This window comes from Streptomyces sp. NPDC042259 (genome assembly GCF_055582085.1).
This window is the reverse complement of the sequence record NZ_JBVJDW010000014.1, coordinates 1-112,442: the sequence shown is the minus strand read 5'-3', so window position 1 is coordinate 112,442 and position 112,442 is coordinate 1. Positions and strand designations below refer to the sequence as shown.

Here is a 112,442-nt window from a genome sequence, read left to right as displayed (position 1 = left end):
GGCAGCCCAGATCTACTCCGAGAGCACCTGGGACCCGAAGGCCGAATCCAAGGACCCGAAAACCGGTGAGGTCATCGCCCAAGGCATCGCCCAGTTCATCCCAGGCACCTGGAAGACGGACGGCGTCGACGGCAACGGCGACGGCCGCAAGGACGTCTTCGACCCGCAGGACGCCATACCCTCCGCCGTCGCCTACGACTGCAGCCTCGCCAAGGACGTCAAAGACGTGCCCGGCGACAAAACCGACAACATGCTCGCCGCCTACAACGCCGGCCCCTACGCGGTCATCCACGCGGGAGACGTTCCCCCTTTTGACGAGACACAGGGGTACGTGAAGGAAATCCGTGCTCTTGCCCGCAAGTGGGCAGCACCGATGTCCGGCGGCGGAGCCGCCGCTGGTCGACTCGGGGAGGTCATCCAGGCAGCGCGCGCCGCCCTGGACACGCCCTACCAGTGGGGCGGGGAATGCCAGCCTCCCTTCCAGGGCGGCAACGGCTGCGACTGCTCGAGCCTGGTCAAGATGGCCTGGTCCAGAGCCGGCGTGAATCTGCCCCGGAGCACGTACGAACAGGTCAGTGAGGGCAGCGAAGTCCCCTCGGTGCGAGACCTCCAGCCCGGCGACCTGATCTTCACGGGCGGCAGCGCTTCCGCGCCGGAGCACGTGTCCATGTTCATCGGGGGCGGCGAGGTCATCGACGCCCCCCATACCGGCGCGAACGTGCGCATCAAGCCCCTGTCCTACTGGGAATCACAGATCCTGAGAATGAAGCACCTGGGCTACACCGAGCCGGCGAAGGGCGGCACCTCGGGCAGCTGGGTCGCCCCCGTGGCCGACGACTCGATCGGCACCGGCTACCGGGTGTCGGGCTCGAGTTGGTCCAGCGGGTACCACACCGGCGTCGACTTCCCCGTGCCTGCCGGCACCGCGGTTCGCGCGGTCGGCCCGGGCACCGTGGTCACCGCCGGCTGGTCCGACGCGTACGGGTACCAGGTGGTGATCAGGCACGGGGACGGCATGTACTCCCAGTACGCCCACCAGTCCTCGCTGTCCGTCAGCTCCGGGCAGCAGGTAGGCGGAGGCCAGCAGATCGGCGTCTCCGGCGATACCGGCAACGCCAGTGGCCCCCACCTGCACTTCGAGACCCGCACCGGCCCCGAATACGGATCGGACACCGACCCGCTGGGCTACCTCCGCAGCCACGGGATCAACATCTGACCCGCCCCTGTCGGCGCCATGGCCCCCACGGGGCCCATGGCGCCGACCCTGTGCGGTCGCCGGCGGAGAAAGTTCAGCGAGGCATGTCACACGGAGGCCTTCCGCAACACCTCTATGGGTGATCCCCCCAACTGGCCTCAGTCAGGAGATTCCCCATGTCCTCCACTCCTTCCGCTGCCACACCTCCGGCGGCCCGGTCACGGGCCGGTGCCCCATGACGACCAACGACATGATCGACAAGCTCTTTGACGCCGCCCAGGCGCTCCCCGAGCACACGCAGGCCGCGGCGCATTGGGCGACCGGCAACGCTTGGTGGATAGCCACCTTGGCCCTTCTCGGCGTGCTGCTCACCCAGGCGCTCCGCCACCTGGTCACCCGAAGGATGCTGCAGCAGGGGCGCCTTGCCTTCGAGGTGCTGCCCACCAACGGCTTCGACCCGGGGCTCGAGGAAGTCCTGCGGTTCGCCAAACAGATCGCCCAGGCGCAGCGCAGCGTCTCGCGGTGGGCCTTCACTCCCGCCCGGGGCACGGCGATGCGGGTGCGGCTGCTGTCGACCGGAGGACCGCTGACGCTGCGCCTTGAGGGGCCTGCCCGGGCGGCCTCGGTGTTGCGCCACCAGGGATACGCGCAGTGCGAGCTGCGGGCGGTGGATGCCCAGGCGAGCCGGACTGAGCCGCCGCGTATCCGGCTGGGGGCGGCGGCTGCCAGCCCGGCGGCGGCCTGATCTTCACCACGACGAGCGAGGAACGAAGCGATGAAGACGTCTTCTCTCAAGAAGCGCAGCAGGAGGGTCGGCCTGAGGAAGGGCGCCGTGCCGGCACAGGCGCGGGGCCCCGAGAGGGAGGTGCACGTGGCGCGCGCCGAGCTGGGCCTGGCGCTGCCCGACTACCTCTCTCTTCGGGAGGTTCCGCTCCGCCCCGACCCTCTGGAAGCGCTCGCCGCGGCCGTCGCCGATGTCCGTGAGGACCTCGGCGAGCGCGCCGACGTGGTGCTGGACCTGGTGCCGGTCTCCGCGAGCAAGGTGAACCGGAGAAAACAGCGGCTCCTGTCGCAGGCCCGTCGGCGCCCTCAGGACATGCCGGCCATACCCGGCATGCCGCAGCCCGCCGGCGGCGGCCTCAGCCTGGACCGGCTGTCCTCAATCGCGTCGGAGGCCCTTCGCGAAGCGCAGGGCCACCAGGGCTCCCGCCATGCCTCGCGCTCTCAGTTCCAGCGTCCGCCCCGGATATCGGACCTCAAGGCGAGCCTGGGCAAGTTCGCGTCCGGCACAGACGCGGTCTTCGAGCTGCAGATGCTCGTGCGCACCTGTTCGGCAGACCCGGCCCGTGCCCGGGTGCTGCTGGACCAGATCCTGGCGACCCTGGAGGCCTGGGCAGGTGAGAACCATCTGCGCCCGGTCGGGCTCAACCTGGGCGTGACGCAGGTGCGCGCGGACGCCCGGCTGTACCGCAAGAACTTCGACCGCCGCTTCGCCACCGGCGAGTTTGCACCGCGCAAGCGCGGGTGGGTCACCGGAACCGAGATCGCCGGCCTGATCAAGCCGCCGACGAAGCACAACATGGCTGCGAACGTCGCCCGCTCGGGTGGCGTGGTGCCTCCGCCCCCGCCGAGCCTGCCCACCTGGACCGGGCAGCCGGACCTGCTGCCCCTGGGCTGGGTGGCCATGCCAGGTGGCGGAGAGCGCCTGGCCGGCCTGCCGTTGGCGTACTTGCTGTTCGCCTTGTTCTTGGGCAAGGCCGGTTATGGAAAGACGGAGCTGAGCCTCGTCCAGGCGATCGCGCTCGCGCACAACGGCCACGGGATTCTCTTCCTTGATCCACACGGAGACGGCTGGCAGCGCGCCCGCCCCTACCTCGCCCACCGGCATCTCGCGCCGCGGATGTGGGAGATCGACCTGACGTCCTCCGACCTGGACGCGTCGGCCGGCTCGTGGAATCCGCTGTCGATGGAGAACCGGAGCGAGTCGGACATCCCGGAGATCGTCAACGCGGTCGTCACCGGCTTCGCGAGCGCGCTGAACTGGAGCGACTCCGCAGGGCGTGCGAAGACGATCCTGACGCGGTCCGTGGAATCCCTGGTGTACCTGTCGTGGCTGCTGTCGCGAGCCGGCCGGCCCGAGCTCGCTCCCACGATCTTCCAGATCCGTACGATCCTCAACGACGAGGTGTGGCGCGAGTCCGTCGTGCCGTACCTGCCCAAGAACTTGCGGGACTTCTGGACGAAGAACTACCCGAAGTACTCCGCCGACGCCACGCCGGTCGTCACCAACGTGATCGAGCGACTGGACTCCAGCAACGCGCTGAAGGCCTTCTTGGGGTCGAGCCTGTCGACGTACGACATCCGGCATGCCATGGACACCGGGAAGATCGTCTTCGTGTGCCCGTCAGGCACCGGCGACACCGACCGGATCGTCTCCTGCCTGCTGATTTTCGACCTCTTTCGGGCCGGCCTGTCGCGCCGGGACGCGGCCGTGGCCGACCGGAAGGACTTCTTCGCCTTCATCGATGAGCTGACGGCGGTCGATGGCGCGTCCAAGGGCCACTTGGCGGCCATTGCCGAGCAGTTGCGGAAATTCCGGGTCAAGCTGCTCGCCATGACGCAGATGGCACAGCGTCTGAGCGCTACGACACGGCAGGGCCTGCTGCAGAACCTGTCCATCCTCTCCACGACGGCCAGCGACGTCGACGAGGCCCAGCTGGTCGTCAAGCGGTGGGGGAAGAAGGTCAGCCCGGACACCGTCACCCAGCTCCAGCGCTACCACTACGTGATGTCCGTGACCCTGGACGGTGGCCAGACCGACCCGTTCAAGGTCCGCGGGGCCAGCGTGGAGGACCTGTACGGCGACTACTACCGGCCCGATGACATGGACAAGCTCGACCAGTCGGTCGACCAGAACCTGCGCCGGCGACCCGTCCGCGACATCCTCAGCGACCTCAGCAAGCTCGACGGACGTATCTGGCTGTTCCTGGCCACGCTGCCCCCGCCGGCGATCGACGAGGAGGAGCCTGCGGCCGACGACGCACCCAGCGCCATCGAGGACGAAGGCGCGCACGAGGCTCCGGAGCCCGGCCCGGGTGGCGACATGACCGACGGGGAAGCCGACGGACATCCCGGAGGGACGGACTTCGCATGAACGCCATCCTCGAACACACCGCCCACATCGAGACGAGCAGCCACCCCAGGCTCCACGCCCTGTCCACCTCGGCCCTGCACACCCTGTACCAGCACCGGGTGATGTCCACCGCCCAGCTGCGCCGGCTGCTGACGCCCGCCGCGCAGCGCCCGGTGTACCTGCTGCGCAAGCTCAACGAGCTCAAGGACATGGGGCTCCTCGCCCAGGTGCGGGCCAAGAGCCACTGGGGCGGGGCGAACATCGTGCAGCAGCCGTTTCTGTGGTTCCTCACCGAGGCCGGTGCCGAGGTCGTGGAGGAAGCCGGCGAGCTGGTCACCCGTCCCTACCGCGTGACGCCCGAATCGGTCGCCAGCACCCGGCAGGCCCACACGCTGGCGGTCAACGAGGCCGGCCTCGCCTTCTTCGAACACGCCCGCAGGCTCGCCCACGAGTGCGGCCCCCTCGACTGGACTCCCGAGGTCGCCCACCGCATCCGCGACGGCCAGCGCCGGTTCGAAGACGACCACGTCATCGCCGACGCTGTGCTGCGCTACGTCCACCTGGAGCGCGGTAGGCGGACCATGTTCAACCTCTTCCTCGAAATCGACCGCGGCACCATGACCACCGCGCGCCTGGCCGCGAAGGTGACGGCCTACGGGCGGCTGTACGAGTACGTGCCGCAGCACCCGGACCGCTCGCGCCGTTCCGCTGCCGCCACCCGGCCGGCCTGGCAGTACACCTACCCGGTCTTCCCGCGGCTGCTGGTGATCCTCGACGCCGAACGCCGCTCCGCCCGCAGGTCGCTCGCCGAACATCTGGCCGCCCGTACCGAAGACCTCTACAGCCTCACCCGTGCCGACCCACGGCTGACGCGCCTGGCCAGCCAGATGTCCATCGGCGTGACCACACTGCAGCAGTTGCAAGAGCGCGGGCCCTTCGAGCCGATCTTCACCCCCCTGCTGCGCGGCACCCCAGAGGCGCGGCCGGCACCCACAGATGTCTTCCTGCGTCCCCCACGGCCGACCGCCGGCAGTGGAACGGCCGGCGGTGGCTCTCCAACCCCCGCCCGCGCAGCTGTAACCGCGACCACGAGTGTGCCCGGAGCCGTACCGGCGAACGCGAAGGCACCACGGTGAGCGGCGCACCGCTGCCCGCATGGCAGTCACCATCCGGCAGATCCGCGACGAGATCCCGCTGCCGTTCCATCACGCCTCTGAAGAATCCCAGGAAGGGAGGACCCTCGTATGACCAGCACGGCCCCGAGCGCACCGCCCCGCACGTCCGGCACCATGGCGCAGCTCACCGAGGCCCTCCAGCGCTCGGAGCGGCTGCGGCAGCGCCGCTTCGAATGGCTGCCGATGCGCGGCAGCGTCCACACCGACGTCCAGGGCCGCGGCCCCGGGCCGAGCACCAGTGCAGAGGGCCTGGCGGACCTCATCACCTCCATCTCCGCCGTCGGCGTGCTCCACCCGGTCCTCATCGAAGAGATCCCCCAACCGGACGGAACCTCCAGCCAGCGTCTGGTCATCGGCGAGCGCCGCTACCGGGCCTGCCGCTGGGGAGCGGTCAACCAGCCAGACAACCCCCGTTTCGACGCCCTGCCGGCCGTCATCTGTACCGGCCCCATCACCGATGAGGAGCGCCGCACCTGGCAGCTGGTGGAGAATCTCGCGCGCGAGGACCTTCAGCCTGGCGAGCTCGCCAAGGCGCTTCTCCTGGAGCGCAGCGCGATCCTGCACACGCAGTTGCTGAACGCCGACATCCACGTCGACGACGACATCCTGCTCATCGAAGACCCCGTTGTGCGCTTCCAGGCGCTCGAGAAACTGCGCGGCTCGGAAGGCGACCTCGCCGCGCCGTGGCCGCTGGTTTTGCGCCGGCTGGGCCTGCAGATCACTGCACGCCGCGCGCGGGAACTGGTCTCTGCCTTCCGCACGCTGCCGCGCGAGATTTCCAGCGACATGGACGAGCACCAGGTATCGCTGGCCGCGCGCACGAACCTCGCGCGGCTGACCCGCGGCCGCCGCGAGGCCGCTACCGAGATCTGGCAGGCCGTCAAGCGCTTGGGCCGCTCCGATCTTCTGTCGAGCGTGGTCAAGGCCAAGACACAAGACCCGGGTATCAGCGCCGAGGAGGCGGTCGCCGCCGCCGACATCATGCGCGAGAGCGCCAACGCAGCCCGCTCCGCCGCACTCCTCAGCCGGTCATCCTCTGACCTGGAGGACGAGCCCGGCGGGCGCGAGCAGGCTGCGGCCGAGGAGCCCGCCGGGGCAGGCACGGGCCCGGATGCCGGCGGTCCCGTCGTCAGCACACATTCCCCGGGTCCCGCAGCCGCCGTCTCGTCAATCCCCGGTGGCGAAGACGGCCAGGAGGGACCCGTTGAGGAGACCGAGCCGGCACCTCCGGTCGACCCGGACGTGGCGGGCGCGGCCCTCGAATCGCTGCGCGCGCTCAACGGCCAGCTCGCAGAGGGGCGTGTTCTGCACCGCTTCGACGCCGGGTCGCTGCGGATCCTCCTCACCGACCTCAACCGACGGCTTCCTGCCGACCTCACCACCGAAAGACACGCAGCATGAACGTTTCTCTGCCCATGCCCACCCTCGGCCGCCCCGTCCTTACCCCAGCCGCGGGGTGCAACTGCGCCGTGTGCCCGTTCTTCATGGACAACCCGGCCGCCGTCGAGCCCGTTTGCTCTGGCAGTTCCTCCAGCTGCGAGTACTGCAGCTGCGCGCGCGCCGAATCGGTGGCACCCGCCGACGGATCGGCCGGCTCGTGCAGCCGCTGCCCCATCCGCTGTGGATCACGCCCCGATATCGCCGCCTGGATGCGCGACATTGGCGGAAGCCTCCACTTCACCGGGCTGACTGTGCCCGGCACCCTGCCGGATCTCCCGCAGTTCATCCCGCAGATCGACGGGCACGACGTCCCCGGCCTCGACGCCCAGTTGCAATGGCCCGCCTACGCGGTCGGGCTGCGCCGCGTGCTCAGTCCCAAGAGCCACAAGGTCTACCCCCGCTACGCCGGCAAGACCGTCCACCAGGCCCTGGGCCTGCGTCCCGAGCAGAAGGCGGTCCTCGTCGGCTACGCGGAGGACCCGCTTGTCGAGGCGTACTGGACCCGGCGCAAGGAAGACCGCATCGCCGAGACCCTCGCCGCCCAGGAATGGGACCTGGTCCTGACCCCCAATACCAGCATGTACTTCAACCAGCCGCGGGCCGAGAACCTCATCAACATGCGGCGCAACCTCATGCTCGCCGCCGAACTCGCCGCCGCCGGCGTGCCTGCAGTTCCCTGTGTCTACTGGCTCCGCCTGGAGGACCTCGACCGGTACATCGACTGGATCGACGACAGTCCCGTCACCCCGCCGGCGCTCGCCGTGAATCTCCAGACCTTCCGCACCCCGGTCGACTGGGAGGAAATGGCCGTCCCCGGGCTGGCTTACCTGGCCGCCACCCTGCCCGAGGACATCCCCATGGTTCTCACCGGCGCCAGCCGTGCCGACCGGATCGCCACCTTGCAGGCTCTCTTCCCCGGTCGGCTCTACCTGGTGAGCCAGAACCCCCTCCAGTACGCCCGGCACGGCGCGGTCATGACCCACCAGGGCCGGGTCGACACCCAGGCCCGCACCGAAGACCTCTTCACCGCCAACGTCCGCCACTACGCCGAACTCGCCGGCATCACCGACCCCTCCGGAGGCACACGTGGGATCCGGTAGCCGCATCGACCACCAGCACCACCTCATCGCCACCACCGCCAGCGCGTCCATTTCCGCCCCCGACGCCCAGCACTTCGACGTCGCGGAGGAGCAGCAGCGCCTGATCAGCGAGATCCTTCGCCTGGGCCAGCGCATCGAGCTCGGCCAGGCAACAGACGCCGAGACGCAGCGTTTCACCGAGGCACGCGACGAGCTGCGCAGTGAGTGGGGAAGCGCCGACCCGCCGTCAGACGGGGGCCCGCTCCCGGAATCCACGCCGGACTACGAAGAGCGCGTGGCGCAGGAGGCCCGGGAGCTTGAGGGGCAGGTCCTGCTCGGGCAGGCCACCATCGAGCAGAGCGAGCGGCTCTCCGAGCTGCACGAGCGCCTCCAGCCGGCGGAGGACCGGGCCGTCCAGCGGGCCGCCGCTCAGCAGGTGCTCGACGAGATGCTCGCCGAGCAACAGGCCGCGGCCGCGCTGCACGTGCAGGCCCGTGACCGCCTGCCCGAGGAGGTCGTCAGCTACGAGGAGGACTTCGGTGCCTTCCAGCGGGCCTACGAGACCGCTCTTGAGCGCGCCGCGCGTGGGGAAGCCGCGATCCCCTACCTAACCGAGGACGCCACCGGCGGACTCGGTGCCCGGGACGGCGGCCGGGCTTTCGGTGTCGAGCTGGAGTTCGATGTCGACGGCGACTACGACACCCGCAGCGAGGCCCGCGAGCGCATTGCCCTGGACATGTACCGGGCCGGGCTGTCCCAGGACGAAGGGGTCCACGGCTACCACGCCCAGCAGTACGCCGGATACACGGACGCGGCCAACGCCTGGCGCATGGAGACCGACTGCACGGTCACCGGCGAGATCGTCTCGCCCATCCTTTACGATGAGCCGGTCACCTGGCAGAACCTGGCGACGATGTGCGAGATCATCGAGCGGCACGGAGGCCACGCCTCCATGCGCACCGGCGGTCACGTCCACGTCGGCATGCACGACTACGGCGTCGACGTCGCCAACCATTTCCGGCTGATGCAGACATACAAGGCCTACGAGGACGTCCTGTTTCGGCTGGCCCAAAATCCCGGCGCTCCAGGCAACCGGCACCGCGGCCCGGACTGGTGCACCCCCAACCACGTCCCTGCTGACGGCTACCGGAACATGTTCGCCGTCGGATACAGCGCCCGCCACGGCCAGGCGGTGAACCTCAGCGGCGCCCGCGGCCACCAGAGCGACCACGGTGAATTCCGGCTCTGGGACGGCTCCCTCAACCCGTCGGTCATCCAGACGCAGGTCAAACTGTCCCTGGGCATCACGGCCGCCGCCGTCCGCGATGCCGGCAGCACCCACGGGCCGGCCGGAGGCGATCCGGTGCAGCTGGGCGGCCACCGACAGCGCCTGCGGGAGACCGGCCTGCTCGGCCGCCGGCTCAACGGCGAGCAGTGGCGCAGCAGCACGCTGAATTTCCGGCGACTGGTCGACGAGGTCTTCCACCGCGCCCAGGACAAGGAGCAGGCGACGGCCCTTTTCGCCTCCACCCGCTGGCAACGCTACTAACCCCTCCATACCGGAAGGAAGATGACATGACTGTTCTCCTCGCCCGCAACGCCTCGGCCGCCGCCGAACCGCCCACCGCGCCGAAGAAGGACGACCAGTCCCTCTACCGCTTCGAGATGCTCTACGACGGAGCCACTTGGCGCGCCTGGGCCGACACCCCGTCCGAGCTCCTCGAAGCACTGATCCCGGAGTACCCGACCCTGGAGACCCCGCGTGACCGTGCGGCCGCAAGGATCCGGCTCGCCCTGCGCACGCAGGTCAGGATGCAGGCCTCCTTGGCTATGGTCCCGGAACTCGAGGAGTGCACTGCCGAACAGCGCGGCGTGTTGCTGAGCAGCCGTGAGACCCCGCCGACCGTCCGGCAGTGGGATGCCCCGGTGCCGCTGGTACTGGTCTCCACTTTCTACCGCCCGGAAGGCCGGCTGCCCCGCCCCGAAGGCCCGGAGGGCTCACTGGTGTGGATCGACCCGGGAGACGACTGGAGCCTGCTGAAGACCATGCACCAGGCCGGCGTCGTCCAGGTCAACGTCCGCACGGACATGGCGCCGCCGGCGCCCGAGCCTGACGGGGGGAAGTAATGGGCTCCGGAAGCCGGATCGAGCACCAGCACCACACGGTCGCCGTCACGCGCCCCAGCACAGAACTCGCGAGCGAAGAAGCCCTAGCCGCCCTGCGCGAGGCCCTGGCGCGCCAGCGTCCCCTGGTGACCGTTGGTGAGGCAGCCCCCGATCCCTTGGACCTGACCACGTCGTTGGCGGGGGGTGGCGCGATCATGTACCTGCCCGCATCGCTGGACGAGATACGGCGAGCGGTAGGCGACGAGCAGGATGCCCTCGTCTCCGTGGAGGGCTCCGCCGGGCATGGCCAGGGCAACGAAGCGGCCCCGGTCCGTGGCCATCTCCGCATATCTCAGGACGAAAACGGGCAGCTTTCCGTCAGCCCGTCAGACGTCCGGTGCGGAGACCTGGACCCGCACGCCCGGGACGATGCAGGGCATTGCCGGCACCAGCGGGACACGGCGGAGCTGATCCAGAACGAGCTCAATGCGCCCAGCACGACCGCGACGGACCGCCTGGCCGCCCAGGAGGTACTCAACGAGGTCGCCGCAGAGCATGCCATGTCGGTGGCCGAGCAGGAGCGCCTGCGCACCGAACACGCGGCCCAACCGGCAGCCCGGTCCTATAGCGAGGACTTCGACGCCTTCCAAGAAGCCTACGACCAGGCCCAGGCGCGCCGCCGGGCCGGCGAGCCGGCCGTGCCGTACCTGACGGAGAACGCGACGGGCGGCCTCGGTGCACGGGACGGCGGCCGGGCCTTCGGCCTGGAACTCGAATTCGACTTCCCGTCGACCATGGACTACACAGAGCAGCGGCGGGCGAAGGAGGCCATCGCCCGGGACATGCACCAGGCCGGCCTGTCTCCCGACCCCTACATCCACGGCTGGCACGCCTCGGCCCGCGCGGGATACACGGATGCCCCGAACGCGTGGCGTATGGAGCTCGACAGCACCGTCGCGGGCGAGATCGTCTCACCGATCCTCTACGACGAGCCGCAGACCTGGAACAACCTGGCGACGATGTGCGAGATCATCCGCAGGCACGGAGGCGTGGCCAGCGCCCGCACGGGCGGCCACGTGCACGTGTCGGTGCCGGACTACGACCACAACGTCGAGAATCACAACAGACTCCTCGGCACCGTGAGTTCCTATGAAGACGTGGTCTACCGGCTCGCCCACAATCCTGACCGTCGGCAGCACCGCGGCCTGCGCTGGTGCGAGCCGAACCAGATGCCCAGCAGGTCGTACGCCTCCGTCGGCTCGGTCCGCCACGGCAACAATTCGCACCGTATCGGACTCAACTTCCAGTCGGTGACGGGGAGTGCGGGCGATCACGCCGAGTTCCGTATGTGGGACGGATCGCTCAACCCCGGCGTCATCCAGGCTCAGGTCAACGTCTCCCTAGGTCTGGCCAACGCGGCCTTGCGCGAAGCGGGCACCGATCCGCTTCCTCCCCGGGAGCCTGTGGGCAGCCAGTGGGCCGCCCTCCGGCGGGAGGGCCTGTCGCGGCGCCGGCTGAGCGGCGAGCGCTGGCAGCAGAGCACCGCCTCCTTCCGCAGCATGGTCGATCGCATCTTCGCCCGGGAGGAGAACCGGGCACAGGCCACCGCCCTCTTCGCAGCCACCCGCTGGCACCGCGGGCGCGCATAGCACCCGCCCCGGCACGGCAAAGGCCCCTGTTCCCAAGAACAGGGGCCTTCGGGCAGTGCACGGTGCTCACATTCGAGGAGCGATCAAGGTGAGGTCGACCGCCGGGCCACGCTGACGAACGGCCTGATGCCGTCCGCGATGTTCTTCATCCTCGGGGAGCCAAGCAAGAAGCCCGCTCGCCCATGCGCCGCGCTCCCCTGCGTTGTCGGCGCAGGGGAGCGCGGTTCTCGCGGTCAGGCCCACAACGGCACGGCCCGGGACAGGCGCACCGGGTCGGGCAGGGTCCGGTGGTTGATCAGCTTCTGGTCGGCCGCGCGGTCGCCCTTGCTGAATCCCCGGTAGGCGACGATGGCCGCGAGCCGGTCATCGCGGGCGCGGGCAGTGGCGGTGAAGCGGTGGCGCCCCGCCAGAAGGGGCTCCCCCGTGGAGTAGTCCACGAGCAGGAGGGTGCCCTCCGGCATCAGCCAGATCCGGTCCCGCCGGATGCGGACCCCGCTGCGGCGGGCAGCGACGGGGAACCATCCGGGGTTCGACGCCCAGAAGAGGTTGCCGTCGTCGTCCAGAGCGACCGCCAGCGGGCTGACGGCCGTGCGCGCCAGCATGGCCAGGTTCGGCCAGCGCCGGTCGGTCCACGCGAGCGCGGCGCGCCCCAGGGTGGACTCCAGGACCTGGAGGGTGGCGGCGATGACGCCGCCCGCCTGGTCGAGGGCTTGCATGAGCACCTCGGTGTCGGTCTGTCCCGTGGGGTCGGGCAGCTCGTAGGCGCCCTGTAGATCCAGCGCGTCTACGTCACCGTTGTGCGTGCCGATCAGCTGGCCGACCTGGAGCGGGCTGGAGTTGGCCAGGCGGCGGGTGTCACCCTGGGTCGCCCACCGGGTGTGCCCCAGGGCGGCGGGCGCCCGGTCGAGCACATCGGTCAGCTGGGGGTCCCAGACCTTGCGGAACGGCCCCGCTCCCTTGACGACCCTCCAGCCACCGGCCTTCACGTCACGCCGGGAGACCACCGGTGACGTCACCGTGGCCGTTGCGCCGGTGGCCATGGCCAGGCCAGCGGCATCGGTGCCTCGCTCCTCAGCCAGGACACCCAGCTGGAAGCACATGACGGAGGCCCGCGATGGGTCGCCGCAGGCCTGATTGCGAACAAATCCGAACAAACCACACATACAAGGTCCTTCGCTGCCCCTGTCGTTCATGCACGGGGCAGGGACACATCACGGCCGACGCGGAGCGCCGTCCGGGGTCGAACATCAGCGAACGGGGCGTGCGCACCCGCGTTTCGGGTGCGCACGCGGTACGGCTCAGGCGAGGCGGCGGCGGGGTGACCGGCCTACAGCCACCCGTCGAAGCGAGCCCTGGGTCCGGGCGAAGCCGCTGGCCACCCAGTCGCCGCCCGGAACCTCCGGGCAGCCCATGAGCCAGCCCTCACGGTGAGCGGGACCGGCCTCGTAGAAGTAGGCGCGCACCGACTCGCCATCCGCGCACTCCACCACGCACTGCCGCCGCACGTAGAGGCTGTCGAACTCGACGCCCGTATAGCCCTCCAGGCGGTCCAGACGACGCAGAACCATCTCCCATGCCTCAGGGCGCACGTCCATGACCTCACCGACCACACGCCGCCCCTCGCGGGCGACGGCGAACGGCACGCCCGAACCCACCAGCATGTAGCCGTCCAGGGACGCGGGGCGCTCGCGCACGGTGTGCCCCGCCAGAATGCTCCGGTAGTTCCCTTGCTGCGCCCGCAGCGTGCCGTAGACGAACACAGGGAGCTGCTCAGCAGTCATCCACGTCATGTCCGTCACCTCCTTGCATAGCACCGCCAGACCTCGTCCGACGGATGACTTGGGCGCCAGCCGCCGAAGGCGGGGCTGGCGGAACAGGCCGCTCAAGCGGCCGTTGGGGATCGCGGCCGAACTTTGACCGCACATTCAATATACCGCATTGAAAATAGTTAAGCAATGAGTTTCGCTCAGGCGTTACCCACTTGGGCGCCATCGCTCGGCCGCACCGCCAAGGACTCCGACCGCTCGCCGCACCGGACAGAAGGCGCCTCGGCGGCCGACATCCACAGCCTGGGGCGCACGCCGGGGTCTGGCTGTGGGTCGCTTGCGCGTGCCGCCAGAGGATCCTGGCCAGTGCGGACGGGCTACCGCGAGACGAAAGAAGCCGGCGGGGCGAAATTGCTTAAATAGTTTGCTAGAGGTACGTTGAATGGAGCCCTACCTGCATCCCTTCCGGCCCACGGGCGGAAGGCGCAGTGGAGCGACCCACACCCGTACAGTTCGGCGCCCATGCGGGCGGTCCGCCACTGCGGCGCAGATGCGCCGGCCCCTTGGAGCGACAGATGATCCCGGCAGGTTCGCAGGTCAGGTACACGACCGTCCTCAGGATGGCCAAGCGGTACAAAGTGCATCGGAATGCGGCCTTGCAGTGGACCAACGAGCCAGACTTTCCCGAAGCGATCGACAAAGCCCAGCAGACCTGGCTGTACCACGAAGCAAGGGTCGACAACTGGGTGAGGCTGCACCGGCCGGGCCTGTGGGCGATCGGGCAGGAGAGCGGGAGGGACCTGGGCCTTCCCGAGGGCAATGACCGAGATTTGCTGACGCTCGAGGAGATCGGAAAGCTCGAGGGAACATTCCTGGGACGCGAGGCTACGCCCGTCGAAACCCTGCGCACCTACCTCTCACCTTCGAAGGCGACGATGCCCGGCCCCGACAGGGAACCCGGCGACGGCGGCAAGCCGGAGGTCAGGGAAAGGATGTGGTTCCGCAGCACCGCCTACAACTTCATCAAGCGCCCCCGCAAGGTCCGACGGAAGAAGACCGAGAGCACCCCGGCTGCAAAGAAGAAGGTGCCGGCCACTCCCCGCGCCGCCACGCCCGAGGTGGCCCTCCCCGCGGGCAGCCCTAAGGACCTGCTGACGCTGAAGGAGATCGCCGAGCTCGACGCCGCGGCGCGCAGGCGCAGCAAGCCCCTGGCCCCGTCGTCGCTCGCCAACTACCGGTCGCAAGGCCTCCTGGCCAAGCCGGATAGAACGCCAGGAGACAAGATGGAGCCTGAGGTCACCGAGCCGAAGTGGTTCCGCAGCACCGCGTACGAGTTCATCAACAGCCGACGGAAGGCCGGCCGGCCCTCGAAGGCATGACCCTACGCCGAGATGCTGCATGCCCGCGTCGCATGCGGTTCGCCCGAGCAGGAGTCCTGACGATGGAGAAGTGTGATGGCCGCGCAGCGTCGTAGCGCCCGGATCGACCGGAACGGCATTGGCGAGCAGTACGAAGTCAGCGACAAGACCGTCGACGCCTGGACCCGCCTGTTCAACTTCCCGCAGCCGGTCGAGGGCAAATGGGACGCCCGGGAAGTGAGTTCCTGGGTACGGGCGAACCGACCGCAGTCATGGCCGGGCAAGCACACACCGCAGACGGAGAGCTCGCCCCGCCCAAGGGATGTTCCGCAGGCCAGTGAACGCCGGCCGCAGCGCAGCGCGACGCCGACTGCAACCTCCTCTGAAGCCCGCTCCCCAGGGCGCGATAGTGCTGCTACGTCACCCGCGCAGCGGGGCGGGGGCGGCGTGCCGGTGATCGTGATTCACCCGCCCGAGGGGCACCCGGAGGACCTGCTCGACATCGACGACTATCGGACGATCTGGGGCAATGCGACGCGGGGGATGCCCGTCGAGCGCGTCACCCTGTCCAAGTACATGAGCCTCGGCCGTTTGCCCGAGCCGGACCGCGTCCCCGAAGACGGGCTGGAGCCGGAGGTCCTCAAGCCCATGTGGCTCCGCAAGACCGTCAACAAGAGCATCGCCGACCGCAACCCCACCGGTCGCCCCCGCAAGAAGGCCTGACGGAACGACCGGATTGCTCTCGCGCCTCGCCGCCGCCGGGCGGCCTAGGTTAGACTGTCGGATTTCATTGGATCCTTCAGTGCCAGGGCTCCCTGACCAGGGCGCTGACGTTTCGGAGCGGGGTACGAGCGCCTCCCGCTGTGTCGGCCAGTGCTTCAGTGCCCGTTGTCCCAGCCGTCGTCTCGTGAGGTCCCTGCCAGCCGGCGGTGTGCTGACCTGCGGTGACGTCTCGACACTGAAGTTTCGAGCGGAACACTGAACCATGCACTGAAACTTCGGCTGAAACACTGAAGGACTCGCTGGCACCTGACATAGACCAACCCCGCCGCCCGCCCGACCACGCACTAAATTGCTTAACTGTTTTAATGGTGGTATGCTTGGCGTGCCGCGTCGGGGAGGCCGACGAAACTGCGGCGTGAACCGCTTCCTGGCGGCGACGCGCGAAGACATCGCACCGCAAACACGTCCCAACTCCCCCGCGCCAGCTTCGCCGACCCGGCTGACCCTGAGTCGAACCCGGAAAGAAGACGGAGACACCGTGGACGCCACCAGCGCCGACGTCATCACCGAGATGAATCTCGCCCGCGCCGCCCTGAAACAGAACGCAAGGGTGGTCGTGAAGGCCGTAGGCGCCGCACTCGGTCAGCTGTACCCCGAGGGCAAATACGTTTCCCTCATCTGTCGCGAAAGCGACCGCCCCGACACCGCCAGCATCGGCGCAGTGCACGACGCCCAGCACCGCAGCCACATCGGCCCAACGAGGAAGGGGAGCGCGATCTACCCGCCGAGCCGCGTCGGGGACTGGCCGCTGCGACGCCTGCCCAAGCGCATCACACGCCAGCACTTCGGCCCGCACGCCGACAGTGACCGAACCCTCAACGAACTCCTCACGGAGGCATACAGGGCAGGGATCACCTTCCCTTACAGCCGCACGGGAGGGCTCCCCTACGGCCCCCGGATCGAGATTCACTGACGGTTGACGCGCCGCCAGGGGCGCCCCGCCCCTTCTCCTTCACAGCCCTGCCCGACTCCCGTCCGTCGCGTGCCCGGGCGCAGCACCCCGCGCCCCGCGCCACACCTCAGGGCACAACACATCCGCGAAGTTGCCTAACTGTTTTCTACGTGGCTCGTTTATTGTTCGCTCCGACGCGTCCGCGAAGACCTGCCGCCACCGAGAGCCCAACGACCCGCGCGGGTCAACGGCCCGTGCCCGCGCCTTCCGAGCTCCCCGAATCCCAGGGCATCCATGTTCACCGACCCTTCCGACTGCCCCGACTGCGGCGTCCGCCCCGGACAACTGCACCGCGATCGTTGCGACGTAGCGCGCTGCGCCGCAAAAGGGCACCAGCGCGCCGGATGCGGCCACCTCGGCAGCGCCCGTAACACGCACTGGACCGGCCACTGGCCGGGCGACGCCGAGTGCTGGGAGTACGGCTTCTTCATCCAGCCCGGTTCCAGCGCGCCCCTGAACACCCCGCCCCTGCCGGACATCAACCAGCTCTACCGCGAGTGCGACTGGGACCCCACCCAGCAGCGCATGATCCGCCGCACTCCCGGCACCCCGCCGTAATCCAAGGACCGCCCGTGAGGCGCTCTCCGCGCACCGAGCGCCGGCACCCGCCCGACAGCCGCTCGCAGTCACCCGATGCACCGCTCCCGCCATCGACCGGTGCGTACTGGAGATATCCCACATGAACCATCATGACCTTGCCGACCAGATCACCGCGGCGCTGAAGAGCCGCAGGCCCCGAGCCATACCCAAGACCGCCGAGGTCAGCGGATGCGACAACCCCGGGTGCGCCCGGCACGCCGGGGTGAACTCCTTCCCCCACTTTCCCTCCGCCGCGCGATCCGGCGCCGACTTCGGTGAAGCCGTAGCCGACGCCTGGTACAAGGCCTCCGGCAGCAGCCGCATGGACATCCCGGTGGGCATCGTCGCCGCCCTGGCCCTGTGGCCCACCAAGACCGAAGGCGCGACCCACGCAGGCCGCCTCGCCAGCTACTTCGCCGCGCAGCCCGGCCGGGTGCTGGTCCAGGGCTACGGCGAGTGCTTCGCCGCGAACTGGATGAAGCGCCCCGACTTGCTCGATGTTGCCGCCCCCATCACCCAGTGGACGAGCGAGAACTTGGACGAGACGCTGCTGCGCGGCGTCCAGGCCGTGACCCGCGCTGCCGTCCGGTCCGGGGTGCTGCACTACACCGGCTCCAGCGACCCGGCTTTCCGGTCCACCATCGACCTGATGTCCTGGACCGTCACGGCCTTGCGCCATCACAGCTCCCGCAAGGGTCTCGGCGAGTATCACACGCCTCCGGATGTTTCGGCCGCCATGGTGCGTCTCATCACGGCGGAGGGGCTGCCCCAGCCCGGGGAGTGGTTCTGCGAGCCCACCGCCGGCACAGGCAGCATGTTCCGCGCGTTCGCGGAGGCCCTGCGCGATCACAACCTCGACCCGCATGATTTCGGGTGGATGATGCAGGACCTGTCCCCGGTCGCCGCTGCCGCCGCCGCGGTGAACGTGCTCGTGTGGGACCTCGGGCCCCGCGCGCTGGTTGCGTGCGGTGACACTCTCGCGCAGGGCGACCTCACCGGGGCAGCGCTCGCCCATCAGCGCGAGATGTTCGCCCACCGGGACCGGATCACCGACGTGACCATGGTCGCGGCTGCCACCTATGAGGCGAACCGCCTGCTGAACTCCCTCTTCCTGAGCTCCACGGCGGCCTGAGACAGCAGGCCGCTACGTGGCCCGCACAGTCCTCGTACGCCGTCGCCTGGCGACGGCTGCACGAGAGCGTGCGCGCAGCCAGCACATGACGCCTTCAGCCCGCCACCCGACGCAGCGTGGCTCTCCGCGCCGGAGGGCCACGTTTACCGCCAGGCCCGGCCCTCCTCCCCAGGAGATTTCATGCCGCCAACAGCACCCACCAGCCGAACCGTGACCTACCTCAAGAGGGCGTCCGCTCACCCTCAAGGCCACTTGTCCCGCGCCCGCGTCAGCCGCCGACTGCTGCGCGAGCTTCTCGAAGCCCGCTACTTCTACTGCAATGACGTGGACGGGTTCGTCATGGGCGTCGAAGAGGCACTGGCCTCCTCTGGCGACCAGCCCCTCATCATCACGTCGGCGGGGCGCCGCGCCGCGCTGACCACGGCCCAGCTCGCAGCTCTGACCAGCGGCGTCGGCCCCGACGGGCGCCTCGCGCCTTCAATCCCGTGGCCGACGACCCGTGCGCTCACCGCCTTGGGCCTCGCGGAGTTCCGCGACCAACAGGGCGGTACCCAGTTGCACGACGGCGACGACGGCATCAGCGGCCGCAGGCACCACGCCTTTCGCACCTCCCTCGGCCAACTCGTCGCCGAGCTCCCCGAGAACGACGACCGGGCGTAGCCACCAGTGCCGGGCCCGCCTGGGAACGGGCAAGCGGTGCACCCGGCACCGGCGTGGCCCCGCTTCCGGGCCGATCCGGCCGGCGGCGGGCCACCACTTACGCAACGGCCGCGCGCACCAGACCTCCCTATCCGGCGGGCCGCATCCCCTGTGCGGTCCGCCGCCCTTCCAGCAGGAGAGACTCATGCCCTTCAGCGGTGTCACCCGCGTCTACCGGCCCCACGACGACGAGGCGCATCTGCTCATCCCGCAGGACGGCGAGACCGCCACCCGTGCGCTATGCCGCGCCAAGCCGCCCGCGGCGGACGGGTGGCGAGGAACCGGGAACCTGGCGGAGGCCGCGCAGGCCGCCGCCCTGCCCCTGTGCGCGGCGTGCCACAGATGGGCCGACTGGGCCGCAGGTGCATGGTGGCTGCTCTCGGCCCACGCACGCCCGGCCTTTCTGCCGGAAGATCCGCAAGAGCACAGCCGGCGGGTCGCCGATCTGGTCACCGCGTTCTGGCTCTCCGGCGCGGCCATTGAGGTCCCGCTCGGCACGGTAGCGACGGTTGCCCTGCTCCCTCTCGCGGACTCCCAGGCTCCCACCCTCGCCCGCACGATCGCCGAGCTGCCACCCGGTGGCCTGATCGAGCTGATGCGCGCCACGTGGGCCGAGCTGTGGGTACGGCACCCCTGCCTCACCGAATGCGCGGGCCTGCTCTACCGGTGGCTGAGCACCGCTTGCGACGAGACGGCGCAGCAGGTGACCGAGCTGACCCACCTGCTGTTGCGAGCGGGCGTGATGGAGCACGGTGCCGACCCGGGGCGGTATCTCAAGGCTGACCTGCTCGGCCGGCTGCTCCAGCAGCTGACCGCCCGGAGTGAGCAAGGGCGTCGCGGCGCGTTCCATACCCCGGTCTTCGTGTGCGAGTTCATGAGTGAGGTCCTGTCCGGTCTGTCGGAGGGCGAGAGCACCGGAGAGCTGGCGGCCGGCAGCGGAGCCATGTGGCGAGCCGCGGCGGCCCAGTTGGGCAGGGAAGGCAAGGACCCTGCGGCGTTCCCTTGGGTCGGTGTCGAGATTGATCCCCTCGCAGCTGCGACGCTGGCTGCGAACTCCTTGCTGTGGCGCCTGGGCGACGACGTGCTCATCGCCTGTGCGGACGGGCTCTGCAGGGGCAGCGGTCTCGGCCGGGCGCACGAACACCGGGCCCGAGCATCCGCCCGCCGGGACGCCTTCAGGGAGTCGCTGCCGCAGTAGCACAGGGAAGGGACCGGCCCCGGAGGGAGGGTGCCTTAGGCTTCCGCGCTTCGTGTAGCCCGCGCCGGTCCGCTCGACGCGCGGTGCTGGAGCAGCCATGAGCCTGGGCGCCCGAACCTCACTCTTGCTTAAATGTTTTCATGGGGGTATATTTAATGGTGTGGCTAGGGCTCCACCAGGACGAGTCGGACGGCACCGCCCTCTCGGCCGACAGCCTCTCCGCGTTGACCCTCACAACTTGGGGACCTCCATGACCACTTTGACCATCCCACCCGCAACCATCGGCCGTGGCTCCATACCGCCAGAGCTTTGACCAGGGCATCCATCCCGCCACCCGGCGACGGCTGCTGGAGCCCTGGACGACGGTACTGTCCGCTACGTGTGGCGGATGCGCTCTCCTGAAGGAGCGCGTTCGCGACAAGGGCACGACACGGGCAAAGTGCCGCCTCAAGGTGCAGCGCCGACGCGGCCCCGACCTCCAGCGCGACTTCCCGGCGCGCATGGCGTACCGCGTGGCGCCGGACGCCCGCGACAACGTGACCGTCTCCCCCTTTGGGGCCTGACAGCACCCGACGCTGTCTTGGCGGCTCGCATGCTCTCCGGCCATGAGTCGCCGGCGGCCAGCGCCGACACGCGGGCCCGGCAGGCCGGGTGCTGGAGAAGTCCCCCGCACCCGTAGCCCGGCCGATGGCGGACGGCGGCGGGACGGGCGCATCGGTCTCCATTAAAACCAGATGAAAGGAACTACTGCTATGGGTCTCACCTGGACTACCCGAGGTTCGCTCACCTTCCACCCGCCCATACCGCTCGCATCCATCTGCGAGGTGCTGATTGACCGCTGGCAGCCCTTCGAGATCGCCCCGGCCGGTCTGGCCCCGCAGGCTCTCGCCGCCCTGACCAGGGACCGGGAGCGCATCCTGGTTCCCGCGGACACGGCGACATACGACTTCAAGGGTCTACCGTCGCTCATCAAGTCCGCGCACATTGACTGGGATGCCCACCACACGACCATCGGCAATACCCTGCGACAACTCACCGTGCCCGCCGTCACGCTCGGCCACGACTTCGATGGCGCCCTCACCTGGGTGGCTGAGGACAAGTCGGAGGGCGAGATCAACTTTTTCGACGACGGGGAGCTCGTCTGGGACGAGACCCGCCTCCCGCCCGGCTCTCGGGTCCGGCCCTTCGACGAGTTCGGGGAGACGGGTCTCTCCTCCTGAACACCACCAGCCCCACCCATAAGGAGATCCCCGTGAAGACCTCCGTCACCCCCGCCGGGAACGGCCGCGCGTACTACGTGATCAGCACGATCGGCCCGGACGGGCATTGCACGATCTTGGAAATCAGGGCCGCCCCGGAGACCGATCAGGAGGCCGACGAGTTCGACGACACCCTCTTCGCCGAGCTCTACGCCGCCTGTGCCAGCGTGGCCACCATCCACGCCGACAGCGCCGCGCAGGCCGCCCAGATCCTGCTGCGCGACTGTGCGTAAGCGGCTCACCGTCCGTCGGCCGAGACCGTGTCGGCCCCGGCCGACGGGCTCCCGGCCGCAGCCTGCGCCAGGTAAGGCGGTCTGGGCCGAGGACTCCGAGCCCTGCTCCCCGCGTCTCCGCGCCACGCCGATCCGGTCGACACGCTCCGTATGGGCATGCCGCGTTGGCGCCGCCCAGCTGTTCGCCGCCGGCGCGAGGCGCGGCGGACCTGCTCGCCGGAGCGAACCGCGAAGTCGACGACGGAGCCGGGGAAACCAGTTCCTCCGCGACGGGCCGAACATGACTGGACGAGCCTGGCCTCCACGAAACCACCCGGAGATTGCTTAACTGTTTTTTTGGGTGTAAGTTTCTAATCGTCTGGACGCGATAGATCGGCGCCCCCCCTCTTCGGTTCATGAAACTTCCACCCTGTTTGTGAGGCACTGTGCTGGACTCCAACTTCTCCGCACCCGACGCGGTCAACTGGCGCTGGAATGCGCCGGAGCCACACCAACTCGCCGAGATACGGCCACAGATGGAGGAGTGGCAGCGGACGAACATCGGGCTCATGCAAATGAAGAACTCGCTGGTGGGCGGGCACTCCAGCCTCTTCCCCTACGTCAAGGTTCCCGACCCGGCCGCCACGGCGGCTTTGGTTCTGTGCGGCCAGGAGGCGCTGCGCCTCGCGGAGGCCCGGCTGTACTACGCCGACGAGGACACCACCGCCGCGTCACTGGCCGCCGCGGCGACGCCTCCGACTGAGCCGGTGAGCGCGGACCGTCTGCCGTCGCCGAGCGGGTTGATGGTCTTCGCCGATCCCATCGGCTCGTACGCAGTGAACACCCGTACGGCGGCTGGCCAGGGCGGGGCGCCGGTCCAACTGCATACGCCGATCGTGGCGGTCTCCTGGTCGCTGTGGCGCCCGCACCTCGGGCGCGTGCCGGTGGAGTGGATCGCCAACACCGTGCATGGCCGGGAGCTCGTCCATCCGGCCGAGCACGGGATATGGCTCACGTTCTACACCGCGTGCGGGGCCGCTCTCTACGGCGTGGATCCCGGAACGATGCTGCACAGCCCCGCGCTGGGCGACACCGCCCGCGCCGGGGAGCTCGTCGCGGCTCTGGACTTCCCCGGGCGGCCGGAGCTGACGTGGGACAACGAGACCGTTCTGTTCCTCGGCCGCAAGTTCCCCGAGGCGGGCTCCCCGCTCGGCACGACCGGCGGCTGGGCCCAGACCGTCTACACCGCCTGGCAGCTGATGTCCCAGACCGGCGAGCACGCGTGGACCGAGACCGAGGTCGTGCCCCGTGACCGGGCCGGGCGCAAGCGCGACCGGCGCGCGGGCATCACCGGGGACGGCGATGTGAACGTGGTGCGGCTGCGGGCCAGCCACAAGCCGTCGGCCGAGGCCAGCGAGCTCGACCGCCGGGACTGCGACGGCCGGAGGCCCCCGCGCACGGACTACCGCTGGGAGGTCCCGCCGTACCGCAGCCCGAACCGCTGCCTGAATACCCGTCTGCACGCCGTCGGTGGTTGCACGCACGCCGAGCGGATCATCCGCCAGCACGTCAACGGCCCCAAGGGCAAGCCCGTACGGCGCCCGCGCGGCCCGGTCTATGTCTGGGACAAGGCCACCGCCTGACCGGCGGGTCCCGGCGCCCTTTGAGCACGGCCCGCGGGGCGCGGCCAGGGCGAACCCGGCCGGGCCGCCCCCGCTTCCGGAAGTCCTCGTTCCACCGTCTGGCGGCCGGCCTCGAGGTCGCCAAGGCGAGCCGGCACAGCCCGGCTGCCCACTCCGCAAGGCCGGCAGACCAGCCCTTTCAAGTCAGTGCCGCGGCTCGTCGCACTGAGGTGCGCAGGTCCTGCGTACCTCTCAACCCGGGGCGGCATCCCGCCCCCTATCGGATCAGGAATCCTCTTGCCGTCCACTGCTCAGGATCGCGCCTTGGCGGAGCTCATCCGCAAGGCTCTCGTCGACGACGGAGTGCTCGCCGCAGGAGACTTCGGCGTCGTCATCTCCCAGCGCCGCCAGCCCATCGTCATCACTACCGACATCTCAGGCCGGCACACCGTCAGGGTCCGGCCCCCGGTAGCCCCGCAGAGGGTCGTCGACTTCGTCCGGAGCAAGGCCGCGGAGCTGGAGCGTAATGCCATCAAGCTCGCCACAAAGGCTCCCCGTCACCCTGTCAAGCAGCTGGTGGACGGCGAGGAGTTCACCTGGCTCGGCCAGAGCATGCGCCTGTACCTGACGGAGCAGGAGGGCCCGACGCGGCGCGTCCGGCACGACGACGGGTGGCAGCTGGTGGTCAGCGCGGCCGACGTCCGCGCCCGCGGGGCCGACGTCCTCACCGACTGGTACTGCCAGGAGGGTCTTGCCTGGGTAGAACGCAACGCGCCCTCCTGGTGGCGTCGGATAGCAGCCGGCAGAAGGGCCCAGCCCGGCCTGGATGTCCGCGACCTCGGGAAGGTCCGGGCCGGCGTGTTCGACGAACTCGCTGACCAGGCGTCGTTTCACTGGCCGCTCTTCCAGCTCCCTGCGGCGCTGTGCGAGTACGTCCTGGTGCACGAGCTGGCCCACGCCACCCGGCCGCCCGGCAAGCCGCACGGCCCGGAGTTCTGGGCTCGCGTCAAGCGCGTCATGCCCGACGGCCGTCGGCGCCAGCGGCTCATGCGCCAGGCGTGGCTCGACATCTGGATCGGCGCCACCCGCTGACCCACGCCGCCTCGCACCCGCCGGTCCGCGCCAGCCACATGTCAGCGGCCGCGCATCACGTCTTCCCCCTCTCTTCCTCAGGAGTCTTCTGTGTCCGATCACCGCCCACTGGAGGGCTGTCTCCCCTCGTTCGGCCGGCACCGTACGTATCCGCCGCGGGCCGGCTGGCTGCTCAAGGCCCACCAGGCCGTCCTGGAGGACCCGCAGGTCTTCGCCCGTCCCGACGCCCCCGTCACACTGGGCGTGGGCTCGAGCATGGTGCCGGCGCTGCGCTTTTGGTCCCGCGCCTTCGGCCTGATAGCCGATACCCCGATCGGTGGGCCCCGTGCCGGTCTGCAACCGACCCGCCACGGGCACTGGCTTCTCGGCGAGGACGGTGCCGACCCGTACCTGGAGGACCCCGGCAGTCTGTGGCTGCTGCACTGGTGGCTCCTCCAGCCGCCTTGCCAGGTCCCCACGTGGTTTCAGCTCTTTGCCCTGGCCGGGCTCTCGCGCATGACCCGGGACGAGGTCCGGGCCGGTGTGCAGCGCGACGTCGTGGACAGCGGCTGGACCGCCCCCTCCGACAGCGCGCTCACGCGCGACATCACGGCCTTCATCTCCATGTACGGGCCTACGCCCGTCCCGCAAGGGCACAAGCACGCGCCGGTCGAGGAGCAGCTCTCCAACCCCTTCCGCGCCTTGAACGTGTTGCGCGTCGAGGAGGCCCGCGGCCGCCACCACCGACCCGGCACGCAGGAACTGGTCATCAACCGCAACGCCGGCCGCACGGTGCCCGCCGCGGTCATCGCCTACGCCTGCCTGACCTTCGCCGACCGCGCGGCGCCCGGCGCGCGCAGCATCACCTTGGGCCGGCTGCGGACCGACCCGGGCAGCCCCGGCCGCGTCCTCCTGCTGGATAGCCGGACCGTGCAGCGCGCGCTGACCCAGATCGCCGGGTCCGACCCGGGCCTGGGCCTGGCCGTCGTGGACTCAGGCGACGAGCCGACTCTGACCTTCCGCACTCGCCCGAACGTTCTGGCGGACCAGGTGCTGGCGGCCCACTACCAGCTGGGGCGCGGGCCCGGATCGTACCGCTGACCCCCGGCCCGGCCTGCGGCCCCGGTGACGGGGCCCGCCCACCGCCGCCGCGCGCCGTCCCTCGCACTCCTGCGGCGTTGTCACCATCGCATTCTCGGAGACTTTCATGAGCACGACCGAGCCCGACGTCACCGGCTCGCCCTGCACGGTTCGCCGAGGAGCTCTATCCGCGCACGGCCACCGAGGCACTGTCGCCGGGCCCCCGGCTGTCGCGCCGTTCGGCTCAGGAGGCTCTTCCCCATCCCCAGGGAGTTGCTTAACTATTTTAGTGATGGTATCTTTTCAGGTGTTGACGGAGCCGTCTCCCCCGCGAGAACAGCTGGCCCGTCTACCGAACCTCCCTTTGTCAGCACGGACAGGAACTTCCCATGCCCAACGCCATCCTGGCCGCCGACGGGCGCGTCCTCCGCGCCGCCGGTCTGCGAGCCCGCCGGACACTGCTCGACAGCGTCGTCACCGAGCTGAAGTGGACCCCCTACCGCGACATCCGCATCGCCGACATCGCCCGGCGTGCCAAGACCTCGAACGCAAGCTTCTACCAGTACTTCCCCGACCTCGACGCGGCGGTCCTGGCCCTGGCCGACGACGTCGCGCGAAAGGCCTTCCTCAGCCCTGTGCCCACGACAGGAGGCCTCGACCGTGAGGCAGCCGCTCAGCTGGTGGATGCCTTCTTCCGCTTCTACCGCGCGAACCGGACCGTTCTGCGGGCCGTCGAGGCCCGGGCGGCCGAGGGGGACGATCGGTTCGCCGAGTTGCACCGGAAGATCTACAACGGGCTCACCACCGGGCTGGAGCGCACCCTCATCACCGCCCACCCGCGGGCGGCCGATCGCAACACCCGTGCGGCCACTGCCGTCTCCCTCACTCTGCTGCTGACCGCGGCGGCCTCCCAGCACCCCCGGCACGCGGGCTGGACTGTGGAACCCACCGCCATCCGCACGGCTGTCGTCGACCTCCTCCACACGGCTATCACCCGCCCTTCGGCCATCCCCCTCACCACAGCCCTGCCACGCTGACTTGGCCTCATCGGCCGCCGGTGCCCGCTCCAGGCCCCGGCCACAACACTGCCCCCACACTCGGAAGGACTGCCGCCCCCGTGTCCCCTGACGCCTGGCCGCCCACCGGGTCCGCCGAGCAGATCCGAACCTTCACCGCCGCGCAGACCGCCGTGCGGGCTTTCTGCCACGCCCACGGCTACGACCCGGAGGAACTCGGTACAGCCTCCGCACGGAGGGCCGCAGACGCTCTGACCGCCATCCTCGTAGAGCTGGAAGACCGCGGGGCCGTCGCGGCCTCTCTTGCCGCCTGCACACTCATCGGCAGCAGCGGCATGCTCCTGACCCAGGGGGCCATCGTCGACCACCTCGGCGAACAAGCGTGGGTCACCGACCTCGTGGACAACACCGTCGTTGCCGAGATCCTCTCCTGCGGCATGGTCACCGGCTGGGCCACCGGGATCGTCGCCCGCAGCACCGGCGCGGACGGTCGACAGGTCGCGTACGGGTGGGAAGTGAGCGCCGGTGCATTCCTGCCCCTCGCGGAGGCCCAGACCTTCGCTGCCTACGCCACCGACACCACCACGGGCGAACCGACCCCACCGCCGCACAACCTGGAGTTCGGCCACGCCTTCGAACTCGACCTTCCTCACCCGGCATGACCGGCACCCCGGCCGGGCCCGCATCCGCGACCACAAGCAGCAGCCCGGTGCGGCACGAAACCCGGCCCCGCGGACCCCAAACCGCCCTACCAAACGATGAGCGACTTCCTCCCTGCCGCAAATGCCGCGAGCATAAGGCCGCCGCCGAACGGCGGCGGCGCCCCCGCTGGTCGTGACCAGGCGTCGGGCCAGCCTCGTCGTACTGCTCGCGCCCCGGAGGCCGTCCGGATCCGGCCCAAGGGCGGCCGCGGCTGCCCTCCACAGACTTACGATCAGGACCGCATGCTGCTGAAACCACCACCTGGCCGCCGGCCCGTCCGGACGCCCCGAACGAAGGTGCACCGTTGTCCATCGCGTCCGGCCCGCGTCCCCACGCTCCCCCAGGTCCTGGCACTCTGCGGCAAGCCCCCGGCCGGCCGGCAACGGACGCAGCGCGAGTCCCGCAGGCACAGGCCCCTGCGGGACCAGGTCGGCCACGCAGTCGAGGCACCACACCGATTCGCCGAGAGTCCCGGTGGCGTGGGCGGTCCCGCCCGGACCATGGGGGCCTGCCGGCTTCCTCCCAGCCCCATCAGCACCACCAGGAGGCGACGGACCCAGCTCGCCCTACGCCAACCGCGGCTAGAACACCACCGGGCGGTCGGCGCAGGTACGCCGCACACGCACGCCGTTGACCCGGAACGACGCACACCACCGGCCCGGCAGGTCAGCGAGTCCCCCACCCACCACACCCGCTTCGACCAGAAGGACCGTGATGCGCGCTCCCCGTACGACAACCGCCCTCGCCGCAGCGGCGCTGATCACCACCCTGACGGCCGGCTGCAGCCAGAACAGTGAGGCCCGCGCAGGTGCCGAGCCGGCCCCTGCGCGATCAGCTGCTCCCAGCACCGCACCGGCCACACCCGAGGGCATCACCGCCTTTGGCACGCCTGTCTCCGCAGCCGGCGACTGGACCCTTGAGCTGCGCACCCCAGAGAAGACCGAAGCCCCTGCGGACGCCCGCTCAATTCCGGCCGGATGGACAGCGCTGCGGACCACCATGAAGTTCACCAACCGGACGGACCACATAGCCAAGCTGCCGCACACCGCCCTCACCGTGCGCTACGGAGACGAAGGGCGCGCCGCAACACTCTTCACCGGCGCCGCACTGCCCGGCCTCCCCGAACGCGGCACGGCCAGTGTGAGGCCCGGCGGCACCCTCACCGCGGACATCGGGGTGGCCGTCCCTGCACCGGCGGCCGGCGCGCGGGCGACCGTGACCGCGGAGGTCACCAAGGAGGGGATGGCCCAAGCCGAGAACCTCTTCTTCGAAGGCAACCTGCCCGGGCACGCCCCGGCAACGTCCCCTGCACCCAGCAGCAGCACAGGACCTGCCGCCGGCGCCACGGTGCCCCTGGGCACCTGGTCGAAGTCGGGCCTCCGTCTGTCCCCCATCAGCCTCACCCAAGGAGACGGCCGAGGACGCCAGGCCCAGCTCGAGCTATCGGTCGCCAACAACAGCGCCGGCCCCAAGACGGGCATGAACATCTCCCTGCGGGTGCTCAGCGGCGACGCACTGAAGGAGATCGCCAGCATCACCCCGAGCCTGGGGTACAAGGACGCGCCGATCGCGCCGCACCGTACCGCAACGACGCTCATCCGCTTTACGATCCCGGACACCGCGGTCCCCGGCCCCATCACCGTCGAGACATCGGCCACGGGCGGCACCCGGACCACCTTCGGGGGGACCCTGCGTTGAACCTGCGCCGACAACAGGCCGTCCGCCCTGCCTGCTCGCCGAGCACCCCCTGACAGCCGAGGAAGTCGCCGAACGCTACCCCGCGCTCGGCGTTCAACGGCCCGTCGACGTCGAGGTAGAGAAGTGGGCGGCTCATCGGGAGCGGCCGTCGCCGTCGGTGCCGGTGCCAGCACCGCGGTAGATGACCATGGCGAGGTCCTCCAAGCGCTGGCGCTGGACCAGGATGCGGATGGCGCCTACGCCCGCGTCACCCCCCACCGGCTCACCGAGGACCTGACCGACCTCCACCCAACGGATGTCAGCGCGCTGCGCTGGGGCCTGGTCGCCCCCAAGGCCTTCACCCCCGACCGCCGGCTCAGCCCGCAGAGCAGGCGCTCACACGCGATCGCCGCAGTGACGACCACCGCGGCCTACCTGGCCGTGCCGCACGCACACTTCATCCCCGAGGGTCTCGCCCTGGACGTAGCCACGACTGCCAGCCTTAGCGCGAACAACCGGGCCGCCCTGCGGCTGCCGGGACCGTGGGCGGTGGTTCTGCACGAGCCGGTGCCGCTGGCCGCCGTCCAAGCCGACGACGACGAACTCGAGGCGCTGCTTGACGGGGAGCAGGTTCCCGGAACCAGCCACGCCGTCCTGGGCGGTGTCCTCGCCGCCCACCCGAACCACACCGTCGACACCACGCTCGGCCTGATCCTGGTGACGTCCGTGCACGCCCAGCGCGGCCGCCAGTGGTACCTGCAGCCCGCCGCCTACGGAGACCACGGCGCAGGCCGCCTGCTGTACTCCTATGCCGCTCAGTTCTCCTTCGGCAAGTGGCGCAAACCGCCAGTGCCGCCTGCCCAGGAGCGCGGAAAGCCCGGATCGGTGAAGGCGCTCAAGCGTCTGGCCAAGCACCCCGACGCCCGCGCCGGAGCGCTGCACCGCATGAACGTCCTCGACTACACACCTCCCCCCGCCGAGCCCCGCCCCGCGGCCGACGCGTCGAGCGACTCCGGGGCCGGCGGGGACTACGGCACCTGGCGACGCGCCAGCTGGACGGAGAACACGCGCATCGGAATCCGAGACGAGAACGGCAACCTCGTCGGCCCGGTCTACAAGGACGGCGCCATCGAGAGCGTGACCTACACCCGCGGCTCCGTCTTCCGCCCCCGCGCCCGCGTACGCCCAGACCTCCCGCTACGCCCCGACACCCGCACCATCTACCGGCTGCGCGACACAACCCCGTCTCCGGCAACGGGCGGTACCGGGACCTCGGCATCCTGAGCACCTGCGTTCACAAGGCGGCGCAGCGGTCCAGCCGGCCCTCGTTCGTGCTGTAACAAGGCAAACAGCTCAGGTTCGCCGACCACCGGAAGCTTTCCATGACGTGCACCACAGTCCGCTACGCGCCGCTGTAAGTGCCGGGCTTCTCACCGAGAGCAAGTGCATCCTGAGTGCCGTACCGCCGGGTCAGGTGCTTGGAGCGATGCGCGCGTATCCGCCTCAATGCGCAGGGCGCTGACGGCCCGCCAGGTGTTGCGGAGGGGGCGCTGCCCGACTGGATGGCCGCAATATGTCCGGCTTCCTCGCCATTTTCGACAAGATCGAGCAAATCACCCAGAGCGGGAGGGTGAGTGTTCGAATCATGCTTGACGTGCTCAAACAGCCGTGTCAGATTCGGGTAAGTTACCGATCAGATTCAGTCGGTAAGCAACGATGAGTTGCAATGCAGGGACATGGGGAGGGAACGCATGCGTATCGGCCTGCCGCCGGTCGGTGCTCCCGATGACGCCCCCGTACGCCATCACCGGTCTTCCGCCTGCCGGGCTGCTCAGCTTCCTCCCCTCACGCCGCACACGCCCCTCCGGCCGGATATCCTCCCGATCGTCAGCATGATGATCATCGCGCCGAGCCCCAGTGCGTGCCGGGCCGCGCGTGTGCTCTTCGCATTCCGCCATAGAGCGGTGAGGCGGGTAGCGGATCGCCGGGGGAGGGCGAGCGGTGGGGGGTCGCGGGGTTGCGGGCTTCAACGCCTCTGCGCTGGTCGCCCTGCGTGCCGCCGCCGGCTTCTCGCAGGAGGAGCTCGCCGGCCTAGCGAGGGGCCATGGTGCGCAGGTGGCGGGCCCTCACATCTGCCTGTACGAGCGGGGCAGACGTACACCGAGGCTGGGAACGTTGAGTGCTCTCGCGTCCGCCTTGAACGTACCGCTCGCCGAGCTGCTGCAGCGCGAGGTGGCCGGCGACCTGGCCTGGCTGCGGGTCAGAAACGGCCTGAGTCAGCGCGGCCTGGCGAGCGCGCTCGGCATTGCCCAGGCCCGATGGTCGCGGATCGAGCGGGGCCAGTCCACGCTCGACGACCACTGCGTCCCCTTGGCCGCGAAGCTGCTGGGGACCACCGAGGGGCGCCTGCGAGGCGCTCTGGCCGCCGCCCGGCGGCAGCCGCGGGACTGAGCAACGTCTTCGTACCGCGTCTGGGCCCCTGAACGGCCACGGCCGCCACCGTTCCTTGCAATGGATTACGGAGACTGCCCACCGAATATGTGTATTTGACAGGCTTTTATGCAGCACTCATGAGGGGAAATGCGCCCATGACACTTTCGATCGCCGATCGTGGACAGACCCGGCGCGGCCTGCGCGCCGTCGCGTGGGGCGCCGCGGTGCTCGTAAGCGGCTCGCTCATAGCCGGCTGCGGGAGCAAAAAGGACGACGAATCCCTGGGCACCGACCCCTCAACCCCCAGCGGCAGCGGCAGCGCAGCGGCGACTGCGTCGGGGAGCGCCGGAGCGAGCGCAGACCCGCAGGAGGCGGCCAAGGCCGAGGTGATCACGGTGTACCGCAAGTACTGGGACGCCCAGGTCAAGGCCTACGCCAAGGCAAGCCCAGTAGACACCGACCTGAACAAGTACGCCTTCGACAAAGCACTGAGCAAGACGAAGGGTGAATTGATCACTCTGCAGCAGAACGGGAACGTCATTAAGGGGACGGTCAAGGTCGACCCCAAGGTGGATTCTGTCAGCCTCGATGCGTCGCCCAAGAAGGCAGCGCTCACGGACTGCGTCGACGTCTCCCAGTGGAAGCTGATGAAGGAGAAGACGGGCGAGTTGCTGCCCCTCCCCAAGGAACGTCTGACGCGATTCATTGCCAACGTTTCTGCCCGGACGGTCGGTGAGCGGTGGATGGTGGTTGATGTTCAGGTGACGGACCGGAAATGCTGAGCGCTCGGCGCCTCGGCTTCCTCCCGGCACTGGCCATCGTTGTCGGTGTGCTGCAGCTCTTCGGCATATCTGCTGCCTTTGCCGATGGCGGTGGCACGAACGTCACGTCTTGTCAGAGCGTCTTCATCTGCGCCGGTGTCAACACCGGTGGCAGCGCTGGAGGCGGTGGAGGCGGAGGCGGCAGTCATGGTTCCGTCTCGAACTCCGGAGGCGGCGGCGGCCGGACGAATTGCTCGGACGACAACCCTTCGGTGCATACACCCAGGTGCCACATCGACGGTATCGGTGACTACTACCAGCCGGACTCGTCGGCGGTGGGCTGCTACATCCAGCTGGCCAGTCCCCAGCCCCCTGCCGGCGACCCTGCCTGGGAAGGCCACCAGCCGGGCGACGGAGCAATCTACGAGCGCAACTGCGGTAACGGCACCGATGGAGCCGACATCGGCGGCGGACGTCAGGGCGCCATCTGGATGCAGACCGCTCCCCCGGGAGTTGTCCGGATGCCTACTGCCGCCGAGCTGGCGCAGCAGGCGTTCAGCAAGATGAAGCTGGAGGCTCCGAAGGTCGGCAGCGCTCCGCCGCCCGGTGGCAAGGGGCTGATCGGGATGCCGGTGTGGATGTGGGTGGAGAGGTCCGACACCACCTGGGGCCCGCAGTCGACTACGGCAGCGGCTGGCGGTCTGTCCGTCACCGCGACCGCGAAGGTCACCGGGATCGGCTGGAACATGGGTGACGGGCACACCGTCAACTGCACGAGCCCGGGGACCGCGTACAGCCCTGACTTCGGCAAGAAGGATTCCCCTGACTGCGGCTACCGCTACACCAAGGTGCCGGCAGGCGGCGAGTACTCCATCACGGCCACGACGACCTGGGTGGTGACGTGGACGGCGACGAACGGGGAGACCGGGACGTTGCCCAATCAGACCCGCACGGCACAGACCACGGCGCGCGTTGGCGAGCTGCAGGTCGTCAACTAGCACAAGGAATTAAGCAAATGGCGACGAAGTTCGCAGATCGCAAGAAGGGCGCGGCCGCGTCTGAGGCCCCGCAGGGACCGCTGCCGATCACTCAGGACGCGCCGCGGCGACGCCGGCGCCCGGTCGTGATGGGTGCGGGACTTGCCCTGTCGGCTGTGGGGGCTCTCATCGCGGTATGGCTGGTCAACGACGCCGGGGACCGTGTCAGCGTGATCGCCACCGCCAAGGCGATACCGGCGGGTGCAACGATCAAGCCGTCGGACCTGGTCATTGCCCATGTATCGCGTGATGCCGCGCTGCACCCGGTCCCGGTGGCCCGGAAGAAGGAGATCATCGGGAAGGCGGCCGCGGCGGATATGCCGGCCGGGACTCTGGTGACCACCGAGTCTGTGCGGGAAAAGGCCTCTCTGGCCCAGGGCAAGGATGTCGTCGGCATCCTTGCCAAGCCCGGCCAGCTGCCCTCCCAGGCGCTCCAGCCGGGCGACGAGGTCGTCATCGTCTACACCCCTTCGGGCGGCAACAACTCCTCCGGCTCCGGCAACTCGGGCTCCGGGGCCTCTGGGAAGAACAACACCGCAGGTCCCGACAGCCAGCCGGCCGTCGTGACGCGGGTTGGCGACGCGGATGCCAACGGTGCCCGGGTCGTGGACGTCGCCGCCGCCGGTACCAGCAGCCCCACCCTGGCCGCCTGGGCGGCCACTGGCAGCGCTTCGATCGTGCTGAAGGCGAAGCACTGATGGCCGTCATCGCTCTGGCTTCCGGGAAGTCATCCGGGGTCACGTGCTCTTCCTTGGCCCTGGCCTTGTCCTCGCCCCGTCCGTCGCTGCTGGTCGAGGCCGACCCGTCCGGCGGCACCATCCGGGCCGGCTTCCTTCAGGGCGAGGGCTCGGCGCAGGTCGGCCTGCACCGGCTCGCCGCGGCCGACCGGCAGGGCACGCTCGCCACGGAGTTCCACCAGCACTGGGTCTCCCTGGACCAGTCGCATTCCGGGGCCCGGATGCTCCTGCCCGGGTTGACCGATCCGGCGCAGGCGCCGTCGATGGCCCGCACCTGGGATGCGATCGCGGAGCTGATCGCCGTGATGGACCACCGCGGTTACGACGTCATCATCGACGCCGGCCGTATCGTGGCGCAGTCCGAGACCCGTCTGAACACCTCGGTGTACCCGGCACCGCTGCTGCGGGCGGCCGATGTGGTGCTGCTGGTGGTGCGTTCCACGCAGGCGTCGGTGGTCTCGGCCGCCCCGGCCGTGCGGATCCTGCGCGATGAGCTCGCGCACGAAGGCACGGGAGCCGACGCGCTGGGGCTGATGGTTATCGAGGAAGGCTCGCTGTCGTCGAGCAATATCCAGCAGTGGCTCCAAGCCCCGGCCTTCGCGTCGCTGGAGTGGGACCCCGACACTGCGGACGTGCTCACCCACGGCCAGTTCAAGAAGGCCGGCCGGACCCTGCTGCGGTCGGCGCGCTCGGCGCATGACCGCATCAACGAGGTGGTCACCCGTCGGCGTCTCCAGCTCGCGCGGCCCGCGCCGGTCCAGGGCTGAAGGAAGAACATGACAGAAAACTTTGCAGCCCCCCAAGGGCAGCCCGGCGTCGATGACATCGTGGCGGACTTCCAGAAGGCGCTGAGCAACCGCCGGCCCGTACCGGGCGTGGCATCCCCGTCGGTGGTGCCGGCCCCTGTCGCTCCCGCGGCCGCGGACACCGCGCAGGCACCAGCCGGCGGATACTTCAGCACGCTGCCGGTGTCGTACGAGGTGATCGCCGAGCTGCGGCACCAGGCCAGCTCGAAGGTCAGCCGGGCCGCGGCCGCCGACGGCACGATGAGCGATGCGGACCGGCGCCAGCACGGCATGCAGGTCATCAGCCAGACGGTCAGCGAGTGGGCGGTCAAGTACGCCGCGAGCGGGCAGACGCCGCTGACCGTCGAACAGGAGACGGCCTTGCGTAAGGCGGTCTTCGACGAGCTCTTCCGCGCCGGGCGCCTGCAGCCGCTGCTCGATGACCCCAATGTCGAGAACATCATCATCAACGGCGCCGATCGGGTCCGGGTGGACTACGCCGACCGCCCGTCGCGGATGTGGGAGCCCATCGCGCCCAGCGACAAGGCGCTCGTGCAGCTGATCAACCACATTGCGCGCACCGGCGGCCAGGGCGAGCGGGCGCTGACTCCGGCGACCCCCAATCTGAATATGCGGCTGGCGGACGGGTCGCGTCTGGCAGCGTCGTACGGGATCACGCCGCGGCCGCAGGTCGTCATCCGCCGGCACCGTACCCGCGGGCAGGGCCTGGATGACCTGGTGAAGTGGGGCACGATCGATACGACCTTGGCCGCCTTCATCAAGTCCTCGGTCAAGGCGCGCAAGAACATCATCATCGTGGGCTCCCAGGGCGTGGGAAAAACGTCCCTGCTGCGCGCGGCCGCGCGGGAGATCCCGAGGACCGAGCGCGTGGGCACGCTCGAGAGCGAGTACGAGCTGTACCTGCACGAGGACCCCGAGGGCCCGGAGGTCGTGGCCTACGAAGGACGCGAGTCCAACGGCGAGCGGGGCCCGGACGGCAAGCTCATGGGCGAGCTGACGCTCTCCGATCTGTTCCCGCAGCTGCTGCGCATGAGCTTGCGCCGCATCATCGTCGGCGAGGTCCGCTCCAAGGAAGTCGTGCCGATGCTGCACGCGATGAACGAGGGCGAAGGCGGGAGTATGTGCACGCTGCACGCCCGCAGCGCGCTGCTGAGCATCGAGCGTCTGACCACGCTGTGCCTGGAAGCGGGCATCAACATGAGCGAGCAGCTGGCCCTGCGCCTGATAGCGCAGGCTGTGGATCTGGTGATCTACATCCGGCTCATCGATGAGACCGAACTGGTGGGTGACGACGGCCGGCCGGGGCGCAAACACCGGTTCGTCTCCCACGTCATGGAGATCACCGGGATCGGCGAGCACGGCCGCCCCTCACATCAGATGATCTTCGCGCCGCGTGAGCAGGACGGCCACCGCGAGGTGCGTGCCGTCCCGCAGGGCATGCCCAGCCCCACCTTCCTGGCCGACATCGAGCGCGTTGGGTTCGACCGGAACCTGCTGATGAACCCTTGGGGTGCCTGGGAGGAGCGGCGGCTGAACACGGTGGTGCCGGTATGACGCTGACTCTCTCGTCCCTGGGTGCGGCCGTGGCCGCCGTCGCGGTGGTCGCGGGACTGTTCATGGCCGTGGCCGGCGGCATCGGCTGGGAACCCAGCCCGGCACGGCGCCGCAGCCGCACCGAGCAGCGTCTGCGCGCGGCCCTTGGCCTGGGCACCAGCTCACCGGGGCCGACGGCATGGTGGGCCCGGCGCAGCTCCCGCTTCGGCGGCGCCCTAGTGATCGGCCTGCTGGTGTGGCTGTTCACGTCCTGGCCGATGGGCGGTGCGGTGGCCGCGGCGATCGTGGCCGGGCTGCCGTGGCTGCTCAACCCCGGCTCGGGCGCGAAGGAGCAGATCGCCCGGCTGGAAGCGGTCGAGGAGTGGGTGCGCCGGCTCTCGGACATTCACACGGTGGGTGTGAGCCTGGAGCAGAGCATCCAGCGCAGTCTCCAGACAGTGCCGAAGCCGATCGCGGGGGAAGTCACGCGGCTGGTCTCGCGCTTGTCGGCCGGCTGGATGCCGCAGGATGCCTACCGGTCCTTCGCTGACGAGATGGACGACGCGATCGTCGATGAGGTCGCAGCCCTGCTGATCCTGCATGTCGAGGACCGCGGTGCCGGGCTCGGCCGGGCGCTGAACGATCTCGCGGCCGCGCTGGCGCAGGAGGTCTACGCCCGCCGGGAGATCGAGGCCGACCGGCAAAAGCCCCGCACGAACGACCGCTGGGTCACCATTTTTTGCCTCGCGATCTTCGCGGTGTCGATGCTGTCGGGCGCGTACGTGGAGCCCTACACCACGGCCGTGGGCCAGATGACGCTGGTCGCTCTGGGGATCGGGTTCGTCCTGGTGAAGATCTGGATGCGCAGGATGGCGGTCATCGAGCCGACCCCCCGCTTCCTGTCCTCGGCTGACCGCACGGCTGGCGAGAGCGAGAAGGAGGGCAGCGCGTGATCTCCCCGTACGCCGTCATCGGCGGCGCCGCGGTCGGCCTGGGCCTGGTCATCGTCTACCGGGGTCTGCGTCCTGGGCGCCCGGATGTGTCCGACGTCCTGGACCGCATGGACGCCTCCCGGCTGGAGAACCTCCAGCCCGTACGGGCCAGTGCGGCTCCGGCGTCGGGGCTGGAGCGTCTGGGCGCCTCGCTGCTGCGCGCGGCCGGCGAGGGGACGCTGCGGCTGCCGCGTCAGGAGCTGGAGCTGATCGGCCGCAGCCCCACCAAGCACGTCGGCCTGAAGATCGCGCTGGCGTTGTACGGTCTGCTGCTGCCGACGCTCCTGGTGTCTGTGGCGGCCGTGGCCGGCTACCCGCTGCCGCTGCCGGTCCCTGCGGCAGCCGGCCTGGTCTTCGCCCTGCTGTTCTGGTTCGCTCCCGACGTGCACGCCAAGCAGCGCGCCACCGAGGTCCGGGCCGACTTCCGGCACGCCATCAAGGCCTACCTGCGCCTGGTCCAGCTCGAGCGGGCCGCGGACGCGGCCCCTACCCAGGCCCTGAAGAGGGCCGCCGAGATCGGCGAAGGCTGGGTCTTCATCAAAATCAGGGACGCGATCACCCGGGCCGAACTGGAAGGCATCAGCCCGTGGGAGGGTCTCAAGCGCCTCTCCCTCGAGCTGGACATCCCCGAGCTCGGCGTGCCGGCCGACATCATCTCCATCGCCGGCGAGGAAGGCGCAGCCGTCGGCGAGACCCTCGGCGCGCAGGCGCGCTCGCTCTCGGGTGCGCTGCTCACCGCCGCCAAGGCGAAGGCCAACGACGCATCCGAGCGAATGATCATGCCCGTGTCCGTCCTTGTGGTGATCATGACCGCTTACATCGGCTACCCCGCGATCACGCGGATCATCGCCAGCTAATCCGCCCACACAGGAGTAAGAACATGTTCAATGACCCGATCTGGCCCCTGCTGTCCGCCCGCGCCCAGGGCACGGTGGCCCGCCTGAAGCAGGCCCGCAACGAGGACCGCGGAGCGATGAGCATCGAGATGATGATCCTTGTCGGCGCGCTGGTGGGCATCGCCATCGTCGTCGCCGGTGTGCTGCTGGCCAAGGTCAATGAGAAGAAGGACGCCATCAAGTGACAGCGGTGCTGCGCCGCTGGTCCCGCTCCTTGGCCGTCCGCGGCCGGCAGCGGGACCGCGGCGCGCTCAGCCTCGAATTGATGATGGTGTTCCCGGCCGTGCTGCTGCTGGTCATGCTCGCCGTCCATGTGGGGCTGTGGTGGCACGCGCGTAACGTCGCGCTTGCCGCCGCACAGCAGGGTGTGGAGCGGGCCCGCGTCCGCGGAGCCAGCATCGGTGCTGGCACGGCCGAGGCGCAGAGCTTCGTCGGCCGGGCGGGCGGGAGCATCTCCGGTGCCCAGGTGAGCGGAAGCCGGGGTGGGCAGACGGTGAGGATCGAAGTGAGCGGGCACGTCGACACGCTGATCCCCGGTCTGAAGCTGCCCGTAAGCCAGCACGCCGAGGCCGCGACCGAACGGATCACTCAGCCGTGACCATGAACCTGCCGCTGTTCCTCGCCCGGATACGCGAGGGCGCCCGCCGTGACGGCGGGGCTCTGTCGCTCGAGGCGATGATCCTGCTGCCGTTGCTGATCCTGGTGCTCTGCCTGATCATCGCGTTCGGCCGGATCCAGGCGTCCGGGAACGCCGTCGACAGCGCCGCACGCAATGCCGCCCGTGCCGCGTCGCTGGAGCGCAGTGCCGGCGCGGCGCGTTCGGCCGGCGAGCGGGTCGCCCAGGACTTCCTGAGTCAGCAGGGTCTTCCCTGCACGGCGGTCTCGACGAGCATCTCCACCGGCGGGTTCTCCGCTCGCCTGGGGGACCCCTCGACGACGACCGCGACCGTGAGCTGCACCGTACGTCTGTCGGACATCGGCATGCCGGGGCTGCCCGGTTCCAAGACCCTCCGGGCTAACTTCACCTCGCCCATCGACGCCTACCGCCAGCGCAACTGAAACCAGGAACCTCCATGACCGCCGCCCGCCCCACGCTCTCGCCGCGCCTGCGCGGCGCGCTGCCCACCGCCTGGTGGCGGCGCGACGACGGAGCCATGTCGCTGTTCGTCCTGGTCACCGTCGTCGGCCTCTTCGCCATCGCCGCGCTCGTCATCGACGGCGGCGGCAAGCTGCGCACCCTCACCCACGCCGAGGGAGTGGCGCAGGAAGCGGCACGGGCCGGCGGGCAGGCCATCGACGCCGGCAAGGCCATCTCCGGGCAGGGCATCACGGTGGACCGCAACGCCGCCGTGGCAACCGCCCGGTCCTACCTCGCCGCCGCGGGGGCCAGCGGCACGGTCGAGGTCAGCGAGGACGGGGCGGCGCTGAAGGTCACCGTCACCGAAACGTATGCTCCGATGTTCCTGCCCGGCGGCGGCTGGACGGTCTCCGGCCGGGGCAGCGCCGACCTGGTCTACCGGGGATGAAGATGACAACTCGTAGCAAGCCGGCCGCCTTCCTGCGCGCACTGATATGCCTGGCAGCGCTCCTCGCGCTCCTGGTCCTGGTGCCGTACCTCCTGTGGCAGGTTGGCGTCCTGCCCCATGACGTGCCGTCGATCGACGACGTCACCGCCATGCTGACCCAGCAGGACGACACGGGCCAGTTGTTCCTCGGGGCCATCACCCTGATCGGCTGGTACGGCTATCTGTCCTTCGCCGCCTCGGTCGTCCTGGAGCTCGTCTCCGTCCTGCGGCACCGCCGCGCCCCCCGCATCCGGGTCCTCGGCGGCACCCAGCGCCTGGCCGGCACCCTCGTCGGCGGCATCATCCTGCTCCTGCCCACGTCCGCCGCCTTCGCCGCCACCACCCCCGCCTCGGCCGCCAGCCTCGCGGTGACCGCCCCTCAGTCCACCGGCGCTTCCGCCGCGGCCACCGCGCAGGCCGTTCCCACCACCGCCGCCAAGGCAGCCGCCTCCCACACAGGCCCGGTTCACGAGGTGAAAGCCGGGGACTCCCTGTGGCAGATCGCCGAGGAGCGCCTGGGGGCGGGCAACCGCTGGCACGACATCGTCAAGGCCAACGAGGGCGTCCCCCAGGCCGACGGCACACTTCTCACCGCGGACACCACCGTCCTGCAGCCCGGCTGGATACTGCGCCTGCCGGCCGACCCCAAGCCCGCCGCCGACCACGGCGGAACACACACCCAGCTGACCGCAGCACCGGACAACGCCCCCAGGGCACACGCCACTACGCACACTGTCACGAGCGGCGAGTCGCTGTCCTCCATCGCCCAGGACGAGCTCGGCGACCCCGGCGCCTACCAGGAAATCGCTGAGCTGAACCAGGGCAAGCAGCAGAGCGACGGGCGTACCCTGAGCGACCCCGACGAGATCTACCCGGGCTGGCAGCTCCAGCTCCCGCCCAAGAACACCCCATCCCCCGGCGGCGACACCCACCACGACGAGCGCAAGCCCGCACCGGAGAACAACACCCTGGACCCGGCCCCCAAGGGTGACGAGCGCCAGAACCCGGCGCCCGGCGGCGGGAAGGACACCACCGGCAGCCCGGAGAAGGAGAGGCCTTCTCAGGCCCCCGCCCCGAACGCCGGCAAGGACCACGCGACACCTGCGACCCCGGCACCGCCTGCCGACACCCCCGCGGACTCCGCGGCCGGCCAGAGCGATGACTCCCCTCTGTCGGCCACCGCGGTTGCCGCTGCCACCAGCCTGTTCGCCGCCGCCGTCCTGGCCGCACTGGGAACCCGGCGCGCCCTCCAGCAACGCCGCCGACGCCACAAGCGCCGCATCCCCATGCCCAACCCCGACGGCAAGATCGCACAGCTGGAAACCCAGCTGCGTGCCGCCTCCGACGAACCCAGCATCGCCGTTCTCGACCGCGCCCTGCGCACCCTGGCCGCCAACTGCGCCCAGTACAAGCGGCCGCTGCCCGAAATCGACGCGGTGCGCGTGGCAGCCGGCGGCATCGAACTGCACCTGTCCGCACCGACCCCGCCGCTCGCCCCGTTCACCCAAGCCGGTAAGCACGCCGACCGCTGGTGGTGCCCCGCCCGCAGCGACGACCTCATCGGCGACGACGACGCCCGCGACATCACCGCTCCTTACCCGGCCCTGGTCAGCATCGGCACGACCGGCCACGGCGAGCCCGTCCTGGTCAACCTCGAAGCCGCCGGCATCCTGCGCCTGCAGGGCAGCGAAGACGATGTCCGCGCCGTCATCCGCGCCATGGCCGTCGAACTGGCCACCTGCCAGCTCGCCGACGACATCTCCCTCGTCCTGTCCGGCACCGGACAGGAACTCGAGGACGTCTACCCCACCCGCCTCGAACACCACGACGCGCTCGCCGAAGCCCTGCCCGAGGTACAGGCTCACGACGCATTCCAGCGCAGCGCGCTGGCCGAGAACGAACTCGACAGCCTCCACCAGGCGCGCCTGTCGGCAGAGGGCGGCGACAGCTGGATCCCCAAGATCCTTATGACCACCAGCGTGCCCACCGAGCAGGAAGCCGATGCCCTGGCCGACCTGCTCTCCTCCCGCCCCCGCACCGCCGTCGCCGTGGTCACCGCGGCCCAGGACGCACTTAATCTTCCCGGCGCGTGGACCCTTCCCGTCACCCCCGGCGGCCCCGTCCAACTGCCGGGCCTGGACCTGGCGGTCACCGTGCAGCGCCTGGACGAAGAGGCCTACGCCCCGCTCGTGCAGTTGCTGGCCACCTCTCAGCGCACCGACGACCTCCCGCCCCCGGCCTGGACCCGCCCGCCGCACGGTGCAGCCGAACCCAACGGGCCCCGACCTCTCCCGTCTCCCGCCGAGCCGGTGGCCGTGACCGTCACCTACGCCGCCAGCGCCAGCGCCGGCGGCCATTCCGCAGCCGCCGTCCCCGCCCCAATCGCTGGCCCGGGCGCGGTGCCTGACAGCGCCCTGGCCCCCGACGTCACCGGCACACCCCCGCCCGCCGAGCAGCACATCGCCGCGGCACCCGCCCGGCCCGAGGGCGATGCCGCCGGCGCCGAGGTAGCCGCACCAGGCCCGGACGCCAGCGGGATCTCGCCCGAGGCCTTCGAAGGCGCACTCCACGAGGTCCTCCAGGAGCACGCCGGCCACACTGGGACGGCCTCCGAGACGGGGCCGGATCCCGCGCAGCAGGTCCTTGCGCCGGTGCAGGACACCGACGACGAGGAGGCTTCGGCGCTGGCCCCCGCCGCACTCGGCGAGCCCGAACCGTCCCCCTCTGCCTCAGGGCCCGACCCCGTTGTCGAGGACGCCGAGCCTGCGAGCACCCCGGCCCCGCGGATCACCGCGGTCACCTCCGGCGTGCTGACCGCGCTCAACACGCCCCCGGACCCGCCAGCCGCGCCGCAGATCCGCGTCCTGGGGCCGGTCGACATCGTCGGCACCCTCGGCAAACTCGAGGCCAGCCGACGCCCCGTCCTCATCGAGATCGCCTCCTGGCTCATCCTCCACCCCGGGCAGGTCCGCCAGGAGCTCGACGAGGCCATCTGGCCCGGCCTGCGCATCAGCGCTGACAGCCGCAACGCCTACATCAGCAAGCTGCGCATCTGGCTCGGCCGCGACCCGCTGCTGCCGGCCACCGACCCCCAAGCGCAGTACCTGCCCCCGATCTCCAAGGGGATCTACGCTCTCAACGACCAGGTCAGCTGTGACTGGCACGCCTTCCAGGACCTCTACCGCCAGGGCATGCACGACACCGGCACCGAGGCTGACACCGCCCTCGCCCAGGCCCTGGCCCTCGTGCGAGGCCGCCCCTTCAGCGACATCGACCAGTCCCGCTACATCTGGGCCGAGCACGACATCCAGGAGATGATCTCCGCGACCGTCGACGTCGCCCACGAGCTCTTCGTACGCCGACTCGCCGTCCGCGACTTCCGCGCCGCCGCCTCCGCCGCGACCCGCGGCCTGGCCTGCGACCCCAGCTCCGAAATGCTCTACCGCGACATGTTCACCCTCTACAGCGAAACCGGCGACCGCATCGGCATGGAACGCATCGCCCACCAGCTAGCACGCATCGCGGCCGAGACGGGAGCGTACTCATCCCCCGAGACCGTTTCCCTTATTAACGCACTAATGGATGCAAACCGGATCGCATCTGCGTAGTCGTGTCGGTTGAGCCCGGGAAAACCCGTCGCCGTCATCGAGGGCCAGCGCCTGCACGCCCGCCCAGCCGACGCCCTCGTGCAGCCCTCTACCGCGCGCAGTGCGGGCTGAGGGCGCTGAGGGCCTGGTGCCTCCTCGGGTCCCGAGCCTGCCCTGCCGATGACCGGAGGGAACTGTTTTGGAAACTTCACAGGGACCTGAGATTGCCCAATCTCATACCAGCGACTCCGGTTACCGGTACCAGTCGTCCTCTCCATCCAGGAGGGATCGCTCCAGGTAGTCCTGCAGATCCCTGGCGGCCCACCGCCGGCTGTCGCTCTCGTGTTCCCACACGAAGATGTCCGGACGTCGAGGCGTCCGGACAAAAGCGAACTGGTCGCCGCCGCCGTTGTCACCGAAGAACAGCATCGCATCAAAGGGCATGTACAGACCGGCGAACGAGCGGTCCGACCAGAAGTGAAGGTTCCGCTCGACGATCTGCGCCAAGGGCCAGACGGTGTCCACCCCGTAGTGCCCGACTAGGCCGTCGGTCTCCCGGAGCAGAAGTACGAGCTGGGACGGCAGGCGGCAGCCCAAACGCTGCTCTGCAGCAGCAAGCGTGGCCGCGTCAGCGGGAGGTCTGAACTCGGCCTTGGGGCATACCTGTCCTGCGAGCTCTCTCCACATAGGCGCAGCCTAGCCAGTCAGACGAGCGAAGAATCCGATGCCCTGACGCCGCAGCCACAGCGAAGCCGACGGGAGCCTGCACCCGGTCGTCCCGGCGCGACATCCCGCGCAGAGGGCCGAAGTGCGCCTCGGCAGCGCCTCGCAGCTTCACGCTGCCCCCATGACCCGACGCATCGGCCGGGAGGTCGCAAGGGACAGATCCCCGACCAGCGGCGTACCGCCGGCCCGTGGGACGAAGGCAGTGCCGCGGTGCTCATGCCGGTCTCCAGAGGAGGACGGTGTCGGGCCCGGTATTGCCGAAGGCAGTGAGGCGAGGGACCGGGGAGAACTGCGGCGGGGCGGTCCGTCACTCCTTATCAGGGGTGAGCGCGGCCGTGCTCCGTCTCGGGCTGCGCCGGGGTGCCCGGACGCGGTCAGCGCGCGGCTTGGCCAGGCGCCGGCTGGTGGTCCTGCTTCCAGTCGAAGTCAAGCTGGTCCGCGGCTTCGCGCACGACGATCGGGCCGTGCATCTTCTCCAGCCTCGCGTACTGGGTACGGCCAGAACCTTCCTGCTTGTAGCCCGCCCAGCGGGCGAGGTCCGGTTTCGCCAGCTCCACTCCGGCCTTCTGGTGCGCGAGGTAGATCCTTTGCGCCTTCTGGCTCTTGGTCTCGTTCGGCGGCGCCACGCCCACATCGACTCCGGGGTGCTCGGCGCCGCCCTCCGCATCGGCCTCGCCGGCCTGCGCGTCCGCGTGCTCGCCGTCCTCGTCGTGCGGTGCCGCCTCGTCCTCCGGCTCCCTTTCCGCTCCGGGGCCGGGCGATTCCACCGTCTTGGCGTCCAGGACCTCCCCGGGGACGGCGGGCGGGACGAAGGCGTCCTGCGGCACCGCTGGCTCGGCGATGTCATGGGCCGGCGCGGCGGCGACGGCCGGCTCGGGCGCGGCCTGCGCGGCGGGCATCCGGCTCGCCGCCGGTTCAGCGCCCTGCTGGTTGAGCACCGGGGAGAAGTACGGTCCGGCGGCCGCCGGCGCCTCGATAGGGGAGGACACCGGCTGCAGCGCCGGCCGCTCCTGGCGGTCGCCGGCAAGGACGTGCCCGGCGGAAAGCGTCGTCTCGGCTACCGCGATGCCCAGGCGTGCCTGGCGAAGGGGCCGGAGCTCCTCCCCCGATGCCTTGCTGCGCCAGCGCCATCCGTGCCCGGAGCGCAGGTCCTGCTCGTAGAGCTTGCGTTTTTGGTAGCGCTCCAGGGCCGCGCGGTAGGAGCGGATGCGCCACAGGCGCATGTCCCGCCAGATCGACCAGGTCGCCAGCGGTGACAGAAGCCACCGGGAGAAGGGGATGGAGTCCAAAGGCTCGTCGGACTCGGGGTCCATCGCCTGGGCGACGGCGTTGCGGATGGCCTCGGTGATCGAAATGAAGAGGACCGGGATGACGCCGTGCATGGCCGAGGCGAGAAGGTCCGGCCAGGAGGCGGCCCCGTTGAAGGCGACCGTGGCGCCGGTGAGCATCCAGGCGATGCGGCGCAGGGCGGGGTATGGCAGGCCCACCCAGGTCAGGGCGAGGTCCAGGGCCAGCAGTACGGCGATGCCGATGTCGATGCCCAGCGGGAAGACGTCCGCGAACCAGCCGAAGCCTTTGCGTTCGGCCAGGTCGCGCACCGCCGAGTAGGAGCCGATGAACCCGACGGCGGCGATGAGGATGGATCCGAAGCCGATGGAGCCGAACAGGGCTTTGCGGCCCATGGTCCACTGCAGCTCCCGGCGGCGCTCGCCGCGGGTGGTCAGCGGCTCTCCCAGGGCGTTGGTGCCCGGCCCTGATATCACGAATGTCCCTTTCGCTGAGTCCGCGCGCACACGCGCCCATCACCCATAGAGGTGTGCTGAGATGACGCGGTGTGACAAAACCGGCCCCTCGAGTTCCTCGCTCCCCCGCCCGGTGAATCCAAACGGTAGGAACAAGGCAGTCTACGAAGCACCCGTTTTTAGCCACCTCGGGCCCCTCTGACCTGCCCAGACCGGGCGGAACGTCATAGTCCGCGTTTGTTCGATCGGCGTAAGGTCCGGCTTCGCTAGGCTTCGGTGACCGCCCACGCCGGTGGCCGGAACATGCTGCCGTGGGGAGATGCTGGATGCTGGGGACCATCGCTGTCGCGCTCGTGGCCGGGCTGCTGGCCGGCGCCGCGGCCCGGCCGCTGATCTTCGCCCGCGCCGTCCCCGCCGGCGCCCCGCCCCGCACCCGCTGCCCCGGCTGCGACGCCGCCCTCCTCTCCCCCGCCGGCTTCGGCCGCAACTTCCTGAGCCCGCTCGGCCGGTGTGACGCCTGCCGGGGACGGGTCCTCCCGCCCCCGGTCCTGCCCGAGGCCCTGACCGGCCTGTCCTTCGCCGCGATCGCCGCCAGCGGCTCCACCGGCTGGACCGCCGCGGCGCACTACTGGCTCGCCGCCTGCGGCGTCGCCCTGGTCCTCATCGACGCAGCCGTCCACCGCCTCCCCGACATCCTCACCCTTCCCGCATCCGCCGGAACGCTCCTGCTGCTCACCGGGGCTTGGCTCTCCGGCGAGCCCGGCGGCCTGCCGCGCGCACTGGCCGCTGCCGCCGCACTGGGGGCCGCCTACCTCGCTCTGGCGTTCGCCGGAATGGGCATGGGCGACGTGAAACTCGCCCCGGCCGTCGGCGCGCTCCTGGGGTGGCACAGCTGGCGCGCCGTCGCTCTCGGTACCTTCGCCGGCTTCCTCCTCGGCGCCCTGTTCGCCGTCGCTCTCCTGAGTGCGGGGCGCGTGTCGCGTAAGCAGCAGGTCGCCTACGGTCCTTTCATCCTTCTCGGCGCTCTGCCTGTATCTCTGTGGCTGGCCTGACCCCCTGAGCGGGGCCCGCGCGAGTGCGGTGCGTGCCCTGCGGGCACCCCTGGGGCCCACCATGCGGTGAACTGGCGGAGGGTGCGGGAACTACCGGAAAGCCCAGTCTTGTCCGGGATATCCTGATGTCCCGGGGGCATGAGGGCTCTGGGCAGGCGATACAGCGACGAGTGGGGGCAGACCCTTGGTGACGTGGCCTCAGCGAAGGCTGGCCGGGCTGGTGGCGGTGACGTGCGCGGCGGGAATCGTGCTCGCCGGGTGCGGGAAACCGGCGGAGGACAAGGCTCCCTCCACCGACCGTGCGGCATCGTCGTCCACCCCGGCGGCGGACGGCAAGGACCGCGGCAAGGATGTGCTGCCGGGACTGCCGTCGGCGGAGCAGGCCCGGAAAATACTGGAAAAGCTCACGGTGGCCAAGTGGCGGCCGATGGCCGGCTACACCCGCACCGCCTTCCCGCACTGGGCCCAGCAGGGAGAGAAGTGCGACACCCGCGAGACCGTCCTGGGACGCGACGGCCAGGGCGTAAAACGGGACGGGCAGTGCCGGGCGGTTTCCGGCACCTGGCACAGCCTGTATGACGACAAAACCCTCACCTCGGCCTCGCAAGCTGACATCGACCACATGGTGCCGCTGGCTAACGCATGGCGGTCGGGCGCGGACACGTGGACCGTTGAGCGGCGCAAGCAGTTCGCGAACGACCTGACGCACCCGCAGCTGCTGACCTCCTCGGCCGCCTCGAACCGCAGCAAGGGCGACCAGGGCCCGGACCAGTGGCAGCCCCCGGCCAAGAGCGCCTGGTGCGTCTACGGCCGCGCCTGGACGTCGGTGAAGGACACCTACGGCCTGACCGTCACCGCCGATGAGAAGAAGATGCTCGGCACCATGCTGGGTACCTGCACCTCATGACACAGCACGAGCAGTACCAGGACGAGGTGAGCGCGGGCCCGGGCGGGGTGATGACGGACGAGGTCGGCGTCGTCACCGGCGACCTCACCCTCGCCACCACCCTGCGCGGCGACGGCCGGGCGGACGTGTGCGTGCAGTACACCGGCGCCGAGGAGTGGTACACCCTGACCGGCAGCCCCGCCACCGTCCCGCCCACCGGCCTGGGCACCCTGCACCAGGCTGTCCTCACAGCCGCGCGGTCCGGGGGCTGCGCCGAAGTCCCGCGTTAGCCCCACGTGCGGCGCACGCCTGGGACACAACGTTGGCAGGGGGTGGGAGTGATCGGCGACGCGACGGTCTTCCAGGTAGCCACCGGAGACGAGATGCCTATCACCGCGAGCCCGGCCGAGCGCACGGCCGCGGTCCGGGCAGCCGTGGAGGGCCTTCTACAGGTCCGGCTCCTGATGAACACCGATGCCGCCGACCCGGCCGCCGTCCCCGCACCATGGGAACGCCTCCAGCCGGTACGCGCGATCGCCCTGGCCCTGGAAGCCGCCGGCATCCCGCCCTCCGCTGTCGACGCCAGCGGCAAGCGCCTTCACACCGGGTACCGCGTACGCCTGTGCGACGCAGTCATTCGCGTCGAATGGCTCGGCCCACCAGGAAGCGGTGCCCTCTACGAGCAGCACGAGGCCCTCCAGCGGTGCGCACGCGCGCTTAAGGAGCTGGGCTGGCAAACGCTGGAGTACCGCGGAGCGCGCCAGCACCGCTGGCTGGAGGTCGAACCCGCAACCTGATGCCGTCTCGGCGCTGGCCCAGGCGCGCCGCTGCACCGGCCCACGCCGGGACTTGCTTGTGGGTGCGCGGAGTACGACCACATCCCGGGCTGCCTCCGTCGGGAACTCCGCAGGACCTGCCGGCCTTCCCGGGCCAGCTCAAGGGCCGCGTCCTGACATCGGGGGCGTTTATAGCGGTTTGCTACTGGGGCATGGGTGGCGAAGGAACGTGCTGAGCAAGGGTGACGGTTCCCTCGGCGACGATCGCGGCTGGGCCGGTGAGCTGCATGGTTTCGTCAGCACGAATGGTGATGTGGAGCCGGCCGCCGGGAAGGCCGACGATGTAGCTGTCGGGCCCAGTGATCTGTTGGTGGTGGCGCCATGCCGCAACGGCGGCGCAGGCGCCGGTGCCGCATGCAGCTGTCTCACCGACGCCGCGTTCATGGACGCGCAGGGCCACATGGCGGGAACCGCGGGTGGTGACGAACTCGACGGTTACACCGCCCGGATACGCCTCGGGCGGAGTGATCACCGGGGCGGCGCGCAGGTCGCTGGCATGGGAGAGGTCGTTGACGAATCCATGAGCGGGGCCGCCGTCCCTCCCGGCCTCTCCGCAAGAGGGCCCGACGCGTGCCAGGGAAGCGCGCATGACAGAGCGCGGCGACCCCGGTCATACCCCGGTGAGGATGAAGAAAGGGGTCACAAGCAGCAGGAGGTGCAGGCAGGCCAGGCAGAAGCGGAGTACGGCGACGCGCCGGGGCAAGAGCACGGCCACCAGTCCTGTGACGCCGGCCAGCCACATCACCCGCCAGGACCAGTGGAGTGCCACCATGAGCGGCTTGGTGCACCCCTGGTCGTGGCAGTGGTCGTGGGACACCTGCTTGGTGAGATCGGCCAGGCCCAGTAGCAGGAGCGCGGGCACGAAGAGGATCAACCCGATGGCCGCCAGCTTCCGACCCAGAGGGACATAGGCCGGCTGCGCATCGTGCTGCTGAGATGCCATACCGTTGCGGGGATTTGCCGTGGTAGCCATGATGACCACCTCACACCGGACGGCCGCCCAGCCGTATCGGTTCCTGTACTCATACCGGCCCCCTGCCGTACTCAGGAACCAGGGCGGGGTGGGCGACGGCTGATCGGTCGTCTGCCCTGGGCAGGACTGCTGCTGCCCGCAAGGTTCCCGGGCTGGGCGCCGTCACTGGGGGCATGCGCTGCGGCTCTGCTGGCGGACCAGTCCGAGCAGGGGATCAAGTCCCAAGGTGTGCTTCCCCGTGTTGAACGGCTGGACGGCGCCGTCGGGTGAGACAGGGTGGGACAGAAGCCGGAGGTCCCGCGCTGCAGGGGTGCGCTTCCATTCCTCAGGGGGGTCGATGCCGGGCGTGCCGTTGGGCAGGTAGTCCGAGGGGGCTTGGACGGTCAGGCGGATCAGGGCGGCAACGGCGTCGCGGTCCAGCCGCTTCCGCCCCTGGGCGGGCAAGGGCAGCGGCACCGTGCACGCGGCATCGAGCCACCTGGAGCCGTCGGTGCGGTCGTAGACGGGCAGGATCCGCTCGGAGTCGGCGCCCAGGCGGGTGGTGACCAGGGACGGGTCGATCTCGCGGTCGGTGACCTGGTAAAGGTCGGTGATGCGGTGGGGACTGGGGATGGCGGCGGCGTCGGCTGCGGCGGTCATGGCGGCCTCGCGGGTGGCCCGGTCGCGGTCATCGGCCAGGGCGTCGTCGGCAAGGTCATTGAGCTCGGCGTAGACCGTCTCGATCATGCCAGCCACATCACCGGGGACGTCGATGGGCGTGCCCTGGCGCTGGGTGAGCAGGTCCCGGGTGCGGCGCAGCAGTGCCCCGTCGTAGACCTCGCCCCAGGCCCGCGGCGGCAGCTGCCCCGTCGGGCTGAGCACGACGAGCTGTGGTTCGGCGGCCCAGGACGGGCGGGTGCCGCGATCACCGAGGGCGTGCCGGTGCCCGCGCCCGGCGCGTTGCAGGAGCTGGGCAAGCGGGGCCAGATCGCTGACGACGAGGTCGAAGTCCACATCCAGGGACTGCTCGGCGACCTGCGTGGTGACCACGATCAGCGGCTCCTTGCAGCGTGCGGAACGAGGTCCTACGAGGTTGAGGACGGTGTGGGTGAGCTCCTCGCGCTGCCACACCGGCATGCGGGCATGCAACAGGAGCACCCGGGGCTGTCGGCCGCCGGGCCGGCGGGCGAGAGCGAGGAACGTCTTCTGCGCGTCGGGGACGGTGTTGCACACCACCAGCACCGAGCCCAGATCCTGCTCAGCGTCGTAAAGCGGCGCGAGCACGCCGGCCAGGCGCCGGGCCCGGCCCGTCGCCTCCTGGGCGTCATGCGTGTGGCGTACCTCGTGCAGGTCGACGGCCAGGGAACGGGCCCGCGTGCTGGGGATGACCGGTGAACCGGTGACCTCGCCACTCTGGGCGTCGGCGAAGAGCCATCCCGGGTAGGCGGGGGCAACGTCGCTCCTCGGAGTGTGGCCGGCGCCGGTGAGGTAGGCGCTGACCAGGCGTCGTGCGATCGCCCCGGACAGGGTGGCGGAGAGCAGGACCACTGGAACTCGAAGGTGCCCCAGCCATTCCAGCAACCGGATCGTCAGAGCATGGCCGTACGCGTCGTAGGCGTGGGCCTCGTCGATGATCAGCGTCTTGCCGGACAGGCCAAGCCAGCGCAAGGCGTTGAACCGTACAGGCAAGGCCGCCATGGCGGCCTGGTCCCACGTGCCCACCGCAACACCCGAAAGCAGCCCCAGGTGCCGACGGCGTAGGAACTCCCCTGCCGTGGTCGACGTGCAGCCGTCCTCGATGACCCCGTCGGCGCCTGCATCCGTGTAGTCGGTGTTGAGCCAGGCCAGTCCGTGCAGCAACGTCACCGGCGTATCGGACGTCGTGCTGCGCGCTACGTAGGTGCGGACCCTCCGCCACATCGCTTCCGTCGTGGCCATCGTGGGGAGCAGCACGGCCAGCCCTGACCGGCCGGACGCAGCCCCCAGCACCCGCGCACCGTACAGCCCGGACTCGGTCTTGCCGTCCCCCGTCGGCGCGGTCACCACCAACAATCCCGCCCCCGTCACCAGCCCTGACAGCCGGAGACCGAGATCAGCCTGCAGAGGATGAGGCGTAGTGATCGCGGGGAACGCCTCGGCAAAGGAAGCGGCGGCCCGCCACACCGGCGACGACAGCTGCGCTTGGGCCACCGCCGCTGGAGCAGCCTTCGCGGCACGGGCGTAGTGCGCCAGCCAGTCGGTCTCACCAGCAGCCCGCCACTCTCCCAGCCTGTCCGTCACCCAACCCGCCTTCGATGCCAGCCAGTCAGCGAGCACCACCAGGCCCGTCACCATCACCGCCACCCCGCCAGGTGCCGTCTTAACCGGAGCGCCGGGGCGCCCGCACGCCTCATGCACCAGCTCCACCAGGGCGGCCCGCTGCTCAACCCAGCCGGCGGCGACACCGATACGCGGCTCGGCCCGGCCCGGGTCCGCCATCGTCGCCCGGTCGAGCATCGCCCCGTAGTCACCATGGTGACCGCCAAGGATCTGCGCCACCTGCTGCCCAACCGCGCGCCCCGGCCGCGAGGACACGTCATACCCATAGGCAGCGAGCAGGGGAGGCAGGGCCAGATGCGTCACCCGCTCATGCCGCACTGGCTCATCGTGCATCCACCCAGAGGAAGAAGAAAATCTCTCATTCCGCAAGAAGGCCGGACGCGGTCCGGAGGACTGGCCCTGAAAGGAAGGACAGCACTTGCCCAGATCGTGCAAGCCAGCCCAGAACGCGACCATCCCACGAGCAACACACACCTCGACCCCGAAACCATCCGCAATCACGCGCCGCTCACCATGCGTCAGGTACGAATCCCACAGGGACACCGCGAAAGCCGCTGTGTCCAACAGGTGACAGGCCAACGGATACGGAAAGGGCAACTCATCCCACTTTCCCCATATGCAGGAATTGATCTCGCAGGTCATTAGGCGTGACACACCCTTTCTTTCGGTATTTCCTTCGAGTAAAAAGCCCCCACTCTGTGTGGGCGAACTGGCCGAGGAGCGGTCGGAGACAGCGTCGACCGACGGACTGCTCCCGCGTGCGCAGTCAGATCAGTTGCGGCTCTTGACGGTCATGTCCAGCACCGATCTACACCCGCTTGTGCGGGTTGGACGGCAGTGCCGACCTCGGTGACGACGACGCGGGCCTACACCCGCGTGTGCGGGTTGGGCCGCCGCAGTCGTCGGGCCCTGGGGGCCCTCCTTTGACCTACACCCGCGTGTGCGGGTTGGACCGCACCTCGCGCCACTCGGCCGACTCGACCCACGGCCTACACCCGCGTGTGCGGGTTGGACTCCGGCAGTGGCTCCGGCCGCGCGGGCTTGGGCGGCCTACACCCGCGTGTGCGGGTTGGACGGCCTCACGGGATTCCCGGGTATCGTCCTCGGCGGCCTACACCCGCGTGTGCGGGTTGGACGCTGCCTTCCGCGTCTAGCCCGAGTGGATCGACGGCCTACACCCGCGTGTGCGGGTTGGACGAACACCGGCCCCCGCCACTCCAGAGGAGCACCGGCCTACACCCGCGGGTGCGGGTTGGCCCCCTGGATGGTGCTGACGCCGCACTCCGGGCAGGACCTACACCCGCGGGTGCGGGTCGGTCGGCGAGCGTGCACATCGCCATCAGCGCGGCGTGGACCTACACCCGCGGGTGCGGGTTGGCCTCGACCGTGCGCGAGAGCGGCGACCGGATGGGCGACCTACACCCGCGTGTGCGGGTTGGACGAAGGCGGCGGTCATGGACCGGACGGCTTCGACGACCTACACCCGCGTGTGCGGGTTGGACTCCTTGCCGCCGTTCGTCAGCAGGTCCGCGTACGACCTACACCCGCGTGTGCGGGTTGGACGGATCACCACGGCGGACGAGTGCAAGGCGCGCCGACCTACACCCGCGTGTGCGGGTTGGACTGCCGGTGGTAGGCGGCCTCGGTGCCGCACGGCGACCTACACCCGCGTGTGCGGGTTGGACCGCAACGGTCCTGGTGGGCCGATCACCGCCGGCGACCTACACCCGCGTGTGCGGGTTGGACCCTTTGTGAGCTGCGGCGTTCGGCGGCCTTTGCTGTTTTGTTATCAAGGTGCAGGCGGGTGGCGGGTGGGGTTTGTCAGGGGCTGGTGAGGGGGGCGATGGAGAGGAGGCCTGCTCCGTAGGCGCGGGCGCGGCCTAGGCCGGTGGTGATGGCGGTGCGTAGGGCGTTGGGGTCGGTGATGGTGGCGGTTCCTTCGAAGCGGGTGAGTTTTTCTGCTATGCGGCCGGTGGTCTTCCAGCCGATGAGGTCAGCTTGGCTGGAGGCTTGTGTGGTGGTGGGTTCGGGGGTGAGGCCGGCGCGTTGGGCTTGGTGGTGCCACCAGTTGATGGCGTCGGGGCCGTGGAGCGGGGTGCGGCGGCCGCGTTTGCGGCGGCCGGTCTGGTCGTGTTCGTGGGTGGCGGTGGAGCGGGTGGCTACGGCGTCGATGCGGTAGCGGAGGGTGTTGCCTTTCTGGCACCAGGTGAGGAGCGGGGTGAGGTCGCGTTCGTCGGTGGCGGTGGCGTAGCCGATGGGCAGTGCGTGGAGGTCGAGTGGGGCGGCGGACTGGATGAGGAGGGTGTGTCCGTTGGGGAGGCGCTCGAGGCGGTAGAGGATGCCGGCGGCTTGGCGGGGTGCTTCGCCGAGCTGGTCGGGGACGAGGCCAAGGACGCGGCGGTGGAGTGACTGGGTGTCTTTGAGGTCGTGGCCGGCGTCGCGGGACCAGGGGTCGATCTTGATGCGGGTGAGGTGGGTGGTGGCGGGTGGGGCGAGGGGGGTGCTCACGGGGAGGGCTCCGGTGGTGCTCGGGCCTGCGGACGCGGGTGTGGGCCTGGTCGTTTAGGGGGCTGCGCGGTATTGGGTGAGGGCGTTGAGGTAGTCGGTGCCGCGGCCTTTGCAGAGGTCGGCGGGGAGGTCTCGGCGTGTTTCCCACACGTGGCGGGTGGTCCAGGTGCGTCCGGGCAGTGGCACGTCCTGGACCTTGCGGGTGGGCGGGAGGTGAGGGTTCCCGGGTGGGGGGTGTTCGCTGATGAAGGTGATGGTGACGGTGTCTTGTCCGGGAGGGGCGGGGCGGTGCAGCGGCACGCGTTCGAGCGCCGCCGGTGCGTCGGTGGTTGTGGTGAGGAGGACGGGGGTGTCCGGGGGGCAGGACCGTCGTCCGAGGTATGGGGGGAAGACGGGGTTGCGCAGGGCGGTTTCTGCCTGGTCGATGAGGTTGTGGGGGCCGGTGACGGCGATGGTGAAGGCGGCGTCGGCCAGGTACCAGTCTTCGAAGATGAGGGCTTCGCCGCGGCGGCCGCCGTCGGCGGTGATGACGGTGCGGGCTTTGGGGTAGCCGCCGCCGACGGTGTGGAAGTCCATCAGCCGCTGTCCGGGCCGGTCGACGCGGACGGTGTAGCGCAGTTGGTCGAGGTCGGTGAGGTCGCTGTCGCGGGGGCGTCCTTGGGCGGCGGCGATCAGGCCGGTCAGGGCGCTGCGGGTGGGGTGGGGGCGGGTGTCGCGGACGCGGCCGCCGTGGGGGCCGCCCCAGGACTGCAGGGACGCGGAGAAGTGGAGGACGAGGCCGGCGGTCACTGGTGTGCCTTGGCCAGGGCGGTGGTGGTGATGGTCTCGACGAGGTCGTTGAGGCGGGGGATGTGGTGGCCGAGTGCGGTGAGGGTGTGCAGGTTGTGGGCGGTGCCGCTGTGGGCGGCGGCCAGCAGGGCTTGGGGGCTGTAGAAGGCGTTGGTGGCGGTGGCGTGCTGGTCCAGGGCGGTGATGCTGGGGGCGGTCCAGCCGGAGGTGTCGTCGGCGACGACGGGGGCTTCGAAGGCGCCTTCGAGGTTGACGGGCTGGTCGGCGCGGACGGTGAGGTAGACCAGGGAGGGGGGTGTGAAGGGGGCGGTGCTGTTCTTCTTGGCGGTGGGGACGTGGACGGCGAACTCGGTGAGGAACGCGCGGATCAGCTCGGTAGCGGCCTGCTGGTCTCCGCGGAGGTTGCGGAGGAGTTCGTCGAGGTTGATCGTCGCGTAGCGGTAGAAGGTGCCGGAGGTGTAGGCGGCGTTGCCCATGTGGGCGGAGCCGTTGTCGGTGCCGGGGATGTCGTCGACGGCGGTGAAGAAGTCGCGCTGTTCGTCGGCGGCGTGGGTGGTGATGGCGTGGGCGACGGCGATGGCGCCGTCGACGGTGACCTCGGGGGTGTTGGCGAGCATGCGGCCGAACGCGGCGATCGCGCCGTTGCGGCTGGCGATGATTTCGCGGACCTGGGTCTGGATCGCCTTGATCTGCTTGGCGGTTTCCTTGTCGGGCTTGGGGGCCTTCTTCTTGCCCTTGGCGGCGTCGGCTTCGGCCTCGGCTTTCGCGTGCTGGGCTGCGGCGGTGATCGCGGTGTGGTGGTTCTCAACGAGGTCGGCGAGCAGGCGGATACCGGCGGCGGGGAGGTAGAGCATCACGCTGGTGGTGCCGGCGTCGGTGATGGCCAGGCCCTTGACTCCGGCGGCCAGGGCGACGGCCTGGCCGGCGTCGGTGGCCTCTTGCTCGTCCCAGCCGCGCCGGCACAGTTCGGCGGCGACCTCGCTGGGGACGCGGCGGGTGCGCAGGGCCTTGTCGCCGAGGATGTCCTCGATCTTGGTGCGGCACCCGCGCTTGAGGCACTGGGAGGAGATGCGGGAACGTTCCACCGCGCCGTAGACGGCGGTCTTGGGGGAGCCGTACTCGTCGCGGTTGAGGTTCGACAGCGGGTAGGCGTGGATGACGTGGGCGTCGATGATGATGCTCATGCGGTGGGCTCCTGCGTGACGGTGGGGTCGGGGGTGGGGGCGTAGCGGCTGTCCATCCAGCGGCTGGCGACGTCGGTGCGGTAGCGCGGCCAGCGGTTCAGGTCCCGCAGGAGGTGGGGCCAGGAGAGGGGGACACGGTCGTCGGCGAGCCGGCGGATCACCGGCTGCAGGTTGCGCAGCAAGCTGCGCAGGGTGCGCTGGCGGGCCAGATGCTGCAGCAGTTCGGTGGTTGCCTCATCGCGCAGCACGCCGGTGTCGACGGCGTGGGCGAGGGTCCAGCCGAAGTTGCCGTGGGCCGGGTCGTAGAGGGTGGGCCGTTCCGGGTTGAGGGACGGGTTCGGGGCCTGGGCCGCGTACATGCCGGCCACGGCCAGGTAGGCGAGTTTGGTGTCGGGGTGGTGGCCGGGGATTCTTGGACGCAGGTGGGGCAGCATGCGCCATGGCTCGTCCAGGTCGCGCAGGCTCTGCCCGGTGGCGAGGTCGCTGCGCCCGCCGGGGGTGGAGCAGACATCGGCGACGTGTTCCATGAAGGCGGTCGACCGGGCCAGCCACTGTGGCGGACGCTGCTGTGCCCCGGCACCGGTTGCGGGGGGCGCGTCGGTGTTCATTGCTTCCTCTCTGTCATTCAAGGCGTCAGGACGCAGCCGGGGCCGGCTTGCCGCTGGTCTTCTTCCTGCGGGGCGGGCTGGTCAGCGAGGCGCGGGCCTTGGCAACGGCGTTCATCCCCTGGACGGTGTTCTTCAGCGAGCGCGCTGCGGCGTCGAAGGAGACGAGGGCGATCCGGCGGAAGGCGGGCGGCCAGCTGGTGTCGGTGACGACCTGCCAGAACTCGGCCTCCGCGCGCTCCCAGTACTGGTTCATGGCGCGTCCGACGAAGCCCTCGCGTTCCTTGGGCGGCCGGCGCGCGTTGACTGCGTGCCAGGCGGCGGCCAGGGCGCGGCCCAGGTCACTGGCGGAAGCCTCGGCCTGGCTGCGGCAGGCGGCGACTGCCGCTGCGCCGTCGGGATCGGCCTCCTCGAGGTGCGCGAGGACGGCGGGGGTGGTGGCCGCGTACCACTGGTTGTTCTTGTCCTGCTTGTCCTGGTCCCAGGCCAGCGCCCGTACGCCGAGATGCTGAAGGACATCGGGGGGAAGTTCGGCGAGGGTGTCGAAGGCGGTGGGGCGCCGCTGGGCTGTCTTCGATCCGGGCCGCTCCTTGAGGAGCAGCGCGTCCAGGTCACGCCATACCGCTCGTTGCCGCGAGGCCCGCAACGGGCCGCCTGCATCCCGTTCGACCAGGTAGGGGTCGACGGCCGGCGGGAGGTCGACGGAGGTGCCCCACGCGATGCGGCAGCCGGTGGTGTGGCCTGCGCTGTTACTGGTGAGCAGCACGGCGTGGGCGGTGCGGGTGGTCAGCAGGGAGACCGGGCCGCTGGCTGGCGCCGGCATCAGCGGGTCGGGCAGATCCGGGCTCTCCCACGGTGCGAGGTCCTCTCCCGGGTTCGCGGGCCAGGCTCCGGGGGCGGGCACCGAGACGACCAGGGTGAGGAACAGCGAGCCGGGGTGGTGGGGGAAGTAGGAGATCAGGGCCCGGTACGGGCCCGCCTTGCAGGAGTTCGTGCTGCGCCCGGCGTGCGAGCGGACGGCGGCCATGCCGGAGGGGCCGAAGCCGCGCCAGGCCAGCAGCCACCCGGCCGCCTCCGTGTCCGGGACAGGAGCGTCCTGGGGGATGTTGCTGGCCCAGACCGCGTTGTTGCCGGAGGGCCGGTCCATCGCCAGCCGGCCCGGCGGCGCGTCCTCACCGCACTCCTCACCGAGCCGCGGGTCCTGAAGAAATGGGTGCACTGCGTCATACAGGTCCCATCGGCCTGTGTGCGCGGCGAAGTACCGGCGCACACGCCCGGCGTCGAAATGGCCCTGGACCAGGAGCTCCTCGCGGGCATCGAGCCACTGCTCACCCGAGCCGGTGTCCAGGCCGCTGACCCGCGCGGTGAACGCCGCGAGCAGCCGGCGCAGCACTGCCTCCACCGGCGGCAGCGCCACATCGAGGTCGGCGAGCAGGTGAGCCGATTGGAGCAGCTGGCGCAGGCCCACCGCGGCCCGGTCACCGGGGCGGCAGCCTGGCAGGAGACGACTCAATTCGGCTGACTCAGAATTATCCAGGTCAGCTCTGACCCGTACAGGTATCCACGGGTCTTCAGCAACGGAAAACGTAGGCACGCTGCTCCCTTCCAGTCAGATGCGCGTCTCAGGTGGCCTTCAGCTACCTGAGGTGAGGTCAGGGACAGGAAGGCGAGCCACATGCAAACAGGTGGATTCACGGCACGGCAAAATGATCAAGATGCCAGGTCAGGGCCGGTGAGCGGCCGCTGTCAGTGGGCCTCTGTAATGTGCCCGCCCGCTTTCTCGGCGCGGCGCCGGCAGCGCCCAACGGCTAAAGGCTGTGCCTCCCCTGATGCTCCGGAAGGCGGAGGCACAGCCGGGCAGCCCTAGAGCTCCCGCACCCTCTCTCCTGTGGAATCGGCGCCGCAAATGACGTAGGGGCGGGACAAGTTGATTCCAGGAGGCCTTTCACGTCCGGGTCTGCCGCAATGCGCAAAGGTGGGAGAAGCGGCAGAGCGCCGTTACTTCCCTACCCACTCCCCCATTTGCAAGATCAATTACGTTTGACGTCGGCGTGAGGGGATCAATGGCCTCAGGCAGTGTGAGAAACGGCACGCTCACGCACCGGAGCTGTCGGACTCCGGATGATGCCGCCACGCCCTTACCCACCTCCGCCTTCCCAGCCCGAGCCTCGGTCGTCGGCCCGGGGGGCCGCGCCGAGCAAGTGCCGGATCTTCGCCTGAAGTCAGGTCGCGGATGCGACGTCTACACGTCTATGCCTCCGTGCGTCGCCTGCGGCCGCGGGAACACATGCAGCCGCGAACCCCCCGTCCTCGGGCCGCGGTTCTCATGACATCCGGGGCTTCTTGATCAGTCGCCCCTCCAAAGCTAGCTAACTAGATGTACGGTGCGTCACGAACGGTGGGACCCGCCTACCCATTCGCCCGTCCGGGACTTTCATGCTGCTCTGCTTATCCGCCCTCGCCGCCGGCATCGTGCTGCGCCAGGCCGACCGGGTCTGGTTCGCCCGGAGACGCCCGCACACCGCCGCGGTCGGCGAGCTCATAGCCCTCCAGCGCACGCGCGCCAACGACCTGACCCCCATCTGCCTGATGGCCGGGCAGTGGCTGCAGATCACTGGCTGGTGGCTCCTGGCCGCCCAGGGACCGCTCGCGGGCGCGGTGGCCGCGTTCGGGGTCGCCGCCCAGTTCCGGCATCTGCAAGAACTCAGTCACTTCGCCGTGCACGGGGTCCTTGCCCGCACCGCCCGCGCCAACCGCCTGCTCGCCGAAGCCCTGGCTCATCTCCCCCTCGGGCTCGGCCCCGTGGCGGTCCGGCGACGGCGGCACGTGCGCGACCACCACCCCAACGCCACCTCGGCGACCGACCCCAACCTCGAGGAGCTCCGCGACGCCGGCCTGCGTCCGGGCGCCCGCCGTATCCAGTTCGCCGCCGCACTGCTGTTTCCGCTGACCCCGCGCGGCGTCGGGGCGACCCTGGGCACCATCGCCGCCAACGCCCTCCGCTCCCCCGGCCGCGCAGCCGCCGTCGCCGCCGTCCTCACCGCCGCCTACCTCACCGGCGGCCCGTCCGCCGCCGTGCTCGGCGTGCTCGTGCCCCGGCTGCTGCTCTACCCCCTCCTTGCCTGGTGCAGCCTGCTGGTGGAGCACACATGGTTCGACCCCGAGCCCCGTACCGGCTCACCGGCCTGGGTCGAGGGCGGCCGCTGCCTGCGCCTCTACCCGCGCAACCGCGCCCTGGCGGCTCTCGCCGCGGCCACATGGCTGCCGTACGGCGACCTGCACCACTACGCGCACTCCGCCCATCCCTCGGTGCGCTGGAATTACCTGCCCGCTCTGGAACGCCATCTGGCTCCTCCCCACTTCGCGCCTCCGGCGCTGCTGTGGGGGCCGGGGTCGGTCGTCCGCCGGCACCGTAATGCCTTGCAGCCGCGCCCGGCCGGCGATATGGCCCGTTCAAGTTCCACACCCGTCACGTAACAGGGAGTGGGCAGCAACGTCGGCGGCCTGGACCCGACCGGGTCCAGGCCGCCGACGTCTGCGCTGGCTGTGCTCCTGGCGATGCCGGCCCGGCCGCCGCTTCATGGGGGGCTGTGTTCCGGCCGCCGGCGATCGTGGTGTGTCAGCTGCCCGCCGCGCAGGTGGCCTTCCTCCAGGGGTGCGGTGCGCCGGCGGGTGTGAGGTTGACGGTGCCCTGGGCGACGATCGCGGCGGGGCCGGTGAGCGCCATGGCGCCGTCGGCGGCCACCGCTATGTGGAGGCGGCCGCCCGGGAGGTCGGCGGTGTACCGGCCGTCTCCGGCTCCTCCGCGCCCGCCGGCGTGGAGGAGGGCCGCCACGGCGGCGCAGGCGCCGGTCCCGCACGCGCGGGTCTCCCCCACACCGCGTTCATGGACGCGCAGTTGAAGGTGCCGGGCGCTGCGGATCGCGGCGAAGGTGACGGTGACGCCGTGGGGGTAGGCATTGGCCGGGGTGACGGCGGGCGGGGTGCGCAGGTCTCCGGCGTGGGCGAGGTCGTCGACGATGACGACCGCGTGCGGGTTGCCCATGTCCACGTGCAGCGCGGGCCATCGCCGGCGGCCGACTTCGACCTTGATGTGGTTCGGGCCGGGCAGGCGGGGGCGGCCCATCAGCACGGTGACGGGGCCCTGGAAGTCTGGTGCGCGGGAGGGGACGCGGACCTTGCGGATTCCGGCGCGGGTGGCGATGGCGAGGGTGCCGGGCAAGGCCAGGCCGGTGTCGACGAGGTAGCGGGCGAAGAGGCGGATGCCGTTGCCGCACATGGCGGCCCTGGCGCCGTCGGGGTTGCGGTAGTCCATGAACCACTCGGCGGCGCGTGCCATCGCGGAGGCCTCGGGGTCGGCGGTGGTGCGGACGGCGCGCAGCAGGCCGTCGGCGCCGATGCCTCTTCGCCGGTCGCACAGGCGCTGGACGTCCTCGGAGGTGAGCGTCAGGCGGTGACCGGGGTCGGGAAGGAGGACGAAGTCGTTCTCGGCTCCGTGCCCCTTGAAGAAGGGGTGGGCGGCGGGGTGGGGGAGCTCGGGGGTCATGGGCGGGGGCCTTCTCCTAATTCGAAGCGCAGCCAGGCCACCTGGTGCCCGGCGAGGGTGTTGGTGAGGCCGTAGGTGGTGCCGAGGTCGAGGACGGCCAGGAGGCGCGGCCATATCTCCAAGTGGGCACCAGTGATGTCGATCTCGAGACGGACAGCGCCGGCTTCATCGGTGCGGCGGGGCCTGGCGCCGGTGAGGGCGGTGAGCTGAGCGGTCGCGGAGTGGATCGCGGCGATCCGGTGGTCGTAGCTCACGTCACCCACTTCGACGAACAGAAGTTACCGAACGTGTTTCTAGTTAACTAGCTTTGAGCTAGCTAACTAGATTTGTCAATCGGCAAGGTCAGCTCCGGGGCATAAGGAGACGAGACGCGTGGTTGACGGCAGCTCACAGACGCCGGCTCCCTATCAGCGGGCGGCTGCCGCAATCCGCGCCCGCATCGCCGACGGCACCTGGCCCACCGGACACCGTCTTCCCTCCCGCACCGCACTCGGTGAGGAACTCGGCGTCGGCGAAGGCGCGGTCCGCCGCGCCCAGGAACTCCTGATCACCGAAGGCGTCCTCGAGGGCCGGGCCGGCTCCGGCACCTACGTCCGTACTCCGCAGCAGCGCCGCACCCTGCACCGCGGCCCCCACGCCTCCCCCGCACTGGTCCCGGACGGCTTCGAAGGGATCTGGGAAGCGGAGAGCACCGCCAAGATCCCCGCCCCGGCCCCAATCGCCGCCCGCCTGGCCATCGCCCCCGGCCAGCCGTGCGTGCGCACCGTCTACGAGTTCCTCGCCACCGACCGCAGGCCCGTGATGATCTCCACCAGCTGGGAGCCGATGGCCCTCACCGGCGGCACCGTCGCCGTCCTGCCCGAGGGCGGACCACTGGCCGGCCGCGGCGTCGCCGCCCGCATGGCCCACATCGGAATCACCGTCGACCGCGTGACGGAGACACCCCAGCCTGTCCAGGCCAGCCGCGACCAGGCGCAGCTGCTCGGAATCGCCACCGGCGCCCTGGCCACCCTGATCGAACGCACCCACTACGCCAGCGACGGGCGCCCGGTGGAGACCGCGGACATCCTCGCGCCGGCCGACCGGTGGCAGATCACCTACCACCTCCCGCTCGCCCCGCCCCAGGCCCCCGGCCCCTGACCTCCACAGGCATGCGGCGACCGGAAGACCCGGCTCTCACATCGATCGCTTCGCGGCCCCGGGGCCGAAGAAGGGGGAACAGCTCGTGCCTGCACCACCGCGCAACCCCGCGGCCCGGACCTTCGACGCCCTGGCGTCACCGGCGCTCACCAACCTGCTCGCCCTCGCCGGGATCATCACCCCGGTCATCGCCTGGGCCAGCTCCGGCACCGGCGTGAAGAACGCCCTCATCATCGTCGAGACCGCCCTCGTCCTCATCCTGGCCGGCACCCATTTATGGCTGCGCAAGCGCTACATCACGCTCCGCCGCGCCAATAACCTCAAATCCATGGACGACTCCCAGTACTACGACCTGGTCCGCGCACAGCTGGAAAGGGAGCTGATCTCCGACTACGACGAGATCGCCAACGGACACCTGCGCGTCTACGCATCCAACGTCCCGCGCCTGTCCGTCATGCTCGTCAAAACCCTCCTCGAATCCCAGTCCGAACCCCAGCGCCTGCTCGCCGCCGACCTGACCACCGACCCGACACTGCTCACCCGGCGCCGCGAGTACTTCACAGCCAACCGGCAGCTCATCGAGGCCGGCGGCGAGGTCCGCCGCCTGTTCATCGTCCACCGCGACGATCTCGCCCGTGAGTCCTTCGCCCGCGATCTGCTGACCCTCATCAGCCAGCACCGGCAGGCCGGCGTCACCTGCGGCCTGGCCGTCCGCGAGGCACTGCGGCCCGAGCAAGCCGTCGACTACATCGTCTTCGCGGCCGCCGCCGTCCTCGTCGAGGAAGAGCAAGGCGACGCCGACTACACCCGCGGCCGCTCGAGCGTGCACTTCAAGAACATCAGCCGGTGGCAGGAACGGTTCGAGGCGGCCTGGGGCCACGGCGCCGACGCCGCCCCCATGGCCCTGCAGAACTACGAGATCCTCGCCCGCCCCATGCTCGACGGCAGCACCTGGGACACCGACCGCATCAAGCAGGGCATCGACAGCCTGTAACAGCGGCAACAAAAGGGGCCCGGAGGAGCAGTCGCTCCTCCGGGCCCCTCTGCGATCTTGACCGACACCGGGCGGACGCCCACAGCGCAGCCCACCAGTGGGAACAGACTCGGCTACACGGCGCCCGGGCCCTTCGCGACCATGGCCGACAACAGCTCCACGATCTGCGCCTGGTTGCGGTCCATCTTCTCTTCCAAGGTGTCGAACCGGGCGTTGACCTTGGCGAAACCGTCCCGGACCTCACGGCGCAGCGCGGCCTGGCCCTCGATGACGGCGGCGAAGTTGCCGCCGGTCTGCACCTGCAGCGCCTCGACACGGTCTTCGACCGCCTCAACACGGCGGGCCAGCGACTCAATCTCGTGCTGGACGATGGGGTCCTCGGCGGCCACGCGGGGCTCTCCTGCCAGATCATGAAAAGCGGTGGACATCAGGTACTACACCCTAGCCCGCCCGTCCGCCGGGAATCCAGGTGGCCTGGTACGCGGCCGGCGAAGAAGACCAAGACCTGCCGGGCCGCCGTGGTCAACCCCGTGGAGAGCGCCACGGCACTCTCCCAGGCTGCTCCCTGGCGCCGTACTTCATCCGACGTCCACACGCCGGTCCCAGCTACTCCCCAGGGACGGGGAGGGCACCATCCGCAGGCCCCACCCGCTCCTTCCCGTCACACCTCAATCGCGTGGCCGGATCCGTGCCATACGGAAGCCGCACCGCGGTGTGATCTACGTCTCCCCCAGGCGAAGGTGCCTCCCGCTCGGTCCCGCCCGCGCGTGCGCAGCTCCACGGGGCGGGGCCGCGTCGCTCCTCCCGCCCCCGGCAGGAGGGCCGACGCGTGCCAGGCAACGGCTCATCCCACCAGTGAACCCCTCGTTGCGGCCGTTGGCGCGGCGTTCCCGGTGGCCGGTCAGGTCAGTGCAGGGCGGACATGCGGACGCTGGTGATGCGGCCGCCAGCGTCGAAGTCGATCTCCGCGGTGCCGCCGGGGAGATCGGCGTGAATCTGCCGTCCCTCCTCGCGCCACGGGACGGCGTAGTGCTCGAAGTAGCCGGTCACCACCCGGCGGGCCGAGTGCCCGATGAGACAGGCGCCCGTCATCAGCGTTCTCGGCAGCGCGACCGGGTCCAGGCGGCCCCGGGGGACCTGCGCATCGTCGGGCAGGAAGTAGACCCGGGTCGTGGGGCCGGCCGACTGACCGATGTAGCCCGGGGCTCCGGTGACCCCCATGCCAGCAAAGGCGAGAGCCTCGGCGGCACGCCGCGGCTCGCCAAAGCCGGACAAGTCGAGCACGTCAGCGGCGAGTTCGGCAATGCCGTGCGTCTTCCCGTAGCGTTTGGCCTCCTCAGCAAGGGCCACGGCAGGGGTACCCCGCAGGCCCGGGTTGGCCCAGCCCCACATCCACGACTGCTCCTGAAGGTCATAGGTGCCCAGCACGGCGACGCGCAGCTCGAGGCCGCCCTGCCGGTAGAGGCACGCGGGCAGGTCCGCGGTCCACGGGCCCTGGGGCAAGAACTCGCTCAGGGCCTGCAGCTGAGCGGCACCCCACGCCGCGCGCCGCTCCACCTCGTTCAAGAACTCATCACTGAAGTTGATCACACCCCGGACCCTAGCGAGGCGCCGAATCCGGGCTGCCGGTGGAATCCCGCTCACCGGAGTGCATGGCCCCGCGCGGGCCTGCCTTCCACCACCCTGTGCTCCCTCCCTCCCTCGCAGTCCTTGTCCCTGGCCGACCTGGCCCGACGTGGACACCGCCACGGCTTGGGAAGCTGCGACGGCCGCCTGATGGCCCGCCGGCTGCGGAGGGAGTGCCGGCCCGCCTCGGTTTGCTGGGCACGGGCTGCCTATGCTGCCGCTATGGGTCTGGATCTCACGCTGTTCATGGCCGACTGGGAGCGGCTGAGCGCCATCCCCGTCGAGAACCGGGTCCAAGCACTGGACGATACGACCTGGCCGCCGGAGCCCGGCGGCGAGTACCAAAGGCGCGCACTGCACGGCCGCTGGCTGTGGCCCCCGGACCGGGAGTCTGCATGGTGCGCCGAATACGACTTCGCCTCCACCACCGGCTCCTACAGCCCGCATGCCCGCGCGGGCGATGCATGGGCCGACATGCGTCTCCTCGTCGAGGCATCCGTGCGCGAGGCGATGGACACCTTCCTCGTCGGGCTGATCTGGGATGCGGATCCGGCCGACGATCCCGCGACGACGGGCTATGGAGGGTTCTTCCCGCCGGTTACCGACCGCGGACTCCTACGCGTCCTTCTGGTGTGCCCGCCTGAGGCAGTGCACGGCAAGGCCCGTGCCTGGGAGCGAGTGAAGGTCCAGCTCGAGGAGTTGCGCGAGCCGTTCGCCGCCGAGTGCGAGGGATGGGCAGGCCGTCCGGACAGCTTCGAAAGCTTCACCGCGCTTCTGCGTGAATGGGGCAGCCTGACCGCGGAGGCCGCCCGCCGCGGTTGGGGGCTGGTGGGTCTGCCCTAGCCATCAACGGCGAGCGGCACGCGGCCCACTTCCGTGGCACGCGCCGGAGCAAGCGCCGCATCTGGCGAGCCGGGCAAGGCGACATCCATCCCGGCAATGTCACAGGGGCGCCCTAGGGTCTGAGCATGACACCACGTGAAGTTCCCGTCTCCGCCTCGCCCCTGCTCTCGCATCCGGCCGGACACGCGGATCCGTCTCTGCCGGTCCTGTCCACCGAGTAGGCCGACCGTCTGCGGACCTCGCCGTCGAGTGCCTGGCCAACCGCGGCATACCGGTCGCGGCGGACGGTGCTGTGCTGCGCGGACCGAGCCGGGTCCTGTCGCTGGAGAGCCTTGCCCGCCGGTGCAGCACCGCCGAGCCCGACAGGTGGCCGGCACTGGTTGCCGCGCACATCTCAACGCTGGCTTGACGCCGCAAGCCAACCCGCCTCCGCCAAGGACGTCCTTCGCGGCGCCTACCTGCGGCTGGTCCCGGACGACTTCCTGCCAGCCGAGTCCGCCGCCGCCTTCTCCTACGCCCGCCCTGTCGCCGACGGGCTGCTCGAGGCCATTGCCCTGGACACCCCGGACGCCGTCCGGCTCCTCGACGACAAGGACGTGACAGAGATCGGACTTGAGGCGTTGCGGTCGGCCGCCCGCACCAACCTGATCAACGAGCCCGTCGACCGCGAGACCGTCTGCCATGACGGCGCGCTCATCCACCTCATCGCCGGCGACTCGTTCTTCGTGGCCAGCAAGGCCCTCGTGCTGCCCGAGCTGCTGCGCACGCATCTCGGACAGGAGCCGCCCGCCGACGGCGTGCTGCTCGCACTTCCCAGCCGTCACCGTATGGCCATCCACCTGATCGTCGACGAACACGCCGTCAACGCCGTCAACGCCCTGGCCTCCTTCGGCCTGGGTGCCTACCAGGACGCCGTCGGCGACGGGCAGCTGTCCCCCCGGCTGTATTGGTGGTGCCAGGGCAGGTTGACCTCAATCACGCACATCGACCACGAGACACGACAATTCTCCATCCAGCCCCCTCCCGAGCTGCTGACGGCCATGCGCCGGCTGAGCACGCGGGCCAGCTGAGAACCAGGCAGCCACAACGTAGGCGACGAGGACCTGGGCTCAGGTGAGAATCGGGTCCGGTCCTGCAGCAGAGGGTGAGCCACCGGACAGCTGTCAGGCGGAGCATCGGCAGGGCCGTCCGCGGCGGAATGGGCCACGGGGACCCCGCCAGCCTGCCGGAGTCTGCGAGCAAATGCGACCTCGGCAACCGAGGGCCAGCACATTGCGCCCGCGATCGGTGGCGCAGCAGCCGGGGAGCAGACGTGCTGCGGATACGGAGTGGTGTCCGCCCTCGCAGTGTTGCTTTCATTTGGTGTCCTCGGCAGCGGTGACGCTCGTGGCGAGGAGAGCGGCGTGCGCGCGAACTTCCCTGTGCAGTGACCCGTCTCCAGGGTCGTCGCGGTTGAGGTGGTCCTCGGGGCTGACGTGGACGTACACCGTGTACAGCTCCCAGGTGTACCGCGCGGTCAGACCGTGCGCTCGGGCACGGGGAGTGACAGATCTATCCCTCAATGCGCCGCTCAAGCCGTGGGCGGCATGACGCGTCCTGTGGTTCAAGAGGCTCGTCGAGGGCCTGCCGCAGGTGGTGCTCGGATCGCTGGCCGAGTGGCGGTAGTGACAGGGGCCGCGCGGGCGCATTCGGGGGCCGCGCTCGACAAGGCGGTAGGACCGCCAGGACGTGCGAACGGCTACCGGGCGGCGGGGGCAACGGCCCGCACGAGCGCGTCGACCCGCTTCAGGGTTGCGGGGGTGAGTCCCGTGGTGTCGGCCTCCCGGACCACCTGCTTGCCGAACTCGCGGGCGGGGGCGATGGGGAGAATGCGGTGCCCGAGTGCGGAGCGGGAGCCGATCATCCACCGCTCGAATTCATCTGCTCGGCTGCGCAGCTCCCAGATGTCGCTCCCTCCGGCGGATTCCGTGAGGGCCGTGGCGTGCTGGACGATTCCACGCCGCACGGCACGGACCCGCTTCACCGAGGAGACGGCCCACTTCGCCATCACCGCGGCGCAGCCGAGGTAGAGCACTGAGGTCACATACCAGAGCGATTCCTGGGCCGTCATCGTCCACGCCGCGGCGGCGAGCGCGGCGCAGGAGCCCATCGCCGCAGGTACCGCCAGGCCCCAGGCCGCGAACGCGAAGCGCCGACGGAGGCGGGAGGCATCCATCCACGCGGGGATCGCCGGTTCGTCCTGAACGCTCTCATCCATGTGAAGGAAGGTACCCCGAGGCTCTGACAGTCGTCTCAGGAAGCAGCCGACCCAGGGTCCACAGCGCGGAGAGGTGGACCCCGCTGGCCATGAGGTTGGGGAAACGTGCTGTACATGGAACGGGCGAGTCCGGTCAGCGGTCCCCATGCGCCGCCACCGCAAACGCCAGCTGGCGGTATGCGGAGAGACAGTAGGCCCTTGCACGGTGGATTCGGCGAAGGACTGCGCAGCGGGAAGTCGGTTCTGCCAGCATGAAGCGGTGACACGCATGAGGCCCCGCCAGCCGCTCGACGGCGTACAGCTCGGACTGCGGTTCGAGGAAGGGCGAGCGGCGCAGTGGATGCCCGTGAGGGACGTCGGCGTCCACGAGCTGGCCCGCGCAGCGCCGTGGCGACGCCATCTCACCCACCGTGGCGAGCAGCTCCACCTCGGGCAGTACGCCGCGATCAGCACCGGCCAGGGGCCGGTGGCCACGGACGGTATCTGGGAGCGCATGGAGCTGGCCGACTTCGATCCCACGGTGCGTTCCATGATCGGCCAGCCGTTCAAGCTCCGTGCCGAAGAAGGCCTTGGGAAGGCCGGGTACGTCCCTGACCTGATGCTGATCGGCAACGACGGCACAGTCACCGTCGTCGACAGCTCGCCGACGGCCGGCGAGCTGTGCCCCTCGGAGCGAGTGCTGGACTGGGCCGAGGACGTCATCCGCGCCCTGGGCTGGACCTATGAATGGTGGGATGGCCCCAAGGACGCGCAGCTGTCCATCAACGTCAAGGCCCTGCACGGCTTCTGTCGGCCCATGCACCCGGTCCAGCAGGCACTGATCGAACCTGTCCTCGTCCTGTGCGCCTGCACCGAGCTGCCCATCGCCGCGGTGGAGGAGAACCTCGCGGGCGAGGAGATGCCCAAGCCCATGGTGCGGGCGGTGATCCAGCACCTGCTGTGGTGGGGCGACGTGACCACCGATCTGTGCCGCCCGATCACCACCGCCACCCCAGTACATACCGACGCGGCGGCCCGCAGGCCCGCTCCGGAGCAGTGGGATGTCGGAACGCGCCTGATCCTCGGGTACGACCGCGGCACAGTCGTACGCTGCGAGGGCGATCAGCTCGTCGTCGACGTGGACCCGTCCCTGTTCGGGCACGGCGAACGCTGCTTCAGCCGTCACGAGCTCGCCGAGGTGGCCACGCCGCCTACCAGCGCCCTCTTTTCCCGCCCCAGCCTTTCACCGTGCCCCGGTGAGTGTTCTCCCGCGGCACGCCCGGCGGGAGAACACTCACCTGCATCAGCGGGCCGAACTCTCCGTGCTAGCCGCTGTCACCCTTCCTCCCCGGGGCAGGGCAGGGCGCGCATATGGTGCTGTGGAGCAGCGGTGGCGGCCGCATCGACGGTGGGAAGAGGCTCGTACGGTTTCCACAGCGGAGGCTCCCGGCAGGGGTGGCCCTGGTCCCAGCGGGGTGCGCCGGCCAGCGCGACCACCTGGCTGAGGGGGATGCGGACGGGGTGGTGGCGGCCGCCAGCGCCTGGACCTGGTCAAGGTCGCCGACCACCGGCAGTCGGCCTGGTGACCACCAGCCCCGGCCACCGGTACGACGGCGGCGCCGAGGTCTCCTGCTAGTGCTCTGACCGCATACCTTCGCCGGGTTGAGCGGGTATGGGGCCGTTGATGCCGGCTACCTGACCGAAGCATACGCCTATGCTCGGCTTGTGCAGCCGCTTTCCGACAGCAGCAATCCGTTGATCACGGCGTTCCCAGCCGAGCTTGCATGCGATGCTGAGGCAGTTCTGGCGGTGATGCCTGATTCTCGGCTCCAGCCGCATGCCTCGTTCTCGGTCGCTGTGGAGGGCCAGCAGGTTTTGGTCCCCGAGCGCCTCTACAACGACGAACCGCCAACTGACGCGGTGGCGTCGCTTACGTCACGCCAACAGCAACTTCTGCACTGCCTGTACTCAAGGCACTGCGACGGGGTGGTCAGACAGCGTCACCTGGAGAAGGTCGTTGGTTCCTCGGACCCATGGGTCGTCCCCTTCGTCGTGCAGCTTGTTGGCGAGTACGTCTTGGAGATCCTGGTCGTCATCTGCGATGAAATCCGTGATCTCGCCACGCCCGGCACCCGCGGCCACCTCGCATACGGGCAGTTCCTCGTGGACAACCCTGCCTTCTTCGCGCGCACTCAACGGCGGGTCGTGAGCTACTGGAACTGCTACTACCGGGGCACCTACGCGAGTTTTGAGGGCTACCCGGGGTGCACTCTCCTTGACCTCCTACGGTCTGCTGCCTCCGACAGAGCAGGACATCCCTGGCCCAACCCCGCTCCAGCCGGCGCCAGGGTGGACGGCTACTGCTAGGACCCAGGCAAGGTCGCCAAGCCGGTCAAGCGCATCGGCGAGGAGACGTCCGCCCCAACGGATGCCCTTCTCGCTGCGGATGCGAGCGCGCTCGCGGCGCTGGGCTGCCAGCACGTCGGGGTGGCGGGCATTCGCGTTGCGCCAGCGCAGATAGGCGTGCAGGGCCCGGGTCTGCATAGTGAGGTTGCGGTGGTTGGAGTTGGCGATTGCCGTCGGCCGGCAACGCGGACGGTCGGGGAGGTCGGTCGGTGAGGTCGGGCGCCCCTGACCGGTCGGGCATTCCTTCCGACGGTGCTGTCATGGAGAGGGGCTGCTGATACCGTTAGCGGTCAGGGCCGGTACGCGGCCTGGTCGAGGCTCCCGCCACCCGGCATCGGCGGGGGCGTTCGTCGACCGAAGCAGGCCCTCGCCCGTCGAACCTATTCGTGTTGTGGTTCTTTCACCTTCGACGCTGGGCCGGGCAGTGGGCGAAAGGTGTCCGATGGTTGATTCACGTGGTGCGAGCCGTGCTCGGGTGCGTGCGCTGCTGACAGGCGAGACCTTCCAGCAGGCCCGCGACAACCTTGTGGGTTCCGACGGCGTCCCGGACGCGGCCGACCCGGGACAGGTCGCGCTGGAGGCCGCGATCCTCTCCGAACTCAATGACGCCTATCGCGGCGAGCGGCACCCCCTCGATGCGGGGGTCTACGGCTTCACCCGCCTCCAGCCGACGCGCGAGACCCTGACTCTCCACCTCGGTGAGGGTTTGTGGGAAGACGTCTTCGATCTGCTGCTGCCCGAGCCCGATGACGAACTCAGCATCGAAGGCCTGAGCGTGTCCGGCATCCCGGGCCTGCGCATCCGTTCGCGGCCGCGCAGCCGCGTCGAGCTGTTCCGCCCCGGCACGGCGGCCGCCGTCACCGTGCAGCTGGCACCGGGCGAGGGCGCCGAGGCCCACCGGTGGATCGCCGCACTGCCCCAGACCCAGGACCCGATGCGCTCGGCAGCCGGCTGGACCACCGCCGAGCGGGCTTCGCTGCCCGCGTACGAGCGCTGGATCGGAGACGCGGCGGCGCGCAGCCACGTCCTGCGCCGACTGCTGGTCTTCGCGAACCTGCCGGCCGTCACGCTGGTCGACGCAAGCGGCACGGTCCCCTCTCCTCACGACATCCAGCAGCTCCTGCTCGCCCGCCAGCGCCCGACGCCGCCCACCGCCTCGGGACGGCATCTGAGCACTCTGTCGCGCCTCGATGTGGTTCGGGCGGGTCGGCCGGCCGTCCTGGCGGTGGTCAGCGGCCACGCTCCGCACGGCGCCGGGGTCGGCGGCCAGGGTCGCACTACAGTCACCGCACGGCTGGCCTGTGCCCTGGCCGCGCAGGGCCAGCGTGTTCTTCTTGTGAGCACCGACCCTCACCAGTTCCTGAGCACGCCCGCCGCGATCGGCCACGGCGAGAGCACTTGGCCGCAGGGAGTCGACGTCCTCCAACTGCCGCCCGACACCGATCGCCTGGGCGAGCAGGTACGCGAGCGCGCTGCGGCGACCGGCCCGGACGTAGTCCTGCTGGACGCTGGTCTGGACGGTCAGCAGGCCATCACGCGGACGGCCGATGCCTGGCTCGGCGTCGTCGCGTTGTGGCAACAGCCGCGGTCGGGCCACCCTCTGCTGACCGATGAAGTCCTGGGCGCCGACGGCCGCTTGCTTCCGGACGGGTGGGAGCAACAGTGGCTGCGGACGATGCGCGCGCACCACTGGCAGGTCACCTGGCGCTTGGCACCGCGCGACGCCGGACAGATGTTCGCCCCATTCGATCCCGAGCGGTGCGCGGGCGTGGTCCTCTTGGGGGCACGCGACGTGCCCGGGGCCCGGGCCGCGGACTACCGCAACGCCTTCCACGTCGCGCTGCCGGTGCTCCAGACCGCCATCCCGCACACCACCTCCGGCCGTGGCAGCGCGACGAAGGAGGCTGCAGCGTACCGAGCTCTCGCCTGCGAACTGCTCGGGCTAAGGCCAGGAACAAGCGTTAACGCGTAGCTCGCATCTCCCGCCTACCGCCCCACGCCATCGCGGCCCTCGACGCCCCCTTCCACCAACAGCAGGCGCGCCCGCACCGACACCCCCGACAGACCCTCAACCCGCGCTGCGAGCCGCGCTGTGCCGACGGCCTGTCGTTGTCCGCACCGCTCGCCGCCCACAGCCGGCCATCGTCCGCTGAGGTCCCCTGGGAGTGCGCCGTACCTGCCCAGTCGGTATCGGGCCGCAACAGCCCCAGCACCTTCCGCCTCACGCCGACACCCCCGCCCGCGGACGGACCATCGCAGCCCGTACCCGTGCCGCACCTCGCGTGTACGGGTCGGACTCCATCACCGCCAGCGGCACTGCCCGTTTAGCCCGCACCACGGCCAGATGCTGCTCCAGCAGGTGCTTCGCCGTCCGTCGCCGCGCCTTTTCTGCGACGTGCTCGGCGTCCTCGCGAACGAAGGCGTGGCAGTCGTGCTGCCCGTCGCAGTCATGCAGGTGCCACCGGCGCATCCGGGCCTCAAACGCCGCCTTCGCCTCCGCGCGGGCCTCCGGCCCCGCCCCGAAGACCGCCAAGGCCTCCTGTCGGATGCGCGACAGCTGCTCCTGCGCAGCCAGCTTCCGCAACACGGAGGCCGTCAGCTGCGTCGCGCCCTGCACCACGGCCTGGTGGACCACGTCCTCGATGTGGACACGGGCCTCGGCCTCCAGCTGGCCGGTGAAATCCGCTGCCCCCTGTGCCGTCGCACCAAGGAACCTGCGGGTGGCGAGGCTGATCTCAACGACCTCGGCGACGGCTGACTGAGCGGCCCTGGCGTGGCCACAGCTCTCGCACAATCCACCCGACCGTGCCCGCCCGCACACCCAACACGGCCGCGCACGCTCCCGCTCCTCCAGCACCCCCTGCTCCGCCCGCCAGGCCGCCAGGTCCTGCTCCCGCTGATTCCGTTCACGCGCAGCCTGCTCCCGGCGCACGGCCCGCCGCCGCTCGGCCTGGCGCGTCGCCTCCTGCAGCCCAGCCTCGAACTGGCGCCGGTACTGCTCCGCCGGAACGTTGCCAGCCAGGGCGGAGGAGAGCTGGACACCCACCTCCCGGCGCCGCGCCAGGAGTTCGCCGAGGTGCTCGGCGCAGCGCTCACACGACCCGCCGGTGTCCATCCGCCGTCCCTCGTCACAGCGCAGGTCCCCGCATGTCACGCGGCGCGGAAGCACCCAGCCGATCAGCCAGCCGACCGGGTTTGTCACAGGCCGTCGACCTTGCTCGGCGGCCCGTCGCCGCAGCCGGTCCCCCAGGATCGCCATGCCCTTACCAGGGCCGAACAGGCCATCGAGGGCGTGGAGTTCGTAGCGCACGGCGCGCTGGACGGTCAGCCGGGCGGCCAGGCGGTCCAGGCGCCCCCAGACCATCGCCACCGGGGCCAGCAAGCGCTCCCAGCCCTTGGGCACCGGCGCCCACACCCTTGGCGGCCCGCCGGTCGTCTCCGCCCATGCCGCCAGGCCCTCGCGACAGGCATCGCTAGTCCCGTGACTACCTGCCAGGAAGGTTTCCAGGCCGGAAGAATCACGCCTTTCCCCGCGGAGCGGGCAACCGTCACCATCGTGCGGCCGGACCTGCCCCGCGGCCTGCGACAAGGGCGGCAGGGGTTCCACGCGCGTATGCGTACGACCCGGCAGACCAGGGTTCCCCCCAGCGGCTTCGCCGGAAAAACGATCACTTCCCGCACCCTCATGATCTGCCGTAGTACCCCGTGGGTGGTCTGTGTGAAGGGTGCCGCTACCGGGGCGCTCTGGAAACACAGGGCTCTCGGCTGGGCCGGGTGCAGCCTTCCCAACAACCACAAGGGGCTCAGGATCCACGACAGGCGCGCTTCCTCGCCCCGCGCTATCAGGGTGCTCGCTGAACAGGTCCTCTACGGCTGGAATGTCGCAGGCACCCTCCGCAGCCTCAGTCCCGAAAGCCTGTTCCCTCTCGATGCCCCCGCCCCTGACACGAGCGGCCGCCCTGCCACACCGCCCGCAAATCACGTCACCCACCGGGTCGGCGCCATTCGAGGCCACACCGGCGGAAGCCTGGGCAGATGCATAAGAGGCCACCACAGGCGGCAGCACCAAACGTGCCTTCCCTTTAAGGCCCGAACCCGTCCCTCGCCGGTCCGTGTCAGCCACCCCATAGAGGCGCAGCCGACCCAAAACCTTTGCCCCACCCGAGGCCGAACACCCCAGAAGCCGGGCCACCGTCGCTGCCGGGCGGCCACGCCCTTTCGGTAGACGGCCACCCACCAGCGGCACGGTCCCGTCCTCCCGAGCCTCCAGCACCAGGAGCAGCGCCGCGAGCCGATCCGTTGCGGCGCCCTTCTCCTGCCGCTCAGCGAGCAATCCCGCATCCCGCGCCCTCGGGCCCCAGCCCGGCGCGAACAACGCCTCTAGCACGCGCAGCAGTACGGCCAATTCCCGCTGGCTCAACGTCAGCGGATGCAACGGGTCGCCCGAACGCCGAGCCCGCCACGCTGGCATGACCACGCAGTCCAGTCCCGTGGTCTGACGCCACTCCCCCTCTGTCACCCGGTACTGAAGAGCATCCGTCTCCTTCAGGGGCGAGAGGACGTCCTGACGGACCGTGGTCTGCTTCATTCCCAGCCACCGGCCCAGCTCACGATGTGTGATCACCGTATGACCGGATTGGTGACGCGACTTCGCAAAGAGCACCACTGAGCCCAACCGCGCCGCATCTGACAAACCGGACAACGATGGGTCAGACAGCAACGCCCGCACAGCTGCACGAAGACGCGCGCGAATCCCGCGTGTGAGTTTCAAGGGATCGCTTAGAGAAGCCGTTGTGGCGGCTGTGGTCGATGGGGCGGAGTCGGCGCGGCGTGAGCGTGGCCGAGCGGTGCATGCAGTAGCTGGGACGACACCGCTATAGGCAGCTTTGGGCTCGTTTGGCTCATTTGGCGCGCCTGAATCAGGCATGACTGAACCAGCCCTCATGAGGGTAGCTATGATGAGCTCCAGTCAGAGAGTGAGAAGGGCGTCCTACATCGCCACTCGGCCCGCTTGGGGAAGCTGGGAAGCCGAGCATGCGACGTAATTCAGTTAGGGATCTCGGTAGTTGTCACCTCTCTGACTGCTGCGCGTGCGGGTGGAGACCTTGCTCTCGGCCCGCACGCGTGTGTGCCGAGAACGGCGCGCTATGGCTCGTTGATTTGACGGCGCGCCGGCCTCGGTGAAGATGGTTTGCGCGATGCGACTGCTGGGTGCGTATGTGCCTGCTGGTCGCACCCTCCTTCGCACCGACCTCCGCGACCCGGCGGTTTCAGGGTCCGAGGAGCGGCCCAGGGGTAGGGCAGCCGGGCGTGGCCGGATACCCATTGAGGAAGCTGGGGAGCGGAGGGCGACCCGTCGTTTTGAGCAGACTGGTGGACGCCTTCCAAGGCTGCTGGTGAAACAGCTCTATACATGGACAGAGTGACTCCGGAGCGTCGTTAAGGGCGCACAAGTCTGACCACTTGGCCCGAAAGGGATGTTTGGCCAGTGGTTGACTGCCAGGGGTGCCGTACTCCGCCTTCTCCTTCCCTGGGTTTGCTATGCCCTTGGTTGACAGAGCGGGCGGACTTCGGGAGGGCCCGCCCTGTCAACTTCACGACAGTGGCCAGCGACTACTGCCTCGCTCAGTCGCCTAGGGAGTGGGCGAGTGCTGATGTCGGGCCTCTGCCTTGGGCAATTTGGATCAGCGCGCGGCTATCAGTTCAGCCTGAAAGGCGTCGGGCTCTAGAGCTTTGAACTCCGAAAGCCATGCCCCGACTCCGAGTACCCGGTAGTCACGAAGATGGGCGGTTGCGTCAAGAAGTTCGCCAAGCGTGTGGGTGAGGCGAGCGAAGTTTGGCGCGACGACGAGCCCCGTGGAGTCGCTAACCGTGCCCTGGCTCAGAGCATCACGCAGGGTTTCGGTAGCGAGCCGATCCCTCTTGGCGTCAGGTTTTGAGGCCCGGGTGCCGAGGTTCGCGAGCACCTGTGCGATGACCGCTTCCGTGCCCCTGTATCGCAGGGTCTCTTCGTCGCGTTCGAGGAAGCCCTCCTGGACAAGTTTTCCGAGGGTCGTGCCGTGGAGCCCGGTGAGCTCACTGACGCGCGTACCCGGTAGTAGGCGAACTGCCGATCCGCTCATCCGCTTCCTCAAAATGTCCGGTGATCTTTGGCCAGGGGGTAGCGAGGTGTGGCTGTACACGTCCCCTGTAACTCTGCGACGACCATACACGATGTGTGTGGAACTCGATCTATGGCTAGCGACTCGGTGTGTCTGTCGTTTTCGGCGGTCGTCTGAGCTTTTGACGGCCGATCAGGTGACTCACGAGTTCGGGAGTTCCTGACGAGCGACAACCGTGCGACGCGTTCGCGGGCTGCTTGATCAAGAGGCGAGCGGGGCGGAAGAGCCCTCTGATCTGGGCCTCTTTCGATCAACCTCAACTAGTGAACATGTACATGTCATACAGATTTTATGTGCTCACCCATGTCACCGGGGAGGTCGTTCGCCCTGTGGACGGTGCTGCGTTCCGTGGGCGGCTTCCTGGGCGACCGTCAGGCCGGCGCAGGCTTGAGGGATGCGAACTCTTACACGGCGTGTACGAAGCGTGGGTGTCGAGCCTTGCCCCCCTCGCGTTACCGACTCCGGATTGCGGCGGGGGCCTGGTCTTCGCCAGGCCCCGGGGTAACGCAGGGTCTGAAAGCAGCTGCGCCTTCGATTTCCGGCCCGCTCTTCGGCGTCGGCCGCCTGGTATCTGAGCGAGAGGGGAGCGGCGCAGGACTGGCAGCGGTCACCAGACACGCCCGCCCGAACCCCTGTGGGTGATCCGTCACGCGGGATAGGAGTGATGGGCAAGAAGGGCAACACGCGTCTGTTCGGGTGCTGCAATGAGCACTGCTTCCCGCTCGGCTGATCGGTGGACCGATACGGTGGGAGCGGCCGCCAAGGTGGCAGTTTCAGCGCTGTACGTTGCTCTAGAGTCACGTACGACGCGGAACGGGTGCGCGTCGGCCACATTGGCTCGGGCAAGATGGACCCTCACAGGTCGTCGCCACACCAGTTGGTGACGACAAAAAGACGCCCGCCGGGGAGGGGGTCCCCGACGGGCGCCATCAGCAACCGACCCTCCACCACTACGAGGAGTACAAGAGTCGTGAACACCTACGATAGCCACCCTTTCGAAGGCGGCGGCGCATGACCAGCGAAGCTCTTTCCGCGTTGGCTGCTGAAGTGGCCGCAGCGACGTCGAAGCCGTACGTCTTTCCGGTTCAAGAACCCGACGTGATTGCGGTCGCCGGCTTCAAGGGCGGTGTCGGCAAGAGCCGGACCGCCAAGGAGCTAGCGGCCTTGTTCGCAGCTGTGCTCACAGACTTCGAGTGGGACTGGGGCGGAGTGACCAGGGGATGGGGCTACCACGAAGAGGAGCGAGTCAAGGCCCCTCTGCTTGAAGCCTTCCGCACCGGGAAGACGCCCACTCCTCTGTCCGGTCGTGGCCGTAAGCCTGACCTCATCCCGGGGCACACCGACTTCGAGCGGAATCAGCCGAAGTCCGAGGTCGTGAGGGATGCTCTGATCCAGTGGGCGCGAGAGTTGAAGCGCCGGCTGGTGGTTGATACCCACCCCGGAGGGAGTGAGTCGACCTACGGTGCGATGGCCGCGGCGAGGGTCACCGTCGTGCCCGTGGTGCTCGGTGATGACGAGTTGAGGGCGCTCGAGGGTCTGCTGCGCACCCTCGCGGACTACCCGCTGCTGCTGATTCCCTACAAGATCGGCAGGAGCCCGGCGGCGTGGGCGCTGGACGAGCTCGAGCGTCTGGCGACGGTGTATCAGGCACAGGTCGGTCCTGCAGTGAGTAACTACCCGTGGATTCCCAATCGGCGGGTCCGTGTCCCGATCTGCGCCAGTCCGCCGTCTGCGCGCACCACTCCCTTCATCGAGGAGATGAAGGCTGTCGCAGAGGCGGTGGAAAAGTATGGCCGATGAGGTGACCGAGGAGACGAGCGCAGGCGTTGAGGCAGCGCCCGCGGCAGCAGGAGGCGTGGCGGCGCTTCGGGCACGGCGACAGTCCGCCAAGAAGAGCGGCGTAGCTAAGGGCGGGAAGGCCACGGGGGGTGGCGACGGCTCAGGTGCACCCGGCGTGGTTCATCGGCAGGCGCCGAAGCCTCTTCACCCGAAGCCCGCGGTCGCGGCACCAGTAGCCATCGAAGCCAAACCGGACGAAGGCTCGACGGACGAGGAGCACGGCGCTGACATCCCCTCGCAGGTGGTAGCCGCAGGTTCGGCTGAAGGAGAGTCGGCCTCCACTCCGAGGCGGGAAGCTAGTGCTGCTGAGGCGCCTGTGAAGGTTGTGGAGCCTTCGCAGGACGAAGAGGCCAGAGCAGAGCTGGCGCGAACCGCTTCCGAGGCCGCTGGCCTTGATGGCGGAGTTGCGAATGCTCCGGCTGTCGGCACCCGCGTGGATGAGGAACGACAGGAGAAGTCAGCCGAAGATGTAAGTCCCGGCCGAGCTGATGAGGCCGGCCACGGGCAGCGAGCTGCCATGGGGGCAGCCTCCTCAGGCGCGCTTGTCACCCCCACCGCGTCCTCGGTGGCAGCTGCTTCAGGCGACACTGCATCTGCCTGGGACGGGTACACCGCTCCTCCGGCGCAGAACGTGGCGCGGGCAGAGGAAGTCCTCAACCAGCGGTACATCGGCCGCGAGTCGCTGAACGCCTCGGTCCCCGTCGATCTTGACATCCCGCACCGCATCGAGTTCTTCAAAGTCATGTCGGGAATAAACCAACTTCCCCAAGCGGACCTCGTAGCAGTCGCTCTGGACTGGTTCCTGCGCGGAGCGGAGGCTTCTCCGGACGCCATGCTGCCCCCGTGGAACGGCTACATCGGGCCTGGCACCCCGCAGGATGTGCCTCATGCGGAGGAGGTGCTGAGTCAGCGGTTCATCAAGCGTGAAGGTCTGAAGTGGCAAACACCTGAGGAGCTGAAACTGAATCAGCGGCTGGCCATGTACAGGGTCATGAACCGACTCAGCAGGGTGCCTGCCGCAGACATCGTGACGGTGGGGCTCGACCGTTGGCTTCGCGTCATGGGCTTCTAGCTGAGGGAAGTGCCCGACACTCCGTCGGAGTGTCGGGCACTTCTTTCGATACTTCGCTAGAGTGATGACTAGTCCACTAGTCACTGCGATAAAGTGTGCGCTAGTGATCGCAGTGCACGTTCCAATGTACGTCGTCGCATGGATAGAGAGACTGATGCCGAGCAGGGTTGACGCGCTGAAGAGAGCTAAAGATCTCGTCGCCGCTCTTGAGGCGATGGAGGAGTATCAAGAGCCCCAGGAATGGTTCTCATTCCATGAGGAGACACAGGACCTGATCTCCAGGCGGGGAAGGGGGCGCGAGCAGCTTGCCTACTCCGTACCAGAGGATCTCGCACTGAGGGAGCGAGTCGCTCTTTACTGTGTGGAGAATGAGAACCAAGGAGCAGGCAACCTCGTAGCAGCTGTGCTCGACTCGTTCCTTCGATCGCATGGCTACCCGCCTCCGAGCAAGCCGACGAAGAGCTAGACGCCGATACCCTCCGCGCGATGGGGGCCTAGCGATCTCACCATGACACCGTCTGGTGAGATCGCGACAAGGCCCCCGATGTGGGGGGTAGTCCGGGTGGGTTGCCTTAGGGATCACGTTCGCCGCCAGCGTCCCGTCAGGCCGCCAACTCCGTCAGCTTGAGGGCAGACGGTGTGACACTGACGCGGGTAGAGCACTCGGTCGCGCTGATCCGGTCCCGGGCCTCGATGACGACTCGGAACCGGACGCTGGGCAATGACTATTCCTGGCCTGCTTCGCTCCAGCGCGAGAAGATGGCAGACCGTTTCTGCCCCATCCGGGGCCACACGTCAACCATTGTGGTGACACGCTTATCCGGCGCGCTCAGCACGGGCTTACTGAGGCTGGTCAGTAAGAGGCCCGGTTCTCGAAGGCCGAGTGCTGATAGATGACCAGGTACAGCGCGCAGAGTTCCCAGGACTCGTCGGCGTCAGGGAAGAGGTGCTGCTGCCCTGCCACTCTCCCCATGATGACCACTTCCGACGGTTCTGGTCGGGGTTGGTTTGCCCATGCTGGGCACCGGTACAGCGTCTGCCGGTTGCTCATCACAGGCCGAGCAATTCGAGGAGTTCGGCGGCGCGCGGCAGAGTTGCTGTCTGGAAGCCGGTCAGCAGGCTTCGAACTTTCTGATCCAGGCGGATCATGGCTCGCCGGGCGCAGCGCCTGCTTGTCCCACTAGGCGTGCCAGGCCGGGCGGATGTACTGGGGCGGGATAATTTCCAGTCGGCGGCCGCCGACCAGGAGGCGGAGTTGGGGCCGATGCCGCGGTTGCCGGTGATGTCGTCGGACGTGCCCCCAATCGGCGCCCGGTGTCCGGGCCATTGATTGACGGCCGCGCCGAAACAGAGACATGCGGCATGACCATCGATGCGGCGACGTTCGGCGAACATGGTGTTCAGCACGCGGATATGTGGGTCGGACAGCAACTGGTAGAGCTCCTTGTTAACGCTCATGGCACAGACGGCGCGGCCCTCGGCGCGTGCGGTGGCAGCCAGGGCGGCAATCGCGGCCGTTGCCTTCGCAGTCCGCCGACTCGATCCACCTCACCGAAGCCAGGTAGAGCACTGACTGGCGGTGGGACTTGTAGGCCACGTCTTGGCCGGCCCGCTTGGCTGACCCGTTCTCTCTGTCGAACACACGGCGATCTCGCGCAGGAGCGCGGCGAACCCGAAGGCTCCGCCGGATCTCGGGAGGTGCTGCGAGCCCAGATTCGGGCTGGGAACCAGTGCCAGCGGCCATACAGCACGTTTTGGCCGTCGATGAGCAACAGCGGGGTGGCGGTGGCCACGGTGCGGCCTCCAGGGCGCCGGTGCGGCTGGGGGCTTGTGACCGCGGCGGGCGGGTATGGGTGCTCCCCGAGCGCTGTGATTTTGCCGGATGGCACTCGGCATACAGGCTGCGACGCACCGCTAAGGAAGTGCATCTGAGCGGCGAAGACCCGGTGATCACTAAGAGGTGAACAGCCTTGCACCCAGTGCGATAGCATCCGGTACGGCTTGCGAACGGTCAATGCCCGCAGCACTGGCCTCCTGCTCAAGTGCCGCTGGGCTCAGCATGGTTGACGTGCTGGGAGTGGCAGGGGTTAGGGCGTGCTGCCTCACCTTGAGCCTGTAGGCGCGCCGCAACCGTGGCAGGTTCTTCGTAGGAGAGCGCGTGAGCATCCTTCCTGAGATCTCTCGTACGCTCAACGAGTACCTTCTCGTACCCGGTCTGACGGCCGAGGACTGCACTCCTGACAAGATCGATCTCACTGCGCCCGTGGTCCGCCACCGGCAGGGCGAGGCGCCCGCAGTCCAGATCGTCACGCCCCTCGTCAGCGCGATCATGCAGGCCGTGTCGTCTCCCACGCTCGCTGTTGCCCTGGCGCAGAGCGGCGGCCTGGCTTTCTTTCACCTGAATCAGTCCGCCGAGTCCCAGGCCGCTGACGTCCGGGCGGTCAAGGAGTACAAGGCCGGCTTCCGTCTGAACCGGGTCACGGTGGCTGCGTCGACGTCGTTGGGCGAGGTGGACAGGCTTCTGGAAGCAGTCGACCAGGGCGTCGCTGTGGTGACCGACACCGGCGCTGTCGACGGGCGCTTCCTGGGGCTGATCGGGCGCGATGACTTCCACCTGCAGCGGCACGGTAGCGAAGAGCTGGTCAAGGCACGGATGCGTTCGCGGGAAGAGGTGTGCACGGCGTCCGCCGACGTGACCTTGTCGGAGGCCAACGAGATGCTGTGGGCGCACCGCCTGGACGTTCTGCCGTTGTTGGACGCCGAGGAGCGGGTGGTCTCCCTGGTGCTCAAGCGGGACTACCAGGAACACGAGACCCACCGCCTGGCCAGCGTCGACGAGCGCAAACGCCTTCGGGTGGGGGCGGGGATCAACAGCCGTGACTACCGCGAGCGGGTGCCGACGCGGAGGCTGGCGCGGACGTGCTGTGTCTGGACTCGTCGGACGGCTACTCCGTCTTCCAGGCGCAGGCCCTGGCCCACATCCGCGAGACGTACGGGGAGGAGGTGTTCGCCGGCGCGGGGAACGTGGTGGACGGCCGGGCGTTCCGCTACCTCGCCGATGCGGGCGCGGCGTTTGTGAAGGTCGGTATCGGTGGCGGAAGTATCTGCATCACCCGGGATCAGAAGGGCATCGGCCGCGGACAGGCGTCTGCCTTGCTCGATGTGGTCCAGGAGCGTGATGCCTATGCCAGGGAGACCGGCGTGTACGTGCCGATCTGCTGCGACGGTGGGCTGCTGTCTGACTATCACATGGTCATTGCGCTGGCGATGGGCACCGATTTCATCATGCTCGGCCGGTACTTCGCGCGCTTCGACGAGGCGCCCTCGCGCAAGGTCAGGGTCGACGGGCAGGTCTTCAAGGAGTACTGGGGCGAGGGCAGCAGCCGGGCCCGCAACACCGCCCGCTACGGCCAGGGCGACACGATGGTGTTCGAGGAGGGCGTCGACGGCTACGTCCCCTACGTCGGCAGTTTGAACACCACCGTCGCGCAGACCCGCGCGAAGCTCGCTGCGACGATGAGCAGCTGTGGTGCGAACACGTTGCGTTCGTTCCACGAGGACGCGGTGCTGGTCCAGGTCTCCGAGCGCAGCTACGAGCAGAACACGGCGGAGGTGCGGCTGCGGGAGCGGACGGTCGACTCCGGCGCATAGCCCCGGGCCCTCTCCCGCCTCGCGCCGTGTTGATGCTGTGAGGCGAAGCTTCGGCTCAGGACCGGTTCTCTTTGATCAGTTGGTAGGCGGGGGAGAAGAGCATGCCGGCGATGAGGAGCCAGCTGCCGGCCTGGAAGAGGGCCTGAGGGCCGTGGGCGGAGTGGCCGGTGAGGGCTGGTGTGTAGCCGTAGGCCGCGCACAGGATGATGAGGGCGTGCACGGACTGGGCGCCTGGCGACCAGGCGAGTTCCCGGAGCGTGTCCCCTTCCAGGCCCAGCGCGAACAGGAAGACCCAGGGAAGCATGCACAGCCCGAAGATCAGGGCGATTCCCGCCCAGATGTTGCCTCCTGCCGGGTTCATCTTCCACTGTGCGTCCGCGAGGCGGTGCAGCTCGGAAGCGGTACCGGTGATGCCGCCCAGCGAGGGGTTCTCCCGCGACCACAGCACGGGCATGTGCTCGCCCGTGCGCGGCAGCTCACTGGTTGTGACCTGCGCGAGGGTGAGACGGGCGGGACCGCGGGGAACCGACACCACCATCTCGACCACGTACCCCACGACGAGGTCGTAGTCGTCATCGTCGTACACCTTGCGGATGATGCGTGGCTGCTCCACGACCGTCACGTCCGCGACCTCGGCGTCCGCATGCTGAATGGTGGCTGTCAGGCTGTCGCGCTCCGGAAGGGAGGGGAGGGTGACAGCGGTCATGGATGCCGCGAGGATCAGGAAGTTCGTGGCCAGCTGCCTGGCCTTGGCCCACCCCTCCGAGCCGTACGGGACCGCATCGAACAAGTCCCAGTCCCGGCGGCGGCTCGCACGCGAGCCCTTCTCCAGGGACACACCGGCCACCGTCGGCCGGGCCAGGCGCCTGCCGCGCACGCGCCGGACCCACAGCAGCACTGCCCGGACGAGCGCAAAACCAGCCGCGGCCCACACACATATGAGGACACCGGTGTGCGGTGCCGGCTGATAGTCGATTCCCAGAGCCCAGATGAACCCCGTAGCGGCAGCGGCGAATGCCAGACCCGCGCTCACACGCACGGCCTGCGTCAGCATGTTCTGCATAGCCCCCCCATTTATGGCATCAAGTGCGCCCACACCGGGTGCAACCGACGCTAGTGGATCATGGAATGGGTGCACCAGCACTCCGGCCCTGTTTCCTTCAGTCTCGCCGCCTGACCGAACCGTCCCGAAGATCCGTCACAACCGGTGATGTGCTCCATGAGGCTGGAAGGCGGCGGCGGGGTGTGGTGACGCCCAACTGTTAGCCGGGCTTCCGCCAGAGTGGTTGGGCGTGACTACCTATGCAGACCGATACCCCACGCGGGTTGCCTCCAGGATCGAGTGCGATGGCCGGGGCGGCGATTGCCCGAGCGCCCTGGAGCGGGAATTCTCCGCTTCGGGTCCCGTGCCGACGACGGGGCACCATGACGACCCGGGCTGGGTGGCGATGCGAACACATACCGCCACCGTGGAAGCAGCGGCAGGGCGGGAGGGCTGGCTCATCAACTCTGACGGGGAGCTCTGTCCGGACTGCGCGCCCTGTGCCCCGCGCGGGGCAAGCGACGGTTGAGCTTGTCGTCTATCCGGTGCGACGTGGCTTCGTGCCTTTCTTGTGGTGGGTGGGTCGTGCGTGTGCCTCGCCGGTGGCGAGGACGCGGCCCACGTCGTGACGGGTCGCCGGATGACGGTTCTTCGAGCCCGGTGGTCGTGCGGGGCCGGGCCGGGGAGGTTGTGGTGCACGGGCTGGAGAGGGGACCTTCGACCGGAGGTTCCGGAACCCGCGGCGGACGCGGGCCGGGGTGAGCTTGTTTCGGCGCGGTCTTCCTCTCCCAGGGGCGCCGCAGATCGACGGCACACAGCAGAGCGTCGGCCAGCTCGAACAGCGCGTCCTCACGTCCACGCAGGCAGTCGTAGAAGTCGCCACGGAAGCGTGACAGTGTCCCCAACGGGTCCTGCGGGGCGCCCTGTTGCAGCACTCCCTTCTCCCCGGGCCCAGGTCAGATCAGTGCGTCTTTTGGCTATAGGACGGGGCGCGTCATAGCGAGCCCTTGCTCGCGTTGCGTGCGGCGAGCTGCACCATCCATTCTTCATAGGCGGACAGGTAGTCATCAGCGACGGCTTTGGCTTTCATGAGTGCTTCCTCGCTCGGGTCGTCGCGGTGGGCTAATGCGCAGCACAGTCCGCGTGCGAAGAAGTCGAGTAGCTTTTCCCGCTCCTGTGCCGCTTCTTCCAGATTCGTAATCGGGTCGGGGGAAACGTTCACAGTTCCACCTGGTTGGGTGTATTGATCTACGGCGACAGGGACGCCGTCGGGACGATGCGTGTCGGCTCGTCGGGCACGTGCAGGTGCGATTCTCCTCTGCCATCGGCGGAGGTCCCTCATCTGCTGACATCCCGATGAGGAATCGCTGTGACACCCCCGCGCAGACCACCATCTTGGTCGGAGCACATGATCGAACCGAGGCCCGGCCCGAGTCCCGGCGAATGCCCAGGTGAGCGATCTAGTTCGAGGCGCGTTTCGACCTCTTCAGATAAACGACAAGCCGAAGCCGCTACGCAGAAGCTGCCCCTCGGGCGGGCTGCACTTGTGGTTCCGGGCACCGGCCCGAACCCGCTCAGCGGCGACAGCCTCCTCACCGGCTACACCGATCTCCAGCCGGTACCCGACCAGCTCACCGCCTGGATCGGCGCGGCAGGCATCCACGTCGCCGCACGGCGCCACCCCCACCGCCGGCGCCAAGGCGTGCCCCCTTGGTGCCCCGCCCTCGAACAAGTACGGCACTGGGCTGACGGTGCTGGCGCCCAGTGGGGCATCCTGGTGCGATGAATGATGTCGAGGCGATGTGGCAGTCGTGGTTGTCCGGACTGACATCGTCGAAGCGAGCGGCGGCCGAATCGCTTCGGAGGCAGTACGAGGCCCTTGGTGCGGCCGACGCACTGGATTGGGTGCGGTCTGAGATCGATGAGAACCAGCCGCAGCTGGCACGGTTTGTGCTGCTCCGCTCGTTGTGGCGAGGCGCGATCGATGGCTGGGCCGCCCCAGGGGCTCTGGAACAGGTGGCCGCGGCCCGGCGCCTGTTGGACGCGGGGGCAGACCGGGACGACCTGGTGCTGCTGGCTCGGGCCATCGCCTACGAAGCGGTGTCCGCCGCGGTGGACGAACTCGACTGCGGCGGGGACGTGAACCTCTCGGGGGTCGATGTCGGCTGGGCGGTCATGGAGTCTGGCGAGGACGGATGCTCCACCGGCCGTCCCCTCTCAGATCTTCACGAAGACCTCTTGACGATGGACCCGAGTGGGCGCGACGGTGCGGATATGTGGCGTTAGGCCACCGGACAAGGCTGGGTGAGAACACGCGTGCGGATCCTCATCAACGGTGACGGCCCTTCGCCCGGAGGGCGAAAGGCCGTCGAGTGGGTGCCCGGTGCGGTCAACTGGCCTTCGCCGGTTCCTCGGCCCGCGCCCGCGTGGAGGCGAGGCGGTAGGAGTCGGTTCCGGTTTCGATGATGGTGCCGTTGAAGGTGAGGCCATCGATGATGGCTGCGCAGAGGCGGGGGTGGTTGACGTCGTCGGAGGTGACCGGCAGGTCCATGCGCTCGGCCAAGGGCTCTGCGATCCGGGGCGCGCTGAGAGCCTCGGGCACTCTTCCTTCGGCCCCGTGCTCTCCTCCGGCCGCTCCCCACGGCGGCGTCCGTCATCAATGCGCCTCCCAGTCCGTCGTCCTCGTACCGGTGTTCCACAGCATGGCGTGCCCCACTGTCAGTACCCGCCCGACGCGGCGGCCGTGGAGGGCCACCTCGCGCAGCACGGCGGCGGTGAGCAGCACGCCGGTGATAGCCCGCGTGTCGTCGCGGGCTCGTAGACGATGACGAGCATCCGCTCGCGGCCCGCGCGGCCGCGCGGGACCTGCTCCAGCACGCGCTGGACGGCCGCTCGGGCCCGGGCGGTGCCCGAACCGGTCCCCATCTCAAGACGGCCGTCCCTCTCGCTTCCTTAATGCCAGAAAGCGAGGAATACGGGTCTCCTCGCTGGGTGAACAGGTGCGTACGGGGCGGGGCAGTCTGCGGGGCTCCGTGGTCAGTCGCGAACGGCGGCCGGAGCGGGCTTCCTAGCGGCAGTCAGGGTTCGATACCCTCGCTCACCCCATCCGGTAAAGAGGCTGAGCTGCTGCCGACGCGCATTGGGTGCCGCAATGGCCAGGGACTATCACATGGGGCGGAGCGAAGAGGCGATCCCCGGGGAGACCGCGTTCGTCATCCCCTGGGACGAGGGCCGCACACTGCTGCACGACTCCCGGTTGCTGCACGACGCCTTGGGGGCGCTACAGCCATGGATGAGGGAGTCAGGCGGTCCCGTGTTCCTCATACCTCAGTGCGTTTGGCTAGGCGCTCAGCTTCATCATCGCCGGGACCATCGCAGCGGTGCATTGCGGCCTGGCGAGTCGTGGCGGCCAGTCGCTTGGCCAGGCGGTGGGACAGCCGCGCAACCGTCGTGAGGCTACAGGGTTCGCTCGCCTGACGGCAGGAGGCGTTCAGCACGCCGTTCCGCCTCCACCACCGTGTCGAAGAACCCGCCGATACCGCCGTGTTCCGGGTTGATGCGCTGGGCGCGCATCATCCCACGTGTTGCCGTCCGGCGAAAGCGCCCGAGTTCCTTGCGGACGACGTCCCGGAGCACGGGGTCAGCGGCTCGGTCCTCCAGACAGGCAAGGATTCGCCATTTGAGGTCGCCATGCTCCAGCTCATTCGCGATCAGGGCAGCAACGGCGACTCGGGCAATTCGGCGCCGGGCAAACGACCTGCGGATTGCGGCGACTCGGCCAATGAGGCGCCGGACAGCCCGCCTGCCGATGACTTTCATCAACCCCCCTGGTATACGTGGTGATGACAGAGACCGTAGCTCGTCGGATGCTTGGTCACCTGCACTTGAGGAAGCTAAGAGGTACGGGCCGACGGGCCGGAGGGTCGGGTGGCTCGAGGGAATCACCTTCGTCACCCTCTTCTGGCGCCGGCGCCTTCTCACAGAGGCAACGCTGAGGCTCGAAGACCGCGGCTTCCGGGTTGTCCGCCTTGCGGCTGGCCCTTGGTCGACGGAACAGGATCTGCACCACGCCGCCGCCTCCGCGCTCCACTTCCCCCGACTACCATGGCCACAACCTGGACGCACTCAACGACTGCCTCGTCGACGTCGCCTGCTTCGGCCCCTACGACGAAGAGCCCGAAGGCACTGGAATCGTCCTGTCCTTCGCCGACTACGACCGATTCGCAGTCGCCTGCCCCAAGGCTGCCCAGATCGTCCTCGACATCATCGCCGACCAGGCTCGGCGGGCGGCCGTGTTCCAGCGCCGCTTGATCTGCCTGGTCCACAGCAACGATCTGAACATCCGGTTCGAACCAGTCGGGGCCATGCCCGTCATGTGGAACCGTAGCGAATGGACCGATTCCAACCGCCGGTGACATACGGCCTTGATTTCCTTGAAGGAATGCACCATGTCACGCCTCATCTCCCCGCCACCATTCGACGTGGAAGCGCTGATACCCGAGCTCGCCGGTCTCGCACGGGAAACAACCCTGCTGTTCCCGCGTAGCGGCGAACCAGGGGTCCGTGACAGTTCCATCGGTGGCCCCTTGCTGTGGCCGGCTGGTGAACCGTGGCCGCTGTGTGCCGAGCCGGGCCACTGGAAGCCCCTGCGGACTCCCACCGAGGTCGTCGGCCCCGAGCCGGTGGCGCTGGTGCCGGTCGTGCAGCTCTATGCACGGGATGTGCCTGAGCTGCCGTTCCCAGCAGGCACGGACGTCCTGCAGGTCCTGTGGTGCCCCCTGATCCACGATGACCACGGGGAAACCGTCCTGCCGAAGCTGTACTGGCGCAGTGAGCAGACCGCTGCGGCAGGCGGGGCGTTGTCGGAGCAGCCGCAACCGTACGAGTACGAAGAGGAATTCATGCCTCGGCCCTGCACGGTGGCTCCGACGCGGGCGGTGGAGTACCCGAATGCCGACCTTCCAGGAGACCTGGCACACAAGCTGATTCGGCGGTTCGAGGGAATCGAGGCGGAAACCGGCTTTTCGTACTACGAAACGGCCACCACCCTCCAGAGCAAGGCCGGCGGCTACCCGTCATGGGTGCAGGGCCCCCAGTGGCCGGACTGCCGCTGCGGCCGACGCATGGACCACCTGCTGAGTATTACCGCCATGGAACCGGTCGACGGCCGGTGGTTCCCACGTGACGATCAAGAATCTGACGGGGTCGGTCACGGCATGGACATGGGCGATCTTGGCGGCGTGTACCTCTTCGTCTGCCTCACCTGCCCGGAGATGCCGTACACACATCGCTACGACTGCTGAAGACTGCCTCCGGAGGCAGACACCGACGGCCCCGCTGACTAGGGTCCTGGCCATGACCGGACCCCCGTCAGCGTGTGAGGACCCGGCTCTGCGAGCCTTCCTTCTGGCCCTTCGGCGTGGCACTAAACAGCAAGGCCAGGTGCAGAGCGTCCACAACTTCGGTGTGTTCGTGAACCTCGACGGCGAACCGGCCAATCAGTGCACCGGATTCATCAGGGGCCCCGAACTGAGCTGGCGGCGGATCGACCATCCCGCAGACGCGGTCACGGCTGGCCAGAGGGTCGTCGGCGAGATCATCGATGTAGACACCCGGCGTGGACAGGTCCAGCTGTCGCTGAAGGCTCTCCAAGAGGACCCGCTCGTTCCCTTCGCGGACCAGGCGGGCATTGTCACGATCGGGCAGGTCACCAAGCTGATTCCGTTCGGAGCCTTCGTCCGCATCGCCGACGGAGTCGAAGGCCTCGTGCACAACACCGAGTTCTGTGACGAGGCCGTCGAGCGCCCCGGCCAGGTCGTGATCGAGGGCGACGAGATCACCGTACGGATCATCGAGGTCGACCTCGTGCGCCGCCGCCTCACCTTGTCCGCCAGAGATCTGCCGCAGGACGGGAAACGATCTTCCTGAAAACGTGAAGCAATCTCCACGCGCCCTGTACCGCACCAGGTCACGGTCACTCGTGAACACCCGCTTAACCGTACGACTGGATGAGGAGGGGCGCGACCGGGCATTAGGCGCTGCTGTCGAAGAGGGATCTCTCACGAATGCTTCCGGCGCACACTCGTTGCCCTCAACGTCCAGTATCGGGATACACACATCTTTGCCGTCGTACAGCGTTTGCACGTGTACCGCGCCAAGCGGGACCAACCGCGCGCATCCGGCCTCACGTGCGGCGAGGCGCTCTTCCCCCACGAGCCGGAGGCAGGCCTGGCTGGACGTCTCGCTCCGATGCCATGTTGGGCCCGGTCAGGTACGGATGTCGGCGCGTCGGACCAGGATGGCCATGTTGACGGTCGTCTTGACGGTGTGAAAGCCGGCTGCCTCGTGGTGGGGCGCGATGGAGTGGCGAACGACGGCGTGCAGGTCCCGGTCGTGGCCGAAGTGCTCGACGGCAGCCCGGATCAGCTCGTCCGCCGCGTCGTCGTGGCCAGGGAGGGTGTAGAGGCTTTCGAGCATGGTGCGGCGGGATCGGTTGGCGCTCTGGTTGACGGCGCAGAAGCCGCGGAGTTCACCGTCGGAGGCCTTGAGGACGATCCAGGTCTTGGTGTCCTCGTCCCAGGGCACGCCGCCGAGAACCTTGTGGACGTCGTGGCGGGCGAGGTACGGGCCGAGGGTGGGGTAGAAGCCGGGGTCCTGGTTGGTCAGGAGAAGGGGGTCGGGCTGGGTGGGCACAGCTTCCTCCGGTCGTCGGGCGGGGCAGGGTCAGGCGAAGGAGAGCAGGTAGGAGGGCTTTCGGGCGCATCGGGCGCAGACGCGGCCGGGGATGCCGCTGGAGTCGGTGGCTTCGTGTCCGCGGCCGGGGCCCTGGCAGTTGTCGCACGTCCTGCGGGGCTGTGGCACGGGCGTGGAGGCGGGGCGGGAGCAGTCGGGCCAGTGCTCGGCCTCGGCGTCCCGTCCGGACCCGATCAGGTGACCGTCGCCGGGGGCGATGTCCGCGCCGCAGGCGTGGCGGCAGGGCGCGGTGTAGCGGTTGGGCCGCTGGGCTTCGGCGAGGATGACGGGCGGCGCGCCGGGGGCGGGATGCGCGGTGAGCAGGGTGGTGGCCTTGGTGGTGGCCTGCCGGCCGAAGGCGGAGGCGGCGCGGGTGTAGTGCCGGGTCCACAGAGGGGTGAGGGTGCCGTCGGGGGTGAGGAGGGCGAAGGTGAGGTGCGCGTCCTCGGTGGTGTAGCGGCGGCGGGTGTGGGCGTTGACGGCGGTTCCGGTGGCGGTCTTGTCGGCGGTGATCAGCAGGGTGCCGGCGGGCAGGGCGATGTCGTCGCCGGGGTGGAGCCAGTGGCCGGGCAGGGCCTCCACGCCGGTCTGGCCGGGGTGGACGGCGTGGAGGGTGCGCCGCCAGGAGGTGTGCCGCATGCCGTCGGGTACCCGCGGGACGGTGAGGCGTGCCCAGCCGTCCGGGACGCTGGCGCCGGGGACCGGGCGCCAGTCGGCGTCCTTGCTCATGGCTGCTCTCCGAGGCTAGTGCCGCTCTGGTCCGCGTCGGGCGTGGCGAAGGGGTCGTCGGCTTCCCAGGCTTCGGAGAACTCCGCGTCGGCGAAGGCGGCGGCCAGACCGCTGACTTGGGCGAGGCGGGTGACCTCGTCGGGCTGCATGCCGAGGTTCTTCTCGAACCAGGCGAAGTTCTTCCGCTCGCGCATGAGTTGGAGGACCATCTCGGACAGGCCTTCGATGGTGTGCACGCCGCGGGCGGCGTTGTGGCGGATGGTGGCGGCCTGGCGGTCTTCCAGGGCCTCGCGGTCGGTGTTGATGATGGTGATCGGCAGGAAGCCGTGTACGCGCTCGGCCACCATGGGGTCGTGCTTGCCGATGAGGTGGCGGTGGAAGCCGTCGACGACTTCGATCGGCGCGGCCGTCTCACCATCCGGTGCAGCAGGCTCGTCGGCGGTGCCGGCGTCACCGGGGCGCCAGGCCACGATCGGCTGGGTGAAGCCGTCCGCGGTGATGGAGTGCTTGAGGAGGTCCATCTGCCTCGGGGCGACCGCGTTGGGGTTGTAGGAGTTGCCCTCGATGGTGTCGGCCTTCTCCCACAGGACCAGGTCCACGGGCTCGCCGGCGAACGGGCTCTGCTCGTGCAGCAGGACGCGTAGGGCGTTGAGGGTGCTCACGCGCTCGTCGAGGGGGAGGCCGGCGAGCGCGTCGATCAGGGGCCGGGCGGCGTCGATGATCTGTGCGCCGGTGCCGTGCTCGGGCGGGGGCGGCGTACGACGGGCGGGCCTCTTGCCGGGCGCCGGGCTCGCCGCCGCGTGGTCCGGCAGGGGGATCTCGAGCGCGGTCTGCTCGTTCACGGCGTCTTCCTTGCGGGGTGTGGTTGTGGCGTGGGGTGTGGTCTCGGGGCGGTCAGACGGTGCCACGCAATCCCCACTCTTCCTTCCTGATCTGCATCCGTTTCCTGTACTCCGCGTAGGAGTTCTTGTTCTTCGGCGGGGCCATGGCGAACTCTTTGCACCAGTAGTCGTAGGACAGCAGCATCTTGACGATCCGTTTCCAGGAGGGGGTCTTCTTGTCGAAGGGCCCTTCGTCGGGGATGACGCCGTCGGTGTAGCCGTTGTTCTTCTGGTGCCAGCGGATGAAGACGGCGATCTTGATGCGGAAGTGCTCGGCGGTCTCCGGCGGCATGGAGGCCAGCAGGTTCTGGGTGAACTGCTCCCACGTGATGGAGTCCGGCTTGGTGACCTTGATCCGGCCGCTGACGTTGCCGATCTCGCGGGCGGTGCGGGCACCGAACTCGGCGCCCTGGACGCGGGCGGCGACCATGCCCCAGGTGTGGGGCTCGATCAGCTGGTACAGCCACAGGCCGCGTTTCTGGTCGTCGCCGTAGGGCTGGCACAGCCTCATCTGGTGCAGGGTGAGGCCGGCCTGGTGCATGCGGTCGTAGACCGCGTTGTAGGGGACGTGGTGGCGGCCGTTGAAGGCCCAGATGTCCTCGACGCGCCAGTCGTAGATGGGGTAGCCGTTGAAGACCCGGGCGCTGATCATCGTGGTCCACGGCAGGTCGTCGTGGCGCTGTTTGCGGCGGCTGGCGATGGTCCGGTAGCGGTTGAGGGACTCCTGGGTGCGGATCCCGACGAGGCAGGCGGTCATTTTCCCGCCGTGCTGCCTCGAGTACCAGTCCCCGAATTTCGGCACGAAGTCCTCGAACTCCATGCCGTACTCGTAGAAGTCGAAGTAGTCCATCTCGCCGATGGCCTCGGCGGGACGGGGGCGGACCCAGGCGTCCTCCTTGCCCGGCTCCCAGCACGTCCACTGCGGCTCGAAGCTGCTGACGGCGTTGCGGAGGTTGATCGGGAGGGCGACCCAGTAGACGTCCAGGACATCCTCGTGCCGCTTCAGCATGAGGCGGATGTAGTCCTCCGTGAGCTGGTACTGCGCCTCCAGGTCGACGATCAGGACACCGAGGCGGCGGCCGCGCCGGCGGGCCTCGTTCGCGGCCAGCTCCAGGAGGACCCCGGAGTCCTTGCCGCCGGAGAACGACACGTACACGCACGGGAAGTCGGTGAAGAGGCGGGCGATGCGCTGACGGGCGGCGGTCAGGACATCCATTCCAAGGCCGCGGCGAGCCATGCCTGTACCTCCTCTTCGGTGATCTCGACGATGTCGCCGTCGGCGGTGACCCGGACGAACGCGCGGTGCTCGGCGGTGACGCGGGCCCGCCGGCCCAGGCGGGCGCGCACCGCGCGCCAGTCCTTCGCCGGGGGCCCCAGGGGGCTGGAGACCTCGTAGACGCGGCGGGGCCGCAGGGTCCAGGCGTCCAGGACGCCGCGGTGCCCGTGGGCGTCGGCCTGGTCGTAGTCGGTCTGCGGGCGCAGGAACTCGCGGGTCAGACCGTGGCGGGGGTCGTGGCCGGTGATCTCGGCGACCCAGCCGCGGTCCCCGCAGATGCGTTCGACGACCTGGCGGGCGAGGAAGGTCCCGCCGTCGGGCCGGGTGGCGAGCGCCTGGTCGAGCTCGGCGGCCAGCAGCGGGGCGGCCTCCCTCCAGGTCGCGGCCCGCACCAGCGCGAGGGTGGAGCCGGTCCGGGTGGTGCGGGTGTCCAGGACGTGGGCGAGGAGGGTCATGTGGCCGGTGTCGGCGAGGATGCGCCCGCCGGGCAGGCCCTCGGGCAGCATGGGCTCGCCCTCGGCGGGGGTGTGGCGGATCCTGCGCACCTGGCCCGGGGCCCAGTCGGTGCTCTCGCGGGCGGGGACGCGGACTCTCCAGCGGGGCAGGCCGTCGGCCGGGAGCGCGCAGTGGCCCGGGGTGTGGCGGGGGCCGCGGTCCCAGTAGCCGGTGCCGGCGCGGATGGTGGTGCGGCACTGGACGCACCAGGTGGCGCCACGCAGCGGCGGCCCGGGCAGCGGCTGGTCGGGGCAGGCGCGGTGGACGGGCCGGTAGCGGCCGGGCACGTCCGGGGCCGGGGCGAGGAGGCCTTCGCCGGCGGTGACCCAGCCCGAGCAGTCCGCGCAGCGGCCCGGGTCCGGGTTGACGCCGGACGGGGGGACGGGGCACGGGCGGCAGGTGGTGACGCGACCGGACGGGGTGCGGTGCGCGAGGCCCTGGCCGGCGGACAGGGCCTGGCCGCAGGACCGGCAGACGGCGGGAGCCGGATTCGGCTCGGCGAGGACGCGCACCGTGTGGCCGGCGGCATCGCGGGTGAGGAGGGTGCGCAGGGCGGTGATCTCCCGGGGGCCGAGCGGGCTGCGCCGCTGCCACCGCCCGGCTTCCTCCAGTCCGCCCGGGGTGACACGCAGGGCGGTGATCGTCCAGCGCCGGGGAGCGTCATGGACATCGACGGCCAGGACGAGCGCGCCGCCGGGGAGCGCGGCCCGGGCGCCGGGGGTGAGCCACAGGCCGTCGAGGTCCCGGACGGCGCGGGCCCGCGCGGAGATGGCGGTGACCACCAGCCGCCAGCCGGACACCGCGCCGGGGGGCGTGCCGGGGATGTCGGCCGGGACGGACGGCGCGGCGGCGCGCTCGGCGGCGCGGGTGCCGTTCACGCCTGCTCCGGGGAGGGGCGGTCCGCGGCCGGGTCGGCGGTGCGGCGGGCGGGCCCGCGCTGCCCGGGGCGCCGGCGACGGGGCCACCAGGCGTGGACCTCCACATAGTGCCAGCGCTTGTTGTCGGTGCCGGGGGCCGGGCGGGGCGCGCTGGGATCTCGGTGCAGGGCCCGGTAGAGGGTGTCGTCGCGTACGCGCAGGTGGAGGGCGAGGTCGGTCAGGGGCAGCGGGTCGCTGGTGACCTCGTCGGGGTGCTGGGCGGCGCCTTCGCGCGGCGCCTTGAGCGCGCGGGCCCGGGCGACGGTGGCGAGATGCTCCTCGATCAGCTCCCGGCTGTAGCCGATCTCCCGTTCGACCCATTCCAGGCCCTTGTCGGCGACAAGGCGGTCGATGAGCTCGGAGAGGGTCTCGCGGGTGGTCATGGGCCCTGACTCGTGGGGGTGGCGGCGGACCGGTCGATGGTATCGCCGCCCCCCGCACAGCAGCGTTCCCGTCGTCACGCACAGCGGCCCGGGCGCTGGCCGGTAGCGGAAGCGGCGCATCAGGAACGGGCCTCCGGCGGTCGGGGACAGGGCTTTCACGAGACCAGAAGTAGCACAAATAAAATGGCAAGTCAGCTAACTTGCCATTTTTTCAGTGGGCTGTCAGTGTGCGTGACGACGGATCCTCACCGCGCCCTTTCGGGCGCCGACGAAGGAGGGGCTGTGGCGGAATTCGACCTGCTCACACAGCCGTGGCTGCCGGTCGTGACCGACGAAGGACCCACGCGGGCATCCCTGTTCGAGGCGCTGGAACGGGCGCAAGAGGTGCAGCTGGCCGCCCCGGGCCCGGAGCACGCCGCGCTCCTGCGCCTGCTGCTCGCCCTGTATGCCGCCGCGGACCGGCCCGCCGACCAGGAGCAGTGGGACGCCGCCTGGCGCGCGCCCACCCTGGACACTGACCGGATCGGCGCCTACCTCGACGCCCACGCCGACCGCTTCGACCTGCTCAGCGACCACCATCCGTTCTGGCAGTCCGCCCACGTCACCGAGGCGGCCCAGGACGTGCGGGGTTTGGACGTGGCGGCCTGGAGCTCGGGCGCCCCGCAGTTCGCTTCGCACCTGCTGGCGGAGCCCGGACCGCTGGAGGCGGCCGACGCGGCGGTGGGCCTGGTGATGCTCCAGGCCTGGCACCCGGGCGGCATCCGCACCGGGCACCCGGCGGACCCGGCCACCCGGGCCGGGAAGGTGTACGGCTCCAAGCCCGGCCCGCTCAGCACGATGACCCACCTGCGGATCACCGGCGCCTGCCTGAAGGACGAGCTGCTCCTGAACTGCCCGCCCGGCTCCCGGGCGGCGGGCGACTGCCCGGTGTGGGAGCGAGAGTCCCCCGCCGCGGCCATGCGGAAGCGGGAGCCGGCCGGGCCGCTGGACTGGTGGACCTGGCCCACCCGCCGGGTGCGCCTGTTCGCCGACGATGCTGGCAGGGTGGGCGGGATCGCGCTCCACGACGGCGACCGGCCCGACAGCCCCGACCAGTGCGCGGCCCGCTTCGACCCGGGAGCCGCTCTCACCGGACGCGGGACGCGGCTCGCGGTCTGCGACGGGGCCGGGCACCTGCTGCCGTGGGCGCCGGCCACCCTCCTCGACGACTCCCGCGCGGACGCCGGGGGCTGCGCGGTCCTCGACCACGTCACCGCGGCTGCCGAGCGCGGCACCCTGCCGCCTCAGATGCGCGTGGAGGCGGCCGTGCTGCGGGCCGAGCACACCACCGGCCACCGCGCCGCCCTGTCCGGGATCATCCACCTCCAGGCCCCCCTCGGCCCGGCCGGCGTGCTGGCCGGCCCCGGCCGGCGCGCCCGGCTGGTGGAGGCCGCCCGGCTGCCCTGGCAGGTGCAGAGGGAGATCACGCACACCGCCGCCGACACCCTGGGCCTGCTGGCGAAGACGGTCCAGTCCCGCGCGGACCTGTCCCTGGCCCCCCACCTCACCGCTGGCTGGACGGAGTTCACCGACGACCCCGACGCCGAGGCGGACCGGTGGTGGGAATGCCTGGCGCGCGCCGCCCGGCAGGTCGCCAGGGCGAAGGGCAGCGGCAGCCGGGCCTTGTCCGCCGCCCGGATCTACGTCGCCGCGCTCGGCACCCTGGAAAGCAACGCCCCCGCCACCACCACCGCAGAGGACCTGCCCGTATGACCACGCCCGTCCCGCAGAACTCGATCCGGACCGCCGCGACGGTCCGCGACGTCACCGACCAGCTGCTGACCGGCTTGCAGGCCCGCCTGGCCCGGGGCATCGACCGGGAGGAGAAGGCCCGGCTCAGCCGCAACGACCCGCCTGGCGATCCCGGCCTGTGGCTCTCGCTGCGGCTGGAGGACCTCCACGGCCGTACCGGCCCGGGCCTGAGCGAGGAGGACTACATCGCGGCCGCGACCGCGGTGACCGCCGCCGCCCAGCTGTGGGCCCGCACCGACATCCCCCATGTCCGCTCGACCGCCCAGCGCGTCACGGTCCTCGGGCACGTCGTTGCCCGCATCGTGCAAGACCGTCCGGCCGCCGAGGACGACCTCGCCCGCGTCCTGCGCTGCCACACCCTCGACGAGCTCCTGCCCCGCCTGCGTCCGCTCCTGCGCGACGCCGCCCGGCTCGACTTCTCCCTGCTCGCCGCCGACCTCTACACCTGGCAGCAGCCCGACGGCCCCCACCGCACCACCCAGCAGTGGGCGACCGCCTACGCCCGGGCCAAGAACCGCGCCCACCGCGCCCCCACCACCCGATCCTGAACCGCCCCACCGAAGCGAAAGGCACCCTCCACCATGAGCGTCCACCTCGTCCTGCACGCCCTGCAGACCCTGCCCCCCAGCAACATCAACCGCGACGACCTCGGAACCCCGAAGACCGCCCTCTACGGCGGCGTACCCAGGGCCCGGGTCTCCTCGCAGTCCTGGAAGCGCGCCATGCGCACCCACTTCACCACCGCCGACCTCGTCCCCGCCCAGGACCTGGCCGTACGGACCCGCCACGGCATCAGCCTGCTCGCCGCCGCCCTGCGCACGCTGCGCCCCGGCCTCGGCGAGAAGGAGGCGGCCGCCGTTGCGGAGAAGGTCCTCATCGCCGCGACCGGCGCCAGCCCGGACACCGCAGCCCGGCGCCCGGACACGGCCGCCCCCGCCACCCGAGAGATCCTCTTCCTGGGCCGCCGGCAGGTCGACCGTCTCGCCCACCTCGCCGCCGAGGGCGCCAGCGACATCACCGCCTACCTGAAGACCAAGGCCAACATCACCGCCCTCAAGCAGGCCGCGATGTCGAAGGACGCGGTCGACATCGCCCTGTTCGGCCGCATGGTCGCCGCCGAACCGGACCTCAGCGTCGACGCGGCCGTCCAGGTCGCCCACGCCCTCGCAGTCCACCGCACCACTGTGGAGACCGACTTCTTCACCGCCGTCGACGACTTCACCTCCGACAGCGGCGCCGGCATGATCGGCCGCGGCGAGTTCGTCGCCCCCACCCTCTACCGGCACGCCGTCCTCACCGGCCCCGACCTCGCCGCCAACCTCACCGACTACGCCGACGCCATGACGCTGCAGCAGGTGACAGCCGCGTTCGTCCACGCCTTCGCCGAAGCCGTACCGTCGGGGAAAATCACCTCCCACGCCCACACCACCCGGCCCACCGTCCTGATCGCCACCGTCACCGGCACGCCCTTCAACCACGCCGGCGCGTTCGAGACCCCGGTCGTGACCACCGAAGGCGGGCACCTGCCCGAGGCCGCCGCCTGCCTGGCCGAGCACATCACCGCCACCGAGACCGCCTACGGCGACCCGGACGCCCGCTCCTGGCTCCTCACCACCCAGCCGCAGGCCACCGAACCCCTGAACGCCACCGCCGAACGCCTGCCCACCCTCACCGCCCTCGCCGACACCGCCGCCACCGAACTCGCCCGCCGCACGAGCACCGTCCGGGAGCCCGCGTGAGCGTCCTCGTCCTCGCCCTCGCCGGCCCCCTGCAGTCCTGGGGCACCACCGCCCAGCACACCCACCGCGACACCCAGCCCCACCCCACCAAGTCCGCCGTGATCGGACTCCTCGGCTGCGCCGCCGGCCTGGACCGCACCGACAAAGCGGGCCTGGCCGAACTCGCCGCCCTCACCTACGCCGTACGCACCGACCAGCCCGGCACCCGGCTACGCGACTTCCACACCACCCACACCCGCGACGGCCGCCCCATGCCGCTGTCCAACCGCTTCTACCTCGCCGACGCCGCCTTCACCGCCGCGCTCGCCGGACCCGACCCCCTCATCGACCGCCTCCAGCAGGCCCTGCGCAACCCCGCCCACCCGCTCTCCCTCGGCCGCCGCTCCTGCCCCCCGGCCCGCCACCCCCTCCACAGCGTCCACCCCGACGCCACTGACCCCGTCGAGGTCCTCAGGAGCCTGCCCTGGCAGGCCGCGCCCTGGTTCCAGCAGGCCCGCCCCCGTCACCGCATGACAATTCATCACGAAACCCGCCCCACCAACCCGGCTGCCCGCCTTCACCAAGATCACCCCGCCGACTTCACCCCCGGCCACCGCCGCCACACCGCCCGCGCCTTCGCCACCCTCACCCTCCCCGCCGCCGGGCCCGCCAGCCCGGACGGCCCGGACTTCTTCGACGCCCTGGACGACTGGACGACCTGAGATGACCCACCTCACCCGCTGCCCCCTCAACCCCGCCCGCGCCCGCCGCCTCACCGCCTCACCGCAGCGCCTCCACGCCGCCGTCGCAGCCGCCTTCCCCCCGCCCTCCGGCGGACAGGCCACCGGGCACCGCGTCCTGTGGCGACTCGAAGAGGAGAAGGACCACCAGGCGACCCTCCTCATCCTCAGCCCCACCCCGCCCGACCTCACCCACCTCGTCGAACAAGCCGGCTGGCCCCGCCTGGCCACCCCCGACACCCCCGGCTGGGACACCCGCCCCTACACCCCCCTCCTCAACCACCTCCACGCCGGTATGCGGCTGCGCTTCCGCCTCACCGCCAACCCCACGCGCGCCGTCTCCCGTCCGGGCCGCCGCGGCATACGCACCGCCCTGACGGCGTCAGCCGATCAGATTCAGTGGCTCCTCGACCGGTCCGCCGCCGCCGGATTCACCATCCCCACCGACGAACACGACCCTGCCGGCGGCCCCCGCGTCACCGTCAGTGCCACCCGCGCGCTCCGTTTCCCCCGTGCCGCCGACACGGGCACCCGCCGTGACGTCCACCTGCGCACCGCCACCTACGACGGACTCCTCGACGTCACCGACCCCGATGCCCTCCGCCGGACCCTCACCGACGGCATCGGACGCGGAAAGGCGTACGGATGCGGGCTCCTCACTCTGGCCCGCGCCATCATCTGATTCTCGCTGCGTTGAGGGATATATGTGGAGAAACGCCTCCGCCGCTGCATGAACGGAGGCGTCCTCGTATGCGAGGCAGACCGCAGGTGTCCCGACGACCTCGCCTCGTTCACCTACGTGTCATCCCGCGCTGGACCAGCCGGCAAGGGCTTCCAGACGGCGGCGCCGCTCGGTAGGGGCTGCTTGCCCTCGCGGACGAGGACCTTCTGCTTCAACAGCCAGCGATAGAAACCGACACCGTCGATCGCTTCTCGGCCTTGCTCGCGCTTGGTTTCGGCGAGGATCCACGGCGGGTCGAGCCCCGTGACGGTGGCCCCGGCGGTTTGTGTTGTGGGAGCGAGAGTGGGCTGGAGAGGAGCGAGTACCGGAGCCGGTTGAGCGACGAAGGAGCGCACCGGCGAGGAACGGATGGGACGACCTTGCGGACCCCCACCCCGCCCCCACATTCAAAGAGCCGGGAAGACGAGGCGGTTACCCGCAATCAGGAGCTGTAGGGGACATGACGAGTGAGCGAGGGGTGTGCGCGGGCAACCTGCGTCCGCAACAACTTTTCTCAGACGGCCTGAGCACAAGGGGGAGAAGATGACCAGAGACATCCCGCCGCAGGAGCGGCCGGGCCCGCACAGCACCGGCTCCGAGCGCGACCAGCAGGTACGCGCCCGCCTAGCCGAGCTCGGCGAGGCCGCCGGCATTCCGCTGGAGGAGATCGTGCAGCAGCTCGCCAAGGCGAGCGCCCTTGGCGTGGATCTCCCGGCCGACCTTGCGGCGCTGGTCCCCGAGGCCCCCGGGCCCTGCCCCGCCCGCGTCGTACGGCAGCGCCCCGGAGACGAGGAGTGGGGCGTCCAGACACGGATCTACCAGGGCGTGGCCGCCCAGCCGCGCCCGTGCAGCGGGGAGAAGGTCTGTCCCTGGCGCCGCGACGCACCCGTCGGCCAGTTCCCGCCCGAGGTATACGTGCACTCCGCGCCCGGCAACCGCACTGGCGGTCCCGGCGGACGGTTCGGCTGCCACTCCAGCACGGCTGCCCGGCCGCTGCTGCGCGCGGGCCGGCTGCTGGCCGGCGCCGACGGCAACGACGAGGTCCTGGAGATGATGGACACCGGCAAGCTGCCCCGCCCCGAACTGCCCGACGGTGTCGAGGTCTACGGCTCGTACGCCGAGATGGCCGTCGCCAACGGCGCCGACCCCGGCCTTTCCGCGCTGTACGCCCGCCCGGTGCACGGCCCGGGCGACCTCGTGTCGCTGCAGCACCTCGTTGACGAGCACTACGCCGAAGACAACGCGCCGGCCGACGGGTGGACCGGCGCGCTGACCACGGAGCTGAAGCGGTCGATGCCGCCGGGCGCCCTGCTGGGGCTGGTGCTCGCCGCCGACGACAGGGTGCTGGAGCTGCGGCTCCTTCGGGTCTCCATCGGTCACCGGGAGCAGGGGCACGCGACACGCGTCCTGGCCCGGCTGTGCGAGGCGGCCGACGCCCGCAGGCTGGTCGTAGCCTGCACGCCGACTGACGAATTCGGTGCCGACCTGGTCCAACTGGAGAAGCTGTACGGGCGCTTCGGCTTCGTCTCCGTCCCACCCGAGCACCGGCTGAGCGACCACACCTGGGAGCGCCCAGCCCAGTGCCATCGCGCGGCCGCCCGTACAACCCCGCACGAGAAGCCCTAGCCCATGACGTGGACCGACCTCGTCCCCGCCACCGGGCACGCGCCGGCCGTGCGCCGCGCCCGCGCCGCGCCGTGATCCTCCACGCCGCGTGTTCCGCCGCCCCGGGCCGGCCGAACTCACCACCGACCAGGCCCTCGCGGCCTTGGCCCAGCCCGGCGCGGAGCCCTGTACCGTCTGCGGCGCAGACCAGCTCACCGCCCCCCAGCAGCCATGACGTCCACCAGGCCCTGGCGCCGCGGGCACCCGGCCATCGGCGAGGATGGCGCCATGATTTGGTTCCGCACGTACGACGCCGAGGATGATGTCTGGGTGCACTACGAGGCCGATGACGGTGGCTGGGCGGTGCGGCAGGTCGACATCCGGGCCGCGGACTCCCGGCCGGTGACGGCGGCCTCCTTGGACGAGCTGGCGCGCCTGTGCGGCGACATGCTGGCCATGGGCCGCTACGAGCGGCAGTACGGGGTGCTGGCCGAGGGGCTGCCGGACGGCTGGCAGGACCAGCCGCACGCCATGGAGATTCCCCGGGCGGAGTTCGAGCGGCTGTGGGCCGAGGCCCGGCGGACCCTCGGCGGTGAGACGGCGTGTCAGGCGAGCTGAGCCGCGGGGAGGCGGTGGCCCTCGTGCAGCGGATCATGGACGCGGACTACGCCTGCGACGAGGAGGCCGACGCGTGGCTGGACCTCCTCGACCGGGCACTGGGCTGCCCCACCGGCTTCGTCGGTGACCTGATTTTCTGGCCGCCGGGGCAGGCACTCTCGGCGGACGAGGTCGTCCAGCAGGCGCTGGCGTACCGGCCAATCGCCCTGTGAGACACCTCGGTCACAGCCTCGGCCACTGCCTCAGGTCTTCTGCGGGCGGAATCCGTCGAGTACCCGCCCAACTCGCCCGGCAGGGGCTTTTGCCCCTCGAGCGGCGGTTGCCGCCGCGGCCCACCGCACCGTCTCAGCGGCAGTAACACTCTTGGGCTGTTCCGGTTCACGATCGATGCGCTGGCCGTCCTCGGCCGGTGTCATCCAACGTGAAGGAGAGCGGAAATGTACGGACGAGCGGATTTTGGTCGCAACTGGATGTACGCGTTCTACGACGGTGAGCGCCTGATCGACACGGTCGAGCTGGACGGCAGGGACACCGCACTGGCGATACGCGAGGCGCTGGAGGAGTCGGGGGAGCGGGTGAGCCGGGTCGAGTATCGCCGGTTCAGCGGCGCCTGGACGGTCGCCTGGGAGGAGGGGGCGCAGGGCCGGGCCGCGTAGCGCAACCCCGCCCGGCGCAGGAGCGCGGGAACGCAGGACGGCCGGCCTCCCCGGACAGCCGCCCGAGCGGCCACGGGAATGTCGCGGCGACGGTCGATGAGCCGTGCAGGCCGCTCGGGCCCGGAACCTCGTGATGCTGTGGTCCTCCGAGCCGGAGACTACGGCCACAAGGGCGAGGTTCATCGGCTGCCCACCGACGGACCTGCTGCGCTGGGAGGCCGGCGGCGGCGGTGAGGGCGCCGACGGCGGAACGTGAGCGCGATTGCCCGATTTGGCCAGTAGGGTGACGGTGTGTCATGGCCGGGCCTGAAGGTCCGAGTCGCATGGATCACATGGAGAGAACAAGGTGCTCAGGTTGAAGAAGTTCAAGGCTACGGTTGTCGCCATCACCGCCATCGCAGGACTGGCCGTGGCCGTCACGCCGGCTCAGGCAGCCGACACCTGCACCGCGGGGGGCGGCGGCAAGTACATATGTGATTACGGCGTAACGAACCACGCGCTTCCGAACGGCCAGAAGGAACAGTTCCTGGTCGGCCTCGACTATGCGGTGTGGACGCGCTGGACCGTCAGCAATCAGTGGACCGGATGGGTGTCCTTGGGCAAGCCCGATCCCTTCGGTTCCGCCCGCGCCTCGAACGCTGTCAAGGTGGAGGATCAGCGGGTGGGGGGTGACTTCCGGACGACCATCTACCTCAACAACAGCAACGGCCCCGTCGTCAGCAGGACGCGCCTCGCCCTCGGGTCGGGCTGGACGCCTTGGGACTGGCCCAACTTCAACTGACCGAGTGTTCCGGCCCCCCCCCGCCCGAGGCGGTGTCACGGACGCCAGCGGGGCCTCGTCGTCCGGGGTGTGCGGGCTCGCGAAGTAGAACGGGACCGAGAGGCGGGCGGCCAGGGCCCGGCCGGCCCTGTCTGCCACGGCCGCCGACGAGTGGAGTGGCCCGGGGCCCTCGTCGCCGAGGTAGCGCTCGGCCGCGCCCCAGTACATGGTGGCCAGCGCCCGGCCGCCCGGGGGTTCGGCGGTGACGGCCAGCAGGTTCACGAACCAGTCGTGCACGGTGTCACCGTCCCAGACGGCCTCGATGGGCACGACGCGGCCGGGGCCGTCCGAGGCCGAGGCGGCCAGTGACTCCGGGGCGAGAGGGCTGTCCGGCGTGCGGGCGACGGCGTCGCCGTGGTGGAGGTACCGGTCGTTGACGACGAGCTGGGCGTCCATCAGCTCCAGGCCGACACCGCGGCCCTCTTCCAGACGGTCCGGACCGCCTGGAAGAGGGCGTCCCGCAGGACGTACGCGTCGACCTGTTCGCGGACGGAGGCGGGCAGCAGCTCCCACTCTTCGGTCGGAGTGATGTCGGTCATCCGGATTCCGGCGCCGGGGATCAACCGGCCGTGGTTGACGCTGAGATTGATCACGGTCTGGTTGTAGCCGCCCGGAGGTCGCGGGTCTTCGACACCGGGCAGGCCTGTTTCCCGCTACCCCTGGGCTCAACGAGCGCGTGACCCGTGCGCGCATGGTGCCGTGGCGGCGCCCTCAACATCAGCCCTCACGGGCGATCACCCCTCAAGAAGATGCGCTGTCCGTGCTGATCGGCGTGTACCTCGTAGTCGCGCCACCGCTGGGCGTCGATGTCGGCGGGCCAGCCGAGGGCGGTGTGGGGGCGGGCAGTGCGCTGACCCCGCAGCCGCATGAACTCCACGGTGGCGACGGGGCGCCCCGCGGCGGCGCCTGGGCCGGTGCCGGTCATGCGGACAGTGATGTCGTGACCGGCGGGGCTGTCCAGGGGCGTCACGAGGACACCACCGGGGCGCAGTTGCCGCAGCCAGGCGGGCGGGATGCGGCGGACCGAGGCGGTGCACACGATGCGGTCGAAGGGGGCGCCTGTGGGATCGCCCTGTTCTCCGTCCGCGGTCAGCACCCGCGCGCGGACGCCCATGGCGTGGAGCCGCTGCCTGGCCTGGTCCGCGATCGTCCGGTCGATCTCGAGACTGGTCACGGTACCCGGGCCGGTGCGTCGGGTCACGAGGGCGGTGCTGTAGCCGGTGCCCGTCCCGATCTCCAGCACCCTGTCCCCGCGGGCGGGGGCGAGGTGGCGCAGCATCTCGATCACGACGGTGATGCAGGAGATGCTGGAGGTGAAGGTCCCGCTTGCCGGGCCGTTTGGAGGGACCGCGCCGTCGTCGATCTGGGTGATGAGCGGGGTTCTCAGCAGGTAGACGGCCTTCAGCCACCGCTTCGGGGTCTTGACGCGGTCGATGAGGGCGTACTGGCCGTTCGCATCCGGGCGGGGCCACCAGATGCGGTCTGGCACGAAACGCTCCCGCGGCACAGAGGCGAAGGCGTCACGGAGCCAGGACAGGCCACCGAAATAGTCGCGCGGACTTGCTTCCAGGTCCCGCACGCACCGCGCCCGCAGGGCCTCAGCATCCACCACGGCACGCCGCCTCCCTCGCCGAGCGGTTAATCGTCATCCTCCTCCGGCAGCGGCTCCTCCTCGGGCATGGGGTTGCCGGGGTCGCCCGGGCTTGAGTAGGGGCCTCCGACCTCGCCGTCACCCGACTGCCGATCCCAACTGGCCACGAGGCCCTCCCCACACGCTCGGATTTCAGCGGCCTCCCACAGTAGGACCAGGGCCGGAGCGAAGGCGACGGGTTCGGGGAGATCGGCTGAATGCGGGGCGGGGGCGGGGCGGCGTCCGCCGGGGGTGGCTCAGAATTCGGATTGCAGGTGGAACGTCCGCTGTCCGCGGTCCGGTACGGCTCGGGCGGTGTGGACAAACGGGGCGAAGGCGCGGGCGCCGTCGGGGAAGGTGACGCCGACGCCGGGGTGCTGAGCGGACCCGCCCTCCAAGTATCCGTAGGTGGTGCTTACCTTCGGAGTCCGTTCGGCGACGGAGCGGGCCCGGAAGGGACCGCGAGGAGAAGGAGGCCGAAAAGAAACCCAGCTGACGTGTGAAGACGTCGGAACTTCCACTGAGACGGCCGAGGACCAGGCCCAGGCCCAGGCCCCACCATGACGCCCGGACGGGCAACCGCCCCGAGTCATCAGTGCCTGTCCTCGTCGGGGCCGGCCATCAGGACGTCCAGCATCGAGCGGACCGCGCGGGCGAGTTCCTGGCACCACACCAATGCCGTCCACAGGTCCTTCGCGGCGTCCGGGGCGCCATAGTCGATCGCATGGCGGACATACAACAGCCCATAGCCCGCCAGCTGCGGACTTCCACCGCCGGGCGTCCGGCGGCGCTCGTCATTCCAGCTCTTCGCCAGCGGCAGAAGCCGCTCGGCATGCGCGATCAGCTGCTGCCTGAGCTTCGTCACTTTCTCCGCCCCGGGGACGACGCCACCCGGCCGGATGGCGGGAACGAGCGCCACCGTCGACCTCGCGAGCTCCGTTCCGCTGCTGCTCAGGGGCTTCATTCCACGCACGCTAGTGCGCGCCCGTCACCTGCACAGCGGCTCGGCCAGATATTCCGCCGACCAGGGCCGTGGAGCATCAACGAGCCACCCACCGGTTCACAACTAATTGACTGGGGAAGAGTTGGTGTTCCGAACTGCGCTATTCGGCTTGGACTCTGTCTGACGCTAAGTGGTTCGGCTGGCTGCGAGGCGAGAGCGGTGCCAGCAGTCGCGAGCGCTGACCTGCTGGAGTAACGGAACGGCGTGACGATTGAGCTATGCGAGTGCTCCACGTCGCTGGCTTTTCGGTCGGCTTGACCCTCCTCTGGGGCCGCCGAAGACGGCACCGCCCCGAACAGGTCGCCGCAGGCACGTCTGCCACTGTCCCGGTCGCCGGTAGTGACGCTGTCGTGGAGCCGGCCGGGCCCGGTGGGCAGGGCCACGTGGCCGTGCCCCGTGCCTGACACCACCACCGCTGCCGCTGGCGATGCTGTTGCGGTTCCGGGCGCTGCTGGTCCCGATGTCTCCGAGACCGCCGACCCGGCCGGGGACGCGGCGGGTTCCGCCTCCGTCCGGGGCGCCCTTGCCGGGGGAGCGGGGGAGCCCCGGTCCCGTCTCCCGACGCTGCGCCGGTGTCGGGTCCACGCCGTCTGCAGGGCCTCGGGGCCGCGCTGGACGAACTCTTGACACCCCCCACACCCCGAACACCGCTGCGCCGCGCGTGTGAGACCCGGATTCCTTATGCCTGCCCGCGCTCGATCACGCCCTGGGTACCCTCTCTCCCGGCCGTCTCACCCTGATCGCGGCCGCACCCGGCGCGGGCGGTTCCCTGCTCGCCGCGGCCGCGGCCCGGCACACCGCCCTGACCCACTCCGGCCTGACACATAACGACGTCGCGGCCCGGATCGTCGCCGCCCACGCACCGGTGGATTACCGCCGCCTGCGCACCGGCGCCCTGACCGAGGCCGAGCTCGAGGCAGCCTTCGACTCGGGTGTGCCCAGCGGTCGCGAAGGGGAGCCGGCCCGGGGACGGTTTGAGGGTGGGTGCGCTTGGCGCCGAACTCGGCCGCAGGTCGCGCTCCGCGGCATTCCTCTCGCCGCCCCGGCCTTCGCCCCGGTGGGCAGGTGTTTTGACGGAACGTTACGCCACCCGCTCACCCGAATGTGATGTGCGTCACTCAGCTGTTCGGGCTTCGGGAGCCTGTAGGCGGGCGGGGGCATATGTATGCAGGTGGGGCGGGTGGTGTAGACCTGTCAGGTCTGTGCCGATTCAACGATCACCCGGGGGCCCTGCGAGCCGCCGGAATTTCCCCCAGAGGCGGTTGAGCGACAGGCCGCAGAAATCACTTAAGTGGGAGCCGGGGAAGTAACCCGCTTTCCCCACGCGCCAGTTGGACTGGCCGCCTTGAGTGAATGGATGACGAGAACGGATGACCACGTTCGACACGGACCGCACGAAGCGGCCCGGGTGCGCGGCGGCGCTGCCGGCAGCCCCCAGCGACACTCCGGCCGGGCTGTGCAGCGGAGCACCCGTATGACAGGTGACGACGATTTCTACGACGCCCTGTCTGACGCCTTCGCCGGCCCCAGCCGTCCGGTGGACGCCCTGGCGCAGCTCCCGCTGGACTTCCAGGCCTTCTACATCGGGCACATCAAGCTCTACCTCGACTACGCCGAAGCCCAGCTCGGCGACGCGCGCAGCGCCATAGAGCTCGTGCACCAGGTGTTCTCCGAGATCCAGGACGCCTGGCAGGCCCTCTTGGGGGAGGGGAATTTCGAGAAGGCCGCCTGGGCGATCCTGCGGCAGGCGATCGGGTTGCAGCTCAAGGCCGAGGACCGCCGCCCGTCCTTCATCGCGGACGGGGCCGTCGCCCGGGCCCTGCGGGCCAGCCAGGACCAGTTCAAGATCATGGAAAGCAGCCGCGGCCTGTTCACCGCGATAGCGGACCTGCCCCCCAAACAGTTCGACGTCATCGTCCTGCGCCACGTCCTGGGCTACCCCACCACCCGGATCGCCTGGTTCATGGGCCTGAGCGAAAGCGTCGTGGACTACCACGGCCGCAACGCCAAAGAACGCCTGCGCGTGCAACTGGGCCTCCCCAACACACCCCCACGCTCACCTTCTGGCAAAGAGAGGACCGAGAAGTGACCCCCGCCGCCAGCATCGACGACCTCATGACCGACGTCGCCGTGCCGACGACCGCATCCCACGCCTTCGACCCGGCCGCCGGACTGCGCCGCCTGGCAGCCGAATCCGCCCGCCCCCGCCGCGCCCCCGAGCTCGCCCAGGCCCGCCTGTCCCGCCAGCGTCTCGGCGTGGTCTGCCGCTGGGTCCTCAACGAACCCAACGCCGCCGCCCACGTCGACCGGCTGGCACGCGGCCAGTCCTCACCCAGCCCCCGACGAGCAGAGGACTTCCTCGACATCGAGGGCGCCCTGGTCTTCGCCTGCCTGCTGCACCTGACCGGGCACTGTGACAGTGCGCAGTTCTGGTGGCAGCTCGCCGCCGGCGCCGGCCTGCGCGCTGCGGACTACTGCCTGCACCTGCACCACGCCGGGCGGGGAGAACTGCGCGAGGCCCAGCACTGGTTCAACGAGGCGAACCGAAAGCCGACAGAGGCCGGTGCGCCACCGGTCGACGGCCTGTTCAACCTGTTGTCGGTCTTCACCCAGTACGTCCGCCGGCACGGCACCAACGCCGGGACCCCCACCAAGTCCCTGGAAGCGGAGGTCGACCGCCTCGCCTCCAGCGGCTGCGGCATCGTCAGCCGGCCCGACCGCCGCCTGGCAGCCGAGCTGTATGAGTTCACCGGCCGCCGCTGACCCCGGCCGGTGAACCACCCTTTTGGCACCAGGAGAGAACACATGTTCGTGTCGGGCAAGGCGCAAGCCCTCACCCGCCGGTAGCGCCCCTTAGGGTGCGAGCAACCGCCCTCCGGAGCAACCAACGGAGGGAGACCCGCAGAAGCCGTCCAAAGCATGCCGCGAGTCCCCCTCCCACGCGCCGCCGGGCACGGTCCAACAGAACGGAGACAGTGCGTATGGCGCCCACCGAACGTACCCCAGAACCCGCGGAACCCCCCAGGCACCTGACATGGCTCACCGCCGCGACCGGACTGCTGTCCGTGATCGCGGTCGTGCTGCTCGCCCTGACCGGCCACACCTCCGCCGCGTCCGCCATCGGCCTGGCGGGCGGCGCCGCAAGCGCCGTCCGCGGCATCCGGGTAACGGTCAACATCCGCCGGTAGACCTCCGCAGGCACCGGGGTACCGCAGCCCCGGAGCCCGCAGACACCTCACGTCGCTATGCCGTCAAGCGGCACCGGTGCGGCGCTCAAGGGTTGGGCTTGGGGAAGGTGCCATTTGAGCTCTCTCTCGCCTACAAAGACCTCCTGCATGCCCAAGGCTGCCCCTTCGCCGAGGTCGGCGAGCCTGCTCCGGTCGTGCGGAGCGAGCGGCTGGGTCTGCTTGCTGCAGCAGGCGTGCGGGGCTACAGAGTCCCGGCTCCTGTAGCGGCGGGTCCCCCGGTTCGGACTGGGCAGGCCCCGCAAGAAACCCGACAGCGTCTCGACTGACAGCCAGACCGCCCGCCTGCGCAAAGGATCGCAAGGCGGACGGCCCCCGGGGTTTGACGAGGAGCGGTACAAGAAGCGCAACACCGTCGAGCGGGCCATCGACAGGCTGGAGAACTCCCGTGCCGCCGCGCCCCGTTACGACAACTGGAGTTCACCGACGGCGCGGACGTCCGCTACCGGTTCGTCGTGCCGCGCGGTCTGGTCACGGTCAGCGATGACATGGACCTCAACCGCAAGGGCGCGGTCAAGCTGGGTGTCACCTTCACGGCGATGGCCTCGAAGGCCGGCGCCCCGCTGGCGACCTGGCTGATGAAGGACAAGGCGTTCGCGGCCAAGTAAGGCCTCGTTGAGCCTCTCCTTTCGCGCCACCTGAACAGGGCTGCCGCCCCACACCTTCCCCGGTGCGGGGCGGCAGCCCCTCTCTCCACTTCTCTTCACCCAAGGAGCAGCAACATGTCCGGATTCGACGTCAACGCGGCCCGCGCCCAGCGCATGGAGGCCCACGGCAAGGAGGCCGGGCTCGGCCTGGGGGAAGACTGAGCCTCGACGCGTTCGTAGAAGAACACGCCGAGGCTCTCGAAGCCGATCTGCTGCGGCATTACGGCGTGGACTTGCTGGACTGGCACCGGGGGTCGCTGTCGACGCGACGGCTCTCGGTGCTGGTCAAGCACATGCCACGGGATAGCGCCGTGAATCGTGACTTGCACGGGGAAGCCGTGGAGTGGGATGCCTTGCGGCGGTGGATCATCTGGCGGTGGCCAACTGGATGACAGGAACCATAACGGCGGCGAGGACTCCGAAGCGTTGGACTTTCCGGATCCTGTGCCGAGGCCCGCCCTTCCGGAAGCGCCTCAATCCGCAAGTGAAGACTCATTCGATCGAGACGCCGCCCCGAACGGGTCGCTTCCATCGGCCGACCAGCTCACACGCTTATGTACCTGATCTCGAGGAATCCAAGAGAATCCCAGATTGCGCGGATCAGGACAGCCCCCACCTGATGAGGACATAGAGGATTAGCGCAACCCCGATCCCCGCTACGACGGCTTCACTCTGCCATCGCGCGATCTGGGGATGACGGGAAGCGACGAATATCTCATGGGCATGCTTCGGGTCATACGAGATCTTCAAAGACGCGTCGACCGCGCAACTCACCCCCTTGGTGCGCAGCGCAACCAATTCCTTCTCACCGCCGACCGGAATTCGTTCAAGGGTATGCCTGACTATACCCTTGGGCTCCTCGTGCACTGCGATGCACCGAGCGGTAGTAGTCACCCGCCTCCGGTAGGCGCAAAGGTCAGCCACCGCCAAACCCACCGCGAACAGGATCCAGACGGCGCCACCTATGAATATCCACCACCGCCCCAGCGACAGAACCCCAGAGAGGGCAAGAATTGCCACCTCACAACCCCCAAACGAGTGACTAATTCAACCGAATTACCGCCACAATAGGTCGCAAGATCAACCCCTGTCAAGGCGACCTGTCCGCACGCTGGGGCCCGGGCGGACGGAAGGAGCACACTCCTAGATATGACCGATACGGATCAGCTGAAAAAGAGCAAGCCGCCCTGACGCAGCGCCTCGCAACTATTGAAAGCGCTTTGACCAAAAAGGTTGCCAAGGAGGAAAAGGAGAAGCTGCCCCTCGGAATCCTATGGAGCAACAAGGGCTGGAAAGCAATCCCCGCGCGTTTCTCCTGGGCGACCCTCGACCCGCGCCTGCACGCCCGCTTCCGCATGGCGTAGACAGGCCAGGCGGTGTCAGATCAGGCCCTGGCGGAGCGCGTAGGCCACGGCGTGGGAGCGGTTGCGCAGGTTCAGCCGGGTCATCA

The 112,442-nt window shown here is 69.8% G+C and carries 112 protein-coding genes and 6 pseudogenes (1 of these 118 running past the window's edge); 76 read left to right on the top strand and 42 right to left on the bottom strand.

Annotated features, from left to right (window positions below):
* The 5 genes from ACZ6MA_RS29850 to ACZ6MA_RS29830 all read left to right on the top strand — a co-directional run.
* On the top strand, nucleotides 1–1,216 hold the 3' portion of the coding sequence (locus tag ACZ6MA_RS29850; RefSeq protein WP_469437546.1) for a peptidoglycan DD-metalloendopeptidase family protein. 236 nt of this gene lie to the left of the window's left edge; the window shows 1,216 of its 1,452 coding nt (coding positions 237–1,452); the start codon falls outside the window, past its left edge; it ends in the stop codon at nucleotides 1,214–1,216.
* A gap of 214 nt (nucleotides 1,217–1,430) precedes the next feature.
* A complete protein-coding gene (locus ACZ6MA_RS29845) occupies nucleotides 1,431–1,940 on the top strand; it encodes a hypothetical protein (protein WP_469437545.1) in 510 nt (169 codons plus the stop codon).
* Nucleotides 1,941–1,970: 30 nt separating this feature from the next.
* Nucleotides 1,971–4,349, top strand: a complete 2,379-nt coding sequence (locus ACZ6MA_RS29840; RefSeq protein WP_469437544.1) for a type IV secretory system conjugative DNA transfer family protein — start codon at nucleotides 1,971–1,973, stop codon at nucleotides 4,347–4,349.
* On the top strand, nucleotides 4,346–5,464 hold the full coding sequence (locus ACZ6MA_RS29835) for a replication-relaxation family protein (protein ID WP_469437542.1): 1,119 nt from the start codon (nucleotides 4,346–4,348) through the stop codon (nucleotides 5,462–5,464). Before ACZ6MA_RS29840 ends, ACZ6MA_RS29835 begins: the two co-directional genes overlap by 4 nt.
* 108 nt (nucleotides 5,465–5,572) lie before the next feature.
* Nucleotides 5,573–6,904 carry a ParB/RepB/Spo0J family partition protein gene (locus ACZ6MA_RS29830; RefSeq protein WP_469437540.1) on the top strand — a complete coding sequence of 444 codons (1,332 nt, stop codon included), beginning with the start codon at nucleotides 5,573–5,575 and terminating at the stop codon, nucleotides 6,902–6,904.
* On the opposite strand, the gene ACZ6MA_RS29825 is transcribed toward ACZ6MA_RS29830, so the two are convergent.
* On the bottom strand, nucleotides 6,879–7,163 hold the full coding sequence (locus tag ACZ6MA_RS29825) for a hypothetical protein (protein WP_469437539.1): 285 nt from the start codon (nucleotides 7,161–7,163) through the stop codon (nucleotides 6,879–6,881). The genes ACZ6MA_RS29830 and ACZ6MA_RS29825 overlap by 26 nt on opposite strands.
* Here ACZ6MA_RS29825 and ACZ6MA_RS29820 point away from each other — a divergent pair.
* From ACZ6MA_RS29820 to ACZ6MA_RS29805, 4 genes are read left to right on the top strand one after another with little or no spacing between them, the layout of a single operon-like run.
* Nucleotides 7,153–8,043, top strand: a complete 891-nt coding sequence (locus tag ACZ6MA_RS29820) for a DUF4417 domain-containing protein (RefSeq protein WP_469437538.1) — start codon at nucleotides 7,153–7,155, stop codon at nucleotides 8,041–8,043. The two genes, ACZ6MA_RS29825 and ACZ6MA_RS29820, sit on opposite strands and share 11 nt — an antisense overlap.
* Nucleotides 8,030–9,571: an amidoligase family protein gene (locus tag ACZ6MA_RS29815; protein WP_469437536.1), complete on the top strand. Its 1,542-nt coding sequence runs from the start codon at nucleotides 8,030–8,032 to the stop codon at nucleotides 9,569–9,571. The genes ACZ6MA_RS29820 and ACZ6MA_RS29815 overlap by 14 nt, the downstream gene beginning before the upstream one ends.
* A gap of 26 nt (nucleotides 9,572–9,597) precedes the next feature.
* Complete coding sequence (locus ACZ6MA_RS29810; RefSeq protein WP_469437535.1) at nucleotides 9,598–10,149, top strand: hypothetical protein; 552 nt, start codon at nucleotides 9,598–9,600, stop codon at nucleotides 10,147–10,149.
* Nucleotides 10,149–11,777 (top strand): amidoligase family protein, encoded by a 1,629-nt coding sequence (locus ACZ6MA_RS29805; RefSeq protein WP_469437533.1) that lies wholly within the window; start codon nucleotides 10,149–10,151, stop codon nucleotides 11,775–11,777. Before ACZ6MA_RS29810 ends, ACZ6MA_RS29805 begins: the two co-directional genes overlap by 1 nt.
* Nucleotides 11,778–12,010: 233 nt before the next feature.
* Here ACZ6MA_RS29805 and ACZ6MA_RS29800 read toward each other — a convergent pair whose 3' ends face one another.
* Complete coding sequence (locus ACZ6MA_RS29800) at nucleotides 12,011–12,817, bottom strand: class II glutamine amidotransferase (protein ID WP_469437532.1); 807 nt, start codon at nucleotides 12,815–12,817, stop codon at nucleotides 12,011–12,013.
* A 258-nt stretch (nucleotides 12,818–13,075) separates the two neighbouring features.
* Nucleotides 13,076–13,567 carry a gamma-glutamylcyclotransferase family protein gene (locus ACZ6MA_RS29795; RefSeq protein ID WP_469437530.1) on the bottom strand — a complete coding sequence of 164 codons (492 nt, stop codon included), beginning with the start codon at nucleotides 13,565–13,567 and terminating at the stop codon, nucleotides 13,076–13,078.
* Between the two features lie 596 nt (nucleotides 13,568–14,163).
* On the opposite strand from ACZ6MA_RS29795, the gene ACZ6MA_RS29790 reads away from it, so the two are divergent.
* From ACZ6MA_RS29790 to ACZ6MA_RS29705, 18 genes are all read left to right on the top strand, one after another.
* A complete protein-coding gene (locus ACZ6MA_RS29790; protein ID WP_469437529.1) occupies nucleotides 14,164–14,922 on the top strand; it encodes a hypothetical protein in 759 nt (252 codons plus the stop codon).
* A 75-nt stretch (nucleotides 14,923–14,997) separates the two neighbouring features.
* Nucleotides 14,998–15,624 (top strand): hypothetical protein, encoded by a 627-nt coding sequence (locus ACZ6MA_RS29785; RefSeq protein WP_469437527.1) that lies wholly within the window; start codon nucleotides 14,998–15,000, stop codon nucleotides 15,622–15,624.
* A 538-nt stretch (nucleotides 15,625–16,162) separates the two neighbouring features.
* Entirely contained in the window at nucleotides 16,163–16,597 is a 435-nt protein-coding gene (locus ACZ6MA_RS29780) for a hypothetical protein (RefSeq protein WP_469437526.1), read from the top strand.
* 273 nt (nucleotides 16,598–16,870) lie between these two features.
* Nucleotides 16,871–17,194, top strand: a complete 324-nt coding sequence (locus tag ACZ6MA_RS29775) for a hypothetical protein (RefSeq protein WP_469437525.1) — start codon at nucleotides 16,871–16,873, stop codon at nucleotides 17,192–17,194.
* Nucleotides 17,195–17,315: 121 nt separating this feature from the next.
* Entirely contained in the window at nucleotides 17,316–18,347 is a 1,032-nt protein-coding gene (locus ACZ6MA_RS29770; protein WP_469437524.1) for an N-6 DNA methylase, read from the top strand.
* Between the two features lie 252 nt (nucleotides 18,348–18,599).
* Entirely contained in the window at nucleotides 18,600–19,007 is a 408-nt protein-coding gene (locus ACZ6MA_RS29765) for a hypothetical protein (RefSeq protein ID WP_469437522.1), read from the top strand.
* Between the two features lie 184 nt (nucleotides 19,008–19,191).
* Nucleotides 19,192–20,244, top strand: a complete 1,053-nt coding sequence (locus tag ACZ6MA_RS29760) for an N-6 DNA methylase (protein ID WP_469437521.1) — start codon at nucleotides 19,192–19,194, stop codon at nucleotides 20,242–20,244.
* 752 nt (nucleotides 20,245–20,996) lie between these two features.
* A complete protein-coding gene (locus ACZ6MA_RS29755) occupies nucleotides 20,997–21,464 on the top strand; it encodes a hypothetical protein (RefSeq protein ID WP_469437520.1) in 468 nt (155 codons plus the stop codon).
* 32 nt (nucleotides 21,465–21,496) lie between these two features.
* Nucleotides 21,497–21,736, top strand: coding sequence for a hypothetical protein (locus ACZ6MA_RS29750; protein WP_469437518.1), 240 nt, complete (start codon nucleotides 21,497–21,499; stop codon nucleotides 21,734–21,736).
* Between the two features lie 425 nt (nucleotides 21,737–22,161).
* A complete protein-coding gene (locus tag ACZ6MA_RS29745; RefSeq protein ID WP_469437517.1) occupies nucleotides 22,162–23,358 on the top strand; it encodes a hypothetical protein in 1,197 nt (398 codons plus the stop codon).
* A 303-nt stretch (nucleotides 23,359–23,661) separates the two neighbouring features.
* Nucleotides 23,662–24,429 (top strand): YgjP-like metallopeptidase domain-containing protein, encoded by a 768-nt coding sequence (locus ACZ6MA_RS29740; protein WP_469437515.1) that lies wholly within the window; start codon nucleotides 23,662–23,664, stop codon nucleotides 24,427–24,429.
* Nucleotides 24,430–24,519: 90 nt separating this feature from the next.
* Nucleotides 24,520–25,509, top strand: a complete 990-nt coding sequence (locus ACZ6MA_RS29735; protein ID WP_469437514.1) for a DUF4007 family protein — start codon at nucleotides 24,520–24,522, stop codon at nucleotides 25,507–25,509.
* Nucleotides 25,510–25,877: 368 nt separating this feature from the next.
* A complete protein-coding gene (locus tag ACZ6MA_RS29730; protein ID WP_469437512.1) occupies nucleotides 25,878–26,525 on the top strand; it encodes a hypothetical protein in 648 nt (215 codons plus the stop codon).
* An 80-nt stretch (nucleotides 26,526–26,605) separates the two neighbouring features.
* Entirely contained in the window at nucleotides 26,606–27,166 is a 561-nt protein-coding gene (locus tag ACZ6MA_RS29725) for a hypothetical protein (RefSeq protein ID WP_469437510.1), read from the top strand.
* A 754-nt stretch (nucleotides 27,167–27,920) separates the two neighbouring features.
* A complete protein-coding gene (locus ACZ6MA_RS29720) occupies nucleotides 27,921–28,904 on the top strand; it encodes a hypothetical protein (RefSeq protein WP_469437508.1) in 984 nt (327 codons plus the stop codon).
* 123 nt (nucleotides 28,905–29,027) lie between these two features.
* Complete coding sequence (locus tag ACZ6MA_RS29715) at nucleotides 29,028–30,167, top strand: hypothetical protein (protein WP_469437507.1); 1,140 nt, start codon at nucleotides 29,028–29,030, stop codon at nucleotides 30,165–30,167.
* A gap of 717 nt (nucleotides 30,168–30,884) precedes the next feature.
* Nucleotides 30,885–31,334: a helix-turn-helix transcriptional regulator gene (locus tag ACZ6MA_RS29710; protein ID WP_469437505.1), complete on the top strand. Its 450-nt coding sequence runs from the start codon at nucleotides 30,885–30,887 to the stop codon at nucleotides 31,332–31,334.
* A 137-nt stretch (nucleotides 31,335–31,471) separates the two neighbouring features.
* On the top strand, nucleotides 31,472–32,098 hold the full coding sequence (locus tag ACZ6MA_RS29705; protein WP_469437503.1) for a hypothetical protein: 627 nt from the start codon (nucleotides 31,472–31,474) through the stop codon (nucleotides 32,096–32,098).
* On the opposite strand, the gene ACZ6MA_RS29700 is transcribed toward ACZ6MA_RS29705, so the two are convergent.
* A complete protein-coding gene (locus tag ACZ6MA_RS29700) occupies nucleotides 32,074–32,286 on the bottom strand; it encodes a hypothetical protein (protein ID WP_469437501.1) in 213 nt (70 codons plus the stop codon). The genes ACZ6MA_RS29705 and ACZ6MA_RS29700 overlap by 25 nt on opposite strands.
* A gap of 63 nt (nucleotides 32,287–32,349) precedes the next feature.
* Between ACZ6MA_RS29700 and ACZ6MA_RS29695 the strand changes: the two genes are divergently transcribed.
* Genes ACZ6MA_RS29695 through ACZ6MA_RS29645 form a run of 11 tightly spaced genes read left to right on the top strand, consistent with a single transcriptional unit; the run spans nucleotide 32,350 to nucleotide 43,251 of the window.
* Nucleotides 32,350–33,075, top strand: a complete 726-nt coding sequence (locus ACZ6MA_RS29695) for an ATP-binding protein (protein ID WP_469437499.1) — start codon at nucleotides 32,350–32,352, stop codon at nucleotides 33,073–33,075.
* Between the two features lie 17 nt (nucleotides 33,076–33,092).
* Nucleotides 33,093–33,812, top strand: a complete 720-nt coding sequence (locus tag ACZ6MA_RS29690; protein WP_469437497.1) for an SAF domain-containing protein — start codon at nucleotides 33,093–33,095, stop codon at nucleotides 33,810–33,812.
* A gap of 53 nt (nucleotides 33,813–33,865) precedes the next feature.
* Nucleotides 33,866–34,618, top strand: coding sequence for a hypothetical protein (locus ACZ6MA_RS29685; protein ID WP_469437495.1), 753 nt, complete (start codon nucleotides 33,866–33,868; stop codon nucleotides 34,616–34,618).
* A 9-nt stretch (nucleotides 34,619–34,627) separates the two neighbouring features.
* Entirely contained in the window at nucleotides 34,628–36,211 is a 1,584-nt protein-coding gene (locus tag ACZ6MA_RS29680) for a CpaF family protein (RefSeq protein WP_469437494.1), read from the top strand.
* Nucleotides 36,212–36,240: 29 nt separating this feature from the next.
* Nucleotides 36,241–37,143, top strand: coding sequence for a type II secretion system F family protein (locus ACZ6MA_RS29675; protein WP_469437492.1), 903 nt, complete (start codon nucleotides 36,241–36,243; stop codon nucleotides 37,141–37,143).
* A complete protein-coding gene (locus tag ACZ6MA_RS29670) occupies nucleotides 37,140–38,039 on the top strand; it encodes a type II secretion system F family protein (RefSeq protein ID WP_469437490.1) in 900 nt (299 codons plus the stop codon). The genes ACZ6MA_RS29675 and ACZ6MA_RS29670 overlap by 4 nt, the downstream gene beginning before the upstream one ends.
* 23 nt (nucleotides 38,040–38,062) lie before the next feature.
* On the top strand, nucleotides 38,063–38,263 hold the full coding sequence (locus ACZ6MA_RS29665; RefSeq protein WP_469437488.1) for a hypothetical protein: 201 nt from the start codon (nucleotides 38,063–38,065) through the stop codon (nucleotides 38,261–38,263).
* Nucleotides 38,260–38,676: a TadE/TadG family type IV pilus assembly protein gene (locus ACZ6MA_RS29660; protein WP_469437486.1), complete on the top strand. Its 417-nt coding sequence runs from the start codon at nucleotides 38,260–38,262 to the stop codon at nucleotides 38,674–38,676. Before ACZ6MA_RS29665 ends, ACZ6MA_RS29660 begins: the two co-directional genes overlap by 4 nt.
* Before the next feature lie 2 nt (nucleotides 38,677–38,678).
* A complete protein-coding gene (locus ACZ6MA_RS29655) occupies nucleotides 38,679–39,137 on the top strand; it encodes a TadE/TadG family type IV pilus assembly protein (protein ID WP_469437613.1) in 459 nt (152 codons plus the stop codon).
* Nucleotides 39,138–39,151: 14 nt separating this feature from the next.
* Nucleotides 39,152–39,604, top strand: coding sequence for a pilus assembly protein TadG-related protein (locus ACZ6MA_RS29650; RefSeq protein WP_469437484.1), 453 nt, complete (start codon nucleotides 39,152–39,154; stop codon nucleotides 39,602–39,604).
* Between the two features lie 2 nt (nucleotides 39,605–39,606).
* Entirely contained in the window at nucleotides 39,607–43,251 is a 3,645-nt protein-coding gene (locus ACZ6MA_RS29645) for a LysM peptidoglycan-binding domain-containing protein (RefSeq protein WP_469437482.1), read from the top strand.
* Between the two features lie 231 nt (nucleotides 43,252–43,482).
* Here ACZ6MA_RS29645 and ACZ6MA_RS29640 read toward each other — a convergent pair whose 3' ends face one another.
* On the bottom strand, nucleotides 43,483–43,917 hold the full coding sequence (locus ACZ6MA_RS29640) for an SMI1/KNR4 family protein (RefSeq protein ID WP_469437480.1): 435 nt from the start codon (nucleotides 43,915–43,917) through the stop codon (nucleotides 43,483–43,485).
* Between the two features lie 413 nt (nucleotides 43,918–44,330).
* Nucleotides 44,331–45,719 carry a DUF2637 domain-containing protein gene (locus ACZ6MA_RS29635; protein ID WP_469437478.1) on the bottom strand — a complete coding sequence of 463 codons (1,389 nt, stop codon included), beginning with the start codon at nucleotides 45,717–45,719 and terminating at the stop codon, nucleotides 44,331–44,333.
* A gap of 305 nt (nucleotides 45,720–46,024) precedes the next feature.
* Between ACZ6MA_RS29635 and ACZ6MA_RS29630 the strand changes: the two genes are divergently transcribed.
* From ACZ6MA_RS29630 to ACZ6MA_RS29615, 4 genes are all read left to right on the top strand, one after another.
* Nucleotides 46,025–46,750 (top strand): prepilin peptidase, encoded by a 726-nt coding sequence (locus ACZ6MA_RS29630; protein ID WP_469437476.1) that lies wholly within the window; start codon nucleotides 46,025–46,027, stop codon nucleotides 46,748–46,750.
* 187 nt (nucleotides 46,751–46,937) lie between these two features.
* Nucleotides 46,938–47,657 carry an HNH endonuclease family protein gene (locus tag ACZ6MA_RS29625; protein WP_469437612.1) on the top strand — a complete coding sequence of 240 codons (720 nt, stop codon included), beginning with the start codon at nucleotides 46,938–46,940 and terminating at the stop codon, nucleotides 47,655–47,657.
* On the top strand, nucleotides 47,654–47,926 hold the full coding sequence (locus ACZ6MA_RS29620; RefSeq protein WP_469437474.1) for a hypothetical protein: 273 nt from the start codon (nucleotides 47,654–47,656) through the stop codon (nucleotides 47,924–47,926). The genes ACZ6MA_RS29625 and ACZ6MA_RS29620 overlap by 4 nt, the downstream gene beginning before the upstream one ends.
* 93 nt (nucleotides 47,927–48,019) lie before the next feature.
* Nucleotides 48,020–48,433: a hypothetical protein gene (locus ACZ6MA_RS29615; RefSeq protein WP_469437610.1), complete on the top strand. Its 414-nt coding sequence runs from the start codon at nucleotides 48,020–48,022 to the stop codon at nucleotides 48,431–48,433.
* A 181-nt stretch (nucleotides 48,434–48,614) separates the two neighbouring features.
* Here the strand turns inward: ACZ6MA_RS29615 and ACZ6MA_RS29610 are convergent, their stop codons facing one another.
* The 8 genes from ACZ6MA_RS29610 to casA (ACZ6MA_RS29575) form a co-directional block, all read right to left on the bottom strand.
* Nucleotides 48,615–49,061, bottom strand: coding sequence for a diaminopimelate epimerase (locus tag ACZ6MA_RS29610; RefSeq protein WP_469437473.1), 447 nt, complete (start codon nucleotides 49,059–49,061; stop codon nucleotides 48,615–48,617).
* Nucleotides 49,062–49,082: 21 nt separating this feature from the next.
* The gene (locus ACZ6MA_RS29605) at nucleotides 49,083–49,445 is read right to left on the bottom strand and encodes a hypothetical protein (RefSeq protein WP_469437472.1); all 363 of its coding nucleotides are present in this window, start codon (nucleotides 49,443–49,445) and stop codon (nucleotides 49,083–49,085) included.
* 162 nt (nucleotides 49,446–49,607) lie between these two features.
* The gene (gene cas3 / locus ACZ6MA_RS29600; protein WP_469437470.1) at nucleotides 49,608–52,385 is read right to left on the bottom strand and encodes a CRISPR-associated helicase Cas3'; all 2,778 of its coding nucleotides are present in this window, start codon (nucleotides 52,383–52,385) and stop codon (nucleotides 49,608–49,610) included.
* A 1,179-nt stretch (nucleotides 52,386–53,564) separates the two neighbouring features.
* Nucleotides 53,565–54,251, bottom strand: coding sequence for a type I-E CRISPR-associated protein Cas6/Cse3/CasE (cas6e, locus tag ACZ6MA_RS29595; RefSeq protein WP_469437468.1), 687 nt, complete (start codon nucleotides 54,249–54,251; stop codon nucleotides 53,565–53,567).
* Nucleotides 54,252–54,305: 54 nt separating this feature from the next.
* Nucleotides 54,306–55,040, bottom strand: a complete 735-nt coding sequence (gene cas5e, locus ACZ6MA_RS29590; RefSeq protein WP_469437466.1) for a type I-E CRISPR-associated protein Cas5/CasD — start codon at nucleotides 55,038–55,040, stop codon at nucleotides 54,306–54,308.
* Nucleotides 55,037–56,224, bottom strand: coding sequence for a type I-E CRISPR-associated protein Cas7/Cse4/CasC (gene cas7e / locus ACZ6MA_RS29585; RefSeq protein WP_469437464.1), 1,188 nt, complete (start codon nucleotides 56,222–56,224; stop codon nucleotides 55,037–55,039). Before cas7e (ACZ6MA_RS29585) ends, cas5e (ACZ6MA_RS29590) begins: the two co-directional genes overlap by 4 nt.
* Nucleotides 56,221–56,832, bottom strand: coding sequence for a type I-E CRISPR-associated protein Cse2/CasB (gene casB, locus ACZ6MA_RS29580; protein ID WP_469437462.1), 612 nt, complete (start codon nucleotides 56,830–56,832; stop codon nucleotides 56,221–56,223). Before casB ends, cas7e (ACZ6MA_RS29585) begins: the two co-directional genes overlap by 4 nt.
* Before the next feature lie 25 nt (nucleotides 56,833–56,857).
* Complete coding sequence (gene casA / locus ACZ6MA_RS29575; RefSeq protein WP_469437460.1) at nucleotides 56,858–58,342, bottom strand: type I-E CRISPR-associated protein Cse1/CasA; 1,485 nt, start codon at nucleotides 58,340–58,342, stop codon at nucleotides 56,858–56,860.
* Between the two features lie 923 nt (nucleotides 58,343–59,265).
* On the opposite strand from casA (ACZ6MA_RS29575), the gene ACZ6MA_RS29570 reads away from it, so the two are divergent.
* Nucleotides 59,266–60,306: a fatty acid desaturase gene (locus ACZ6MA_RS29570; protein ID WP_469437458.1), complete on the top strand. Its 1,041-nt coding sequence runs from the start codon at nucleotides 59,266–59,268 to the stop codon at nucleotides 60,304–60,306.
* A gap of 142 nt (nucleotides 60,307–60,448) precedes the next feature.
* On the opposite strand, the gene dapF is transcribed toward ACZ6MA_RS29570, so the two are convergent.
* Nucleotides 60,449–61,375, bottom strand: coding sequence for a diaminopimelate epimerase (gene dapF, locus ACZ6MA_RS29565; RefSeq protein WP_469437457.1), 927 nt, complete (start codon nucleotides 61,373–61,375; stop codon nucleotides 60,449–60,451).
* The gene (locus ACZ6MA_RS29560; RefSeq protein WP_469437455.1) at nucleotides 61,372–61,629 is read right to left on the bottom strand and encodes a hypothetical protein; all 258 of its coding nucleotides are present in this window, start codon (nucleotides 61,627–61,629) and stop codon (nucleotides 61,372–61,374) included. The genes dapF and ACZ6MA_RS29560 overlap by 4 nt, the downstream gene beginning before the upstream one ends.
* Before the next feature lie 118 nt (nucleotides 61,630–61,747).
* Between ACZ6MA_RS29560 and ACZ6MA_RS29555 the strand changes: the two genes are divergently transcribed.
* Both ACZ6MA_RS29555 and ACZ6MA_RS29550 read left to right on the top strand, forming a co-directional pair.
* Nucleotides 61,748–62,515, top strand: coding sequence for a GntR family transcriptional regulator (locus ACZ6MA_RS29555; protein ID WP_469437454.1), 768 nt, complete (start codon nucleotides 61,748–61,750; stop codon nucleotides 62,513–62,515).
* Between the two features lie 85 nt (nucleotides 62,516–62,600).
* Nucleotides 62,601–63,509, top strand: coding sequence for a hypothetical protein (locus tag ACZ6MA_RS29550; protein WP_469437452.1), 909 nt, complete (start codon nucleotides 62,601–62,603; stop codon nucleotides 63,507–63,509).
* Nucleotides 63,510–63,622: 113 nt separating this feature from the next.
* On the opposite strand, the gene ACZ6MA_RS29545 is transcribed toward ACZ6MA_RS29550, so the two are convergent.
* Complete coding sequence (locus ACZ6MA_RS29545; RefSeq protein WP_469437450.1) at nucleotides 63,623–63,937, bottom strand: hypothetical protein; 315 nt, start codon at nucleotides 63,935–63,937, stop codon at nucleotides 63,623–63,625.
* A gap of 478 nt (nucleotides 63,938–64,415) precedes the next feature.
* Nucleotides 64,416–65,099, bottom strand: coding sequence for a DUF6882 domain-containing protein (locus tag ACZ6MA_RS29540; RefSeq protein WP_469437448.1), 684 nt, complete (start codon nucleotides 65,097–65,099; stop codon nucleotides 64,416–64,418).
* A gap of 258 nt (nucleotides 65,100–65,357) precedes the next feature.
* On the opposite strand from ACZ6MA_RS29540, the gene ACZ6MA_RS29535 reads away from it, so the two are divergent.
* Together ACZ6MA_RS29535 and ACZ6MA_RS29530 are read left to right on the top strand one after the other, a co-directional pair.
* A complete protein-coding gene (locus ACZ6MA_RS29535) occupies nucleotides 65,358–65,978 on the top strand; it encodes a hypothetical protein (protein WP_469437447.1) in 621 nt (206 codons plus the stop codon).
* Nucleotides 65,979–66,358: 380 nt separating this feature from the next.
* On the top strand, nucleotides 66,359–67,048 hold the full coding sequence (locus ACZ6MA_RS29530) for a hypothetical protein (RefSeq protein WP_469437445.1): 690 nt from the start codon (nucleotides 66,359–66,361) through the stop codon (nucleotides 67,046–67,048).
* 285 nt (nucleotides 67,049–67,333) lie between these two features.
* Here the strand turns inward: ACZ6MA_RS29530 and ACZ6MA_RS29525 are convergent, their stop codons facing one another.
* Together ACZ6MA_RS29525 and ACZ6MA_RS29520 are read right to left on the bottom strand one after the other, a co-directional pair.
* Nucleotides 67,334–67,540: a hypothetical protein gene (locus tag ACZ6MA_RS29525; RefSeq protein ID WP_469437443.1), complete on the bottom strand. Its 207-nt coding sequence runs from the start codon at nucleotides 67,538–67,540 to the stop codon at nucleotides 67,334–67,336.
* A gap of 176 nt (nucleotides 67,541–67,716) precedes the next feature.
* A complete protein-coding gene (locus ACZ6MA_RS29520) occupies nucleotides 67,717–68,235 on the bottom strand; it encodes a hypothetical protein (protein WP_469437442.1) in 519 nt (172 codons plus the stop codon).
* 268 nt (nucleotides 68,236–68,503) lie between these two features.
* On the opposite strand from ACZ6MA_RS29520, the gene ACZ6MA_RS29515 reads away from it, so the two are divergent.
* Both ACZ6MA_RS29515 and ACZ6MA_RS29510 read left to right on the top strand, forming a co-directional pair.
* Nucleotides 68,504–69,850: a TnsA-like heteromeric transposase endonuclease subunit gene (locus ACZ6MA_RS29515; RefSeq protein ID WP_469437609.1), complete on the top strand. Its 1,347-nt coding sequence runs from the start codon at nucleotides 68,504–68,506 to the stop codon at nucleotides 69,848–69,850.
* Between the two features lie 89 nt (nucleotides 69,851–69,939).
* Nucleotides 69,940–70,581: a hypothetical protein gene (locus ACZ6MA_RS29510; RefSeq protein WP_469437607.1), complete on the top strand. Its 642-nt coding sequence runs from the start codon at nucleotides 69,940–69,942 to the stop codon at nucleotides 70,579–70,581.
* Between the two features lie 36 nt (nucleotides 70,582–70,617).
* On the opposite strand, the pseudogene ACZ6MA_RS29505 reads toward ACZ6MA_RS29510, so the two are convergent.
* Nucleotides 70,618–70,800, bottom strand: a pseudogene (locus ACZ6MA_RS29505) (IS630 family transposase); the annotation flags it as partial.
* 295 nt (nucleotides 70,801–71,095) lie between these two features.
* On the opposite strand from ACZ6MA_RS29505, the gene ACZ6MA_RS29500 reads away from it, so the two are divergent.
* Nucleotides 71,096–72,592: an ArsA-related P-loop ATPase gene (locus ACZ6MA_RS29500; protein WP_469437441.1), complete on the top strand. Its 1,497-nt coding sequence runs from the start codon at nucleotides 71,096–71,098 to the stop codon at nucleotides 72,590–72,592.
* A 249-nt stretch (nucleotides 72,593–72,841) separates the two neighbouring features.
* Here the strand turns inward: ACZ6MA_RS29500 and ACZ6MA_RS29495 are convergent, their stop codons facing one another.
* Both ACZ6MA_RS29495 and ACZ6MA_RS29490 read right to left on the bottom strand, forming a co-directional pair.
* Entirely contained in the window at nucleotides 72,842–74,227 is a 1,386-nt protein-coding gene (locus tag ACZ6MA_RS29495) for a hypothetical protein (RefSeq protein WP_469437440.1), read from the bottom strand.
* A gap of 2,077 nt (nucleotides 74,228–76,304) precedes the next feature.
* Entirely contained in the window at nucleotides 76,305–76,742 is a 438-nt protein-coding gene (locus ACZ6MA_RS29490; RefSeq protein ID WP_469437438.1) for a hypothetical protein, read from the bottom strand.
* Between the two features lie 1,050 nt (nucleotides 76,743–77,792).
* Here ACZ6MA_RS29490 and ACZ6MA_RS29485 point away from each other — a divergent pair.
* The 3 genes from ACZ6MA_RS29485 to ACZ6MA_RS29475 all read left to right on the top strand — a co-directional run bounded on the left by ACZ6MA_RS29485 (nucleotide 77,793) and on the right by ACZ6MA_RS29475 (nucleotide 80,158).
* Entirely contained in the window at nucleotides 77,793–78,581 is a 789-nt protein-coding gene (locus ACZ6MA_RS29485) for a ParA family protein (RefSeq protein ID WP_469437437.1), read from the top strand.
* On the top strand, nucleotides 78,571–79,692 hold the full coding sequence (locus tag ACZ6MA_RS29480) for a hypothetical protein (RefSeq protein WP_469437435.1): 1,122 nt from the start codon (nucleotides 78,571–78,573) through the stop codon (nucleotides 79,690–79,692). Before ACZ6MA_RS29485 ends, ACZ6MA_RS29480 begins: the two co-directional genes overlap by 11 nt.
* Before the next feature lie 103 nt (nucleotides 79,693–79,795).
* Entirely contained in the window at nucleotides 79,796–80,158 is a 363-nt protein-coding gene (locus ACZ6MA_RS29475) for a hypothetical protein (RefSeq protein ID WP_469437433.1), read from the top strand.
* 584 nt (nucleotides 80,159–80,742) lie between these two features.
* Here ACZ6MA_RS29475 and ACZ6MA_RS29470 read toward each other — a convergent pair.
* Nucleotides 80,743–81,150 (bottom strand): hypothetical protein, encoded by a 408-nt coding sequence (locus tag ACZ6MA_RS29470; RefSeq protein ID WP_469437431.1) that lies wholly within the window; start codon nucleotides 81,148–81,150, stop codon nucleotides 80,743–80,745.
* A gap of 700 nt (nucleotides 81,151–81,850) precedes the next feature.
* Between ACZ6MA_RS29470 and ACZ6MA_RS29465 the strand changes: the two are divergent.
* Nucleotides 81,851–83,343, top strand: a pseudogene (locus ACZ6MA_RS29465) (IMP dehydrogenase).
* A gap of 55 nt (nucleotides 83,344–83,398) precedes the next feature.
* Here the strand turns inward: ACZ6MA_RS29465 and ACZ6MA_RS29460 are convergent.
* The 3 genes and pseudogenes from ACZ6MA_RS29460 to ACZ6MA_RS29450 form a co-directional block, all read right to left on the bottom strand.
* Entirely contained in the window at nucleotides 83,399–84,406 is a 1,008-nt protein-coding gene (locus tag ACZ6MA_RS29460) for a hypothetical protein (protein WP_469437430.1), read from the bottom strand.
* Nucleotides 84,407–84,923: 517 nt separating this feature from the next.
* Nucleotides 84,924–85,197: pseudogene (locus ACZ6MA_RS29455) on the bottom strand (NF041680 family putative transposase); the annotation flags it as partial.
* 182 nt (nucleotides 85,198–85,379) lie between these two features.
* Complete coding sequence (locus tag ACZ6MA_RS29450) at nucleotides 85,380–85,607, bottom strand: hypothetical protein (protein WP_361935125.1); 228 nt, start codon at nucleotides 85,605–85,607, stop codon at nucleotides 85,380–85,382.
* Nucleotides 85,608–85,931: 324 nt separating this feature from the next.
* Here ACZ6MA_RS29450 and ACZ6MA_RS29445 point away from each other — a divergent pair, with 324 nt between their 5' ends.
* Both ACZ6MA_RS29445 and ACZ6MA_RS29440 read left to right on the top strand, forming a co-directional pair.
* On the top strand, nucleotides 85,932–86,171 hold the full coding sequence (locus tag ACZ6MA_RS29445; protein WP_469437428.1) for a hypothetical protein: 240 nt from the start codon (nucleotides 85,932–85,934) through the stop codon (nucleotides 86,169–86,171).
* Nucleotides 86,168–86,671 carry a hypothetical protein gene (locus ACZ6MA_RS29440; protein WP_469437427.1) on the top strand — a complete coding sequence of 168 codons (504 nt, stop codon included), beginning with the start codon at nucleotides 86,168–86,170 and terminating at the stop codon, nucleotides 86,669–86,671. Before ACZ6MA_RS29445 ends, ACZ6MA_RS29440 begins: the two co-directional genes overlap by 4 nt.
* Before the next feature lie 103 nt (nucleotides 86,672–86,774).
* Here ACZ6MA_RS29440 and ACZ6MA_RS29435 read toward each other — a convergent pair.
* The 3 genes and pseudogenes from ACZ6MA_RS29435 to ACZ6MA_RS29425 form a co-directional block, all read right to left on the bottom strand.
* A pseudogene (locus ACZ6MA_RS29435) lies at nucleotides 86,775–86,900 on the bottom strand (IS21-like element helper ATPase IstB); the annotation flags it as partial.
* 141 nt (nucleotides 86,901–87,041) lie between these two features.
* Nucleotides 87,042–87,170, bottom strand: coding sequence for a hypothetical protein (locus ACZ6MA_RS29430; protein ID WP_469437425.1), 129 nt, complete (start codon nucleotides 87,168–87,170; stop codon nucleotides 87,042–87,044).
* Nucleotides 87,171–87,841: 671 nt separating this feature from the next.
* Nucleotides 87,842–88,207: a hypothetical protein gene (locus tag ACZ6MA_RS29425; RefSeq protein ID WP_469437423.1), complete on the bottom strand. Its 366-nt coding sequence runs from the start codon at nucleotides 88,205–88,207 to the stop codon at nucleotides 87,842–87,844.
* Nucleotides 88,208–88,413: 206 nt separating this feature from the next.
* On the opposite strand from ACZ6MA_RS29425, the gene ACZ6MA_RS29420 reads away from it, so the two are divergent.
* The 3 genes from ACZ6MA_RS29420 to ACZ6MA_RS29410 are packed head-to-tail and all read left to right on the top strand — an operon-like array spanning nucleotide 88,414 to nucleotide 90,313.
* Complete coding sequence (locus ACZ6MA_RS29420) at nucleotides 88,414–88,800, top strand: barstar family protein (protein ID WP_469437421.1); 387 nt, start codon at nucleotides 88,414–88,416, stop codon at nucleotides 88,798–88,800.
* A gap of 33 nt (nucleotides 88,801–88,833) precedes the next feature.
* Nucleotides 88,834–89,688, top strand: a complete 855-nt coding sequence (locus ACZ6MA_RS29415) for a hypothetical protein (protein ID WP_469437420.1) — start codon at nucleotides 88,834–88,836, stop codon at nucleotides 89,686–89,688.
* Nucleotides 89,689–89,740: 52 nt separating this feature from the next.
* Entirely contained in the window at nucleotides 89,741–90,313 is a 573-nt protein-coding gene (locus tag ACZ6MA_RS29410; RefSeq protein ID WP_469437418.1) for a S1 RNA-binding domain-containing protein, read from the top strand.
* 153 nt (nucleotides 90,314–90,466) lie between these two features.
* Here the strand turns inward: ACZ6MA_RS29410 and ACZ6MA_RS29405 are convergent.
* From ACZ6MA_RS29405 to ACZ6MA_RS29375, 7 genes and pseudogenes are all read right to left on the bottom strand, one after another.
* A pseudogene (locus ACZ6MA_RS29405) lies at nucleotides 90,467–90,601 on the bottom strand (VOC family protein); the annotation flags it as partial.
* A gap of 51 nt (nucleotides 90,602–90,652) precedes the next feature.
* Nucleotides 90,653–91,078 carry a hypothetical protein gene (locus ACZ6MA_RS29400; RefSeq protein ID WP_469437416.1) on the bottom strand — a complete coding sequence of 142 codons (426 nt, stop codon included), beginning with the start codon at nucleotides 91,076–91,078 and terminating at the stop codon, nucleotides 90,653–90,655.
* Nucleotides 91,079–91,108: 30 nt separating this feature from the next.
* The gene (locus ACZ6MA_RS29395; protein ID WP_469437414.1) at nucleotides 91,109–91,846 is read right to left on the bottom strand and encodes a hypothetical protein; all 738 of its coding nucleotides are present in this window, start codon (nucleotides 91,844–91,846) and stop codon (nucleotides 91,109–91,111) included.
* Entirely contained in the window at nucleotides 91,843–92,688 is an 846-nt protein-coding gene (locus tag ACZ6MA_RS29390) for a ParB N-terminal domain-containing protein (protein WP_469437413.1), read from the bottom strand. The genes ACZ6MA_RS29395 and ACZ6MA_RS29390 overlap by 4 nt, the downstream gene beginning before the upstream one ends.
* 52 nt (nucleotides 92,689–92,740) lie before the next feature.
* Entirely contained in the window at nucleotides 92,741–93,964 is a 1,224-nt protein-coding gene (locus tag ACZ6MA_RS29385; RefSeq protein WP_469437411.1) for a DUF3440 domain-containing protein, read from the bottom strand.
* Nucleotides 93,931–95,376 carry a hypothetical protein gene (locus ACZ6MA_RS29380; protein WP_469437409.1) on the bottom strand — a complete coding sequence of 482 codons (1,446 nt, stop codon included), beginning with the start codon at nucleotides 95,374–95,376 and terminating at the stop codon, nucleotides 93,931–93,933. The genes ACZ6MA_RS29385 and ACZ6MA_RS29380 overlap by 34 nt, the downstream gene beginning before the upstream one ends.
* Entirely contained in the window at nucleotides 95,373–95,798 is a 426-nt protein-coding gene (locus tag ACZ6MA_RS29375; protein WP_469437408.1) for a hypothetical protein, read from the bottom strand. The genes ACZ6MA_RS29380 and ACZ6MA_RS29375 overlap by 4 nt, the downstream gene beginning before the upstream one ends.
* Nucleotides 95,799–96,080: 282 nt before the next feature.
* Here ACZ6MA_RS29375 and casA (ACZ6MA_RS29370) point away from each other — a divergent pair, with 282 nt between their 5' ends.
* From casA (ACZ6MA_RS29370) to ACZ6MA_RS29320, 11 genes are all read left to right on the top strand, one after another.
* Nucleotides 96,081–97,550, top strand: a complete 1,470-nt coding sequence (casA, locus tag ACZ6MA_RS29370) for a type I-E CRISPR-associated protein Cse1/CasA (RefSeq protein ID WP_469437406.1) — start codon at nucleotides 96,081–96,083, stop codon at nucleotides 97,548–97,550.
* On the top strand, nucleotides 97,547–98,137 hold the full coding sequence (locus ACZ6MA_RS29365) for a type I-E CRISPR-associated protein Cse2/CasB (protein ID WP_469437405.1): 591 nt from the start codon (nucleotides 97,547–97,549) through the stop codon (nucleotides 98,135–98,137). Before casA (ACZ6MA_RS29370) ends, ACZ6MA_RS29365 begins: the two co-directional genes overlap by 4 nt.
* Before the next feature lie 33 nt (nucleotides 98,138–98,170).
* Nucleotides 98,171–99,328 carry a type I-E CRISPR-associated protein Cas7/Cse4/CasC gene (gene cas7e / locus ACZ6MA_RS29360; protein ID WP_469437403.1) on the top strand — a complete coding sequence of 386 codons (1,158 nt, stop codon included), beginning with the start codon at nucleotides 98,171–98,173 and terminating at the stop codon, nucleotides 99,326–99,328.
* Nucleotides 99,325–100,029: a type I-E CRISPR-associated protein Cas5/CasD gene (gene cas5e, locus ACZ6MA_RS29355; RefSeq protein ID WP_469437401.1), complete on the top strand. Its 705-nt coding sequence runs from the start codon at nucleotides 99,325–99,327 to the stop codon at nucleotides 100,027–100,029. Before cas7e (ACZ6MA_RS29360) ends, cas5e (ACZ6MA_RS29355) begins: the two co-directional genes overlap by 4 nt.
* 1 nt (nucleotide 100,030) lies before the next feature.
* On the top strand, nucleotides 100,031–100,729 hold the full coding sequence (gene cas6e / locus ACZ6MA_RS29350) for a type I-E CRISPR-associated protein Cas6/Cse3/CasE (protein WP_469437399.1): 699 nt from the start codon (nucleotides 100,031–100,033) through the stop codon (nucleotides 100,727–100,729).
* A gap of 582 nt (nucleotides 100,730–101,311) precedes the next feature.
* The gene (locus ACZ6MA_RS29345; RefSeq protein ID WP_469437397.1) at nucleotides 101,312–102,394 is read left to right on the top strand and encodes a DUF6283 family protein; all 1,083 of its coding nucleotides are present in this window, start codon (nucleotides 101,312–101,314) and stop codon (nucleotides 102,392–102,394) included.
* An 88-nt stretch (nucleotides 102,395–102,482) separates the two neighbouring features.
* Complete coding sequence (locus ACZ6MA_RS29340; protein ID WP_469437395.1) at nucleotides 102,483–102,608, top strand: DUF6233 domain-containing protein; 126 nt, start codon at nucleotides 102,483–102,485, stop codon at nucleotides 102,606–102,608.
* 53 nt (nucleotides 102,609–102,661) lie between these two features.
* Entirely contained in the window at nucleotides 102,662–102,991 is a 330-nt protein-coding gene (locus ACZ6MA_RS29335; protein WP_469437393.1) for a hypothetical protein, read from the top strand.
* Between the two features lie 35 nt (nucleotides 102,992–103,026).
* Nucleotides 103,027–103,203, top strand: a complete 177-nt coding sequence (locus tag ACZ6MA_RS29330) for an e9imm peptide (protein WP_469437605.1) — start codon at nucleotides 103,027–103,029, stop codon at nucleotides 103,201–103,203.
* A 225-nt stretch (nucleotides 103,204–103,428) separates the two neighbouring features.
* Entirely contained in the window at nucleotides 103,429–103,647 is a 219-nt protein-coding gene (locus ACZ6MA_RS29325) for a hypothetical protein (protein ID WP_469437392.1), read from the top strand.
* Nucleotides 103,648–104,002: 355 nt separating this feature from the next.
* Nucleotides 104,003–104,428, top strand: coding sequence for a hypothetical protein (locus ACZ6MA_RS29320; protein WP_469437391.1), 426 nt, complete (start codon nucleotides 104,003–104,005; stop codon nucleotides 104,426–104,428).
* A 434-nt stretch (nucleotides 104,429–104,862) separates the two neighbouring features.
* Here the strand turns inward: ACZ6MA_RS29320 and ACZ6MA_RS29315 are convergent, their stop codons facing one another.
* The 3 genes from ACZ6MA_RS29315 to ACZ6MA_RS29305 all read right to left on the bottom strand — a co-directional run bounded on the left by ACZ6MA_RS29315 (nucleotide 104,863) and on the right by ACZ6MA_RS29305 (nucleotide 107,061).
* Nucleotides 104,863–105,060: a hypothetical protein gene (locus tag ACZ6MA_RS29315; protein ID WP_469437389.1), complete on the bottom strand. Its 198-nt coding sequence runs from the start codon at nucleotides 105,058–105,060 to the stop codon at nucleotides 104,863–104,865.
* Nucleotides 105,061–105,191: 131 nt separating this feature from the next.
* Entirely contained in the window at nucleotides 105,192–106,079 is an 888-nt protein-coding gene (locus ACZ6MA_RS29310) for a methyltransferase domain-containing protein (protein ID WP_469437387.1), read from the bottom strand.
* 610 nt (nucleotides 106,080–106,689) lie between these two features.
* Complete coding sequence (locus tag ACZ6MA_RS29305) at nucleotides 106,690–107,061, bottom strand: hypothetical protein (RefSeq protein WP_469437385.1); 372 nt, start codon at nucleotides 107,059–107,061, stop codon at nucleotides 106,690–106,692.
* Between the two features lie 724 nt (nucleotides 107,062–107,785).
* Here ACZ6MA_RS29305 and ACZ6MA_RS29300 point away from each other — a divergent pair.
* From ACZ6MA_RS29300 to ACZ6MA_RS29280, 5 genes are all read left to right on the top strand, one after another.
* Nucleotides 107,786–108,208: a DnaB-like helicase C-terminal domain-containing protein gene (locus tag ACZ6MA_RS29300; RefSeq protein WP_469437603.1), complete on the top strand. Its 423-nt coding sequence runs from the start codon at nucleotides 107,786–107,788 to the stop codon at nucleotides 108,206–108,208.
* Nucleotides 108,209–108,574: 366 nt separating this feature from the next.
* Nucleotides 108,575–109,189: a sigma-70 family RNA polymerase sigma factor gene (locus tag ACZ6MA_RS29295; protein ID WP_469437383.1), complete on the top strand. Its 615-nt coding sequence runs from the start codon at nucleotides 108,575–108,577 to the stop codon at nucleotides 109,187–109,189.
* A complete protein-coding gene (locus ACZ6MA_RS29290; RefSeq protein WP_469437381.1) occupies nucleotides 109,186–109,863 on the top strand; it encodes a hypothetical protein in 678 nt (225 codons plus the stop codon). The genes ACZ6MA_RS29295 and ACZ6MA_RS29290 overlap by 4 nt, the downstream gene beginning before the upstream one ends.
* A 218-nt stretch (nucleotides 109,864–110,081) precedes the next feature.
* Nucleotides 110,082–110,288, top strand: a complete 207-nt coding sequence (locus ACZ6MA_RS29285; RefSeq protein WP_469437380.1) for a hypothetical protein — start codon at nucleotides 110,082–110,084, stop codon at nucleotides 110,286–110,288.
* Nucleotides 110,289–110,758: 470 nt separating this feature from the next.
* Complete coding sequence (locus ACZ6MA_RS29280) at nucleotides 110,759–110,953, top strand: phage tail tube protein (protein WP_469437602.1); 195 nt, start codon at nucleotides 110,759–110,761, stop codon at nucleotides 110,951–110,953.
* Nucleotides 110,954–111,048: 95 nt separating this feature from the next.
* On the opposite strand, the gene ACZ6MA_RS29275 is transcribed toward ACZ6MA_RS29280, so the two are convergent.
* Nucleotides 111,049–111,213: a hypothetical protein gene (locus ACZ6MA_RS29275; protein WP_469437378.1), complete on the bottom strand. Its 165-nt coding sequence runs from the start codon at nucleotides 111,211–111,213 to the stop codon at nucleotides 111,049–111,051.
* Nucleotides 111,214–112,212: 999 nt separating this feature from the next.
* On the opposite strand from ACZ6MA_RS29275, the gene ACZ6MA_RS29270 reads away from it, so the two are divergent.
* Nucleotides 112,213–112,356, top strand: a complete 144-nt coding sequence (locus ACZ6MA_RS29270; protein ID WP_469437376.1) for a hypothetical protein — start codon at nucleotides 112,213–112,215, stop codon at nucleotides 112,354–112,356.
* Nucleotides 112,357–112,371: 15 nt separating this feature from the next.
* Here the strand turns inward: ACZ6MA_RS29270 and ACZ6MA_RS29265 are convergent.
* Nucleotides 112,372–112,442 (bottom strand): annotated as a pseudogene (locus ACZ6MA_RS29265) (DNA-binding response regulator); the annotation flags it as partial.

Bases quoted from the DNA above. Each gene is read 5' to 3' on its own strand.
- ACZ6MA_RS29655 (WP_469437613.1), top strand. From the start codon at position 38,679: ATGAACCTGCCGCTGTTCCTCGCCCGGATACGCGAGGGCGCCCGCCGT.
- ACZ6MA_RS29470 (WP_469437431.1), bottom strand. From the start codon at position 81,150: ATGAGCGTTAACAAGGAGCTCTACCAGTTGCTGTCCGACCCACATATC.
- cas7e (WP_469437464.1), bottom strand. From the start codon at position 56,224: ATGAGCATCATCATCGACGCCCACGTCATCCACGCCTACCCGCTGTCG.
- ACZ6MA_RS29490 (WP_469437438.1), bottom strand. From the start codon at position 76,742: ATGAGCGGATCGGCAGTTCGCCTACTACCGGGTACGCGCGTCAGTGAG.
- casB (WP_469437462.1), bottom strand. From the start codon at position 56,832: ATGAACACCGACGCGCCCCCCGCAACCGGTGCCGGGGCACAGCAGCGT.
- ACZ6MA_RS29570 (WP_469437458.1), top strand. From the start codon at position 59,266: ATGCTGCTCTGCTTATCCGCCCTCGCCGCCGGCATCGTGCTGCGCCAG.
- ACZ6MA_RS29795 (WP_469437530.1), bottom strand. From the start codon at position 13,567: ATGACGTGGATGACTGCTGAGCAGCTCCCTGTGTTCGTCTACGGCACG.
- ACZ6MA_RS29790 (WP_469437529.1), top strand. From the start codon at position 14,164: ATGGCCAAGCGGTACAAAGTGCATCGGAATGCGGCCTTGCAGTGGACC.
- ACZ6MA_RS29840 (WP_469437544.1), top strand. From the start codon at position 1,971: ATGAAGACGTCTTCTCTCAAGAAGCGCAGCAGGAGGGTCGGCCTGAGG.
- ACZ6MA_RS29820 (WP_469437538.1), top strand. From the start codon at position 7,153: ATGCGCGACATTGGCGGAAGCCTCCACTTCACCGGGCTGACTGTGCCC.
- ACZ6MA_RS29810 (WP_469437535.1), top strand. From the start codon at position 9,598: ATGACTGTTCTCCTCGCCCGCAACGCCTCGGCCGCCGCCGAACCGCCC.
- ACZ6MA_RS29285 (WP_469437380.1), top strand. From the start codon at position 110,082: ATGGCGCCCACCGAACGTACCCCAGAACCCGCGGAACCCCCCAGGCAC.
- ACZ6MA_RS29690 (WP_469437497.1), top strand. From the start codon at position 33,093: ATGGCGACGAAGTTCGCAGATCGCAAGAAGGGCGCGGCCGCGTCTGAG.
- ACZ6MA_RS29275 (WP_469437378.1), bottom strand. From the start codon at position 111,213: ATGCCGCAGCAGATCGGCTTCGAGAGCCTCGGCGTGTTCTTCTACGAA.
- dapF (WP_469437457.1), bottom strand. From the start codon at position 61,375: ATGACCCCCGAGCTCCCCCACCCCGCCGCCCACCCCTTCTTCAAGGGG.
- ACZ6MA_RS29365 (WP_469437405.1), top strand. From the start codon at position 97,547: ATGACCACGCCCGTCCCGCAGAACTCGATCCGGACCGCCGCGACGGTC.
- ACZ6MA_RS29785 (WP_469437527.1), top strand. From the start codon at position 14,998: ATGGCCGCGCAGCGTCGTAGCGCCCGGATCGACCGGAACGGCATTGGC.
- ACZ6MA_RS29520 (WP_469437442.1), bottom strand. From the start codon at position 68,235: ATGGATGAGAGCGTTCAGGACGAACCGGCGATCCCCGCGTGGATGGAT.
- ACZ6MA_RS29395 (WP_469437414.1), bottom strand. From the start codon at position 91,846: ATGAGCAAGGACGCCGACTGGCGCCCGGTCCCCGGCGCCAGCGTCCCG.
- ACZ6MA_RS29375 (WP_469437408.1), bottom strand. From the start codon at position 95,798: ATGACCACCCGCGAGACCCTCTCCGAGCTCATCGACCGCCTTGTCGCC.
- ACZ6MA_RS29730 (WP_469437512.1), top strand. From the start codon at position 25,878: ATGCCCAACGCCATCCTGGCCGCCGACGGGCGCGTCCTCCGCGCCGCC.
- ACZ6MA_RS29295 (WP_469437383.1), top strand. From the start codon at position 108,575: ATGACAGGTGACGACGATTTCTACGACGCCCTGTCTGACGCCTTCGCC.
- ACZ6MA_RS29440 (WP_469437427.1), top strand. From the start codon at position 86,168: ATGAATGATGTCGAGGCGATGTGGCAGTCGTGGTTGTCCGGACTGACA.
- ACZ6MA_RS29515 (WP_469437609.1), top strand. From the start codon at position 68,504: ATGAGGCCCCGCCAGCCGCTCGACGGCGTACAGCTCGGACTGCGGTTC.
- ACZ6MA_RS29805 (WP_469437533.1), top strand. From the start codon at position 10,149: ATGGGCTCCGGAAGCCGGATCGAGCACCAGCACCACACGGTCGCCGTC.
- ACZ6MA_RS29760 (WP_469437521.1), top strand. From the start codon at position 19,192: ATGCCCTTCAGCGGTGTCACCCGCGTCTACCGGCCCCACGACGACGAG.
- ACZ6MA_RS29605 (WP_469437472.1), bottom strand. From the start codon at position 49,445: ATGGCTACCACGGCAAATCCCCGCAACGGTATGGCATCTCAGCAGCAC.
- ACZ6MA_RS29645 (WP_469437482.1), top strand. From the start codon at position 39,607: ATGACAACTCGTAGCAAGCCGGCCGCCTTCCTGCGCGCACTGATATGC.
- ACZ6MA_RS29845 (WP_469437545.1), top strand. From the start codon at position 1,431: ATGACGACCAACGACATGATCGACAAGCTCTTTGACGCCGCCCAGGCG.
- ACZ6MA_RS29720 (WP_469437508.1), top strand. From the start codon at position 27,921: ATGCGCGCTCCCCGTACGACAACCGCCCTCGCCGCAGCGGCGCTGATC.
- ACZ6MA_RS29665 (WP_469437488.1), top strand. From the start codon at position 38,063: ATGTTCAATGACCCGATCTGGCCCCTGCTGTCCGCCCGCGCCCAGGGC.
- ACZ6MA_RS29480 (WP_469437435.1), top strand. From the start codon at position 78,571: ATGGCCGATGAGGTGACCGAGGAGACGAGCGCAGGCGTTGAGGCAGCG.
- ACZ6MA_RS29410 (WP_469437418.1), top strand. From the start codon at position 89,741: ATGACCGGACCCCCGTCAGCGTGTGAGGACCCGGCTCTGCGAGCCTTC.
- ACZ6MA_RS29345 (WP_469437397.1), top strand. From the start codon at position 101,312: ATGACCAGAGACATCCCGCCGCAGGAGCGGCCGGGCCCGCACAGCACC.
- ACZ6MA_RS29615 (WP_469437610.1), top strand. From the start codon at position 48,020: ATGCCTATCACCGCGAGCCCGGCCGAGCGCACGGCCGCGGTCCGGGCA.
- ACZ6MA_RS29680 (WP_469437494.1), top strand. From the start codon at position 34,628: ATGACAGAAAACTTTGCAGCCCCCCAAGGGCAGCCCGGCGTCGATGAC.
- ACZ6MA_RS29800 (WP_469437532.1), bottom strand. From the start codon at position 12,817: ATGGCCACCGGCGCAACGGCCACGGTGACGTCACCGGTGGTCTCCCGG.
- ACZ6MA_RS29775 (WP_469437525.1), top strand. From the start codon at position 16,871: ATGTTCACCGACCCTTCCGACTGCCCCGACTGCGGCGTCCGCCCCGGA.
- cas6e (WP_469437399.1), top strand. From the start codon at position 100,031: ATGACCCACCTCACCCGCTGCCCCCTCAACCCCGCCCGCGCCCGCCGC.
- ACZ6MA_RS29705 (WP_469437503.1), top strand. From the start codon at position 31,472: ATGACACTTTCGATCGCCGATCGTGGACAGACCCGGCGCGGCCTGCGC.
- ACZ6MA_RS29630 (WP_469437476.1), top strand. From the start codon at position 46,025: ATGCTGGGGACCATCGCTGTCGCGCTCGTGGCCGGGCTGCTGGCCGGC.
- ACZ6MA_RS29385 (WP_469437411.1), bottom strand. From the start codon at position 93,964: ATGGCTCGCCGCGGCCTTGGAATGGATGTCCTGACCGCCGCCCGTCAG.
- ACZ6MA_RS29545 (WP_469437450.1), bottom strand. From the start codon at position 63,937: ATGTCCACCGCTTTTCATGATCTGGCAGGAGAGCCCCGCGTGGCCGCC.
- ACZ6MA_RS29640 (WP_469437480.1), bottom strand. From the start codon at position 43,917: ATGTGGAGAGAGCTCGCAGGACAGGTATGCCCCAAGGCCGAGTTCAGA.
- ACZ6MA_RS29335 (WP_469437393.1), top strand. From the start codon at position 102,662: ATGATTTGGTTCCGCACGTACGACGCCGAGGATGATGTCTGGGTGCAC.
- ACZ6MA_RS29610 (WP_469437473.1), bottom strand. From the start codon at position 49,061: ATGCGCGCTTCCCTGGCACGCGTCGGGCCCTCTTGCGGAGAGGCCGGG.
- ACZ6MA_RS29755 (WP_469437520.1), top strand. From the start codon at position 20,997: ATGGGTCTCACCTGGACTACCCGAGGTTCGCTCACCTTCCACCCGCCC.
- ACZ6MA_RS29650 (WP_469437484.1), top strand. From the start codon at position 39,152: ATGACCGCCGCCCGCCCCACGCTCTCGCCGCGCCTGCGCGGCGCGCTG.
- cas3 (WP_469437470.1), bottom strand. From the start codon at position 52,385: ATGACCTGCGAGATCAATTCCTGCATATGGGGAAAGTGGGATGAGTTG.
- ACZ6MA_RS29835 (WP_469437542.1), top strand. From the start codon at position 4,346: ATGAACGCCATCCTCGAACACACCGCCCACATCGAGACGAGCAGCCAC.
- ACZ6MA_RS29415 (WP_469437420.1), top strand. From the start codon at position 88,834: ATGTCACGCCTCATCTCCCCGCCACCATTCGACGTGGAAGCGCTGATA.
- ACZ6MA_RS29700 (WP_469437501.1), bottom strand. From the start codon at position 32,286: ATGACTGCCGCCTCCGCCTCCACCGCCTCCAGCGCTGCCACCGGTGTT.
- ACZ6MA_RS29770 (WP_469437524.1), top strand. From the start codon at position 17,316: ATGAACCATCATGACCTTGCCGACCAGATCACCGCGGCGCTGAAGAGC.
- ACZ6MA_RS29830 (WP_469437540.1), top strand. From the start codon at position 5,573: ATGACCAGCACGGCCCCGAGCGCACCGCCCCGCACGTCCGGCACCATG.
- ACZ6MA_RS29535 (WP_469437447.1), top strand. From the start codon at position 65,358: ATGGGTCTGGATCTCACGCTGTTCATGGCCGACTGGGAGCGGCTGAGC.
- ACZ6MA_RS29460 (WP_469437430.1), bottom strand. From the start codon at position 84,406: ATGCAGAACATGCTGACGCAGGCCGTGCGTGTGAGCGCGGGTCTGGCA.
- ACZ6MA_RS29325 (WP_469437392.1), top strand. From the start codon at position 103,429: ATGTACGGACGAGCGGATTTTGGTCGCAACTGGATGTACGCGTTCTAC.
- ACZ6MA_RS29305 (WP_469437385.1), bottom strand. From the start codon at position 107,061: ATGAAGCCCCTGAGCAGCAGCGGAACGGAGCTCGCGAGGTCGACGGTG.
- ACZ6MA_RS29825 (WP_469437539.1), bottom strand. From the start codon at position 7,163: ATGTCGCGCATCCAGGCGGCGATATCGGGGCGTGATCCACAGCGGATG.
- cas7e (WP_469437403.1), top strand. From the start codon at position 98,171: ATGAGCGTCCACCTCGTCCTGCACGCCCTGCAGACCCTGCCCCCCAGC.
- ACZ6MA_RS29620 (WP_469437474.1), top strand. From the start codon at position 47,654: ATGACACAGCACGAGCAGTACCAGGACGAGGTGAGCGCGGGCCCGGGC.
- ACZ6MA_RS29485 (WP_469437437.1), top strand. From the start codon at position 77,793: ATGACCAGCGAAGCTCTTTCCGCGTTGGCTGCTGAAGTGGCCGCAGCG.
- ACZ6MA_RS29330 (WP_469437605.1), top strand. From the start codon at position 103,027: ATGGACGCGGACTACGCCTGCGACGAGGAGGCCGACGCGTGGCTGGAC.